Annotated in this window: 93 protein-coding genes, 1 tRNA gene, 3 pseudogenes and 1 riboswitch (1 of these 98 running past the window's edge); of the genes and pseudogenes, 61 read left to right on the top strand and 36 right to left on the bottom strand. The window is 70.0% G+C overall.

What is annotated here, in order from left to right; genetic code table 11:
• On the top strand, positions 1-647 hold the 3' portion of the coding sequence (locus tag FHS42_RS29870) for a nucleoside triphosphate pyrophosphohydrolase (protein WP_312867093.1). 502 nt of this gene lie to the left of the window's left edge; only the last 647 of its 1,149 coding nucleotides appear in the window; the start codon falls outside the window, past its left edge; it ends in the stop codon at positions 645-647.
• On the opposite strand, the gene FHS42_RS29865 is transcribed toward FHS42_RS29870, so the two are convergent.
• Positions 580-1,815 (bottom strand): MFS transporter, encoded by a 1,236-nt coding sequence (locus FHS42_RS29865; protein WP_184577894.1) that lies wholly within the window; start codon positions 1,813-1,815, stop codon positions 580-582. The genes FHS42_RS29870 and FHS42_RS29865 overlap by 68 nt on opposite strands.
• Positions 1,816-2,422: 607 nt before the next feature.
• Here FHS42_RS29865 and FHS42_RS29860 point away from each other — a divergent pair.
• The 8 genes from FHS42_RS29860 to FHS42_RS29825 all read left to right on the top strand — a co-directional run bounded on the left by FHS42_RS29860 (position 2,423) and on the right by FHS42_RS29825 (position 11,521).
• Entirely contained in the window at positions 2,423-2,869 is a 447-nt protein-coding gene (locus FHS42_RS29860; protein WP_184577787.1) for a DUF6479 family protein, read from the top strand.
• A 206-nt stretch (positions 2,870-3,075) separates the two neighbouring features.
• Positions 3,076-4,416 (top strand): cytochrome P450 family protein, encoded by a 1,341-nt coding sequence (locus FHS42_RS29855; RefSeq protein WP_184577891.1) that lies wholly within the window; start codon positions 3,076-3,078, stop codon positions 4,414-4,416.
• Positions 4,417-4,897: 481 nt separating this feature from the next.
• Entirely contained in the window at positions 4,898-6,016 is a 1,119-nt protein-coding gene (locus FHS42_RS29850; RefSeq protein ID WP_184577784.1) for a transglycosylase family protein, read from the top strand.
• Positions 6,017-6,290: 274 nt separating this feature from the next.
• Positions 6,291-6,457: riboswitch (cyclic di-AMP (ydaO/yuaA leader) on the top strand.
• A gap of 2 nt (positions 6,458-6,459) precedes the next feature.
• Positions 6,460-7,191: a LysM peptidoglycan-binding domain-containing protein gene (locus FHS42_RS29845; protein ID WP_184577781.1), complete on the top strand. Its 732-nt coding sequence runs from the start codon at positions 6,460-6,462 to the stop codon at positions 7,189-7,191.
• 550 nt (positions 7,192-7,741) lie between these two features.
• Positions 7,742-9,028, top strand: coding sequence for a phosphopyruvate hydratase (gene eno, locus FHS42_RS29840; protein WP_184577776.1), 1,287 nt, complete (start codon positions 7,742-7,744; stop codon positions 9,026-9,028).
• Positions 9,029-9,265: 237 nt separating this feature from the next.
• Positions 9,266-9,733 (top strand): FtsB family cell division protein, encoded by a 468-nt coding sequence (locus tag FHS42_RS29835; protein ID WP_312867092.1) that lies wholly within the window; start codon positions 9,266-9,268, stop codon positions 9,731-9,733.
• Positions 9,734-9,878: 145 nt separating this feature from the next.
• On the top strand, positions 9,879-10,472 hold the full coding sequence (locus FHS42_RS29830; protein WP_184577770.1) for a DUF501 domain-containing protein: 594 nt from the start codon (positions 9,879-9,881) through the stop codon (positions 10,470-10,472).
• The gene (locus tag FHS42_RS29825; RefSeq protein WP_184577767.1) at positions 10,469-11,521 is read left to right on the top strand and encodes a Ppx/GppA phosphatase family protein; all 1,053 of its coding nucleotides are present in this window, start codon (positions 10,469-10,471) and stop codon (positions 11,519-11,521) included. Before FHS42_RS29830 ends, FHS42_RS29825 begins: the two co-directional genes overlap by 4 nt.
• A gap of 160 nt (positions 11,522-11,681) precedes the next feature.
• Here the strand turns inward: FHS42_RS29825 and FHS42_RS29820 are convergent.
• Positions 11,682-11,930 (bottom strand): annotated as a pseudogene (locus FHS42_RS29820) (type II toxin-antitoxin system prevent-host-death family antitoxin).
• 397 nt (positions 11,931-12,327) lie between these two features.
• On the opposite strand from FHS42_RS29820, the gene FHS42_RS29815 reads away from it, so the two are divergent.
• On the top strand, positions 12,328-13,728 hold the full coding sequence (locus FHS42_RS29815) for an NAD(P)/FAD-dependent oxidoreductase (RefSeq protein WP_184577764.1): 1,401 nt from the start codon (positions 12,328-12,330) through the stop codon (positions 13,726-13,728).
• Between the two features lie 384 nt (positions 13,729-14,112).
• Positions 14,113-15,468: a class I SAM-dependent methyltransferase gene (locus FHS42_RS29810; protein WP_184577761.1), complete on the top strand. Its 1,356-nt coding sequence runs from the start codon at positions 14,113-14,115 to the stop codon at positions 15,466-15,468.
• Positions 15,469-15,580: 112 nt separating this feature from the next.
• Here the strand turns inward: FHS42_RS29810 and FHS42_RS29805 are convergent, their stop codons facing one another.
• Both FHS42_RS29805 and FHS42_RS29800 read right to left on the bottom strand, forming a co-directional pair.
• Positions 15,581-18,112, bottom strand: coding sequence for an ABC transporter permease (locus tag FHS42_RS29805; RefSeq protein ID WP_184577758.1), 2,532 nt, complete (start codon positions 18,110-18,112; stop codon positions 15,581-15,583).
• A gap of 51 nt (positions 18,113-18,163) precedes the next feature.
• Positions 18,164-18,934 (bottom strand): ABC transporter ATP-binding protein, encoded by a 771-nt coding sequence (locus FHS42_RS29800; protein ID WP_184577755.1) that lies wholly within the window; start codon positions 18,932-18,934, stop codon positions 18,164-18,166.
• Between the two features lie 917 nt (positions 18,935-19,851).
• On the opposite strand from FHS42_RS29800, the gene FHS42_RS29795 reads away from it, so the two are divergent.
• Both FHS42_RS29795 and FHS42_RS29790 read left to right on the top strand, forming a co-directional pair.
• Positions 19,852-19,936: transfer RNA gene (locus FHS42_RS29795), tRNA-Leu, on the top strand.
• Between the two features lie 1,114 nt (positions 19,937-21,050).
• Complete coding sequence (locus FHS42_RS29790; protein ID WP_184577752.1) at positions 21,051-21,326, top strand: WGxxGxxG family protein; 276 nt, start codon at positions 21,051-21,053, stop codon at positions 21,324-21,326.
• Positions 21,327-21,981: 655 nt separating this feature from the next.
• Here FHS42_RS29790 and FHS42_RS29785 read toward each other — a convergent pair.
• Positions 21,982-22,959, bottom strand: a complete 978-nt coding sequence (locus FHS42_RS29785) for a helix-turn-helix transcriptional regulator (protein WP_184577749.1) — start codon at positions 22,957-22,959, stop codon at positions 21,982-21,984.
• A gap of 165 nt (positions 22,960-23,124) precedes the next feature.
• Between FHS42_RS29785 and FHS42_RS29780 the strand changes: the two genes are divergently transcribed.
• The 3 genes from FHS42_RS29780 to FHS42_RS29770 all read left to right on the top strand — a co-directional run bounded on the left by FHS42_RS29780 (position 23,125) and on the right by FHS42_RS29770 (position 27,001).
• Entirely contained in the window at positions 23,125-24,027 is a 903-nt protein-coding gene (locus FHS42_RS29780; RefSeq protein ID WP_184577886.1) for an MBL fold metallo-hydrolase, read from the top strand.
• Between the two features lie 198 nt (positions 24,028-24,225).
• Positions 24,226-25,797, top strand: a complete 1,572-nt coding sequence (locus FHS42_RS29775; protein WP_184577746.1) for a carboxylesterase/lipase family protein — start codon at positions 24,226-24,228, stop codon at positions 25,795-25,797.
• Between the two features lie 319 nt (positions 25,798-26,116).
• Positions 26,117-27,001 (top strand): Bax inhibitor-1/YccA family protein, encoded by an 885-nt coding sequence (locus tag FHS42_RS29770; RefSeq protein WP_184577743.1) that lies wholly within the window; start codon positions 26,117-26,119, stop codon positions 26,999-27,001.
• Positions 27,002-27,482: 481 nt separating this feature from the next.
• Here FHS42_RS29770 and FHS42_RS29765 read toward each other — a convergent pair whose 3' ends face one another.
• Positions 27,483-27,713, bottom strand: coding sequence for a DUF4287 domain-containing protein (locus tag FHS42_RS29765; RefSeq protein WP_184577740.1), 231 nt, complete (start codon positions 27,711-27,713; stop codon positions 27,483-27,485).
• Between the two features lie 121 nt (positions 27,714-27,834).
• Here FHS42_RS29765 and FHS42_RS29760 point away from each other — a divergent pair, with 121 nt between their 5' ends.
• Complete coding sequence (locus FHS42_RS29760; protein ID WP_376772742.1) at positions 27,835-28,194, top strand: hypothetical protein; 360 nt, start codon at positions 27,835-27,837, stop codon at positions 28,192-28,194.
• Positions 28,195-28,293: 99 nt separating this feature from the next.
• On the opposite strand, the gene FHS42_RS29755 is transcribed toward FHS42_RS29760, so the two are convergent.
• The 4 genes from FHS42_RS29755 to FHS42_RS29740 form a co-directional block, all read right to left on the bottom strand.
• Positions 28,294-29,196, bottom strand: coding sequence for a hypothetical protein (locus FHS42_RS29755; RefSeq protein ID WP_184577737.1), 903 nt, complete (start codon positions 29,194-29,196; stop codon positions 28,294-28,296).
• 329 nt (positions 29,197-29,525) lie between these two features.
• Positions 29,526-30,746, bottom strand: coding sequence for an acetyl-CoA C-acetyltransferase (locus FHS42_RS29750; protein ID WP_184577734.1), 1,221 nt, complete (start codon positions 30,744-30,746; stop codon positions 29,526-29,528).
• 44 nt (positions 30,747-30,790) lie between these two features.
• Entirely contained in the window at positions 30,791-30,967 is a 177-nt protein-coding gene (locus tag FHS42_RS29745) for a hypothetical protein (RefSeq protein WP_184577731.1), read from the bottom strand.
• A gap of 54 nt (positions 30,968-31,021) precedes the next feature.
• Complete coding sequence (locus FHS42_RS29740) at positions 31,022-32,185, bottom strand: SGNH/GDSL hydrolase family protein (protein ID WP_184577729.1); 1,164 nt, start codon at positions 32,183-32,185, stop codon at positions 31,022-31,024.
• A 521-nt stretch (positions 32,186-32,706) separates the two neighbouring features.
• Here FHS42_RS29740 and FHS42_RS29735 point away from each other — a divergent pair.
• Positions 32,707-34,095, top strand: coding sequence for a cystathionine beta-synthase (locus FHS42_RS29735; protein WP_184577726.1), 1,389 nt, complete (start codon positions 32,707-32,709; stop codon positions 34,093-34,095).
• A 501-nt stretch (positions 34,096-34,596) separates the two neighbouring features.
• On the opposite strand, the gene FHS42_RS29730 is transcribed toward FHS42_RS29735, so the two are convergent.
• Entirely contained in the window at positions 34,597-35,520 is a 924-nt protein-coding gene (locus FHS42_RS29730; protein WP_184577723.1) for a DMT family transporter, read from the bottom strand.
• Positions 35,521-35,822: 302 nt separating this feature from the next.
• Between FHS42_RS29730 and FHS42_RS29725 the strand changes: the two genes are divergently transcribed.
• Positions 35,823-36,722 (top strand): LysR family transcriptional regulator, encoded by a 900-nt coding sequence (locus FHS42_RS29725; protein WP_184577720.1) that lies wholly within the window; start codon positions 35,823-35,825, stop codon positions 36,720-36,722.
• A gap of 80 nt (positions 36,723-36,802) precedes the next feature.
• Here FHS42_RS29725 and FHS42_RS29720 read toward each other — a convergent pair whose 3' ends face one another.
• Both FHS42_RS29720 and FHS42_RS29715 read right to left on the bottom strand, forming a co-directional pair.
• A complete protein-coding gene (locus tag FHS42_RS29720) occupies positions 36,803-37,240 on the bottom strand; it encodes a hypothetical protein (protein WP_184577717.1) in 438 nt (145 codons plus the stop codon).
• A 147-nt stretch (positions 37,241-37,387) separates the two neighbouring features.
• Positions 37,388-37,909 carry a DUF2690 domain-containing protein gene (locus FHS42_RS29715; protein ID WP_184577713.1) on the bottom strand — a complete coding sequence of 174 codons (522 nt, stop codon included), beginning with the start codon at positions 37,907-37,909 and terminating at the stop codon, positions 37,388-37,390.
• Positions 37,910-38,297: 388 nt separating this feature from the next.
• Between FHS42_RS29715 and FHS42_RS29710 the strand changes: the two genes are divergently transcribed.
• The 9 genes from FHS42_RS29710 (at position 38,298) to FHS42_RS37695 (ending at position 50,962) form a co-directional block, all read left to right on the top strand.
• Entirely contained in the window at positions 38,298-39,722 is a 1,425-nt protein-coding gene (locus FHS42_RS29710; RefSeq protein WP_184577710.1) for an AMP-binding protein, read from the top strand.
• Positions 39,723-40,012: 290 nt separating this feature from the next.
• On the top strand, positions 40,013-40,864 hold the full coding sequence (locus FHS42_RS29705) for a MurR/RpiR family transcriptional regulator (protein ID WP_184577707.1): 852 nt from the start codon (positions 40,013-40,015) through the stop codon (positions 40,862-40,864).
• Between the two features lie 264 nt (positions 40,865-41,128).
• Positions 41,129-41,740, top strand: a complete 612-nt coding sequence (locus FHS42_RS29700) for a hypothetical protein (protein WP_184577704.1) — start codon at positions 41,129-41,131, stop codon at positions 41,738-41,740.
• A gap of 398 nt (positions 41,741-42,138) precedes the next feature.
• Positions 42,139-42,558, top strand: a complete 420-nt coding sequence (locus tag FHS42_RS29695; RefSeq protein ID WP_312867091.1) for a cupin domain-containing protein — start codon at positions 42,139-42,141, stop codon at positions 42,556-42,558.
• Positions 42,559-43,295: 737 nt separating this feature from the next.
• A complete protein-coding gene (gene hutU, locus FHS42_RS29690; protein ID WP_184577701.1) occupies positions 43,296-44,960 on the top strand; it encodes a urocanate hydratase in 1,665 nt (554 codons plus the stop codon).
• A gap of 152 nt (positions 44,961-45,112) precedes the next feature.
• Positions 45,113-46,318, top strand: a complete 1,206-nt coding sequence (locus FHS42_RS29685; protein WP_184577698.1) for an allantoate amidohydrolase — start codon at positions 45,113-45,115, stop codon at positions 46,316-46,318.
• Positions 46,315-47,931: a formimidoylglutamate deiminase gene (locus FHS42_RS29680; RefSeq protein WP_221476998.1), complete on the top strand. Its 1,617-nt coding sequence runs from the start codon at positions 46,315-46,317 to the stop codon at positions 47,929-47,931. The genes FHS42_RS29685 and FHS42_RS29680 overlap by 4 nt, the downstream gene beginning before the upstream one ends.
• A 17-nt stretch (positions 47,932-47,948) precedes the next feature.
• Positions 47,949-49,286: an imidazolonepropionase gene (gene hutI, locus FHS42_RS29675; RefSeq protein WP_246495600.1), complete on the top strand. Its 1,338-nt coding sequence runs from the start codon at positions 47,949-47,951 to the stop codon at positions 49,284-49,286.
• Between the two features lie 80 nt (positions 49,287-49,366).
• Positions 49,367-50,962 (top strand): methyltransferase, encoded by a 1,596-nt coding sequence (locus tag FHS42_RS37695; protein ID WP_246495599.1) that lies wholly within the window; start codon positions 49,367-49,369, stop codon positions 50,960-50,962.
• Positions 50,963-51,173: 211 nt separating this feature from the next.
• Here FHS42_RS37695 and FHS42_RS29660 read toward each other — a convergent pair whose 3' ends face one another.
• Positions 51,174-51,590 carry a nuclear transport factor 2 family protein gene (locus tag FHS42_RS29660; RefSeq protein ID WP_184577869.1) on the bottom strand — a complete coding sequence of 139 codons (417 nt, stop codon included), beginning with the start codon at positions 51,588-51,590 and terminating at the stop codon, positions 51,174-51,176.
• Between the two features lie 215 nt (positions 51,591-51,805).
• Between FHS42_RS29660 and FHS42_RS29655 the strand changes: the two genes are divergently transcribed.
• Positions 51,806-52,426, top strand: a complete 621-nt coding sequence (locus FHS42_RS29655; protein ID WP_184577694.1) for a TetR/AcrR family transcriptional regulator — start codon at positions 51,806-51,808, stop codon at positions 52,424-52,426.
• A gap of 198 nt (positions 52,427-52,624) precedes the next feature.
• Here the strand turns inward: FHS42_RS29655 and FHS42_RS29650 are convergent, their stop codons facing one another.
• Positions 52,625-53,572: an RNA polymerase sigma factor SigF gene (locus tag FHS42_RS29650; protein WP_184577691.1), complete on the bottom strand. Its 948-nt coding sequence runs from the start codon at positions 53,570-53,572 to the stop codon at positions 52,625-52,627.
• A gap of 250 nt (positions 53,573-53,822) precedes the next feature.
• On the opposite strand from FHS42_RS29650, the gene FHS42_RS29645 reads away from it, so the two are divergent.
• A complete protein-coding gene (locus tag FHS42_RS29645; RefSeq protein WP_184577687.1) occupies positions 53,823-54,191 on the top strand; it encodes an STAS domain-containing protein in 369 nt (122 codons plus the stop codon).
• 162 nt (positions 54,192-54,353) lie between these two features.
• Positions 54,354-54,839, top strand: coding sequence for an ATP-binding protein (locus FHS42_RS29640; RefSeq protein WP_184577684.1), 486 nt, complete (start codon positions 54,354-54,356; stop codon positions 54,837-54,839).
• A 578-nt stretch (positions 54,840-55,417) separates the two neighbouring features.
• Here the strand turns inward: FHS42_RS29640 and FHS42_RS29635 are convergent.
• A complete protein-coding gene (locus FHS42_RS29635) occupies positions 55,418-56,947 on the bottom strand; it encodes a peptide MFS transporter (protein ID WP_184577682.1) in 1,530 nt (509 codons plus the stop codon).
• A gap of 988 nt (positions 56,948-57,935) precedes the next feature.
• Here FHS42_RS29635 and FHS42_RS29630 point away from each other — a divergent pair.
• Positions 57,936-58,616, top strand: a complete 681-nt coding sequence (locus FHS42_RS29630; protein WP_184577679.1) for a response regulator transcription factor — start codon at positions 57,936-57,938, stop codon at positions 58,614-58,616.
• A gap of 21 nt (positions 58,617-58,637) precedes the next feature.
• Positions 58,638-59,891 carry a sensor histidine kinase gene (locus tag FHS42_RS29625; RefSeq protein WP_184577676.1) on the top strand — a complete coding sequence of 418 codons (1,254 nt, stop codon included), beginning with the start codon at positions 58,638-58,640 and terminating at the stop codon, positions 59,889-59,891.
• Between the two features lie 11 nt (positions 59,892-59,902).
• Here FHS42_RS29625 and FHS42_RS29620 read toward each other — a convergent pair whose 3' ends face one another.
• The gene (locus FHS42_RS29620) at positions 59,903-60,418 is read right to left on the bottom strand and encodes a GtrA family protein (protein WP_184577673.1); all 516 of its coding nucleotides are present in this window, start codon (positions 60,416-60,418) and stop codon (positions 59,903-59,905) included.
• Between the two features lie 170 nt (positions 60,419-60,588).
• On the opposite strand from FHS42_RS29620, the gene FHS42_RS29615 reads away from it, so the two are divergent.
• From FHS42_RS29615 to FHS42_RS29585, 7 genes are all read left to right on the top strand, one after another.
• On the top strand, positions 60,589-61,749 hold the full coding sequence (locus tag FHS42_RS29615) for a 5-(carboxyamino)imidazole ribonucleotide synthase (RefSeq protein WP_312867090.1): 1,161 nt from the start codon (positions 60,589-60,591) through the stop codon (positions 61,747-61,749).
• Complete coding sequence (gene purE, locus FHS42_RS29610; protein ID WP_184577670.1) at positions 61,746-62,270, top strand: 5-(carboxyamino)imidazole ribonucleotide mutase; 525 nt, start codon at positions 61,746-61,748, stop codon at positions 62,268-62,270. The genes FHS42_RS29615 and purE overlap by 4 nt, the downstream gene beginning before the upstream one ends.
• 351 nt (positions 62,271-62,621) lie before the next feature.
• Positions 62,622-63,830 carry a dipeptidase gene (locus tag FHS42_RS29605; protein WP_184577864.1) on the top strand — a complete coding sequence of 403 codons (1,209 nt, stop codon included), beginning with the start codon at positions 62,622-62,624 and terminating at the stop codon, positions 63,828-63,830.
• 371 nt (positions 63,831-64,201) lie between these two features.
• Positions 64,202-65,140, top strand: coding sequence for an ATP-binding cassette domain-containing protein (locus tag FHS42_RS29600; RefSeq protein WP_184577667.1), 939 nt, complete (start codon positions 64,202-64,204; stop codon positions 65,138-65,140).
• A gap of 74 nt (positions 65,141-65,214) precedes the next feature.
• On the top strand, positions 65,215-66,066 hold the full coding sequence (locus tag FHS42_RS29595) for an ABC transporter permease (RefSeq protein ID WP_246495598.1): 852 nt from the start codon (positions 65,215-65,217) through the stop codon (positions 66,064-66,066).
• A gap of 131 nt (positions 66,067-66,197) precedes the next feature.
• Complete coding sequence (locus tag FHS42_RS29590; RefSeq protein WP_312867089.1) at positions 66,198-67,526, top strand: sensor histidine kinase; 1,329 nt, start codon at positions 66,198-66,200, stop codon at positions 67,524-67,526.
• Positions 67,523-68,224: a response regulator gene (locus FHS42_RS29585; protein WP_184577663.1), complete on the top strand. Its 702-nt coding sequence runs from the start codon at positions 67,523-67,525 to the stop codon at positions 68,222-68,224. The genes FHS42_RS29590 and FHS42_RS29585 overlap by 4 nt, the downstream gene beginning before the upstream one ends.
• Before the next feature lie 154 nt (positions 68,225-68,378).
• On the opposite strand, the gene FHS42_RS29580 is transcribed toward FHS42_RS29585, so the two are convergent.
• The gene (locus tag FHS42_RS29580; protein WP_184577855.1) at positions 68,379-69,719 is read right to left on the bottom strand and encodes a UDP-glucose dehydrogenase family protein; all 1,341 of its coding nucleotides are present in this window, start codon (positions 69,717-69,719) and stop codon (positions 68,379-68,381) included.
• Between the two features lie 274 nt (positions 69,720-69,993).
• Between FHS42_RS29580 and FHS42_RS29575 the strand changes: the two genes are divergently transcribed.
• Positions 69,994-71,115, top strand: coding sequence for an acyl-CoA dehydrogenase family protein (locus FHS42_RS29575; protein WP_184577852.1), 1,122 nt, complete (start codon positions 69,994-69,996; stop codon positions 71,113-71,115).
• A gap of 255 nt (positions 71,116-71,370) precedes the next feature.
• On the opposite strand, the gene FHS42_RS29570 is transcribed toward FHS42_RS29575, so the two are convergent.
• The 5 genes from FHS42_RS29570 to FHS42_RS29550 form a co-directional block, all read right to left on the bottom strand.
• Positions 71,371-72,033 (bottom strand): class I SAM-dependent methyltransferase, encoded by a 663-nt coding sequence (locus tag FHS42_RS29570; RefSeq protein WP_184577659.1) that lies wholly within the window; start codon positions 72,031-72,033, stop codon positions 71,371-71,373.
• Positions 72,034-72,105: 72 nt separating this feature from the next.
• Positions 72,106-72,588 carry a hypothetical protein gene (locus FHS42_RS29565; RefSeq protein WP_184577656.1) on the bottom strand — a complete coding sequence of 161 codons (483 nt, stop codon included), beginning with the start codon at positions 72,586-72,588 and terminating at the stop codon, positions 72,106-72,108.
• A 329-nt stretch (positions 72,589-72,917) separates the two neighbouring features.
• A complete protein-coding gene (locus FHS42_RS29560) occupies positions 72,918-73,757 on the bottom strand; it encodes a DUF5753 domain-containing protein (RefSeq protein WP_184577653.1) in 840 nt (279 codons plus the stop codon).
• Between the two features lie 18 nt (positions 73,758-73,775).
• A complete protein-coding gene (locus FHS42_RS29555) occupies positions 73,776-74,303 on the bottom strand; it encodes a DUF6879 family protein (RefSeq protein WP_184577618.1) in 528 nt (175 codons plus the stop codon).
• Positions 74,284-74,514, bottom strand: a complete 231-nt coding sequence (locus tag FHS42_RS29550) for a hypothetical protein (RefSeq protein ID WP_184577615.1) — start codon at positions 74,512-74,514, stop codon at positions 74,284-74,286. The genes FHS42_RS29555 and FHS42_RS29550 overlap by 20 nt, the downstream gene beginning before the upstream one ends.
• Positions 74,515-75,058: 544 nt before the next feature.
• Here FHS42_RS29550 and FHS42_RS29545 point away from each other — a divergent pair.
• Complete coding sequence (locus FHS42_RS29545) at positions 75,059-75,364, top strand: hypothetical protein (protein ID WP_184577612.1); 306 nt, start codon at positions 75,059-75,061, stop codon at positions 75,362-75,364.
• 186 nt (positions 75,365-75,550) lie between these two features.
• On the opposite strand, the gene FHS42_RS29540 is transcribed toward FHS42_RS29545, so the two are convergent.
• Positions 75,551-75,736, bottom strand: coding sequence for an antitoxin (locus FHS42_RS29540; protein ID WP_184577609.1), 186 nt, complete (start codon positions 75,734-75,736; stop codon positions 75,551-75,553).
• A gap of 213 nt (positions 75,737-75,949) precedes the next feature.
• On the opposite strand from FHS42_RS29540, the gene FHS42_RS29535 reads away from it, so the two are divergent.
• Entirely contained in the window at positions 75,950-76,375 is a 426-nt protein-coding gene (locus tag FHS42_RS29535) for a hypothetical protein (protein WP_184577606.1), read from the top strand.
• A gap of 243 nt (positions 76,376-76,618) precedes the next feature.
• Here the strand turns inward: FHS42_RS29535 and FHS42_RS29530 are convergent, their stop codons facing one another.
• Positions 76,619-78,007, bottom strand: a complete 1,389-nt coding sequence (locus FHS42_RS29530) for an LCP family protein (RefSeq protein WP_184577603.1) — start codon at positions 78,005-78,007, stop codon at positions 76,619-76,621.
• 106 nt (positions 78,008-78,113) lie between these two features.
• Between FHS42_RS29530 and FHS42_RS29525 the strand changes: the two genes are divergently transcribed.
• Complete coding sequence (locus tag FHS42_RS29525) at positions 78,114-78,650, top strand: acyl-CoA thioesterase (protein ID WP_184577599.1); 537 nt, start codon at positions 78,114-78,116, stop codon at positions 78,648-78,650.
• A 213-nt stretch (positions 78,651-78,863) separates the two neighbouring features.
• Here FHS42_RS29525 and FHS42_RS29520 read toward each other — a convergent pair whose 3' ends face one another.
• Positions 78,864-80,360 (bottom strand): LCP family protein, encoded by a 1,497-nt coding sequence (locus FHS42_RS29520; protein ID WP_184577596.1) that lies wholly within the window; start codon positions 80,358-80,360, stop codon positions 78,864-78,866.
• Positions 80,361-80,678: 318 nt separating this feature from the next.
• On the opposite strand from FHS42_RS29520, the gene FHS42_RS29515 reads away from it, so the two are divergent.
• Positions 80,679-81,707 (top strand): glycosyltransferase family 2 protein, encoded by a 1,029-nt coding sequence (locus FHS42_RS29515; RefSeq protein WP_184577593.1) that lies wholly within the window; start codon positions 80,679-80,681, stop codon positions 81,705-81,707.
• 359 nt (positions 81,708-82,066) lie between these two features.
• Here the strand turns inward: FHS42_RS29515 and FHS42_RS29510 are convergent, their stop codons facing one another.
• From FHS42_RS29510 to FHS42_RS29495, 4 genes are all read right to left on the bottom strand, one after another.
• Entirely contained in the window at positions 82,067-84,100 is a 2,034-nt protein-coding gene (locus FHS42_RS29510; RefSeq protein ID WP_184577590.1) for an LCP family protein, read from the bottom strand.
• Positions 84,101-84,157: 57 nt separating this feature from the next.
• Positions 84,158-85,873, bottom strand: a complete 1,716-nt coding sequence (locus tag FHS42_RS29505; protein WP_184577587.1) for an LCP family protein — start codon at positions 85,871-85,873, stop codon at positions 84,158-84,160.
• A gap of 221 nt (positions 85,874-86,094) precedes the next feature.
• A complete protein-coding gene (locus FHS42_RS29500) occupies positions 86,095-87,306 on the bottom strand; it encodes an LCP family protein (RefSeq protein WP_312867088.1) in 1,212 nt (403 codons plus the stop codon).
• Positions 87,307-87,654: 348 nt separating this feature from the next.
• On the bottom strand, positions 87,655-88,425 hold the full coding sequence (locus tag FHS42_RS29495) for a TIGR03089 family protein (protein ID WP_184577583.1): 771 nt from the start codon (positions 88,423-88,425) through the stop codon (positions 87,655-87,657).
• A gap of 137 nt (positions 88,426-88,562) precedes the next feature.
• On the opposite strand from FHS42_RS29495, the gene FHS42_RS29490 reads away from it, so the two are divergent.
• The 3 genes from FHS42_RS29490 (at position 88,563) to FHS42_RS29480 (ending at position 92,534) form a co-directional block, all read left to right on the top strand.
• Entirely contained in the window at positions 88,563-90,284 is a 1,722-nt protein-coding gene (locus FHS42_RS29490) for a peptidoglycan recognition protein family protein (protein ID WP_184577580.1), read from the top strand.
• Positions 90,285-90,410: 126 nt separating this feature from the next.
• Positions 90,411-91,493: a mannose-1-phosphate guanylyltransferase gene (gene manB / locus FHS42_RS29485; protein ID WP_184577576.1), complete on the top strand. Its 1,083-nt coding sequence runs from the start codon at positions 90,411-90,413 to the stop codon at positions 91,491-91,493.
• A gap of 135 nt (positions 91,494-91,628) precedes the next feature.
• A complete protein-coding gene (locus tag FHS42_RS29480) occupies positions 91,629-92,534 on the top strand; it encodes a DNA-3-methyladenine glycosylase family protein (RefSeq protein WP_184577573.1) in 906 nt (301 codons plus the stop codon).
• Positions 92,535-92,617: 83 nt separating this feature from the next.
• Here the strand turns inward: FHS42_RS29480 and FHS42_RS29475 are convergent, their stop codons facing one another.
• From FHS42_RS29475 to FHS42_RS29465, 3 genes are all read right to left on the bottom strand, one after another.
• Positions 92,618-93,949, bottom strand: a complete 1,332-nt coding sequence (locus FHS42_RS29475) for a coenzyme F420-0:L-glutamate ligase (RefSeq protein WP_184577846.1) — start codon at positions 93,947-93,949, stop codon at positions 92,618-92,620.
• Positions 93,950-94,011: 62 nt separating this feature from the next.
• The gene (gene cofD, locus FHS42_RS29470; protein WP_184577570.1) at positions 94,012-94,977 is read right to left on the bottom strand and encodes a 2-phospho-L-lactate transferase; all 966 of its coding nucleotides are present in this window, start codon (positions 94,975-94,977) and stop codon (positions 94,012-94,014) included.
• 177 nt (positions 94,978-95,154) lie between these two features.
• Positions 95,155-95,703: a cysteine dioxygenase gene (locus FHS42_RS29465; protein WP_184577568.1), complete on the bottom strand. Its 549-nt coding sequence runs from the start codon at positions 95,701-95,703 to the stop codon at positions 95,155-95,157.
• 696 nt (positions 95,704-96,399) lie between these two features.
• Here FHS42_RS29465 and FHS42_RS29460 point away from each other — a divergent pair.
• The 3 genes from FHS42_RS29460 (at position 96,400) to FHS42_RS29450 (ending at position 103,033) form a co-directional block, all read left to right on the top strand.
• Positions 96,400-96,663 (top strand): WhiB family transcriptional regulator, encoded by a 264-nt coding sequence (locus tag FHS42_RS29460; protein WP_004952403.1) that lies wholly within the window; start codon positions 96,400-96,402, stop codon positions 96,661-96,663.
• Positions 96,664-97,058: 395 nt separating this feature from the next.
• Positions 97,059-101,405, top strand: a complete 4,347-nt coding sequence (locus FHS42_RS29455; protein WP_184577565.1) for a glycosyltransferase family 2 protein — start codon at positions 97,059-97,061, stop codon at positions 101,403-101,405.
• On the top strand, positions 101,402-103,033 hold the full coding sequence (locus tag FHS42_RS29450; RefSeq protein WP_184577563.1) for a DUF5719 family protein: 1,632 nt from the start codon (positions 101,402-101,404) through the stop codon (positions 103,031-103,033). Before FHS42_RS29455 ends, FHS42_RS29450 begins: the two co-directional genes overlap by 4 nt.
• A 231-nt stretch (positions 103,034-103,264) precedes the next feature.
• Here the strand turns inward: FHS42_RS29450 and FHS42_RS29445 are convergent, their stop codons facing one another.
• Positions 103,265-103,672 (bottom strand): metallopeptidase family protein, encoded by a 408-nt coding sequence (locus FHS42_RS29445; protein ID WP_376772740.1) that lies wholly within the window; start codon positions 103,670-103,672, stop codon positions 103,265-103,267.
• Positions 103,673-104,194: 522 nt separating this feature from the next.
• Between FHS42_RS29445 and FHS42_RS29440 the strand changes: the two genes are divergently transcribed.
• From FHS42_RS29440 to FHS42_RS29405, 8 genes and pseudogenes are all read left to right on the top strand, one after another.
• Complete coding sequence (locus FHS42_RS29440) at positions 104,195-104,629, top strand: DUF3499 domain-containing protein (RefSeq protein WP_184577557.1); 435 nt, start codon at positions 104,195-104,197, stop codon at positions 104,627-104,629.
• 146 nt (positions 104,630-104,775) lie between these two features.
• Positions 104,776-105,129 (top strand): annotated as a pseudogene (locus FHS42_RS29435) (L-lactate permease); the annotation flags it as partial.
• A 49-nt stretch (positions 105,130-105,178) separates the two neighbouring features.
• The gene (locus FHS42_RS37690) at positions 105,179-105,346 is read left to right on the top strand and encodes an L-lactate permease (RefSeq protein WP_246495597.1); all 168 of its coding nucleotides are present in this window, start codon (positions 105,179-105,181) and stop codon (positions 105,344-105,346) included.
• A 464-nt stretch (positions 105,347-105,810) separates the two neighbouring features.
• Positions 105,811-107,178: a phosphomannomutase/phosphoglucomutase gene (locus tag FHS42_RS29425; protein ID WP_184577552.1), complete on the top strand. Its 1,368-nt coding sequence runs from the start codon at positions 105,811-105,813 to the stop codon at positions 107,176-107,178.
• Between the two features lie 122 nt (positions 107,179-107,300).
• The gene (locus FHS42_RS29420) at positions 107,301-107,483 is read left to right on the top strand and encodes a Trm112 family protein (protein WP_184577549.1); all 183 of its coding nucleotides are present in this window, start codon (positions 107,301-107,303) and stop codon (positions 107,481-107,483) included.
• A gap of 48 nt (positions 107,484-107,531) precedes the next feature.
• A complete protein-coding gene (locus FHS42_RS29415; protein WP_184577546.1) occupies positions 107,532-109,040 on the top strand; it encodes an SIS domain-containing protein in 1,509 nt (502 codons plus the stop codon).
• Between the two features lie 5 nt (positions 109,041-109,045).
• Entirely contained in the window at positions 109,046-110,266 is a 1,221-nt protein-coding gene (gene manA, locus FHS42_RS29410; protein WP_184577843.1) for a mannose-6-phosphate isomerase, class I, read from the top strand.
• Between the two features lie 349 nt (positions 110,267-110,615).
• Complete coding sequence (locus tag FHS42_RS29405) at positions 110,616-111,572, top strand: cation diffusion facilitator family transporter (protein ID WP_184577543.1); 957 nt, start codon at positions 110,616-110,618, stop codon at positions 111,570-111,572.
• A 339-nt stretch (positions 111,573-111,911) separates the two neighbouring features.
• On the opposite strand, the pseudogene FHS42_RS37685 reads toward FHS42_RS29405, so the two are convergent.
• A pseudogene (locus tag FHS42_RS37685) lies at positions 111,912-112,181 on the bottom strand (PTS fructose transporter subunit IIB); the annotation flags it as partial.
• A gap of 447 nt (positions 112,182-112,628) precedes the next feature.
• Here FHS42_RS37685 and ahcY point away from each other — a divergent pair.
• Both ahcY and FHS42_RS29390 read left to right on the top strand, forming a co-directional pair.
• Positions 112,629-114,089: an adenosylhomocysteinase gene (gene ahcY / locus FHS42_RS29395; protein WP_184577540.1), complete on the top strand. Its 1,461-nt coding sequence runs from the start codon at positions 112,629-112,631 to the stop codon at positions 114,087-114,089.
• Positions 114,090-114,284: 195 nt separating this feature from the next.
• Positions 114,285-114,899 (top strand): hypothetical protein, encoded by a 615-nt coding sequence (locus FHS42_RS29390; protein WP_184577537.1) that lies wholly within the window; start codon positions 114,285-114,287, stop codon positions 114,897-114,899.
• Between the two features lie 211 nt (positions 114,900-115,110).
• Here FHS42_RS29390 and FHS42_RS36370 read toward each other — a convergent pair.
• Positions 115,111-115,343 (bottom strand): hypothetical protein (locus tag FHS42_RS36370; protein WP_221476986.1); only part of this gene is annotated, 233 nt, incomplete at its 5' end.

Here is a 115,343-nt window from a genome sequence, read left to right as displayed (position 1 = left end):
AACTGCTGCCCGGCTCGTACGACCTGCCGGGGGCCAGACTGCTCGACCTGGTGCAGGTCATGGATCAGATCAGGGGTGCGTGCCCGTGGAGCGGGGTGCGGACGCACGAGGACCTGGCGAAGTACGGCATCGAGGAGGCGTACGAACTCGTCGAGGCCATCGAGGCCGGCGACCGTGACGAACTGCGCGAGGAACTGGGCGATGTGCTGCTTCAGGTCGTCTTCCACGCCCGGATCGCGCAGGACGACCCGGAGGAGCCGTTCAGCATCGACGATGTCGCGGCCCGCATCGTTGACAAGCTCATCCACCGGCACCCGCATGTATTCGGGGACGAGACCGCCCGGACGCCGGAAGAGGTAAAGGAACACTGGCTGCGTACCAAGGCGGTCGAAAAGCGCCGGGCATCGATCACGGAGGGCATCCCGCTGGGCCAGCCCGCGCTGGCGTTGGCCGCCAAGCTCTCCTCGCGGGCCCGCACGGCGGGCATCTCGGCACTCCCGCAGGGGCCCGGGGTCGGTTACGAGCTGCTGGCGCTCGCGGCCAGCGCCGAGGCGGCGGGGACCGACCCCGAGACCGCGCTCAGGGCGGCGGCACGCGCCTACCGGGACGCCATCCGCGCGACGGAGCAGGCGGGACAGCAGGAGTAGCCGGACTAGCCGGGGCAGCCGGACTAGTCGGGGCAGCAGGGGCAGGCGGCGCCGCCAGGCATAGTGCGCCCGCCGCGAGGGCCGCGCCCGCGGCGCACGACGCGGGCCAGCCGCCCGCGGCCCAGACCACAGACGTCACAGCAGAGCCCACCGCGCCGCCCACGAAATAGCTGGTCATATAGGCGGAGTTCAGGCGGTTCCGGGCCTCGGGGCGTACCGCGTACACCAGGTTCTGGTTGCTGATGTGGACGGCCTGTACGGCGAGGTCGAGGATCAGCACCCCGAGCACCAGTGCGGCTACCGCCCAGCCGCCGCCGGGACCAGCGGCCACCAGCGGGGCCCAGGAGACGAGCAGCAGCAGCGTGCCGACGCGGCTGACCCGGTGTGCCAGGCCGCGGTCGGCCAACCTGCCGCTGACCATGGCGGCCAGCGAACCGGCCGCACCCGCCAGGCCAAGGAGCCCGATCGCCGAATCGGACCAGCCGTAGTCGGGGCCCGACAGGAGGAAGGCCATCGCCGTCCACAACACGCTGAAGGAGCCGAACGTCAACGCCCCGACCGCCGCCCGCCGCCGCAGCACCGCCTCCTGCCCGAGCAGCGCCACGGTGGAGCGCAGCAGCGTCGGATAGCGGAGGTTGGCCGTGGGGTGCAGCGGGGGCAGGAAACTGCGGAGCAGCACCGCGAGGATCGCCATGAGCGCCGCGTTGACCCAGTACACGGTGCGCCAGCCGCCGAGGTCGGCGAGCAGCCCGGCCGCCGTGCGGGCCAGCAGGATGCCGAGCACTAGACCTGACATGACGGTGCCCACGGTGCGTCCGCGTTCCTGGGGCGGGGCGAGGGTCGCCGCGTACGGGACGACGACCTGGGCCGCGACGGAGGTGAGGCCGGTCAGCGCGGTGCCCACGAGGAGCAGCGTTCCGTTGGGGGCGCTGGCGGTCACGGTCAGGAAGGCGGCGGTCGCCGCGGTGAGGCCCACCGCGAGCCGCCGCCGCTCCATGAGATCGCCCAGCGGAACCAGCAGGACGAGGCCGAGGCCGTAACCGACCTGCGCGACCGTGACCACGAGCGCGGCCAGCGAGGAATTCAGGCCGATGTCGTCGCCGATGGTGTCGAGCAGAGGCTGGGCGAAGTAGTTGCCCGCCACGGACAGGCCCGCCGCCACCGACATGAGCAGCAGCAGCCCCCGCCCCAGCCCGGGCGCGGCCTCCGGCGCCGCGGTGGCAGCTGGCGCGGGGGCGCCTCCAAGGCCGGCGTCTTCGCCTCGCGGCACGGCCCGGGCCTGAGCGTCCGCGTCCCCTTTATCCGTTCGCTCCGTTCGCTCCGTTCGCTCCGCTCTATCCGCTCTATCCGCTCTATCCGCTCGCTCTGCTCTACCCGTACTCCCGGATCTCTGCGGACTCCCGAAATCCGTGTCCCCTATATGTGTGCCTCCGGCATCCGCATCCCGCGCGCCGTTGTCCCGCATGCCTTCCTCCGGATCGTTGCTGTGGGTGCCCCGCATGGCTGGCCTCGCTGTGCGGCCGATATGGCCGCCGTACACGAGTGCCGGCGGCTGTCTCGGCGTGCGCCGGTGGCGTGTGCCCCCCAGACCTTCGCCGACCGCCATTCATGAGTCCACCGCATAACGCCCGCCACATCCGCCACATCCACCCCGCTGGACACATCTGCCGAGTGGGGTGGCGGAGGCCCCCTGGGCCGCCGCGGCGGGCGCCCGGGTGTGAGCCGTTCGAGCGTACGGGCCGAGTGACCGATGCCAAGGGGGGTACCCGTGGGCCATGAAAATCCAGAGCATGGCCCCCACCACCGGTTTTCCCTCTAGTTCGGCCGCCGATACGGCGGTCGAGCTGGCCGTCAAACGCGACCTCCTGGTCGGCATTGGCCCCTTCGTGGCCGGGATCGCCGTCGCCGCCGTGCTGATCCTGGCTGTGGCCTACGGGCTCCGCCGCAGGGACCGTGAGCCGCCGCCCCCGCAGGAACCGCAGCCGCGCTCCGGCGCCTGGGAGACCGCCGACGAGCACCGCACCGGCCGGGCGTCCGCCGACCACGGTCCGGGCCATCAGGAGGGCGAGGCGGTCGGCTACATCACGCAGAACCGTGAGCCGGACGAGATACCGCACGAGGGGCGCCGCATGATGCCGCACGAGTTCAAGGACCACGGAAACGAGGGCACCAGGCCCGCAACCGACGAGGAAAGCAGCCAGCACCGACGTAGGCGCGGGTAGGGGGCGGGGGCCGGGCAGGCCGCACGGACCCTGCGAGCTGGCCGGGGCTCAGCGACACGAGAGCGGCCCATCGGGGTCGGGGCTCAGCGACACGAGAGCGGCCCATCGGGGTCGGGGCTCAGCGACACGAGAGCGGCCCATCGGGTCGGGGCGAGTAGCGTCTGAGGGTGCCCGCAGACAATTCCGCCCCCGGCCCGTCCCACCCGATGCCCGCAGCCACCTCCGACACCGCCGCCGCATCTGAAGACCCAGCCGCTTCCGTAGCGTCCGCCGCAGACCCGGCCCCCGCTGGCGGGCCCGCGGCGGCGATGCCGGAGATGTTTACCTGGGAGTTCGCCACCGATCCGTATCCCGCCTATGCCTGGCTGCGCGAGCACGCCCCCATGTACCGCACCACGCTGCCCAGCGGTGTCGAGGCGTGGCTCGTGACGCGGTACGCCGATGCCAAGCAGGTGCTCGCGGACCCGCGGCTGTCGAAGAACCCGCAGCGGCATAGCGCGGCAGCGCACGCCAGGGGGCGCGTTGGCATTCCGGGGGAGCGCAACGCCGACCTCATGATGCACCTGCTCAACATCGACCCGCCGGACCACACCCGGCTGCGGCGGTTGGTCTCCGCGGCGTTCACGCCGCGCCGCGTAGCCGAGTTCGCGCCGCGTGTGCAGGAGCTGACGGACCGGTTGATCGACGATTTCGTGGAGCGCGGCAGCGCCGACCTGATTCACGAATTCGCCTTTCCACTCCCCATCTACGCCATCTGCGACATGCTCGGTGTTCCGGCTGAGGACCAGGACGACTTCCGCGACTGGGCGGGGATGATGATCCGGCACGGCGGCGGGCCGCGCGGCGGCGTGGCCAGGTCGGTCAAGAAGATGCGCAGCTATCTCGCCGACCTGATCCACCGCAAGCGGGAGGGCCTGGGCGACGATCTGATCTCCGGGCTCATCAGGGCCAGTGACGACGGCGAGCACCTGAGCGAGAACGAGGCAGCGGCCATGTGCTTCGTGCTGCTGTTCGCGGGTTTTGAAACGACCATCAACCTGATCGGCAACGGCACGCTGGCCCTGTTGCGTCACCCCGCTGAGCGCGCCAGGCTCCAGGCCGCCCTCGCGGCCGGTGACACTGCACTGCTGGACACCGGTGTGGAGGAACTGCTGCGGTACGACGGCCCGGTGGAGCTGGCCACCTGGCGGTTCGCCACCGAGCCGCTGACCGTCGCCGGGGAGCGCGTCGCCGAGGGTGATCCGGTGCTCGTGGTGCTGGCCGCGGCCGACCGCGATCCGGAGCGCTTCACCGACCCTGACCGGCTCGACCTGACCCGCCGCGACAACCAGCACCTCGGCTACGGCCACGGCATCCACTACTGCATCGGCGCCCCGCTCGCCCGCATCGAGGCCCGTACCGCGATCGGCACCCTGCTGACCCGGTTGCCCGACCTCCAGTTGGCGGCCGACCCATCCGAACTGCGCTGGCGCGGCGGCCTCATCATGCGCGGATTGCGCACCCTGCCCGTCACCTTCACCCCGGGCGACACCACCACCGCGCGCTAGCCGACCCGGTAGCGGGTTGCCCCGTGTCGGCGACCTCGTAGCGGCCTGGCTCGCGTCAGCGGCCCCGTAGCGGAACGCGTAGGGCGCGTACGTCTGCTGAGGGAGATATAGATGCATCAGCTAGACGCGGCGGGAACCGGTGAACGGCCTTCCCACCGCGGTCCGTATGGCGTGCCGCGCAGCGTTCTCCCGGGCCCGTTCGCGGCGGCTCCGGATGTCCGAGCGCCCCGCCTCCGACCTCCCGCGCGCTCGCTTTTCGGGCCGTTCGGGCCGGGGCGTGTGGCGCCCGCGCGCAGGCGCCGCGAGGGCTGTGCTAGTGCCATGCCAAACAGCGGCATATGAGCCCGAGCTGACGAAGTGTCAGAAGTGTGATCGTTACGTGACCTCCGCTACATCAGCTTGTGACGGCCCCATGTCGGCAGTACTTTCAGCGTTTTGACGTTTACGACCGAAGCTCAGCCGTCACACGAGAGGCAACTGCATGCGATCCGGCAACGGTAAACATCGCCGCCCCCGTCAGGCCCCGGCCATCGTCGTCGCGGCGGGGGTGACCGGAGCCGGCATCGCCCTTCCGCTGCTGGGCGCCACCGGCGCCGGCGCCGCCGACACGGCCACCTGGGACCGGGTCGCCGACTGTGAGAGCGGTGGCGTCTGGAGCTCCAACAGCGGCAACGACTCCTACGGCGGCCTGGCTTTGTCCCTGGACGCCTGGCAGCTCTACGGCGGCACTGACCATGCGCCCCGGCCCGACCTGGCGAGCCGTTCACAGCAGATAGCGATCGCCGAACTCATCCTCGCCGAGCGTGGCCCGGTGGCCTGGAGCGGCTGCGCCAAGACGGCGGGGCTGACCGAGGGAGGCGCGAGCCCGGACATCAACCCGGGCGACACCAGCGACTCGGGCGACACCAGCGGTACGGGCGATGCCGATGCCGGCCGTGGCCACGATGGCAGTACGAAGCACCCCAGACCAGACAGTTCACGCCATACGCCGACCCCGACACCGGACACCAAGCCCACGCCGGACGCGAGTACCCCAACCGGTGGCGCCCCCGGCGAAGCGGAGCCGACCGAGGTTCCCCGGCACACGCTCGACCCGACCAAGGGTGCGAGCTCGGATACAGGGCGGGGCGAGTCCGGCCGCGAGACGCCGCGTGAGACGCCTGACGGGGCGCCCAGCGGCACTCCTGGTGGCACCCCGAGCGGCGAACAGCGGCCCGACGACAGTGGACAGCACGACGAGAACGACGGCGACGGGAGCGAGGACGACACGGCCGGCGGCAAGCACCGCGGCGAACCGCGCCCCGAGCCCGGCAGCGCCGACCCCGAAACGGAAGGCCCGGACGGTGCCACACCGCGCCCCGACGGGCGGCATGCCGACCGCGGCGAGCGTGGACGCGATGACGTGAGCCGCCCGGGTGGCGCTGCGGAGAGTGAGCACCGGGTGCGCTCTGGTGACACGCTGTCAGGCATTGCCGAGCAGCATGAGACGCCGGGCGGCTGGCCGGCCCTGTATGAGGCGAATGAGGGCATTATCGGCGCCGATCCCGATCTGATTCTGCCCGGCCAAGAGCTGGATTTGCGGGCAGGGGCGAAGCGTTGATGAGTGAGGAGTGGGATGGTTCGCGGTGAAGTGCCCGAATGATGAAGGTGAGACATAGATCTCTTCGGATCATCGGCGTGTCTTCCTTGTCCAGCCTTTGTACGCACTGCCTGACCTGCGGCGATGTGTTTTCCTCGCGGGCAAACAGGGCTTACTTTCCACGGTTGTTGGGGTTTGAGCACTTCGGGGATCTGTGATTACGGTCTTCATCGCTCGTCACCGCGAGCACCCTTGGCCGTCACGCCGAATCCTGCCGGCGGCCAGAGGTAAGCCGACGCGTCAAGCGCCGAAGGCAGGAGCGGGGGAACCACAGGTAAGTGCCGGACGGCCCGTGGAACGAGGGGGCTGAATGGCTTGGGGTGAAGCCGCGGGAGCACCGCGGCCGGGCAACTCACAGTCCGAACCCGACAGCTCACCTCGTAGGCGTCGGTGAGGAAACCAACATGCTGATTTCCAAGGGCAAGCACCGTCGTCCGTCCAAGGCCACCCGGATCGCCACGCTCGCCGGTGTCACCGGCGCTGCCGTTGCGGTGCCGCTGATGGGCGCCACCGGTGCCAACGCCGCCACTGTTTCGCAGTGGGACCAGGTCGCCCAGTGCGAGTCCACCGGCAACTGGTCGATCAACACCGGCAACGGCTACTACGGCGGTCTCCAGTTCTCCGCCTCCACCTGGGCCGCGTACGGCGGCACGGCGTACGCCCCGACCGCCAACCAGGCGTCGAAGGGCCAGCAGATACAGGTCGCCGAGAAGGTCCTGGCCGGCCAGGGCAAGGGCGCCTGGCCCAAGTGCGGCGTGAACCTGACCAGCGGCGGCTACACCGCCCCGCAGCAGCAGGCCCCCAAGCAGCAGGCCGCGCCCAAGCAGCAGGCCCCCAAGCAGCAGGCTCCGAAGCACGCCGGCCCGCGCGCTACCGATGAGCAGGCTCCGAGCCGTAGCGTCGAGCGGAGCGCGCCGAAGCGCGCCGCCCCGCAGCAGGCCGCCCCGCAGCAGGTCGCCCCGAAGACGATCAAGAAGGGCGACGGCGAGTACAAGGTCGAGGCCGGTGACACCCTCGCCAAGATCGCCGATGCCGAGAACGTCAAGGGCGGCTGGGCGAAGGTGTACGACCTGAACCAGGACATCGTCACCGACGCCGACCTGATCTACCCGGGCCAGCAGCTCCACCTGAGCTGATCCCCTCCGCACGCCCGAGCCGGCCGGCTCCGCCCTGAGTCGGCCCGGCTCCGTCCCGCTCGCCCGCCGAGAGGGGCCGCAGACCGCCCCGCCACGGTGCGCCTTCCCCCGAGCGCATCGCGGCGGGGCTCCGCGCTTATGGAGCGCCGTACGCCCCTGCTATCAGGCCTCGCTGACGCGGCCTCGGGGGCCCGGCCCCGCTGATACGGCCCCGCGCACGCGGCCCCGCTGATACGGCCACCGGGATACGGGCCCTGGCGATGGAGGCCCCGATGGGCGCCCCGCCTGCCGCTCCCGCCGCCCTCTACCCCGGCAGAACCCCGGCAGAACCGCGCCGGAACCCCCGCACGGCCGCAGCCCGCGCCCGCCCCGGCGCCAGGTGTCTCGGCGCCACCTGGGGCCCGCCATCGATTCGGCTGTGCCATTCGCCCGACGATCTGCGCTTTTGTCCTCGTTGTCGTCTCGCCGGACGGGTGCACGGCGAGCCGCGGCGCCGGGGCCGGTTAGGCTCGTGTCGCAGAAGCTCAGACCCACACGAAGGAGACCGCTCGTGCCGTCTATCGACGTCGTCGTAGCTCGCGAGATCCTCGATTCGCGAGGCAACCCCACGGTCGAGGTCGAGGTCGGCCTCGACGACGGCAGCACCGGCCGTGCTGCCGTGCCGTCCGGCGCCTCGACCGGCCAGTTCGAGGCCCTTGAGCTGCGGGACGGCGACAAGGCCCGCTATGGCGGCAAGGGCGTGGAGAAGGCCGTGCTCGCCGTCATCGAGCAGATCGGCCCGGAGCTCGTCGGTTACGACGCGACCGAGCAGCGGCTGATCGACCAGGCGATGTTCGACCTGGACGCCACGCCGGACAAGTCCTCGCTCGGCGCCAACGCCATCCTTGGCGTCTCGCTCGCCGTCGCGCACGCCGCATCCGAGGCGTCCGACCTACCACTCTTCCGCTACCTCGGCGGCCCGAACGCGCATCTGCTTCCGGTGCCGATGATGAACATCCTCAACGGCGGCTCGCACGCCGACTCGAATGTGGACATCCAGGAGTTCATGATTGCGCCGATCGGCGCCGAGTCGTTCTCCGAGGCCCTGCGCTGGGGCACCGAGGTCTACCACACCCTCAAGGGAGTTCTGAAGGAGCGCGGCCTGTCCACCGGCCTCGGTGACGAGGGCGGCTTCGCCCCGAATCTGGACTCCAACCGCGAGGCCCTGGACCTGATCGTCGAGGCCATCAAGAAGGCCGGCTACGTCCCGGGCCAGGACATCGGGCTCGCGCTCGACGTCGCCGCTTCCGAGTTCCACCAGGACGGCTCGTACACGTTCGAGGGCAAGTCCCGCAGCGCGGCCGAGATGACCGCGTACTACGGCGAGCTGGTCTCCGCCTACCCGCTGGTCTCCATCGAGGACCCGCTGAACGAGGAAGACTGGGACGGCTGGAAGACCCTCACCGACGAATTGGGCGACAAGGTGCAGATCGTCGGCGACGACCTGTTCGTCACCAACCCGGAGCGCCTGGCCCGCGGCATCGAGTCCGGCACGGCCAACTCCCTGCTCGTCAAGGTCAACCAGATCGGTTCGCTCACCGAGACCCTGGACGCCGTCGAGCTGGCCCAGCGCAACGGCTTCAAGTGCATGATGTCCCACCGCTCCGGCGAGACCGAGGACGTCACCATCGCCGACCTGGCCGTGGCCACCAACTGCGGCCAGATCAAGACCGGCGCCCCCGCCCGGTCCGAGCGCGTGGCCAAGTACAACCAGCTCCTGCGCATCGAGGAGATCTTGGATGACGCGGCCGTCTACGCGGGTCGCAGCGCCTTCCCGCGCTTTCGCTTCGAGAGCTGAGCCCGCCGCTGCGCGCGCTGAGCCCACCGTGCCACGCATGGTCCGCCCGGTAGGAGCGCGGCGAGCCCACCGCTTTTCCGTCCGTCCCCGGCCCCGGTCCCGTACCGTGGCCGGGGACGTGCGTGTGTGCTGACGGGCGCGAGTGCGGCCGGGCCGACTCACGTTGCCCCGGCCAGCACGCGAAGCGCACGGATGCACCCGCGTGACCACGGACGAACACGGATGAAGGGGAGAGACGTGCCCGCGGACCGGTTCTCCACCGCGACCAGGCTGAGGGCGCTCGGCGAGAACGCCGCGGCCCGGGTCTACCGGGCCCGCACCCGGGCCCGGCCGCCACGCCGCGGCAGGCTCACCGGCCGTGCCGCTCTCCTCGCGCTCGTCGTCTGCTCGCTCGTCGTCGCGCTGGCGTATCCGATACGGCAATACGTGTCGCAGCGTTCGGACATCGCCGACCAGCGCCGCCAGGCCGAGGAGATCCGCGAGGACGTCGAGCGGCTGCGCGACCGCAAGGCCAGGCTGGAAGACCCTGCCTACATCGAGCGGCTGGCTCGCGAGCATCTGCACTATCTGCGTCCCGGCGAGACCGGCTACAACATGCCGGGCCCCGGCGGCTACGACGCCGAGCACTCCGACGACGAGGTTGCCGACCGGCCCTGGTACAGCAATCTGTGGGACGAGATCGACGCGGCAGACGCCCAGCGCTGACCCGGTCCCGCACCACGCCCGTAACCGCCCACCCGCACACCACCGCGCCCACCCACCCCGGCGGCCACTCACCCCAGCGCCCACCCACCACCGCGCCCGCACTACTCAGCGCCGCGCCCAACGAACCGAAGAGAACTCTCCACGCATGGAATCGCCCCCTCCGCAGACCGCTCCTGCCGCCCCGACCGAGGCGGACATCGACGCTGTTGGTGACCAGCTCGGGCGGGTCCCGCGCGGTCTGCGCTCGATCGCGCACCGCTGCCCGTGCGGCAACCCGGACGTCGTTGAGACCGCGCCCCGACTGCCGGACGGCACGCCGTTCCCGACGCTGTACTACCTGACCTGCCCGCGCGCCGCATCCGCGATCGGCACGTTGGAGGCCGAAGGCGTCATGAAGGACATGACGGCGCGGCTGGCCACCGATCCGGAGTTGGCCGCCGGCTACCGCGCCGCGCACGAGGACTACCTTGCCCGCCGCGACACCATCGAGGTCCTAGAAAACTTCCCCAGCGCAGGCGGCATGCCCGACCGGGTGAAGTGCCTGCACGTCCTCGTCGGCCACGCGCTCGCCGCTGGCCCCGGGGTCAACCCGCTGGGCGACGAGGCCATCGCGCTGCTCCCCGAGTGGTGGCGCAGGGGCCCGTGCGTCACCCCGTGCGCCACGACCGCGCCCGGCTCCGAAGTGGCGCCCGATGCCCTGCCCGCGCCACCTTCCGCATCCGAAGGAGACAGCGAGTGAAGCGCGTCGCCGCCATCGACTGTGGCACCAACTCCATCCGGCTGCTCGTCGCCGACATCGACCCGGCCACCGGCGAACTGCACGAGTTGGACCGCCGGATGACGATCGTCCGGCTCGGCCAGGACGTGGACCGCACGGGCCGGCTGGCGCCCGATGCGCTGGAGCGCACGTTCGCGGCGTGCCGCGAGTACGCCAAGGCCATCAAGGACCTGGGGGTGCCAGGCGGTGACCGACCGGCCCTGCGCTTCGTCGCCACCTCCGCATCGCGCGACGCCTCCAACCGGGAGGACTTCGTACGCGGCGTACGGGAGATTCTCGGCGTCGAACCGGAGGTCATCACCGGCGACGAAGAGGCCGCACTCTCCTTCGCCGGCGCCACCAGGGAGCTGACGGCCCATGAGGGCCATGGGAGCGGAGTACCGGCCAGCGCGGGGGAACAAGACAGCGGGGGGCCGGACACGGGCCTGGGCGCGCCCTATCTGGTGGTGGACATCGGTGGCGGTTCGACCGAATTCGTCGTAGGGGACCGTGAGGTACACGCCGCGCGCAGCGTGAACATCGGCTGCGTACGCATGACGGAACGCCACTTCACCGACGCGAGTGGCCGGGTGCCCGAGCCCGGTACGCCGACAGCCGGTCAGATCGCCGCGATAAGGGCGGATGTGGAGTCCGCGCTCGATGAGGTGGAGCAGACCGTGCCGCTGCGCCCGGCCGATGGCGGCGACTACACGCTGGTCGGGCTCGCGGGCTCCGTCACCACGGTCGCGGCCATCGCGCTCGGCCTGTCCGCGTACGACTCGGCCGCCATCCACCACTCCCGGGTCTCCTTCGACGAGGTTAGGGAGATCACCGACCGGCTGCTGCACTCCACGCACGCCGAACGCGCCGCGATCCCGGTGATGCATCCGGGCCGGGTGGACGTCATCGGCGCGGGCGCCCTGGTGCTACGCACTCTCATGGAGCGGGCCGGAGCCCGCGAGGTGGTCGTGAGCGAACATGACATTTTGGACGGTATCGCCTTCGCCGTGGCAGAGCGCGCGGGCGCCTGACGGTGCTCACGGCTGCCGGAGCCTCAGGCCTGTCGGTGCTTCAGGCCTGACGGTGCCTCACAGTTGGCGGCGCGTGGCGGGTGGCGGGCCGCTGGACGGCGCCGAGGTGTCGCTGTGCCGCTGTGCCGCTGCGGGGAAACGGAGCGCGCGAGTCACCGTTCTACGCCATGTCATCGGTGGGCTCGGCGAACAGGTCGGCCAGCAACTCGCCATGGTCACGGTGGGGCCCCCTTCGGCCAGGACCGTCGCGGCCTTGGGGCCAGCAGCACATCGGCCGTCTCCCCAGCGCCTCGAAGTTCGCGATCGGCACCACCACCGCCGCGGCGGGCACGCCGTTGCGGGTGATCACCGTGGGCGTGCCTGGGTCAGCGTGATGGGTCCGCAAGGGAGGGCTCCGGGCCTCGTGCAGACCGGCGAAATCGGACGTACGCACCCTCTGGGTACGCCCTCGGAAAGCGTCGCGCGAGAAAGTTCGTGAAATCCTTCACATGAAAAAGGGCCCGGTGGTGGCCTTGGAGGAGCCCAAAGAGTCAGAACGTGGCGTCGCGGCGGCTCGGCGCCCGACCGCGCACCGTTTCGGCTGAGTTAAACACGAGATACAGATCGCCTGCGAAAGCCCGTGGTCTACCCGCGAGTAGCCCATCAATCCCTGATCAGCGGGGGTGAGTAACGCTTTGCCCCAGCGCCTGGTTCCCCCTCGACGCTATGGGATGGATCACGAGAGCGGCGGAGTGTAGCAGATCCTCCACCCCTCCTTGTGAAGGGGCTCACGAGCAACCCCCCTATGGGTGCTGGATACTCGAATCATGAGCACCACGGAGCGTCCCCGAATCCTCGTTGTAGGCGGTGGGTACGTAGGTCTGTACGCGGCACGCCGCATCCTCAAGAAGATGCGGTACGGCGAGGCGACCGTCACGGTCGTCGATCCCCGCTCGTACATGACGTACCAGCCCTTCCTTCCCGAAGCTGCTGCCGGCAGCATCTCCCCGCGCCACGTCGTGGTTCCGCTGCGGCGTGTGCTCCCGAAGGCGGAGGTCCTCACGGGCCGCGTCACGACCATCGACCAGGACCGCAAGGTTGCCACCGTCGCCCCGCTGGTCGGCGAGGCGTACGAGCTGCCCTTCGACTACCTCGTGATCGCGCTCGGCGCCGTCTCCCGCACCTTCCCGATCCCCGGCCTGGCCGAGAACGGCATCGGCATGAAGGGCGTGGAGGAGGCCATAGGCCTGCGGAACCACGTGCTGGAGCAGCTCGACAAGGCCGATTCGACCACCGACGAGGAGATCCGCCGCAAGGCGCTCACCTTCGTCTTCGTCGGAGGCGGCTTCGCCGGTGCGGAGACCGTCGGCGAGGTCGAGGACATGGCCAGGGACGCGGCCAAGTACTACCCGAACGTGAAGCGCGAGGACATGCGCTTCATCCTGGTGGACGTGGCCGACAAGATCCTCCCCGAGGTGGGCCCGAAGCTGGGCACCTGGGGGAAGGAGCACCTGGAGGGCCGGGGCGTCGAGGTGTACCTCAAGACCGGCATGGACTCCTGCGTTGACGGTCATGTGGTGCTCAACAACGGCCTTGAGGTGGACGCCAACACCCTCGTGTGGACCGCTGGCGTCAAGCCCAACCCGGCGCTGTCCCGCTTCGGCCTGCCGCTCGGCCCGCGCGGTCACGTGGACACCACGACCACGCTCCAGGTCCAGGGCAGCGACTACATGTGGGCTGCCGGCGACAACGCGCAGATCCCCGACCTGGCGAGCCGCGCCGCAGGCAACGAGAACGCCTGGTGCCCGCCGAACGCGCAGCACGCGCTGCGGCAGTCCAAGGTGCTCGGCGACAACGTCATCTCGGGCATGCGGGGCTTCCCGCAGCGCGAGTACAAGCACGCCAACAAGGGTGCTGTGGCGGGTCTCGGCCTGCACAAGGGCGTCGCGATGATCGTCGTGGGCAAGATGAAGATCAAGCTCAAGGGCCGTCTTGCCTGGTACATGCACCGTGGCTATCACGGCATGGCCATGCCGACCTTCAACCGTAAGATCCGGGTCTTCGCCGACTGGACCCTCGGGATGTTCCTCAAGCGCGAGGTCGTCTCGCTGGGCGCCATGGAGAACCCCCGCGAGGAGTTCTTCGAGGCCGCGTCCCCGGTCTCCGCCGGTGCCTCGGTGACCGCCGCTTCGGCGGACAAGAAGGACGGCGCCAAGGCCAAGGCGTAGCCGCCCGGCCGCTGGGCCCCGCTCGGGTCCACCGCCGGTCGCACACCTAGCGGGCCGCACGGCCCGCGACCAGCACGTACTGAGGGCGTCCACCAATCCGTGGGGTGGACGCCCTCAGTGCGCGTGCTGTGTGCTGCGGCTCGCCTCGCTCGTCTGCGTTTCCTGCGTTTCTTGCGTCTCCCCGCGTCTCCCTGCGGCGCGGGCTTGCCGTGTCGCGTTCCGCCCTCGTTTCGCCCCCGCTTCGCGTGCTCGCTATCGGGTGACTTTGCCGATTCCAGAACCGCGATGGGGACTGTCCAGCGGGCGGAGAGTGTTTACGTGGTGGGTGAACCTTTCTGGGGTTCACCTTCGCGAATTCACCGCGTCTCCCTGGAGGTGTGCGACATGGCCGACGCCGCTGGACGGCTCTACGCGCTGGCTGAGGAGGTCCTCGGAACTCCTTTCCCGGTCCGCATTCGGGCCTGGGACGGCAGCGAGTCCGGGCCCCCGCCCGGCCAAGCTTCCGCCGTCGGGCCCGGAATTTCTCCGTCCGCGGGCGAGCCCACGCTGGTGATACGAAATCGCAGGGCCATTCGCAGGCTGTTGTGGAAGCCGGGTGAACTCGGCCTCGCCCGCGGCTGGGTGGCCGGTGACCTGGACATTGAAGGCGATCTCTACCTGGCCCTTGATCGGCTCGTCGGAGTGCTGTGGGGACATGGTGAGGCCACCGCCCCGCGGCGTGGCCTGCGCACCGCGCTGAGCGCGGCCCGCGATCCGCGGCTGCGCGCAGCCGCCCGCGAACTGGTTGCCATGGGCGGACCCTGGCCGCCCCCGCAGCCGCCCGCCGAGGAAGCTCGCGTACGGCGCGGCCCCCTGCATACCCTGTATCGAGATCGAGCCGCCATCAGCCACCACTACGACGTGGGTAACGACTTCTACGAACTCCTCCTCGGGCCCTCCATGGTCTACTCCTGCGCGTACTGGGAGTCTCCAGGCACAGCGCTCGACGACGCGCAGCGGGCCAAGCTCGACCTGGTCTGCCGGAAGCTTGGGCTCCAGCCGGGGCAGCGGCTTTTGGACGTGGGCTGCGGCTGGGGCTCGATGGTGCTGCACGCGGCGCGCGAGTACGGCGTACGAGCGGTCGGCATCACGCTCTCTCAGGAACAGGCCGAGTACGCCCGCAAGCGCGTCGCGGAGGAGGGGCTGGCCGACCGGATCGAGATCCGGGTGCAGGACTATCGCCATGTGCACGACGGTCCGTACGACGCGATCTCCTCCATCGGCATGGCCGAACATGTGGGCGCCGAGCAGTACGCGGAGTACGCCGCGCTTCTGTACGGACTGTTGCGGCCCGGCGGGCGGCTGCTCAACCACCAGATCGCCAGGCCCCCGCAGCGCGACGAGGACGCCTACCACGTCGACGAGTTCATCGACCGCTACGTCTTCCCGGACGGCGAACTGGCGCCGGTCGGGCGGACGGTCAGCCAGTTGGAGGAGGCCGGATTCGAGGTGCGCGACCTGGAGTCCATCCGCGAGCACTACGCGCTGACGCTGCGCCGCTGGGTCGGCAACCTGGAGCAGCGCTGGACGCAGGCCGTGCGCCACACCTCCCCTGGCCGGGCGAGAGTCTGGCGGCTGTACATGGCCGCGAGCGCGCTGTCCTTCGAACGCAACGGCATCGGCGTCAACCAGATCCTCGCCGTCCGCACCCCGGAGTCCGGCGCATCCGGCCTGCCGCTCCGCACCCGCACCTGGCACTGACCAGGTCCGCCGGCGCAGCACCGACCGGGAGATAAACGGGAGGGCCCCGGGACGACGTGGTGTCGTCCCGGGGCCCTCCCGTCCCATATGCGGCGCCGTCGCCGGCGGCTGGCTACTCCGCCTTGATCGCCGACAGCATGTCCAGCTTCGCGGCCCGGCGCGCCGGCCACAGCGCGGCCAGGACACCGACGACTGCGGCGAGAACCAGGAAGATACCCATCCGGCCCCACGGCAGGACCAGTTCGTACGTGCTCAGGCTGGGGGCGATCAGCTCGCCCGCGGCCCAGCCGAAGAACACTCCGAGGCCGATGCCGAGCACTCCGCCGAAGAGCGAGATGACCAGCGACTCAAGCCGCACCATCCGCTTGATGCCCTTGCGGTCCAGGCCGATGGCCCGCAGCATGCCGATCTCCTGCGACCGCTCGAACACCGACATCGCGAGCGTATTGACCACGCCGAGCACCGCGACGATCACGGCCATGGCCAGCAGCCCGTACAGCATGTTGAGCATCAGGCTGATCAGCTTGGCTATCTCGTTGGAGACGTCGTCCATGTCTTGGACCTTGATGGCCGGGTTGTCGCCCAGCGCCTTCTCCAGCGAGTCCTTGACGTCGCCGCTGACGCCGTCCTTGGTCTTGAGCATGACCTGGAAGTCGGTGATCTCGTCCAGGTGGGGGGTGAGGGCGGCGTTGTCCATCATGACGCCGGAGATGATCAGGTTGCCCTCGTACACACCCGAGACCACCAGGCGGCTCTTCTTGCCGTCCTCGAAGGTCGTGGTGAACGACGAGCCGACCTTCCAGCCGCGGTCCTCGGCCAGGTCCTCATCGACGACGACCCGGTCGCCGCCGAGGCCGGCGAACGAGCCCTCCGTGAACTTCAGTTCCGTCAGGTTCCCGATGACCTTGCCGTTGACGCCGGCCAGGTCCGTCTTCTTGCCGTCGATCCGCGACGGCGACATGCGCAGCGGGCTGGACTCCTTGACCGCGTCCAGGTTCTCCAGCTTCTTACCCACATCCGGCGACAGCGAGGTCATGCTGGCCATGCTGACGATGTAGTCGGCCTTGATGGAGTCGCGGGCCATCTTGTCGATGGCGTTCTGCACGCCGCCGGCTATCACGGTCAGACCGGTGATCAGCGTCAGACCGATCATGAGCGCAGAGGCTGTGGCGGCCGTACGGCGCGGGTTGCGCACCGCGTTTTGCCGGGCGAGCTTGCCGGGCATTCCGAAGAAATTCAGCACCGGGGCCGCCGCCGCGATCATCGGTCGGGACAGCAGCGGGGTCAGGACGAAGACGCCGATCAGCAGCAGTACGGCGCCGATGCCCATCGGAACCTTGCCGTCATCCATGCTGGTCGCGGCCAGCACCAGGGCAATGCCCACACCGGCGAACAACGCGCCGATCGTGTTGCGCACCACCAGGCCACGGGTGGTCTGCGGGGCGTGCACGCTGCCCATCGCCGCAACCGGCGGGATCTTCGCCGCGCGACGGCCCGGCAGCCAGGCGGCCAGCACGGTTACCACGATGCCGACGAAGAGCGAGGCACCGATCGCGGTGGGGGTGACCACCAGCGGACCGTCCGGGACGGTGGCGCCCGTGGAGTTGAGCAGTGAGCGCAGCCCGGCGCCGATACCTATGCCGGCGAGCAGACCCGTGGCCGCCGCGATGGTGCCCACCACCGTCGCCTCGATCAGCACCGAGCGGGTGACCTGGCGGCGGCTGGCGCCGACCGCGCGCATCAGCGCCAGTTCCTTGGTGCGCTGGGCGACCAGCATGGTGAAGGTGTTGGCGATGATGAAGATGCCGACGAAGAGCGCGATTCCGGCGAAGGCGAGCATGCCGGTCCGCATGCCGCTCATGCCGTTCTTTATCTCCTCGGCCTGGTCGTCCGCGAGCTTCTTGCCCGTGTCGGCCTCGGTGCGCTTCGGGAGGATCTTCTCGACCTGGGACTTCAGCGCATCCTGGGAGGTGCCTGCCTTGGCCGTCAGCTCGATGCCGGTGTACTGGCCGGGCTCCGCGTACAGCTTCTGCGCGGTCTTGGTGTCGAACAGCGCGAGGCTGCCGCCCGCCGCGACGTTGCCGTCGTCGGTGGTGAAGATGCCGACGACCTTCTGCTTGAGCACCGGGCCGTCAACGGAGACGTCGATCCTGTCGCCGACCTTGTAGTCCGCGCGGTCCGCGGTCTTGGAGTCGAGCGCGACCTCCCGCACGTTGCTCGGGGCCTTGCCCTCCTTCATCGGGTAGCGCGGGTCCTTCCCGTCCTTGGACGGGAAGTAGTTGCCGCCGGAGGAGGCGAACCCGTCACCGACGAGCTTGCCGTCCTTGTCGGGTATCGCGGCGAAGCCGGTCACGGTGCCGGTCGCGGACTCCGCGCCCGGCAGCTTCTTCGCCTGGTCCAACAGGGACTGGGGCAGCTTCGGGGCGTCGCCCGGGGCGTCCTTGTCGTCGTCGGAGTCATCCGGCTGGATGGCGACATCGACGCTCGTGAATCCCTTTTCGGAGCTCTTTTGATACGCGTCGGAGATGGTCGAGGTAAAGACCAGGGTGCCTGCGACGAACGCCACGCCGAGAAGAACGGCGAGGACGGTCATCAGCAGTCTGGCCTTGTGCGCGAGCACGTTGCGCAAGGCGGTACGGAACATGGGTCTGTCAGTCCTGGGGAAGTGGGCCGGTGGTCATCGGGTATGCCGGAACTAGCTGGTCCGGCCCTTGGCGTCGAAGCGCTTCATGCGGTCAAGGACCGCGTCGGCCGTCGGCGCGTACAGCTCATCGACGATCTGGCCATCGGCGAGGAAGACCACTCGGTCCGCGTAGGCGGCGGCCACCGGGTCATGGGTGACCATCACGACGGTCTGGCCCAGTTCGCGCACGGAGTTCCGCAGGAAGCCCAGCACCTCGGCGCCCGAGCGCGAGTCGAGGTTGCCGGTCGGCTCGTCGGCGAACATGATCTCGGGCTTGCCCGCGAGCGCACGGGCCACGGCCACGCGCTGCTGCTGGCCGCCGGAGAGCTGGTTCGGCCGGTGCTTGAGCCGCCCGGAGAGGCCCACGGTTTCCACGACCATGTCAAGCCACTGCTTGTCGGGCTTGCGGCCCGCTATGTCCATGGGCAGCGTGATGTTCTCCAGCGCGTTCAGCGTGGGCAACAGGTTGAACGCCTGGAAGATGAAGCCGATCTTGTCGCGGCGCAACTGCGTGAGCTTCTTGTCCTTCAAGGTCGTCAGCTCAACGTCCCCGATCCGGGCCGAGCCGCCGGACACCGAGTCGAGCCCGGCCATGCAGTGCATGAGGGTGGACTTGCCGGAGCCTGAGGGACCCATGATGGCCGTGAACTCGGCTTGCCGGAACTCGACGGTGACGCCACCGAGGGCCACCACCTGGGTCTCGCCCTGTCCGTAGACCTTGCTGAGATCCGTTGCGCGTGCGGCCACCGCGGTGCTGCGGGTGGCGGTGGAGGTGGTGGTCACGGTCGAACTCCTGTCGATGCGGTGCCTGGGGACTTCACCATCCTCGCGGTCGAATTGGCTCCGGGGATCAGCCCCAGCGCCCGTTCCTGGGGCGACTCACGGGGTACGCGGGGCGTGCTGACTCCTCCTTTGGGAGGAGACAGACCCTGAGAGCAGAACGAATTTCGCAGCTGGGAACCCTGCCAGGGCCGGCAGCCCCGCGGGTCGCCCGCGGCTCGTGCCCGGCCACTCCCGGCTCGTCCCCGCCCCGCCCGGGCTCCCACACCGGTGGTCCAGCAGCCCCGGACGATGCGCTCGGGGGCGCGCCCCGGTCACTCAGGGGCTGGATTGCGGACAGATGGGCGGGCGGGCAGGTGGAGGGATGGGCAGGCGGACAGATGGGCGGGCGGGCAGGTGCAGGGATGAGTGGGCGGGCAGGCGGACAGCTGAGTGGGTGGGCACGGGCAGATGGGCGATCGGATGGGGCTGGCGGCGGCTGGCGGTGGCGGTGGCAGCGGCGGTGCGAATGTCGGAGGCGGCGACGCCTTCCGTGTGGCGCCAATTTCTGCTACGGCCTCGCCGTTCCGGCGTGGCCGTGGGGGCGCGGGCTCACGCCCCCGGCGTGACCCGGCGCGTGGCCGAGGGCGTACACGCTTACGGGGGATTGACCGGATGCGCGTTCGCGCGCTTTCTCAACGCTGCGTCGAGTTTCCGTCAATTCGGCGCGCGGGTTGTTGCCTACCGTGCCAACAGCCCTGGTGGGCCAGAGGCATGTGCCACTGGCTCCTACCCCCTGCTGATGCACCCTCAGTTGCCCATAAAATAAGACAACGGCGATCGACCGTTCAGCCGTTCGTGAGGCGTTCCCCGGCTAGGCTCGTCCTGCTCTCTTCTAGGGGATGGCCGTACTACGTATGTACGGCGGTGGGAGCGCCTCTGCCCGGATGGTGGAATGCAGACACGGCGAGCTTAAACCTCGCTGGCCTACGGGCCGTGCCGGTTCAAGTCCGGCTCCGGGCACCAGCGCGCTCATAGTGTCTGACCTGCATAGATGGTCATTACGCCCCGTTTGGCCTGGACGCTGTATGTGCGCCGCGTATGCAGTAGTCCTCGTATCCCACCGCATGGCAATACGTGCAGCGGTGCAAAGGGGCAGAGCTACGTGGGCAGCGGCCTGGAAGCCATGGCGCCCGGCGACTTGATCTAGCGCAACGGCGCGTACGAACGCTTGGCATAGCGGCGCACGTCGGCTCCGCCGACCTGCTCGACGTACTCGCGGCAGTGCAGAACACGATGCGCCCACGCCTCACCCCGACCAACTCGCAGCTACGGGCGGGCATCTGACACACATCGGCCGATCGCTGAGCCCGCGCGCATCGTCTTCAGGGCTTGACGGCGACCGAACTCCCTGGCCCACCGGTGGTGGGTCCGGGCCGGGCTTAGGGTGCCAGAGGTTGATCGGGCCCAGGCCCGGGGGGCAGGGCGTTCAGCCTCTGCGCGCAGTCGGTGATCTGCTTGGGGCAGCGTCACCAGTAGGGCGGGGTGTCGCCACTGGCATACGCATGCTCCGCTTCGGGAGTCCGCGTACCGCGGATGGTGTCGCATGTCGCCAGGGAGCTGCCGGGCGCGCATCGGGCGAGGTAACGCCGCATCAGGACCCGAAGCGAGAACCGGGCTCGACCGGCGGGGACTGGGCATGGCGATCTCCTTCGCTTCGCTCACGCCGATCACACCGAACGACAGGGTCGTGGAGTCGCCGGTGGCCACGACGGGAGCTGTCGGCCGGCAAACGTGCGTACAGCCACCTGGGCATCGGCGTGCGGAGGCGCCGGGTCGGAACGTTTCGCGGCACGCGCCGGTCTGCTGCTCCGATGAGCCGGCCCGAAACCAGCCATGACCGCGACTCTTCGCCACCTCCCCGAAGCCGTTCCTTCGAATCCCCGAGGTCGCTCGGGAGCACCACGGACGGCGGGACGGCGGGCCCAGCGCACGAGGTAATTCACTCGTATGGCGCGTTTCGCGGCTCTCTGGCTGGTGGCCGGATGCACTCACGCGTGGACAAGCGTTACGTGAATTGCGAGGGGGAAAGCCCGACAAACCCGTGTGGCCACCTCGGTCTCATGGTGAAGGGACCGCAATGCGTAAAGCAGTCGCAACTCTCGCAATTTCCGCCGCCTTTTTCGTTGCGCCGACGGCGTCAGCAGTCGCCGAACCGGTGCAGCCCACCACGGTCGTCGCGGAAGAGAAAGCGCACACCCAAAACAGCGCCAGCAAGGACGACGACAGCAATGGGGGATGGGGTTTGTGGGGACTCCTCGGTCTCCTGGGCTTGGCCGGGCTGATCCCGCGCAAGCGCTCCCATCCCACTGACGACACCGGTCGAGGAGACGCCTACAACACACGCCGCCCGTGAGGAAGCTGGTCACTGGGCCTCGCCGCGACCGCGGCGGGGCCTACCCAGCACCGCTGTACGCGCCCGGCAGGCCACGGTTTTCGGCAGCGGCAGCGGCAGCCGTGAGTTGTTCACCTGCGTATCAGCGACGTTCGCTGGCGGTGAGGCACTCCGCTCAGCTGGCTTGTTCCGGGCATATGCGCAAACCGAGCCGGACGTGGTTTCCGGACTGCCATTCGCTTGAAGGCGGGGCGCGTTCGCAAGAGCCTCGCCCCTATGTCGAAGGGGGCGTATGCACAAGGCAGTCGTCACTCTCGTAATATCCGCCGGTCTCCTCGTCGGTTCGGCAACCTCCGTAGCGGCTGAACCCGCGTACCGCGACGCGACGTTCGCTGGGACGAGCACCCATGAGCGGACCGGCGCCGACAAGGACGATCACGACGGCGGCTGGGTCCTGTGGGGTCTCGTCGGATTGCTGAGCTTGGTCGGAATGGCTCCTCCCGTCACCCTGATGGTCCGGGGCGGGGTACGGCCTGTAGCACCCAAGGTTTCCCAACTCCCGCAACCCCCTCCAGATGGAGCCGCGTCCATGAGCGCCGACGCACGATGAGCCCTGGCTGGACCGTGCCGGGCCGGGGCCCGTCCCTGCCGCGCACGCCCCTGGTACGCGCCGACGTCACCGCGCCCGACGGCGCCAGGGGGCGGGCTCGGGCGGCTGCCTCGTGGGGCGCGAAGGGGATGCGGATGCGAGGGGATGGTGGGGCCTCAAGGCCCCTTTTCCCGCGGTCGAACTGAGGCTCCCGCTGTGCGCCTGGGCCAGGAGTGTCATCGCGTGCTGCGAGGTGGAGTCGGCGGCCGTGGTGATCAGCACGAGGGACTGCCCGGGTGACCGTGGCAGGAGCAGGTTTTGCTGGATGACGGTGAGGGTGCCGACGACGGGGTGGCGCAGGGTGTGCGTATCGCCCTCGCATGGCCGGACCCGATGGTTGCCCCAGAGCGCGGCGAACTCCGGGCTTCCCATCGACAACTCCCCGATCAGCGCGGCCAGGAGCGCGTCATCGGGATGCTGGCCCGCGATCGACCGGAGGTTGCTCACCACGGCGTGCGCCTTGCGCTGCCAGTCGGTGTACAAATCGCGGCCGTGTGGATCGAGGAAGAGCAGGCGGGCCAGGTTGGGACGGTGCGCGGGGCGATCGGTGGACGTGAAGTCGAGGTGCCCGGCCAGCAGCGCGTGGCCCAGGGAGTTCCAGGCCAGGATGTCGGTGCGGCGCCCCGTGACGAGGGCCGGCACGTCGCCCACCGCACGCAGTAGGTCCCGCGTCGCCGGCGTCACCTGCTCCGGCCGGGGCCGACGCGGGGCGCCGGGTCGCGGTGCGGGCCCGGCCAGCCGGGTCAGGTGCGCACGCTCGTGCTCGTCGAGCCCCAGTGCCCCGGCGATGGCGTCCAGGACCTCGGCCGAGGCGTTGTGCGACTGGCCCTGCTCCAGACGCGTGTAGTACGAGATGCCGACCCCGGCGAGCAGGGCGATCTCCTCGCGCCGCAGCCCGGGCACCCGACGCTGCCCCGGAAACGGCGGCAGCCCCACATCCTGGGGCCGCACCCGAGCCCGCCGCGCTTGGAGGAACTCACCGAGCCGTCCTGGCCTGTCATCCATGGACCCAGCTTGCCGGGAGGCCCAACGTACGAGCCAGCCCCTGCCAGGGGTGGGCACGACGAGCCGCACCCTGCCGGGGTGCGGAACAGGCGGGGCTGGTTCCCCGCGTCCGGCGACGCGAACCTGATCAGGTCCGATTCCCCCAGCGTTGCCGGAGCAGCAGCCATGAACGAGATCGTCCTTGGTGATGTCACGATCACCCGCGTCACGGAATACTTCGGGCCCGTCCGGCTGGAGCCGCAGACCTTCTTCCCGCAAAGCCCCGATGGCGTCTGGGAGGAAAACCGCCCCTGGTTGGTGCCCGACTTCCTGGACGCCGAGACCAACATGTGCCAATCCGCCGTCCAAACCTGGGTGCTGCGCAGCGAGGGCAAGACGATCCTGGTTGACACGGGAGTGGGCAACCACAAGGAACGGCCGTACGCCCCGGTGTGGAGCCATCTACGGACCGACTTCCTCGACGACCTCGCCCGCGCCGGCGTGCAACCCGATGACGTGGACCTGGTGATCAACACCCATCTGCACGTGGACCACGTCGGCTGGAACACCTACCTGGAAGACGGAGTATGGACCCCGACCTTTCCGCGTGCGACCTATCTGATGCCGCGGCCTGACTTCGACTTCTGGGACCCCGCGCGCGGGAACCCGTCCCGGCTCGGCCGGGGCAACCAGAACGTGTTCGAGGACAGCGTCGTCCCGGTGCACCAAGCGGGCCAGACCCTGCTGTGGGACGACAGTCACACCATCGACTCCCAGTTGCGCCTGGATCTGGCGCCCGGTCACACGCCCGGCTCATCGGTCCTCACGCTGGAATCCGGCGGAGAGCGCGCGGTGTTCGTCGGAGACCTGCTGCACACGCCGTTGCAAATTGTCGCCCCCGACGTCAATAGCTGCTTCTGCGAGGACCCCGCTCAGGCGCGCGCCTCCCGGCACCGGCTCCTTGGCTGGGCCGCCGACCACGGCGCGCTGGTGATACCGGCCCACCTGGGCGGCCACGGCGGTGCGGAGGTGCGCCGGGAAGGTGGCGGGTTCGCGATCAAGGAATGGGCCCCGTTCGCCCGGCTGTAACACGCAGCGAAGAGCGTGGGTCGCGGCCCGGTCCCTGCACCTGCCCAGTTCGCAGTGCCAGCAGGCCCGCGCCGCCGCCCACCGCACAGCACCGCCTACGGGGCCGGCCAGCCAGGTCATGGGGCTGCTTGGCCCGAGCTGCCGGCGGTTCAACGGAGCACATCGCAGGGGTCCGACAGGGACCCAAGGGGAGAGACCATGCCACATCACCAGGAACCGGTCATCGAGCTCTCGGACGGCAGGCTGCGTGGCCGAAGCGAGGGAGATGTCCATCGCTTTCTCAACATTCCCTACGCCGCCCCGCCCCTTGGCGCGGGCCGGTTCGCCCACCCCGCGCCCGCCGTGCCATGGACGGGCGTACGCGACGCCGGCGAGCCGGGACCCACGGCACCCCAGCCGCGACGCGATGCCTTCGGGAGTCTCGATATGTCCCCCTATTTCGGGCCCGGTTGGATACGCGGCGACGAGGACGGCGGTGATGGTGACGGCGGCGGCTATCTGACGGTCAACGTCTGGACGCCCGCACCCACATCCACACCCACGCCCGCGTCTGCTGCGTCCGGGCTCGCGCCGTCAGTGGATGGACGGGGCCTGCCGGTGATGGTCTTCGTGCATGGTGGTGGCTTCGTGGCCGGTTCGGGTCGCGCGCCGCTGTACGACGGCGGCAGCTTCGCGCGTAGCGGCGTCATCCTGGTCACCCTCAACTATCGGCTGGGCATCGCGGGCTTCCTCGACCTGCCCGGCGCCCCGCCCAACCGTGGGCTGTTGGACGTGGTGGCCGCGTTGGGCTGGGTGCGGCGGAACATCGAGGCGTTCGGCGGCGACCCGGGCAACGTGACCGTGTTCGGCCAGTCCGCGGGCGCCACCCTCGTGGGCGCTCTGTTGGCCACCGTGGAAGCGGCCGGCCTGTTCCACCGGGCGATCGTCCAAAGCGGCAATGGGCTGGGTGCCCACACCCTGGAGCAGGCAGCCCGCGTCACGCGCGCCGCGGCCGACCTGCTGGGCGTCGCACCCACCGCCACGGCGTTCGCTGACCTGCCCGACGACCGGCTCGTAGCGGCCATACCGCGGCTCGCGGGGCTCGATCTACGCACCGCCACCGCGCGCGATCCGCTGCTGGGGCTCAGCCCGTTCAGTGTGGCCCTGGCCCAACAGCCGGCCGATGCCGTGGCCGCCGGTGCGGGCGCCGACATCGCGCTGATGGTCGGCACCACGAGCGAGGAAGGCAACCTCTACCTCGTCCCTCAGGGCCACCTGACCGCCACCACGGCCGCCGACGTCACCGCGATCGCCACCCTGGCCGCCTGCGACCCCGCTGGCCATATCAGCGCCTACCGGGCGCGTATGCCGCACGCAGGCGACGGCGAGTTGCGGGCCGCCATCTTGAGCGATGCGCTGTTCGGCGCCGGCAGCAGGCGCCTGGCCGACGCGCACGCCGCGCACGGCAGAGCCGCGACGTACACCTACGAGTTCGGCTGGCGGTCACCCGCGCTGGAGGGTGCATTGGGCGCCGCGCACGCCGTCGAACTTCCCTTTGTCTTCCATCGCACCGGGCTACGGGAACTGCGCGGGCCAAACGCACTTCTCGGCGCCGCCGAGCCCCCGGCGGCGCTGGCCGCACGCGTGCATGCGGCCTGGATCGGCTTCGCCCGCGACGGCGACCCCGGCTGGGACCGCTACACACCGCGGCGGCCGTGGACGCCCCTGATCGGCGGCCTGGCGGCGGCCCGCTCAGCGGGTCGGCTGGCCCTGTGGCCCCGAGCGGAGTAGTCCGCGTAGTCCACAGGGATGAGCGCCGGCACATCAGAAGCCGAGGGGAGTACCACCGAGTGATACCCCGGCGGCGCTCGCCCGAGCCCTTTCCTCGTTCCCGTGGAACCTCATAGAACCCCCAGATCCCGTACACCCCATAGATTTCGAGCGTGCGCTGTGTGCTGGCCCTGTCACCGACGGTTTGCCGCATGGTCTGGTGGCGTGCGGGTACCTGCTACGAACGGGTGAAAAGATCCTCCCCTGGCACTAGGGTGATTCTTTTGCTTACCCATTACCCTTGACTCAAGGTCGCGCAGGGCGGCCATGGAGGAGTGAAATGAGGAGCAGCAACCCGGTCTTCTCGCGACGGGGCTTCAGCCGCGACAACGCCTACGCGGGCTTCAACACGCCGCCGCAGGCCGGGGGCCCCACAGCGACCCAGGGCAACCCGTACGCCGTCGGTGCTCAGCCCACCAATCCGTACGCGGCGGGGGCGCAGAACCTGACCCCCGAGCAGACGCAGCAGCTTTACGGCGGCCAGGTGGCGCCGCCGCAGGCCGGCCGGATGACGATGGACGACGTCGTCATGCGGACCGCCATGACGCTCGGCACCGTCGTCGTCGGTGCCGTCGTCGCATGGGCCGCGCTGCCGGTATCCAGCAAGAGCTACGGCATTGCGATCGGCGCCGCGCTGATCGCGATGGTGCTCGGTCTGATCCAGGCGTTCAAGAGCAAGGCCGTCCCGGCCCTGATCCTTACGTACGCGGCGTTCGAGGGTGTCTTCCTCGGCATCATCAGCGAGATGTTCAACTCGCGCTGGTCCGGCATCCCCATGCAAGCGGTGCTCGGCACCATGGCGGTGTTCGCCGGTGTGCTGGTCGCGTACCGCACCCGACTGATCCGCGTGGACGCGCGCTTCCAGCGCTTCGTGCTCGCGGCGGCCATCGGCTTCGTGCTGCTGATGGCGGTCAACCTGATGTTCGCGGCGTTCGGTGGCGGTGACGGCCTCGGCTTCCGCAGCGGTCCGCTCGGCATCGTCTTCGGCATCGTCGGTGTGGTGCTCGGTGCGGCCTTCTTGGCCATGGACTTCAAGCAGGTCGAGGACGGTGTGCGCTACGGCGCTCCGCGCGAGGAGTCATGGCTGGCCGCGTTCGGCCTCACGCTGACGCTGGTGTGGATCTACCTGGAGCTGCTGCGACTGATCGCCCTGTTCAGGGACTAGTCGCGCACGGGGGCGGCCGACCCTAGGTCGCCCCCCGCTGCACGGCCGTGGCTGCCCCGCCCAAGGCGGCGATCCGCAGCCCGCCCGTACCTTGTAGGGCCCCACCGTTCTTGGGTTTTCACGGTCCTCGCAACCCGCTATTTGCGGGTGTTGCGAGGACCGTGGCCGTTGCGCGTGATCTTTCGGGGTCTCGGTTGAGGGAGCGTTTGCCTGCGCGGCTGGATGCCATGGGAAACGTGACCGTGGTGGCGCGTGAGCTGGGGGTGAACCGGAACACTGCCGAACACCTGCCTCCGGCTGGGCTCGGAAGGCCGCCCACGCAAGACGCTCGACTGGGATACCCCAGCCGAGCGCCTGCATGATCTACAGACCGCCTGAATCTGAAGCGGTGTTGCGACGCTCCCTGGAACCCGCGATGCCTCCGGGGCCCTGGTGCGTGTGCTGTGTGCCTGGCGGCACGCCGCACAGCCGTTGGGTGCAGTTACAGCAGTTTGCGCGCCGCGCGGCGCAGGTCGTGCTCATGAATGATCGCCTTGGCGTGTCCATAAGCGAGCTTGTGCTCACCGCGGAGCCAGCTCACCTTCTCCTCAAATCGGAAGAGGGCCGGCCCTTCGTCTACGGTGCGCAGCCAGTCGGCAACTTCACGGCCGGTGCATTCGGGAATTCTGGAGAGCAGGTTGTGGTGGGTCTCTGCGGAGAAGACTTGGGACATCGGCGCCTCCGGCGTTGTCCTGATCGCTGCTGTTCCACATCGGGCCCATGGGCCTTCACCTCACCGTGCCTGAGCGTTTGGGTGTTGGCAACAGTCTGTGGACGGCGCATAAGGTCGCGCTGTGGATGATGTGACTGCCTTCTTGGCCGCTGTGGACCGTCTCGCCGACCGGCTGCGCGCCCTGCCCCAGTCCCGGCTGCGTCAGGGCCCGGCCGCCGAAGGGCTGGCGTTGGCCCGCGAGTTGGCCCACCGTGCGCAGCGTGTTGACGAGCCAGGCACCCCGCCTCGTACGCTGCCGGACGCCGGCATTTTCGCGGTGGCCGACCAGATTGCCGTAGCGGGACACGATCTTGCGCATGCCCTGAGCGGAGGACCGCCAGCCGGCGCCGGGCGGGCTGCGGCGGTGGGTGGCGCGGCGCGGCAGGAGGCCGCCGACGCGGCGGCCTTGGTGGAGGCGGTTCGGGCCCGCTGCGGGCTGTGAGCCGGGCCGGGCGGGCGGCTGCGAGGAGGAGCCTGGTGGCGCCGCTGTGCGGCTAGCCGTGCGGGGGTGGGCCAGCCGCGTGGTGGGCTAGGCCGGAGGTCACAGCGAGGCGATGACGCGGTCCGCGAGAACGTAGACGCAGCGGTCGCCGTAGCCGAAGGTCAGCGTGTACGCGCCAGAGACGCCGGAGCCGCCGAGCAGCACCGGGGCGTCGCCGTCCTGGAGGGCCCGCGCGAGCTGGTCGGCGGTCTCGCGGTGGCCCGGAGTCATGCAGACCGTTGTGCCGTCAGCGAAGACGTAGACATCAAGGGTGCCGAGCGGCCCGGGGCGCACATCGGCCAGCGGCGTATGGGACTGGGCCAGTTCGTCGAGGAGAGTAACGGTGCGCTCATGGCCGATGATGGCGGACTGCTGCGCTGCGTCCTTCGCGGCGTGCGACGGATGCGAGGGGTGACGGCGGCGGGCGGCGGCCAACTCGGCTGCCTCCGGGCCCTCCGGCTCGCCGACCAGGTCAAGCGCGGGGTCCAACATGGGGTCGAGCGCGGGGTCGAACGCCGCGTCCAGCGCTGCATCGAGCAGCTCCGAGTCCAGCACCGGCTCAAGGCCGGCGAAGTCGGACTGTCGGGGCACATAGGGCGTGGGGTCGGTCAACGGTTCGTCACCTAGCCCGGCCAGTCCGCCGAGCAGCGCGGACCCATCGCTTCCGGTGACCGTGTCGCGGGCCTCCTGAGCCGCCCAGAACGCGCGGGCCTCGGCGAGTTCGCGCTCTCGCTCCTCGGCGAGCGCGTCGGCGATGGCGGCGCGTATCTCGGCGGCAGGGGCCTGCCGGGCCGCGGGTACGCAGGCAGCGGCTGCCTCGGTGCCGGCGGCAGCCGCGGCCACGACTTCGGTGCGTAGGGCGGCGATCTGACGGCGCAGCCCGCGAGTGGTGTGCAAGGCCGCGACACCGACCGCCGTGGCGATGCCCGCGGCCAGCAGTACGGCAAGGGACGTAGCGCTCACTGACATACTCCCGGTTGCTGTTGATCCCCCGAATTCCTACCTCAGCTTGGCGCGTGGCGTCGCCCCGTGTCAGTGCACAACGTCATGGAATGGGTAGGTATAAAGGCCCGGACATTCTGTACCGGACACGCCTGACCTGCGCGATCGATGCGCCCTGGCGGCGTTGGTCACATCCTGGGGGAGATTCGGTCACGGGCCGGGGGGTAAGCGCGGCCCCGCGCCCCCTAGGGGGCGCGGGGCGGGCGCTCGGCAGCGCGGGCCGGGAGCGCGCTGGATGTAGTGATCACGAGCCTAAGACGCGGGTCGTGCGGGGCCCCGTAGGGGGTTGTTCAGCTCAGCCGCTCGATGACCATGGCCATGCCCTGACCGCCGCCGACGCACATGGTCTCCAGGCCGAACTGCTTGTCGTGCCACTGAAGGGAGTTGATCAGCGTGCCGGCGATCCGGGCGCCGGTCATGCCGAAGGGGTGGCCAACGGCGATGGCGCCGCCGTTGACGTTGAGCCGGTCGAGATCCACGCCGAGGTCGCGGTAGGAGGGGATCACCTGCGCGGCGAACGCCTCGTTGATCTCGACCAGGTCGATGTCGCCGATCGCCAGGCCCGCGCGCCGTAGCGCCTGCTGGGATGCCTCGACCGGGCCATACCCCATGATCTCGGGGGAGAGCGCGGAGACGCCGGTGGAGACGATGCGGGCGAGCGGGGTGGCGCCCACCTCACGAGCCTTGGTGTCGGACATGATCACCAACGCGGCGGCGCCGTCGTTGAGCGGGCAACAGTTGCCGGCCGTGACCAACCCATCCGGGCGGAAGACGGGCTTCAACCCCTGCACGCCCTCCAGGGTCACGCCCGGGCGCGGGCCGTCGTCCGTGCTGACGACCGTGCCGTCAGGGGTGGTGATCGGGACGATCTCGCGCTCCCAGAACCCGTTCTTGATGGCCTGCTCGGCCAGGTTCTGCGAACGGACGCCGAACTCGTCCATGTCCTGGCGGGTTACGCCCTTGCTGCGGGCCAGGTTCTCGGCTGTTTGTCCCATCGCGATGTACGCATCGGGGACGAGCCCGTCCTCGCGCGGGTCGTGCCAGTCGGTGCCCTCCTGCTCGGTGCGCGCCGTGGTGCGGGCCTCGGCGTCGGCGAACAGCGGGTTGTGGGTGCCCGGCATGCCATCGGATGAGCCGTTGACGGTACGCGAGACGGCCTCGACACCGGCCGAGATGAAGACGTCGCCCTCGCCGGCCTTGATGGCGTGCAGGGCCATGCGCGAGGTCTGGAGGGACGAGGCGCAGTAGCGGGTGATGGTGCAGCCCGGCAGGTGGTCCATGCCGAGTTGGACGGCGACGATCCGGCCCAGGTTGTGACCCTGCTCGCCGCCGGGCAGGCCACAGCCGAGCATCAGGTCATCGATGTCACGCGGATCGAGCCCGGGCACCTTGGCGAGCGCGGCTTTGATGATCTCGGCGGTCAGATCGTCGGGCCTGACGTCCTTGAGCGACCCCTTGAAGGCGCGACCGATGGGCGAACGGGCGGCAGAGACGATCACGGCTTCGGGCATCACGGCTCCAGTGGGGCGAGAAAGGCAGGGCTGTGTCTCGGAAGCTACCCGCCCGTAGGTCTGCGGTCACGGGCCGCGAGCTGTGATGCGGGCCTCTTTTCTAAGCGCTTGCTCATCACATCGTTGCTCATTGCACTCTTGCGGACCGCGTCGTTGCGGACCGCGCCGTTGCTCATGGCACAGTCGCCGACCGCGCCGTCGTTCGCTGCGCCTTCGCTCACTGCTCCGTGCTCCCGTTCGCTGTTCGCTGCCGACCGACCCGTCGTACGAGGTAGCTAGCCGCTCAACGTGGCGGATGTGGAGTCGGCGGGCAGCCGGCGGCGTCGGCGGAAGAGTTGGGCCCAGGGGCCGCGGGCCGCCGCGACCTCCGTACCGCCCTCCGCTGCCGCCTCCGCAGCCGCCTGCGCGACCGGCAGGAATCCCTCCCGGCGCGCCGGGTCGGGCCGTTCCTCCTCCGGCCACAGGCCCAGCGCCGCGCACAGCGTCGGCAAGATGGCCATCGCGGCCGTCATATAGCCCTCGGCTGAGGGGTGGTAGTTGTCGGGCCCGAACAGTTCTGTTGGATGGGCGGCGAACTCGGGGCCGAGGAGATCGCCGAGCGAGACCGTCCGGCCGCCGTGTTCGACCACCGCGATGGTCTGCGCGGCGGCGAGTTGCCGACTCAGCCGCCGGGCCACCCAGCGCAGCGGCTGGTAAACGGGCTCGACCGAACCCAGATCGGGGCAGGTGCCGACGACCACGTCGCAGCCCGTGGCGCGCAGCGCGCGCACCGCCGTGGCGAGCAGGCGAACGGACTTCGCGGGCGGCATCCGGTGTGTGACGTCATTGGCGCCGATCATGATCACGGCGATGTCGGGGCGCCATGCCGCCGGTGGCTGGGGGCCGTCCCGCCAGGGCGGTGTGCCGGACATGGGCGGTGGCATGCGGTCGCCGTCCGCGGGCTGTGGCGTGCGGTCGGCAGCCGTGGTGGGTGGCGTGGGGGTGCCGGTTGCGGGCAGGGCCGGTTGCGGGGCACTGGTGGATGGGTGGCACGGTGCGGCGAGTAACAGCGCGACCTGTCGGGCCAGGTCGTCGGATTGCGCTCCGGGCTGCGCCACTACCCGCAGCTCAACCGGCCGCTCGGCGACCGCCGCGAGCCCGGAGGCGAGCAGCGCGCCCGGCGTATGGTGCGCGTGGCGTACGCCCTGGCCCGCTGCCGTCGAGTCGCCGAGGAAGCCGAGCCGTAGGGGCGGGGCGGTGGTGTCGTGGTCGAAGGCCATGCCGTAGCGGCCGTCTGCCCTGGGCGGCTGGTCTTCGGAGCCGCCGACCACGCGCCTGGCCAAGCGGAGTTCCGTGAGCAGGAGCCCGACGGTCGCGCCGCCGAGTAGTCCGATTCCGCCGCCCCCGTACGCCGCTGCGGTCGCGATCCGCCGCGCTACCCGCGCTCTCGACATCGACATGGGCCCGCTCACCTCCTGTATGCGTATATGCCCCGCTCCGGACGCATGTGCCTTACTCCGGATGCATACGTGCCCACGACCTGCTCGGCAAGGACAATGCCGGGCCGGCCGGGGCCTACTGCTGTATTGCCCATTGATCGGCGTGCCGCAACGCACCGCTCGCGCAGACCAGCCGTATGCGAATGCCGCAAGTGAGCCCCGGTGCGCGAGGGCCTAACGGTGCCCGTGCGCGCGAGGCTGTGTACGAGGGCCCGCGCGCTAGCTGTAGTGCCTAGGGGTGGGGGCGCCTACTTGGCGGGATCATGGCGCGAAGATCTCCGCCGATATGGCCGAAAGTGCCTTGTCGAGGCGGGCGGGAGGGGCCGCCGTCGCAAGGGGTATGCCTCGTCGTCATGGCGCGGTCGCGGTGCGTTATCCACAGGGCGGCCACCCCGGCTCTATGGCCCAATAGGCTGAGGGATGGGCCCGCGCCGGCGGTAGCCCCTTGACCCGCGGAGACCCCGCTAGATCTGGAGTAGGGCGTGCAGTTTCACGAATCGATGATTGAGCTCGTCGGGAACACCCCGCTGGTGAAGCTCAACAGCGTGACCGAGGGCATTCAGGCCACCGTCCTGGCGAAGGTCGAATACTTCAACCCCGGCGGTTCGGTGAAGGACCGGATCGCCGTGCGGATGATCGAGGCCGCGGAAGAGTCGGGCGCGCTCCAGCCGGGTGGCACGATCGTGGAGCCGACCTCGGGGAACACCGGCGTGGGGCTTGCCATGGTGGCCCAGCGCAAGGGGTACAAGTGCATCTTCGTCTGTCCGGACAAGGTGTCCACGGACAAGATCAATGTGCTGCGTGCGTACGGGGCCGAGGTCGTGGTCTGCCCGACCGCGGTCGATCCCGGGCACCCCGACTCGTACTACAACGTCTCTGATCGCCTGGTGCGCGAGACCCCCGGCGCCTGGAAGCCCGACCAGTACAGCAACCCGAACAACCCGCGCTCGCACTATGAGTCCACCGGGCCCGAGCTGTGGCAGCAGACCGATGGCCGCATCACCCACTTCGTCACGGGGGTGGGCACCGGCGGCACGATCAGCGGCACCGGGCGCTATCTCAAGGACGCCAGCGACGGCAAGGTCAAGGTCATCGGCGCCGACCCGGAGGGCTCGGTGTACTCGGGCGGCTCCGGGCGCCCGTATCTGATCGAGGGCGTCGGCGAGGACTTCTGGCCGACCGCGTACGACGAGTCCGTCGCGGACGACATCGTTGCGGTCTCGGACAAGGACGCCTTCCAGATGACCCGGCGTCTGGCCAAGGAGGAGGGCCTGCTGGTCGGCGGCTCCTGCGGGATGGCGGTCGTCGCCGCGCTGCGGGTGGCGGAACCACTTGGACCCGACGATGTCGTGGTCGTGCTGCTGCCGGACAGCGGCCGGGGATATCTGTCGAAGATCTTCAACGACGAGTGGATGGCGGACTACGGCTTCCTCGATGAGGGCGGTCCCGCCGTGCGCGTCGGCGATGTGCTCAGCGGCAAGGAGGGCGGGCTGCCCTCGCTGGTGCACATGCACCCGGAGGAGACCGTTGGCGAGGCGATCGAGGTGCTCCGCGAGTACGGGGTCTCGCAGATGCCCATCGTCAAGCCCGGCGCCGGCCACCCGGATGTGATGGCTGCTGAGGTCATCGGCTCGGTGGTGGAGCGGGAACTGCTGGACGCTCTGTTCGCGCAGCGCGCAGCGCTCACCGACCCGCTGGAAAAGCACATGAGCCCGCCGCTGCCGCACGTCGGTTCTGGCGAGCCGGTCTCGGACCTGATGACCGTGCTCGGCGAGGCGGACGCCGCCGTGGTCCTGGTGGAGGGCAAGCCGAAGGGCGTGGTGAGCCGGCAGGACCTGCTGGCGTACTTGGCGAAGGGGTCGAGCAAGTAGTCGTGGGCTCCGGGCCGGCGGCGGAGGGTCAGCGCGCGTCAAGCGGACGGCAGGGAAAGCCACGTGGGGGCCCCTTCGCGTAAGTGGTACGTCTGCGTCACGCTCCGGCAGCACGCATTTAACACGGGTCCGGCACATTGGTGGGCGTCGGCAGGACGACACCGACACCCAATGTGCGGCGACACGGACCTCCGGAGCGGCTCCCGGACCTCCAAGGTCGCCCGGACGCGGCGAGCCGGCCTGGACCCGGCCCGCGTCCTCCGCGGGGACCGTCGTCGTCCCGCCCTCGGTGGCGACACCGGGGTGCGGCGGTCCCCGCACACACCCCGACAGATGGCCCGCGACCCACGAGGTCGCGGGCCATCTGTGCAAGGCGGGCCGGCCGAATCCAGGGTGCGGCCGGGCCGCCATGCTGGTTGGTTGGTTGGTCGGTCGGTTGGTTGGTGCGGGATGGCCGAGTTCACTGGCTGAGTCGGTTCGGCTGGCAGGGGCGGGGCCGTGTCACCGGGCGGGGCGATCCGTACCGCGGGGTGGGGCAGCTTCGGCTCGTCGGGGGCGGGTCGTGTCCCATACGGCCAGGACGACGATGACGCAGCCCGTCGCCTGCCAACCGCTGAGCCGTTCATCGAGCAGCGCCATGCCGAGCAGCACCGCAAGCACCGGCTGGACCAGCAGGATGGAACCGCCCACCTTCGCCGGAAGCTGGGGGAGCGCGGCGCCGATCAGGAGCCAGCCAAGGAACTGCCCGGTCACCGCGAGGGTGGCCAGCCAGCCGAACGCGGGCCAGCCGGGGGCGAAGTCGAGGTCCTGGCGGATGAGCCCGACCACGAGCGGGAGCGCACCTGCCGTGACGGTGGCCAGCGTGACGGGCAGAAAACGGTAGCGGGGACCGCCGGCCGCGCCGCGCCCGCGCAACAAGAAGAGATACCCCGCGTACGCCACGCCCGCGCCCAGGCCCGCCAGTACGCCGCGTACCGGATCACCCGCCGCGCCCTGGGTCTCGGTGACCCCGCCCGCGAGTGCCACACCGGCCAGCATCACCGGCACGGTCAGGGCGAACCGTCGGGACAGGCGTTCCCGGAAGAGCAGCAGGGCGAGGAGCGGAACGATGACGACCTGCACGTTGACGATCACGGTGGCGATGCCCGCACCCAGTTCGGGAATCGACGCACCCCACAGCACCAGGTCAGCGCCGAGCAGCAGCCCGGCGCCCACGTCGGTTGCCGTGTGGCGGGCCGGCCGGGGCCCCAGGCGCCGTCGCTCGCGCAGCGCCAACGGCAACAGCAGCGGCAGGGCCAGTGCGCACCGGAAGAACGCGGCCGTCTCAGGCGACGTCTCGGATAGCCGAACGAGCATGGCCGAGACCGAGATACAGCCGGCGCCGGCCACGGCGAGTAGCCGCGGATTGTGCACCAGACGGCGCATGCGGGGCTTGGGGGTCGCGGTGTTCGGGCCGGGCGGCGGTGTTTGCGGCGGTGCCGGTGTTGTTACCGCGGCCGGTGTTGCTTCCGTTGTGTGAGGTGTTTCCGTTGGCGCGGTCGCGGATTCCTGAGTCTGCGACCGCGCCCGTGCTCCTGCTGCTGGCTGCGTCACGGCCCGCGTCCGTGGTTGTGAGGGGCGCAGTGCTGGTTCCTTCGATGTCACGCGCTCAGCATGGGAGGGCAAGGGCCCGCAGGACTAGCTAAACCTTTTGTGTGTTATTCGGTAGCACAACTACTGTGTCTGCTGTGTTTAGTCTCGATCGGCTTCGGGCCCTGCATTTGGTCGCCACTCATGGCACGGTCGCGGCGGCTGCGGCGATCCTGCATGTGACTCCGTCCGGAATCAGCCAGCAACTCGCGAAGCTCGAACGCGAAACCGGACACCGGCTTTTGGAGGCAGACGGCCGTGGGGTCAGACTCACGCCGGCCGGGGAGGTGCTTGCTGGGCACGCCGCACGCATCGTGGACGACGTGGCCATCGCCCGCGCCGATCTCGACGCGCTCGGCTCGGCCGTGGCAGGACCGCTCCGTATGGGCTCCTTCTCCACCGCGATCATGACCTTCCTGCCGCCGGTCCTGGTGTCCCTCCAGGAACAGCACCCGCGGCTACGGACGACGGTGCTGGCCGGCGAGGCGGAAGAGATGCTGTCGGGTGTTCGCAGGGGCGAACTCGACCTGGCGGTCGTGGAGAGCTGGGAGGGGTTTCCCACGGTGCTCCCGCCGGGCCTCACGGCGGTGGAACTGCTCTCCGACGTGGCGGATGTCGCGTTGCCCATAGGGCATCCGATGGCAGGGCTGAGCACCGTCGAGCTAGGCAGGCTCGCGGACACGCCCTGGGCGACCTGGACGGGGGACGGCGTCTGCCATCAGTTTCTTGTGCAAACGCTGCGGCAGCGGGGCTTTGAACCGCAGATACGTTGTTACGTCGCCGGGTACCCCGCGCAGCTCGCCCTGGTAGCCGCCGGGTTGGTGGCCGCGCTGATCCCGCGCCTGGGCCGTGGCCCGCTGCCCGAAGGCGTGTGCGCGATCCCGACCAGCCCCGTTCTACGCCGCACAGTCCTTGCCGTACACCGGAGCGGGGAGGCGGTGCGACCTGTGGTGGTGGCGGGCGTGAGCGCTTTGAAGGAGGCTGTGGCAACCCTGTGACTGGCCCCGCCCGGCCGCGCCCGCCCGGCCCCGCCATGTTGCCGCCCAACGGGTCGGTTGTCGTGTGGTGCGCCTGGTGGCTAGTCCCACTCGCTCTTGGACTTGCTCCGGTCGCGGCGCAGAAAACCGAAGCCACCAAGCGCATGCACCGCGTTCACGCCGAAGATCCCACCCCAGGCGACGAGCAAGCCGGCAAGGCCCTCGTTGGCTACGCCGATCGCCGACAGCGGGATCGCGAGTACCAGCGAGACCGCCACAAAACCGAAGCGTTCACCGAGGCCGATCCCCGTGGCATCGGCGGCGCTACTCCCCGCTGGTGGGCGGACACCGCGTGCGGCGGACATCTGCTGCTCGGCGAGCTGCCGCCGGACATGCCGATCGGCGGTGTCATTGAAGCGCTGCTCGACCTTCTCCATAAAGGAATCAACCAGTTCAGACTCGTATTCAGAACCGAGCTCCTTGCAGGTTTGCAAGGTCGCATCGAGTTCTTTCTTCAACTCAGGGTCGCGGGCGTCCATGATGCTTACGTTACGGGGCACGACCGGCCGTGTAAGTAGGGTTGTCCCCCGTATCCGCGCGGGGGGACAGCCCCCTGACCTGGCCGCTGGCCTGCGAGTCCGCGTGCCGTTGGCCGCTCATGTGAGGGCCGCTCATGTGAAGGCCACTTAGATGAAGGCGGTGCAGATGTCGGTCGAGGGGTCGTGCACAAGGTTGGCGCACGCGCGCGTGGGGACGTTTGTCGCGTGAAGCATCCGCGTTTGCACCGTGCCTCCGCTGGCCGGTGCTGTGGAGATGTGGCTATTGCGGGGGATCGGATTGTCCTCCACGGCGATCACGTCATTGCCTCGTGAACCTTCCAGCCGGGCCCAGGTGGCCTGGCAGTCGGGGTTCCACATCAGCAGCACCCTCCGCCCGGCGGACTCCTTGATGGCCAGCGCCCGCGCGTTCGAACCGGCACATCCGGTCTGGGCGGGGTCAAGACCGGCGCACTGGCCGGGGTGACATGTCGCGACAGGACTTCGCTCGGGAGCGACCGAAACTGGTACTGAGGAGACCGGCCCCGCCGGAGTCGGTACTGGCGAAACTGGCACCGCCGAAGCCGGTGCGGCCAACAAGGCGGTCAGCAGGCTCGCCATCAGCATGGTGAGCGCGCGGTATCCGTGACGCACGGAAAGCGCGCGCCGCACACGGGTCGCCTGCCGCGGGGGACTCACGAAGTGTGCGGGGTGCGAGTGGTGCATGTGATGTGCCTGACGCATCGGGAATCTCCTTGGCTGGTGCGGCTGGTGCCCGGCGGCGGCATGGTCGCCAAGCCCCGCCGTAACAGAGAGTAGTCGAATAATCACCTCATCGCGTCGGCTGAATGGGTGAAGGGGGAGCGCAAGACGCCGCCGGGTGCGTGGGGAAGGGGCACCGCGCTGGCCATGGGCGCCGCGCCCCGTCTACCGCCGGCACCCCATCGGACCGAATCCGCGGCCCCCGCACACGGCGGCTGCCTCGGTGGGTAACGTCAACCACGCGTCGCACGACGTGGACGAGGGCGCGGGTCGCGGCCCCGGAGGAGAGGAAACGCTGGTGCGCAAGCCCCTGTTGGCAGCCATCGCAGGCTCAGCCGATGACCGGCCCGACGCGGTGACCGTCGCCGGGCGCTCCTGCTCTCGGGAGCAACTCCTGGGCGCGGCGAGCGCGGTAGCGGCACGTATCGCCGGTGCCCCGGTCGTTGCCGTGCGGGCCGAGCCGACGCTGGAAACGGTGGTAGCCGTGGTGGGCGGCCTGCTGGCGGGGGTGCCCGTGGTGCCCGTACCGCCGGATTCCGGGCCGGCGGAACGTGACCACATCCTGCGCGACTCGGGGGCGGCGCTCTTGCTCGCTGGTCCGGGCGGCGCGGGCGCCGCCGATGTGGCCAGTGGCCCCACCGTTTCGGCGGGCGCCGCCGCCGTCGAGACCATCCTCGTGGACGTGACCGAGCGCGCCGAGTGGACCAAACCGGAGCCCGACGAGGCGTCTACGGCGTTCATCCTCTACACCTCGGGAACCACCGGCGCACCCAAGGGCGCGCTGATCTCGCGGCGCGCCGTCGCCGCCGATCTGGATGCGCTCGCCGACGCCTGGGCCTGGACCCCGGACGACACGCTCGCGCACGGCCTGCCGCTGTTCCACGTACACGGTCTGGTGCTGGGCGTGCTGGGCGCGCTGCGTGTGGGCAGTCGCCTTGTGCACACCGGACGTCCCAAGCCGGAGGCGTACGCGGCGGCGGGTGGCACGCTCTATTTCGGCGTGCCCACCGTGTGGAGCCGCATTGCGGGCGATCCCGCCGCGGCCCGCGCGCTGCGCGGCGCCCGGCTCCTGGTCTCCGGCAGTGCGCCGCTGCCCACTCCGGTCTTCCACACGCTGGAGGAACTGACCGGGCATCGGCCGGTCGAGCGGTACGGCATGACCGAGACCCTGATCACCGTCGCGGCCCGCGCGGACGGTGACCGCAGGCCCGGTTGTGTCGGCGTACCGCTGCCCGGTGTGCGGACCCGGGTCATCGCCGAGACGGGCGCGGAGATCGGCGAGTTGGAGGTGACTGGGCCGACCCTGTTCGACGGCTACCTCAACCGGCCGGAGGCGACGGCTGGTTCGTATGCTGCGGACGGCTGGTTTCGTACGGGCGACATCGCCGCGATCGAGCCGGACGGCACGCATCGCATCGTTGGCCGTGCCTCGACCGACATGATCAAGTCCGGTGGGTACCGGATCGGCGCGGGCGAGGTGGAGAACGCGCTGCTCGACCACCCCGCGGTACGGGAGGCGGCAGTCGTCGGCGCACCTCATGCGGATTTGGGGCAGGAAATCGTGGCATATGTGGTGGCGGACGAGGTGAGTGAGCGGGCCCTCATCGACTTCGTGGCGACCCAACTGTCCGCCCACAAGCGGCCCCGCAAGGTGCGGTTCCTTGAGGCGCTGCCGCGCAACGCGATGGGCAAGCCGCAGAAGCGATTGCTGCCGCCGGCCTAGCCGGCAGGTGTGTCGGGCGAGGGTGGCGCCCTACCGGCGCGGGGTGGTGGCGGTAGGCGTGGGGTGGCGGCGTCCGGCGCGGGGTGGTGGGCGCCGAGAGTCCCGTGCGCCCTATGGGGCCAGCGCATTTCGCCGTGATGCACCCTGCTGCATATATTCATGCAGAGATTGCAGTAAGTGAATGGACGGCTCGGAGTACGTGCCTTGGGTGGCCCCGTTCGGCCCGGTGTCGGCCTGGCGCTGCCGCGTGCAGGTGCGCGTGTGGGCCGTCGATGTCGCCGGGAGGCACGATGGACGAGACGCCGGACGCGAGCGGGGCAGCCGCACGGCTCCAAAAGCTTTTCGAGGGCCACCGCCTCACTCCCACCCAGCGTCGCATCGCCCACTGCATGGTCCGCCGTGCCGCCGACGCCCCGTTCTTCTCCAGCGTTGAACTCGCCGAACTCGCCGGTGTCAGCCAGCCGTCCGTGACCCGGTTCGCGGTGGCGCTCGGCTTCGATGGCTACCCCGGACTCCGCAAGCATCTGCGGGACGTTGGCCCCGCCGAGCGCATCGCGGAGTCTGCGGTGGCCAACGAATATCAGCAAGCGGTCCAGGCCGAAATCGACAATCTGCGGCACCTGGCCACGCTCCTCGCCGATCCCGAACCCGTCGCGCGCGCCGGACGTCTGCTCGCCGCCTCCCGCCCGCTGCCCGTACTCGGCCTGCGCGCGGCCTCCGCGCAAGCCGCCGGCTTCAGCTACTTCGCGCGCAAGGTCCACCCGGATGTTCGGCTGCTCGACGAGGGCGGCACAATGCTGGCCGACCGCATCGACGCGGCCACCGCCGCGGGCGCGAGCGCCCTGCTGTGCTTCGCGTTGCCACGCCACCCGCGCGAGGTCGTAGCGGCCCTGGAGTACGCGCGGACGGCGGGCCTGGTCGTGGTCACGGTCGCGGACAGCGCCTTCGCTCCTGTGGCAGGCCACAGCGACCTGCTGCTCCCGGCGGCGGTGGGCACGGGACTCGCCTTCGACACGGCGTGTGCGCCGATGCTCCTGGGTCGGGTGCTGCTTGAGGCGATGTGTGATGCGTTGCCGGACGCGCAGGCCCGGCTGGAGGAGTTCGACGCCAAGGCGGCGGCGCGCGGCCTCTTCGAGGACTGACGTGATCGAGGACTGGCGCGATGACAGATCGGCGGTCAAGAACCGATGCGGTTAAGGACCGATGCGATCAAGGGCCGATGGGGTCAAGGACTGACGCGAGCAAAGACTGACGCGATCGAAGACTGATGCGGCATCTCAGCCTCTTCGCCCGTCACCCTTTCCGTATCTCAGCGAACTCTCATCTGTGCTGAGTACAGTCCGGCCGAAAGAAATCGGGCACGCGCGCGAGCGCGCGCGGGTGCGGCGCATTTTCAGTGTGCCGAGATGAGGAGGTCTGTTGTGAAGCGCGGCGCGTACGCGGTGGCACGGGTGGCGGTACTGGTGCGGGCACCTGCCGGGTGGCTGTGGTGGCTTGGGTTGATCGCGGCCGGCATCGGCTTGCTGGTCCCGGGCGTCACCGGCCGCAAGATCGGCTTGTTGGCAGGGGCGGCCCTCTTTGTGATCGCGGTGCCGGTGGCGGCCGGGATGCGGCGCAGGCGGTACGAGGGGCTCGCGCGCGCCGCGTCGCGCGCCGGGAAGACCGTCTTCCTCCAGGACCGCCACGTCTCCGTACGCGGCTGGCGGCGGGCCCATCGCTGGCACCTGGCGTTGGCGTTCTTGCTGGCGATCGGTGCGTCGTTCGCGATCCCCGCGGCGGCCGGACTGCTGCTTGCCGGGACGGGTGTCGGGCTCTGGTTGAAGGCCGGCTGGCTCGGCCGCTGGGAGCAGGCCAACGAGTCACTCCTGTGGGTGCGTACGGACTCGCTGCCGAGCGGTTGGGCCGTGGGCGGCCCCGGCCATGCGTCCGTACGCGGCTACCTGACCACCGGAGTCGTCGCGGGCGACGCCCGACCGGGCGGAGCGAAACGGCGCACGGCGGGGGCAGCGGCGCGCTGAGTGGCGCTGGCACTGCCGGGAGCGCCGGTGCAGGCTGACGGCGGCTGGTCGAGCGCGGGTCGCGGGCTGTGGCCGGCATCGAAACCGGCGCCCTTGACCCACCGGTCTACGAGGCTTTGCCGAACGGTCAGCCGCCTTGCCCGCCCCGCCGGATAGCGTCCTGACCTGGGGTCGCCCACCTACCAAGGGCGGCCAGCACCAGCACGGAACCCGACGAGGAGAGCCCCCTGTGGAGCTCGGGGCGCGGGGTCCAGCGCGGGGCCGTGCGGAGTGAGGAGCGCGCTATGGGTGGGACGGATACGAGGAACGCACAGGCAGCACCGGTAGCACCGGTAGCACCGGTAGCACCGGCTGCACCACCAGCGCAGGCAGCCCCGCCAGCGCCGAGTGTGACGGGTATGGCGAGCGCGGTCGATGCGCCGAACGGGGCGAATGTGGCCACCGAGGGTGACGCGGTATGCGCGGCTGGGCGTACAGAGCGGGACACCGCAGCGGCCGGTTCGCGGAGGTTGGCGGTCATCTCGCTGCGGCAGGCCGCGGCCGGGCCGCCGCGGGCGTGGTGCTCGCGGGTGGTTGGCCGGGTGGGGGAGGCTGCGGTGAAGGTGCTGCGGATGAGCGAACTGCCGGTGGCGGAGGAGAGCCACGACGTGGCGGAGGCGCTGCTGGTACTCGATGGAACCCTCGCCCTTGAGGTGCGCGGCGAGCTCGTGACCGTACGCACCGGCGACCTGTTCATGGTGCCTGCCCGCACCCCGCACCGGGTGCGCCCGGGAAGCGAGGGCACGCTGCTAATCGTCGAGAACGAGCCGGTGGCATAGCCGACATCGGGCCGGGGCGGCTCAGGGCGGATGCCCCGAACGTGGCGCAGCGGGGCCGGGGGCGCGACATAAGAACTCGGGTCCGCTGCAAGGGAATTCGCGACTACATGCCTGCATGGTGGTCCAAGACGCGTTGGTTTTCTCGGCCAGTCCCCGGAGGATTCAGTACGTCAGGCGCGGTCGTGCGCCCGCGATATGGGCACACTGGCCAACCGGCTGGTGGTTGGACACGGCGACCCTCACCCCGCAAGAAACGGCAGCCGCCATCGTGGACCACGCCCACGATCGGGCCGTGGTCTGAAGGGGGCGCCCGCGGCGGGGTTGAGCCTTGGCGGGAGTTGGCGGATGGTGCGATCCGGTGCCGCGGGTGGGGTAAAGTAGATCTTGCAACGCCGCCCCAACGGGCGGGGGTTGATGCGTCGGTCGTCTAAGGAAAGATGCTCGTCTCCAAACGAGAGATGTAGGTGCAAGGCCTGCTCGGCGCTCGATCAAGGGCCCCTCCCCAGCACTGCTGGGGAGGGGCTCTTTCGCGTGAGCGGGCGCGGGGGTGCTGCTCGGGGAGCCGTCTACCGGAAGCGGCCCCGGCCTCACGGGGCCCTGGTCCCGGTGCTTGCGGTCTGCGCCTGGGCGTGTGGAACTGCCGAGCGCCCTGTTGACTACGTCTATTCATCCCTGGACTATGTGAATGAACTAATCCAGTCGACGTATCACCCGTCGAGGCCAGGGAGGCAGCACCCATGTCGGGACCGCGACCCGTACGAGCACCGCGCGGCACTGAGCTGAGCGCGCTGGGGTGGCCGCAGGAGGCCGCCCTGCGGATGCTGCAAAACAACCTCGACCCCGAGGTTGCCGAGCATCCCGACAAGCTCGTCGTCTACGGCGGCACCGGCAAGGCCGCTCGCGACTGGCGTTCCTTCGACGCCATGGTGCGTACGCTCCAGACGCTGCGGCAAGACGAGACGATGCTTGTCCAGTCCGGCCGCCCGGTGGGCGTGATGCAGACCCACGAATGGGCGCCCCGCGTTCTCATCGCCAACTCCCATCTCGTCGGCGACTGGGCCAACTGGGAAGAGTTCCGCCGCCTTGAGGCGCTGGGCCTGACCATGTACGGCCAGATGACCGCCGGTTCCTGGATCTACATCGGCACCCAGGGCATTCTTCAGGGCACGTACGAAACCTTCGCTGCCGTCGCCGCCAAGAAGTTCGGCGGCACCCTGGCCGGGACGATCACGCTCACCGCGGGGCTCGGCGGCATGGGCGGCGCCCAACCGCTGGCCGTCACGATGAACGACGGCGTGGTCATCTGCATCGACTGCGACCCGCGCGCCATCGACCGCCGCATCGAGCACCGCTTCCTCGACGTCAAGGCCGACAGCCCCCAGCACGCCCTCACGCTCGCGACCGAGGCCCGCGACGCGCGTAAGCCGCTGTCCATCGGAGTCCTTGGCAACGCCGCCGAACTGCTGCCCGAGCTGCTCGCCGCCGGCGCTCCCATCGATATCGTCACCGACCAGACCAGCGCCCACGACCCGCTGGCCTACCTTCCGCTCGGCATCGACTTCGACGACATGGCCGCGTACGCCGCGGAGAAACCGGCCGACTTCACCATCCGTGCGCGGGAGTCGATGGCCCGGCACGTGGAGGCCATGGTCGGCTTCCAGGACGCGGGCGCCGAGGTCTTCGACTACGGCAACTCCATCCGCGGCGAGGCGCAGCTTGCCGGGTACGGCCGTGCCTTCGACTTCCCCGGCTTCGTCCCCGCGTACATTCGCCCGCTGTTCTGCGAGGGGAAGGGCCCGTTCCGGTGGGCGGCGCTGTCCGGGGACCCGAAGGACATCGCCGCCACTGACAAGGCGATGCTCGACCTCTTCCCGGAGAACGAGTCGCTGGCCCGTTGGATCAAGTTGGCGGGGGAGCGGGTGCACTTCCAGGGCCTGCCCGCGCGTATTTGCTGGCTCGGCTACGGCGAACGCGACCGCGCGGGCGAGCGCTTCAACGACATGGTCGCCGATGGCACGCTCCAGGCCCCGCTCGCCATTGGCCGCGACCACCTCGACTGCGGCTCCGTGGCCTCCCCGTACCGCGAGACCGAGGGCATGCTCGACGGCTCGGACGCCATCGCCGACTGGCCGATGCTGAACGCGATGGTCAACGTCGCCTCCGGCGCCTCCTGGGTCTCGCTGCACCACGGCGGCGGCGTCGGCATGGGCCGCTCGCTGCACGCGGGTCAGGTCACGGTCGCCGATGGCACGGCGCTGGCCGGCGAGAAGATCCGTCGGGTGCTCACCAACGATCCGGGCATGGGCGTCATCCGGCACGTGGACGCGGGCTACGACATCGCGGAGAACGTCGCCGGCGAGCGCGCGGTACGCATCCCGATGCGCGAGGGTGACCAGTCGTGACGGAACACGCCCCGGACGGGGACGGGCCCGCGGCAGGTTCTGGAAGCGGGCCCGGGGGCGGAGCTCCGGCGGGCTGCGGAAGCGGGCCCGGGGGGACCGGGGGAGGGCCTACGGCAAGGCTCACGGGAGGAAACGCGTCCTCCTTCCACGAGATGTGGCGCGACCTGCGGCCCCTTGGCCGTGACGCCGGCAGCGGTGGCTACCGCCGCTATGCCTGGACCGGTGCCGACACCGACTGCCGGGCCTGGTTCGCGGCGCAGGCGCAGGCCCGCGGCTTGGCATACGAACTGGACCGCAACGGCAACCAGTGGGCTTGGCTCGGCGCCCGCGGCGCTGCGGACGTCGCCCCGGGGGCTGCGGTCGTCACCGGCTCGCACCTGGACTCCGTTCCGGACGGAGGTGCCTTCGATGGGCCGCTCGGTGTGGTCTCCTCCTTCGCCGCGCTCGATGAACTCCGTGAGCGGGGAACGGAGTTCACCAAGCCGGTGGCCATCGTCAACTTCGGTGACGAGGAAGGCGCTCGGTTCGGCCTGGCCTGCGTGGGCTCCCGGTTGGCCGCCGGGCAACTCACCACCGACGCCGCCCACCAGCTTCGGGACGCGGAGGGCATCGCCCTGCCACAGGCCATGGAGCGCGCGGGGTACGACCCGGAGGCGATCGGCCCCGACCCCGAACGCCTCGCCCGCATCGGCGCGTTCGTCGAACTCCACGTGGAACAGGGGCGGGCGCTTGACCTGTCCGGCGACCAGATCGGCATCGCCTCCGCCATCTGGCCGCACGGCCGCTGGCGGTTCGACTTCCATGGCGAGGCCAACCACGCCGGCACCACACGCATCGAGGACCGCCGCGACCCGATGCTCACCTACGCCAACACCGTCCTCGCCGCACGCAAGAAGGCCAAGATCGCCGGCGCCCTCGCCACCTTCGGCAAGGTCAGTGTCGAGCCGAACGGCGTCAACGCCATTCCGTCGCTGATCCGCGGTTGGCTGGACTCCAGGGCCGCCGACCAGGAGACCTTGGACGCCCTGGTGGCTGAGATCGAGCGGGCGGCCGTCGAACGCGGTGAGCGCGACGGGGTAGATGTCCGTATCGTTCGTGAATCCTTCACCCCCGTCGTGGAATTCGAGCACGCACTACGAGACGAGCTCGGCCGGATTCTGGGCGGCGGCATCCCGGTCCTCGGCACGGGCGCGGGACACGACGCGGGCATCCTGTCCGGCTCCGTGCCCACCGCCATGCTGTTCGTACGCAACCCCACCGGCGTCTCCCACTCCCCGGCCGAACACGCCGCCGAGGACGACTGCGTCGCTGGAGTCCACGCACTCGCCGACGTACTGGAGGGCCTCGCGTGCGCATGACGTACTGGGCGGAGCACGCCTGGCTCAACCCCACCTCGCACTCCACCTCGCGCCTTGCTGCCCGCCCCGGTCCCGGCTCCGAGCCCAGCCTCGGACCCGGCGCCAACTCCGGCCCGACCGACACCACGGGCACCTCTGACACCACCGGCGCCGGCGCCACGAGCACCACCGGCGCCCCCGGCCCCGCCGCCTCGCCGGCCCATGGGGCACCGTCCGGGGTTGCCGCCGGCGTGGTCATCGAGGTCGTCGATGGCCGGGTGGCCGCGGTACGGCAAAGCGGGCAGGCCGGGCCGCCGCCCGGCGCGGTCGTGCTGCGCGGCCTGACCGTTCCCGGCCTGGCGAACGCGCACAGCCACGCCTTCCACCGCGCCCTGCGCGGGGTGGCCCAGGTCAGCCCGACCCCCGGCACGGCAGTGGCCCCCGGCACTACCGGGCCAGCACACGCCGGGCCAGCACACGCCGCGCACGCCACCGCCGGGCCCGGCGACGGCCGTGCCCCGGACTCGTTCTGGACCTGGCGCGAGGTGATGTACGAGGTGGCCGAACGGCTGACGCCAGACAGCTACCACGCCCTCGCCCGCGCCACCTACGCCGAAATGGCGCTGGCGGGCATCACCTGCGTCGGTGAGTTCCACTACCTCCATCACGCCCCCGGCGGCGCTCGCTACCAGGACCCCAACGCCATGGGCGAGGCCCTGATCGCAGCCGCCGCCGACGCCGGTCTACGCATCACCCTCCTTGACACGGCCTATCTCTCCGCCGGCTTCGGCGAGCCCCCCACCCGCCCACAACTGCGCTTCAGCGATGGCACCGCCGCCGTCTGGGCCGAGCGCGTAAGCGCACTCAAGGCGCCGGAGCACGCTCGAATCGGTGCGGCCATCCACTCCGTACGGGCCGTGCCAGCCGACCAACTGGCTGCTGTCGCCCAGTGGTCGAGCGAACGCGCCGCCCCCCTCCATGTCCATCTGTCCGAGCAGACCGCCGAGAACGCCGCCTGCCTGGCCGCGCACGGCCGCACCCCCGCCCGACTGCTCGCCGACCATGGCGCCCTCGGCCCGCGCACCGTCGCCGTGCACGCCACACACCTCACCGATGAGGACATCACCTTGCTGGGTGGCGCCCGCACCGGCGTGTGCATGTGCCCCACCACGGAACGCGACCTCGCAGACGGCATCGGGCCGGCCGCGGCCCTCCAACGGGCTGGCTCACCGCTCTCACTCGGCAGCGACAGCCATGCCGTCATCGACCTGCTCGAAGAGGCCCGCGCCATGGAACTCGACGAGCGGCTCCGCACCCGGGCCAGGGGCCACTGGACGGCCGCCGAGCTGTTGCGCGCGGCAACGTCGGACGGTTACGCGGCACTCGGCTGGGAGCACGCGGGCAGGATCGAACCGGGCGCGCTCGCCGACTTCACCACGCTCGCGCTGGACTCGGTGCGCACCGCAGGCCCGCCGCCGGCGCTGGGCGTGGAGACCGCCGTATTCGCAGCGTCCAGCGCGGATGTCCGGCATACGGTCGTCGCTGGTCGCCATATCGTCCAGGACGGGGCACACACCCTGCTCCCCGATGTGCCCACCGCACTCGCCCAGTCCATCGCAGCCGTCCTCGGCTGAAGGAGACCACCCCCGCGATGACCCCCATGACTGACCCGGCCCACCAGAACCCGGCCCACCAGAACCCGGCCCACCAGAACCCGGCCCACCAGAACCCGGCCCACGAGAACTCAGCCCACGAGAACAGCCCCGCCCACGCGCACAGCTCCAGCGTCCCGTCCGCCGCCGGCGGACGCGCCCAAGGCAACAGCACGACGACGGCCATCACCCACATCAGCAGCCTGATCACCAACGACCCCTCCCTCGGCGAAGGCCCCCTCGGTCTGATCCAGGACGCGGCCATCGTCATCGACGGCGACCGCATTGCCTGGGTCGGTGCAACAAGCAAAGCACCCGCCACTGACAATCACCTCGACGCCGCAGGTCAGGCCGTCATTCCGGGGTTCGTTGACTCCCACTCGCACCTGGTGTTCGCCGGTGATCGCACCGCCGAATTCAGCGCGCGCATGTCGGGCAAGCCGTACACCGCGGGCGGCATCCGTACCACCGTCGCCGCCACCCGGGCCGCGACCGACGAGCAACTCGAAGCCAATGTGCTGCGCTACCTTCGCGAGGCCGCCCGCCAGGGCACGACCACGCTGGAGACCAAGTCCGGCTACGGCCTCACCCCGTACGACGAGGCCCGCGCGCTGCGCATCGCGGTGGCCCACACCTCCGAGACCACCTACCTGGGCGCGCATATCGTCGCCCCGGAGTTCGCCGACGACCCGGGTGCGTACGTGGATATCGTCACCGGTCCCATGCTCGACGCCTGCGCGCCGTACGCCCGGTGGATCGACGTCTTCTGCGAGCAGGGCGCCTTCGACCGCGACCAGGCGCACGCCATCCTCAGCGCCGGAAAGCAGCGCGGCCTGATCCCGCGCATCCACGCCAACCAGCTCTCCTACGGGCCCGGGGTGCAGCTCGCCGTCGAACTCGACGCCGCCTCTGCCGACCACTGCACCCACCTGACCGCGGCCGACATCGACGCCCTGGCGAGCGGCAACACGGTCGCCACGCTGCTGCCCGGCGCGGAGTTCTCCACGCGCGCCGAGTGGCCGGACGCGCGCCGGCTGCTCGATGCGGGCGTCACCGTCGCGCTGTCCACGGACTGCAATCCGGGGTCGTCCTTCACCAGCTCCATGCCGTTCTGCATCGCTCTGGCCGTACGGGACATGGGGATGACGCCGGATGAAGCGATCTGGTCGGCCACGGCGGGTGGGGCGCGGGCGCTGCGGCGCGATGACGTCGGCTACCTCCGCCCGGGGGCCCGCGCTGACCTTGCCCTCCTCGACGCGCCGTCGCCGGTGCACTTCGCCTACCGCCCCGGGGTGCCGCTGGTCTCGGCCGTCTGGCGTGACGGGCAGCGGATCTGACCCGCTGGACCCGCATGGGATCGTGTCCTCAGCGCGTCGGGTCATCGCCGCGTGTCCGCCGCCCCGCGAAGCTGGAAGACATGCACACCCCTGATCCCCGCTCCCCCTCTCAGATTCGGGCCACCGCGGCCGACACCACGAGCGCTGACGACGCCGATGCCACCACCGCAGCGCCCGCCTCCGCAGCCTCTGCCAACGACGCCAGCGAGGCCGGCGACGCCAGCGATCCCACCGAGGTCAGCGAAGGCGCCCACCCCCGTATCACCTGGGCCGAGGACGACGGCACGTTGTACTCGGCGCGCTGGCGGTCCGAGAGCGGGGCGCCGGCGCCCCGGCGTGTGGTGGTCGGGGACGACCGGATGACCGCGGACGCCGCGTACAAGCTGGTCTGTGAGGGGACGGCGGTGCTGTGGCGCGGGGACTACCACAACGCACGCCAACTCCTTCAAGCGCTGGCCCGCCGCGCCGACCGCAAGCGCCTCGACCGCAAGCGCGGTGGCAAGGCCCGCCGTGAGCGCGCCACCCATCCGGCCGCACGAGCGACGCACGCCCAGGCACAGACGCACCCCCCGGCACAGACGCATTCTCAGGCACAGGCACAGGCACAGGCACAGGCACAGACACCCGCGCAGGCCCAGTCGCAGCGCCAAGCGCAGGCTCAAGCACAGCCCCAAGCGCCGGCACAAGTACAGCCCGTAGGCGAGGACTCAGCCCAGGTCCGCGTCCAGGCTCAACCTCAAGCTCTAGCCCAGGGCCCGGCCGCAACGGCGGTGGACGATTCGCCGGCCCGCGCCTTTCACCTGCACCGCAAGGCCCAGGCGCAACGGGCGCGACTGCTCGGCATGGTGCTCGTACCCATCGAACCCACCGAGGCCGGCCCGGCCGTCCCGCTGCGCCGGGCGCCTGATGTACGGGACGCGTGCCGCGAGGCATGGGGCGCGGACGCTGGGCAGGAGCCGGCGGTGATTTCGCTGCGGGAACTGCTCGGCTTGATCGGTGGCCATGAGTGGCGCCGCAAGGGCGTGGAGATCCCGGCGCTCGGCGGAGACCGCGTACATGCGTACTACGGGGTGTTTTCGCCGGTACGGGGGGAGTATGTGGACCTCGTGGCGGAGGCGCCGCTGCCCGCAGGGGCCCAGGAGTTGGCGTTCGACATCGGCACCGGCACCGGGGTGTTGGCCGCAGTGCTTGCTCGCAGGGGCGTGCGGCGCGTGGTGGCGACCGACCAGGACCCGCGCGCCCTGGCCTGCGCCCGGGAGAACGCCATGCGGCTCGGTACCGCAGAGCGCGTGGAGGTGGTGGCCGCTGATCTCTTCCCGCCGGGCCGCGCCCCGCTCGTGGTGTGCAACCCGCCGTGGGTGCCCGCGCGGCCCGGCTCGCCAATCGAGTACGCGGTGTACGACCCGGACAGCCGCATGCTGCGCGGCTTTCTCGGCGGTCTTGCCGGACACCTGGAGCCCGGCGGTGAGGGCTGGTTGATCCTTTCCGACCTCGCCGAGCACCTCGGCCTGCGCACCCGCTCCGAACTGCTTGCCATCGTCGAAACGGCCGGTCTACGCGTCATCGACCGCCTGGACACCCGCCCCCGACACCAGCGCGCCGCCGATGCGACCGACCCGCTCCACGCGGCCCGCGCGGCGGAGACGACCTCGCTGTGGCGGCTGACAGCGACATAGCCGGCGGCTGCCCGGCTGCGGCATGCGCTGCGGCTGCGGCTGCGGCAGTGACAGCGACAGGCAGTGGGACGTCGCCCCATGGGGCCGGCCCCGGGGCCGCTGCCGCGGGTGGACGGCACCGGCCCCGGCACCCCAGGCCACCCACGGCACCCCGCAACCACCCGCAACCACCCACAGCCCTGTCTTCGCGAGGGAACTCACGCGAGGGAACTCAGTGGACGATCCGGCGGTCGGCTTCGGCGATGGGCAGGTCGTTGATGCTTGCGTACCGCCGGCGCATCAGGCCGTTCTCGTCGTACTCCCACTGTTCGTTGCCGTAGCTGCGCCACCATTGCCGCGCCGTGTCGTGCCATTCGTACTCGAAGCGGACCGAGATGCGGTTGCCGGTGTAGGACCAGAGCTCCTTGCGTAGCCGGTAGTCGAGTTCACGGCTCCACTTCTCACGCAGGAACGCGCGGATCTCCCGGCGACCCCGCAGGAAGGTGTCCCGGTTACGCCACTCGGAATCTTCGGTGTACGCCAGCGCCACGCGTTCGGGGTCGCAGGAGTTCCAGGCGTCCTCTGCCGCCTGAACCTTGAGTCGTGCGGTCTCTTCCGTATACGGCGGCAGGGGTGGGCACTGCGACATGTCGCTCTCCTTCATCCGGTCGGTCCGGGGCTTTGGTACGGCCATAGCGGAGCTTCTTCGGCATCCGGGCGCCTGGACACAGATCGGAGAACGCTCGTTCTCTTCCGCTGTCGAGTACCGTAGGAGAACGACCGTTCTCCGCGCAAGTGGCGCCCAGAGTGGCGGGGCGGCGGTGATGGCAGCGAGTGGTGTGAACGAAGTGGAGTGTGTGGGTGATGGCAGCGACCGGTGCGGGGAGCGAGAGGGACGGGGAACGAGCGAAGGCGCGCATCCTCGACTCGGCCGAGGAACTGTTTTACGCACGCGGTGTGCAGGCGGTCGGCATGGACGCGGTACGGAGCGCCGCCGGTGTCTCCCTCAAGCGCCTCTACCAGCTTTTCCCCGCCAAGGAGCGCCTGGTGGAAGAGTTCCTGCGGCGCCGCGACCACGCCTGGCGCGATGCGCTCGTACGCTACGCCGACGCGCGGCCGACCCCCCGTGCGCGACTGCTGGCGGTCTTCGACTGGCTGTACCAGTGGTTCGCGGAACCGGACTTCAGAGGGTGTGTATTCATCAACTGCTTTGGCGAACTGGGCGGTACGTCACAGCCTGTGGCCAAGGCGGCGCGTGACCACAAGGAGGCGGTACGGGCGTACCTCGGGGAGCTGACCACCGCCACGGGCGTCGCGGCCCCGCAGCAGTTGGCGAGCCAGTTGGCGCTGCTCGCCGAGGGAGCGATCACAACGGCCGCACTGTCCGGCTCCGCGGACTCGGCCCGCGAGGGCAGAGTGGCGGCGGAGGTGCTGTTGAACGCGGCGGGTGTACGGGAGCAGGGCGCCGCGCACTGCAACGATTGAGCGCCCCCAGCGCGCCCCAAACCCCCGCGCCCTGATCAACCTCGATAGGGCCTCGCCACCCGCGCGTTATGTCCCCAGATGGGCGCACCGCGGGCGCGCCCCGAAAACGGAGCAGGGCCCTTCTCGTATCGCGGTACGAGATGGGCCCTGCTTCCGAGGGTGCGGATAGGTGCGCCAGGCGCACGCTTTCGCACGTGCCTATTCCTCCAACGTCAGCCCCTTACGGAGCTTGGTCAGCGTGCGCGACAGCAGGCGGGACACATGCATCTGCGAGATGCCGAGTTCCTCGCCGATTTCTGACTGCGTCATATTCGCCACGAACCGCAGGGAGAGGATCTTCCGGTCGCGGTGCGGGAGTTCGGCGATCAACGGCTTCAACGACTCGACGTATTCGATGCCTTCGAGACCGTGGTCCTCGTAGCCGATTCGGTCGGCCAGCGCACCCTCGGTGTCATCTTCTTCCGGCTGGGCGTCCAGCGAGCTCGCGGTGTACGCGTTGCTCGCGGCCATGCCCTCGATGACCTCTTCATTGGTAATGCTCAGCCGTGCTGCGAGTTCGCTCACTGTGGGTGCGCGGTCAAACTTCTGCGCGAGTTCGTCGCCCGCCTTCGCCAGGTCGAGCCGAAGCTCTTGGAGGCGGCGCGGGACGCGTACCGACCAACTCGTGTCGCGGAAGAAGCGCTTGATCTCGCCGACGATGGTCGGCATCGCGAACGTGGGGAATTCGACGCCTCGACTGAGTTCGAAGCGGTCGATGGCCTTGATCAGGCCGATGGTGCCCACCTGGACGATGTCCTCCATCGGCTCGCTGCGGGAGCGAAACCGGGAGGCGGCGAACTTGACGAGCGCGAGGTTCAGTTCGACCAGGGTGTTACGGACGTACGCGTACTCGTGCGTGCCTTCCTCAAGCGATTCAAGGCGCTCGAAGAGGGTCTTGGACAGGGCCCTCGCATCGACCGGCCCCACCTTGTCGAAGGGCGGGATCTCGGGCAGGTTCTCCAAGTGGCCGGCGAATGCCGACTCTTCTGTGGCGGCGCCTGCCCCGGGTTCGGTGGGTGGCGCCAGCTTGGTCTGCTGAGGCGAGGGAATCGACGAGGCGGAGACCCGAGGATGTTCGGTGCGCGATTCGTCGAGCCGGGGTGACATGGGTATCCTCCATCATTCTCGGCATATGGCTGCCGAAGCCATATCGTCTTGCTGCGGTGAGCGGCGCCTCCAAAGCCGGGCCGTGTTTGTGTGTCCTACTACGCCTACCTGCATTGACCCGGAAGTGGCAAGTGCGTGTTGTCCGTATTTGGTGATATATGCCAGTTGTTCGGCTACCGCACGTCGTGTCGAAGGCGTAGTCTTCGAGGCGCGTAATCGAAAGCCACGAGACGCCAGAAGAGGTGCGTGCATGGACCGCGGGATGGTCGGCAGCGCAAGCAGAGGCCGACTGCGAGTCGAGGTGCGACACCAGGGAGCGAGCGCAGTAGTCACTCCGACGGGTGAGCTCGATCACCACACCGCCGAGCTGCTTCGCGAGCCATTGGAACAGTGCGTGATCGACGGGCGGCCACGGCTGGTTGTGGACTGCTCCCAGTTGGAGTTCTGCGATTCCACCGGACTGAACGTGTTGCTCGGCGCGCGATTGAAGGCCGAAGCGGCGGGGGGTGCTGTCCACTTGGCGGGCATGCTTCCTGTCGTCGCGCGGGTCTTCGAGATCACCGGCGCCGACGCCGTCTTTGCGGTGCACGAGACGCTGGATGCGGCACTCATCGAGTGACGCGGACCACCTGTGCTTCATGTGTGCGTTACCTGTGTCACACAGCCCGGACCAAACAAGTGGGTGTTCTCACGCCGTACCCGGGCAAGAGACAGCTAAATCTGCTCGACGCGACAGGCAGCCCCTGTCCCTGAATCGGTGAATCGGTGAGGTGAAGCGCTGATGAGCACCGCGCGGCCGTACTCGCCGGGCGACCGCGGTCCGGAGTCTGGTGCCACCGCTGCGGTCCGCCCGTCGCACGGGCAGATCCGCCGCCTCGCCCTGATCGACGCCAGTGGCGCCGTCCCTCGCGCTCGCGACTTCGCCCGGGAGGCGCTGCGGGACTGGGGCTGGCTACCGGCCGCTACCGCCGACCAGCGCGCCGCCGCCGAGGATGTGTTGCTGGTCGTCTCCGAGCTGGTCACCAACGCGTGCCTGCACGCCGAAGGACCCGAGGAACTGCGGGTGAGCTGCGACGCGAAGTCGCTCCGCCTTGAGGTCAAAGACACGGGGGCGGGCACGCCCGCACCTCGGATGCCGCATCGCGCCGGACGCCCAGGTGGCCATGGGATGTTCATCGTGGAGCGTCTGTGTCTCGACTGGGGGGTCGTACGGAACGCAGACGGCCCCGGAAAAACGGTCTGGGCGGAGCTGGCCGCGCCCGGCTGACCCGTACGGTTCGCCCACTCGGCACTTCGGTTCGCTTGCCGCTCTCGCTCAACTCGCTCGCTCGTTTTCCTGCTTTTCTTGCGTCTTCGCCACGGCACGCCATCTCCTTTCCTTGCTGCGGCACGCCATCTCGGCGCTGCTCCGCGCCCCACGCCCGGCCGTTTCCGTGCCGGGCTATGCCGTGTGGCGCTCAGGCGCCACATCGGCCCCACGGCGCCACATCGGCCCCACGGCACCGCACCCCCACGGCTGGGCGGCTGCCTGCAACGCCTGCCAGCCACGTCGGCGCCGTCAGCCCGTCAGCGCCTGCCAGCGCCCGACAGCGCCCGACAGGGGCGCACAGGCGCTGGCAGCGTGCGAATGGTGAATGGGGTGCCGTACAGCGCCGGCAGTACGTCACGCGGGCGTACAGCGGCGGCAACGCCCGACTGAGCCGCCCAGCGGCGGCACGGCAACGCCATGGCGGCTTCCAGCGGCAGGCGCGTAGCGGCGTACGACGCCGAAGGCCCGACGCGGGTGCGTCGGGCCTTCGGTGGGGCAGGGCGTCCGGTCCGCCGATGGCGGCCCGGGGTGGGGCGTTAGTGGACGTCGCCCATCATCTTCACGACCTTCTTGCGGTACATCCAGATCGCGAATCCAGCCAGCACCGCAAGCGTCGCTTCCAGGGCGATCACTCCTTCACCGCTGAGGTCCACGCCGCCGATGGAGAGCAGGCCCGTGGTGCAGTCGCCCGCGGTGACCGCGAGGAACCAGACGCCGAGCATCTGGCTGGCGTACTTCTGGGGCGCCATCTTCGTGGTCACCGAGAGGCCGACGGGGGAGAGGCACAGCTCACCCATCGTTTGCAGCATGTAGATGGACAGCAGCCAGCCCGGGCTGACCGTCGAACCGTCGTTGGCCATGCTCATCGGGATGACGAAGACGAAGAACGACGCTCCGGTGAGGACCAGCGCCATGGCGAACTTCACCGTGGTGTTGGGCTCTCGGTTGCGGCGGGCCAGGGCCAGCCACATCCAGGCGAACACCGGGGCGAGGGCCATCACCCAGGCCGAGTTGACCGACTGGAACCACGAGGACGGGAAGCGGATGCCGAACACGGAGTCCGCCGTCTTCGTCTCCGCGAAGGCGGACAGGGTCGAGCCGCCCTGGTCGAAGATCATCCAGAAGACGGCCGCCGCGACGAAGAACCAGATGTAGCCGCTGACCTTTGTCTGTTCGAGGTCGGTCAGCTCCTTGTCCCGCTTGATCCGGACCAGCACCGCGATCGGAATGATCAGACCGAGGATGGTGATGGGGACGAGCGCCCAGTTCAGGGTGAAGTGCCCCGTCACGGTGACGACGGTGTAGAACGCGGCAGCGATCACCGTCCAGATCAGGCCCTTACGCAGCCAGGTCTTGCGCTCCTCGGTGGCGAGTGGGGTCGGCACCTGGCTGGAGAGCGGGCTGAGATGGCGCGTGCCGAGCAGGAACTGGATGAGGCCCAGCGCCATGCCAAGCGCGGCGATGGCGAAGCCGAGGTGCCAGTTGACCTCCTGGCCCACCGTGCCGATGACCAGCGGCGCGGCAAAGCCGCCGATGTTGATGCCGATGTAGAAGACGGTGAAGCCACCGTCTCGGCGCGGATCTTCGGGGCCGTCGTAGAGATGGCCGACCATGGTGGAGATGTTGGCCTTCAGCAGCCCGGAACCGAACGCCACCAGGGCGAGGCCGCCGAAGAACGGAAGCTGGCCGGGGACGGCGAGCAGCAGGTGGCCGGCCATGATGATGCCGGCCGCGATCGCCACGGTCTTGCGCGGTCCCCAGACCCGGTCACCGAACCAGCCGCCCGGCATGGCCAGCAGATAGACCATGGCCAGGTAGACGGAGTAGATGGCGACCGCGTTGGCCTCGGTCATCTCCAGGCCGCCGCCTTGGCTGCCGTCCTTCGAATCCGGGCCACCGGAGATCAGGTAGAGGACGAGCAGGGCCCGCATGCCGTAGAAGCTGAAGCGCTCCCACATCTCGGTCATGAAGAGAGTGGCCAGGCCGCGAGGGTGGCCGAAGAAGGTTTTGCCGCCGTCCGCAGGGTTTCCCTGCTTGGCCGCGCCCTTCGTCAGGCTGGACGCCATGGTTGTTCCTTGGGGGGCTCGGGACGCGAGGCCATGACGGCTAGCCAGAATCAAGATCACGCGCCCGGTCGGGTGGCCGGCACGGCAACACGTCGCCTCACCCCCACGTCCCACGGGGGCGGCACCCAGGAGGGAACCGAGAGGACGGCCGCGCACCGGGCTCCACGCCCCCCGCGCAATGGACACGCGGCGGACCTGGCCGGCAGATCATTCACTGTGCTTGAACGAGACTGGTGGTGCCAGCCCCGAGCACAACAGAAACCTTTGGCGCGTCTTGCGATCCAAAGGTCTCAGGGCAGTGCTACAGACGTTCCGTCACCATACGCCAGACGAGGGGCACGAATGGAAGGCGATGAGACGTAACTCACGACACCTGGCTGCAACTTTTTGCCTGCCATTCGGAGAGAACTGGGCACTCGGTCACGATGGCCTGATAACAGTGCATCGCACGCTAGAACCCCCGCCAGTGATCAGAGGGGGCAACTACCGCCAAATGGCCGATGGTTGAGTACCGCGTGACGAATCGACGCGGTCGCGGATGGCGCCCCCTGGGGACCTCCGCTGGCACTCCTGCCGGGTGGCGCCCCGCGATCTTCACTCCTCCCCTTCGCGGTAGGCGTCCCTGGGATCTTTCGTGTCTCCCCCTCGCGGGAGGTGCCCGGGGCCTTTCGTTCGTCCCCTCGCACGCAGCAGCTCCCAGGAGCGCGGCCGGGATGAACGACGGCGCGGGCCGGGGGCAGCGGCCGGGGGCTGAGGCCGGCGGCTGAGATCAAGAGCAGAGGTCGAGGGTGCGGACCGAGGGCCTGCGCCGGTGCGGCGCGAAAAAGCGCGTGGGGCGTGCGAAGAGGCGGCGGCGCGGCCGAGTGGCGAACCGGTGGTGACACAGTGGCGGCCCGATGCGGGCAAGAGCAGCGGAATGCGGGACACCTGGTGAGACAAGGATGCAGGCCCGGCTCTGACCTTGCCCGTAGCGGACTACCATTCCCGCATGACCCGAGTACTGCTCGCCGAGGATGATGCGTCCATCTCGGAGCCGCTCGCCCGCGCTCTGCGCCGCGAGGGGTACGAGGTGGAGGTGCGCCAGGACGGCCCCACCGCGCTGGATGCGGGACTGCAAGGCGGTGTCGATCTACTCGTCCTCGATCTCGGATTGCCGGGGATGGACGGCCTGGAGGTGTGCAGGCGGCTGCGTAACGAGGGCCATAGCTTCCCCGTGCTGGTGCTCACGGCTCGCGCCGACGAGGTAGACACCGTTGTCGGGCTGGATGCCGGCGCCGATGACTACGTCACCAAGCCCTTCCGGCTAGCGGAACTGCTGGCCCGGGTGCGCGCCCTGCTGCGCCGTGGCTCCGCCGAGACCCAGCAGCCGCAGCCGGCCACCCACGGCGTACGGATCGACGTCGAGTCGCACCGGGCCTGGATGGGCGACGAGGAGTTGCAGCTCACCGCCAAGGAGTTCGATCTGTTGCGGGTCCTGGTCCGGGACGCGGGCCGAGTCGTCACTCGCGACCAGCTCATGCGCGAGGTCTGGGACACCACCTGGTGGTCTTCGACCAAGACGCTCGACATGCACATCTCCTGGCTACGCAAGAAGCTGGGCGACGACGCCGCCAACCCGCGCTACATCGCGACGGTGCGCGGCGTCGGCTTTCGATTCGAAAAGAGCTGACCTGAACACGGTTGTAGGGGCATGCGGCGCCGTCTGATCAACTCCACGCTCGCGGTGGTGCTCGTCGTCATCGCGGTCTTCGGCGTCTCGCTGGTCATCGTGGAGACCCGCACCATCGAAAACAGCGCGCAAGAGAGCGTGGAGTCCGAGGCGCTGCGGCTGCTGAGCATCGTGGACGGGCGGCTCATCGGCGGCGAGTCGGTGACCCCCAAGGTGTTGAGCGAGCAGATCACCACCGACCGCTATGCCCGCATCACCATCCCGGGCCAGTCCGCTCCGCTGGAGATCGGCAAGCGCCCCTCCGGTGGCGTCATCGCCGCCGAGGAGACGGGCGCGCAGGGGGTCAAGATCCGGGTCGAGGAGTCGCACGGCACGGTGGGTCGAGAGATCGGCCGTACGTTACTGATCATCTTGTCGGTGGCGCTGCTGGCCATCGTGGCCGCCGTGATCCTCGCCGTACGACAGGCGCACCGGCTCGTCGCTCCCCTGACGGACCTGGCGGAGACCGCCGAACGGCTGGGCTCGGGCGACCCCAGGCCGCGGCACCGGCGCTACGGGGTACCAGAGCTCGACCGGGTTGCCGATGTGCTTGACGCCAGCGCGGAGCGCATCGCGCGAATGCTCACCGCCGAGCGGCGGCTGGCAGCCGATGCTTCCCACCAACTGCGTACGCCGCTGACCGCGCTCTCCATGCGGCTGGAGGAGATCACGGTCACCGATGAGCCGGAGATGGTCAAGGAGGAGGCGACGATCGCGCTGGCCCAGGTGGAGCGGCTGACCGATGTGGTGCAGCGATTGCTGACCAACTCCCGCGACCCGCGGTCCGGTTCGGCCGTCGCCTTCGATCTGGACGAGGTCGTCAAGCAGCAGATCGAGGAGTGGCGCCCGGCCTGCCGCGGCGACAATCGCGCCATCGTCCGCTCCGGCAAGAAGGGGCTGCGCGCCGTGGGAACGCCCGGCGCGGTCGCTCAGGTGCTGGCGACGCTGATCGAGAATTCCCTGATGCACGGCGGTGGCACGGTGGCCCTACGGACCCGTGTCACCGGCAATCAGGCGGTCGTCGAGGTTTTGGACGAGGGGCCCGGGGTCCCCGCCGACCTAGGCGCCCGGGTCTTCGAGCGTACGGTCAGCGGGCGTAACTCCACGGGGCTCGGCCTGGCCGTGGCCCGGGACCTGGCCGAGGCGGACGGCGGTCGGCTGGAACTCCTCCAACAGCAGCCGCCGATCTTCGCCCTCTTCCTCAGCCGTGAGGCCGAGTCCCACAGCGGAACGTGATCGCCACCGGGTTACTTGGAGCGGCCCGCCTGGGCCTGCTCTCGCAGTTCGGCGGTGGTGAGGAAGGACTCGGCCGTCTGCACTGCCTCGCGGGCGGGCAGCGCCTGGAATACCCACGTCCGGTACGACCAGAAACGGAAGAGGGTCGCGATGCCGATGCCGACGAACTTGAAGACGTTGCTCTGTAGCGGGGTGTCCCAGTCGAAGCCGTACGTGGCCGTGTACAGCACGCCGTTCTCGATGATCAGCCCGATCGCGCTGAAGAGCAGGAACAGGCTCATCTCCTTGGCCCGGCCGCCCTTGTCCCGGTCGCGGTAGGTGAAGTAGCGAAAGCCCACGTAGTTGAAGGCGATGGCGACGACCGTCGCCAGGATGCTCGCCCGCACCACTGGGAGCTCGGTCAGGTGCCGGACGAGGTTGAAGACCGCAAGGTTGACTAGAAGGCCCACACCGCCCACGGCGCCGAATTTCGCTACCTCGCGCATGAGCAGTTCCAGCCGCATACGCAGCGCTCGCCGTTCACTCATAGTGATCGTCTTACTCCGTATCGCGGTCGTCAGCATTACTCCAACTGCTTCATGCTAACCAGCCGGTGCGCGGGGTGCGTCGGGGTATCGCGGATCGTAGGTCAATCCGGACATGGATGAACCCACAAACGCGCGATAAGCCTTCTGGCCGATACGGCTACCCTAGATAGGTGACGTTCCCTGTAATTGGCATGGTCGGCGGCGGCCAGCTCGCACGAATGACGCATGAGGCGGGTATTCCGCTCGGCGTCAAGTTCAAGCTCCTCAGCGACGCTCCAACGGATTCCGCGGCACAGGTCGCCGGGGATGTGGTCGTCGGTGATTACCGCGACCTCGACACCCTTCGTAGGTTCGCACAAGGGTGCGATGTGATCACCTTCGATCACGAGCACGTCCCGACGGAGCATCTGCACGCCTTGGAGGCCGACGGCATCCCCGTACGGCCCGGGCCGCGGGCCCTGGTGCACGCCCAGGACAAGGGCGTGATGCGGGCCAGGCTCACCGAGATCGGCGCCCCGTGCCCCCGGCACCGGATCGTCTCCGACCCCGCCGACGTCGCCCGCTTCGCCGCCGAGGGCGAAGGGTTCCCGGTCGTCCTGAAAACGGTGCGCGGTGGGTACGACGGGAAGGGCGTTTGGATCGTGCGGAGTGCGGCCGATGCGGTCGAGCCCTTCCGCGCCGGGGTGCCGGTGCTGGCCGAGGAGAAGGTCGCCTTCGCGCGGGAGCTTGCGGCCAACGTGGTGCGCTCGCCGCACGGCCAGGCCGTGGCGTACCCGGTGGTCGAGTCGATCCAGGTGGACGGCGTGTGCGACACCGTCATCGCCCCCGCCCCGGGCCTGGACCCGAAGCTGTCCACGCACGCCCAGCAGCTCGCCCTGAAGATCGCCGAAGAGCTGGACGTCATCGGTCATCTGGCCGTCGAACTCTTCGAGGTACGCACCGGCGACGGCAGCGGCGACGGCACAAAGGTGCTGGTCAACGAATTGGCGATGCGCCCGCACAACTCCGGGCACTGGACCCAGGACGGCGCGATCACCTCGCAGTTCGCCAACCATGTGCGCGCCGTGCTCGACCTACCGTTGGGCGACCCGCGCCCCCGCGTGCGCTGGACCGTCATGGCCAACGTACTCGGCGGCGATTACCCCGACATGTACGCGGCGTATCTGCACTGCATGGCACGCGACCCTGGCCTAAAGATCCATATGTACGGTAAAGATGTTAAGCCCGGCCGCAAGGTCGGTCACGTCAACACTTACGGCGACGATCTAGCCGACGTGCGTGAGCGCGCGAGCCATGCCGCCGGTTATCTGCGAGGAACGATCACGGAATGACTTCGCCGCTCATTGGGATCGTCATGGGGTCTGACTCCGACTGGTCCGTCATGGAAGCCGCCACCAAGGCCCTGGACGAATTCGAGATCGGCTACGAGGTCGATGTCGTCTCCGCCCACCGGATGCCGCGCGAGATGATCGCGTATGGAGAACAGGCCGCCGGCCGTGGTTTGAAGGCGATCATCGCGGGCGCGGGCGGGGCGGCCCATCTGCCCGGAATGCTCGCCTCCGTCACCCCGCTGCCGGTCATCGGCGTGCCGGTGCCGCTGAAGTACCTGGACGGCATGGACTCGCTGCTCTCCATCGTGCAGATGCCCGCGGGCGTCCCGGTCGCCACCGTCTCGGTCGGCGGAGCCCGTAACGCGGGCCTGCTCGCGGCCCGCATGCTGGCCGCCCACGACGCGGACCTGTTGGCCCGGATGCAGCAATTCCAGGAAGAGCTGAACGAGCAGGCCACCGAGAAGGGCAAGCGGCTGCGGGCCAGGGTCGATGGCGCGGGCAGCTTCGGCTTCGGGAAGTAGCCGCTTCGAGGCGTAGCCCCAGCGAAGTTGCCGCCACGGCCCGGGCAAGGGCCGTGGCGGCAGCCGGGGCCGGTCAGCGGAGACCGGTCACCGGATCGGTCAACCGAGATCGGCCCGCCGGGCAAGTCATTCGAGATCGGCCCGCCGAGACCGCTCAGCCGAAACCAGCCAACCGCACCGATCAACACCAGGGCCCCACACCCACACCAGCATGGGAACACCGCACCGCGTAACCGCGTAACCGCGTAACCGCGAAAAGGATGCCAACACCAGCGAGGATGGGGATGCGAAGTGACCGAGTCACGCGATGAAGGTGTCAGCGGCGGACAGCCGGCGAAATCGGGGCCGGCCGTGGTCGTCCCCGACGCGGACCGGCTGGCTCGCGCCCGCGAACTCCTCGCCGTCCACCCCGTGGTCGATGGCCACAACGACCTGCCGTGGGCGCTGCGCCAGATCGGCTACGACCTCGACCAGCGCGACCTCGCCACCGATCTCAGCGCCCACCAGCACACCGACATCCCCCGGATGCGGGCAGGCGGCCTCGGCGCACAGTTTTGGTCCGTGTACGTACGCTCCGACTTCGCCGGCGACAAGGCGGTCAGCGCGACGCTCGAACAGATCGATGTCGTACGCCGCTTCGTGGACCGCTACCCCGACGATTTGCGGCTGGCGCTCACCGCCGACGACATGGAAGCGGCTCGCACCGAAGGCCGGATCGCCTCGCTGATGGGCGCCGAAGGCGGTCACTCCATCGACTGCTCGCTGGGCACGCTGCGCGCCCTGTACGCACTGGGCGTGCGATACATGACGCTCACCCACAACGACAACGTGCCGTGGGCGGACTCGGCCACCGATGAGCCCGCGGTCGGCGGGCTCAGCCCGTTCGGCCACGAGGTCGTTCGGGAGATGAACCGGCTCGGCATGCTCGTGGACCTCTCGCACGTGGCGCCCGCCACCATGCGAGACGCGCTGCGTACCAGTGCGGCCCCGGTGGTCTTCTCGCACTCATCGGCGCGGGCCGTGTGCGACCACGTACGCAACATCCCGGACGACGTCCTGGAACTGCTGCCCGCCAACGGCGGCCTCGCGATGGCCACCTTCGTGCCGAAGTTCATCCTGCCCGAGGCCATCGACTGGACGCTCGCGGCGGATGCGAACATGCGCACCCACGACCTGCATCCGCTGGACACATCGGCGCAAGGCATGCGGGTGCAGCGGGCGTTCGAAGCGGCGAATCCGCGCCCGCTCGCCACGGCCAAGACGGTCGCCGACCACCTTGACCACATGCGGGAGGTCGCGGGCATCGACCACCTCGGCGTCGGCGGTGACTACGACGGGGTCGCCTTCACTCCCTCCGACCTCGCCGACGTCTCCGGCTACCCCACCCTCATCGCCGAACTGCTCGACCGCGGTTGGTCGGATGCCGACCTGGCGAAGCTGACCTGGCGCAACGCGGTGCGCACGCTGCGGGCCGCGGAGGATGTCGCCCGCGAACTGCGTACCCGTAGGAGCCCGTCGATCGCCACCATCGACCAACTCGACGGCGCAGTAGCCGGGTAACGCGGCGGCGTAGCAACTGGGTATCGCGGCGGGCAGGCACCCGGGAAATCCCCCGGGCGCCTGCCCGCGCCCCGGCCTGCCTGGTGGCCGGCGCGACCTCGCCCCGACCCGCCCGCGCCCGGCCCCTCTAGCCGCGCCCGGTCTTGCGCCCAAGGGGCCCAGCGGGCACCCGGGTAACCAGGCAAGCGATACCCACACCCGCAAGGGACGCGTCGTACTCCGGTACTACGGCCAGGCCGTGCAGTGCCGACCGCGGGCGGACGAGCGGTGCCATTGCGCTGCCTAGCGTCGTGAGTGGGCCGTCGGACCAGCGGCCGACACACCGGCAGGCCCGCAACCGATGCTGAAGCGGGCACCCAGGGAGCGCAGCGATGATCAGGGCTTATGGACTCACCAAGCGATACGGGGAAAAGACCGTCGTACAGGACCTGACCTTTACCGTCAGGCCCGGCACGGTGACCGGCTTCCTTGGGCCAAACGGCGCCGGCAAATCAACGACGATGCGGATGCTGCTCGGCCTCGATGCCCCCACCAGCGGCCGGGCCACCATCGGTGACCGTTGCTACGCCGCGCACCCCGCGCCCCTCTGCGCAGCCGGCGCGCTTCTCGAAGCCCGCTCAATCCACCCCGGGCGCTCGGCCCGGGGCCATCTGCTGGCCCTCGCCCACACCCACGGCATCCCGCGTCGCCAGGTGACCGCGGTCATCGAGCGCGTGGGGCTCGGCGAGGCGGCCGATCGGCGGGTCAAGGGGTTCAGCCTGGGCATGGGGCAGCGGCTCGGCATCGCCGCCGCGTTGCTCGCCGACCCGGCGACGGTCATCCTCGACGAGCCGGTCAACGGGCTTGACCCGGAGGGTGTGCGGTGGATACGGAACCTGCTGAAGTCGCTGGCTGCGGAGGGCCGTACGGTCTTCGTCTCCTCACACCTGATGAGCGAGATGGCGCTGACCGCCGAACACCTGGTCATCATCGGACGCGGCCGGTTGCTGGCCGACACCACCGTGGAGCGATTCGTCCGCGATGCCGGGCTCGGGGTCATCAAGGTGGTGACGCCCGAGGCGGGCCGGTTGCGCGAACTGCTCGCTGGCCCAGGCGTGGACATCGCCGGTGACGGCCCCGACACCTTGCGGATCGGCGGCAGTGACGGCGAACGCATCGGCCGCACCGCCGCGGCGCACAGCATCCCGGTCTTCGAACTCACCCCGCACAGCGCCTCTTTGGAGGAGGCGTTCATGGACCTGACTCGGGACGCGGTGGAGTACCCCGCGCACTCCGAAGCCCCCGCGACGGCCCACGGAGCAGCCGCATGACCGGCCGCCCGGGCGACGCGCCCTCCCGGCCCCAAGAGCAGTGTCCCGCGGCAGGGCCAGCCAGCGCGCAGGCCATGGCATCCGATGCATACGCCCCCACTGCGCCGCCGCGTACGCCCGGCGCGACCAGCACACCTGCCGGTGCCGAGCAACGAAACGACGGCTATGGAGTCACCTGGCCGCGTGTGCTGCACTCGGAGTGGGCGAAGCTGTGGTCCCTGCGCTCAACGTGGATCTCGCTCATCGCCACCTGTGTGGTCACCGTCGTACTGGGCATGGCCGTCGCCGGAACGTACGAGTCCGGAAGTGCCGACAGTGACGTCGGACCGGTCGAACTCACCCTTCTCGGCACCCAGTTCGGGCAGATCATGATTGCCGTGCTCGGCGTCCTGGTGACGGCGGGGGAGTACGCGACCGGCATGATCCGGGCCACCTTCGCGGCCGTGCCCCGCCGGCTGCCCGTGCTCTGGGCCAAGGCGACCGTCTTTGGCGCGGTGGCCTTCGCGGTCATGCTGGTGACCGTGTTCCTCACCTTCCCGCTCGCGCAGGGCTTCTTGTCCGGCACCGACATGGAGGCCGGGCTCGGCGACCCTGGGGTGGTGCGGGCGCTGTGTGGCGCGGCGGCGGGCATCGCGCTCTCCGGGGTGCTGTGCCTGGGCTTTGGCGCGCTGCTGCGCGGGGTTCCCGCGGCCATCGGTGCGTACATCGGCGCGGTGCTCGTACTGCCCGAGGTGGCGGGCTTGCTGCCGTACGGCGCGGTGGACGACATCACCGCGTACCTGCCGAGCAAGGCGACGTACGCCTTGATGGCCACGCACCACGGCCCCGATCTGCTGGCCCCTGGCCCCGCCCTGCTCGCGATGGGCTGCTGGGTGGCGGTCACACTTGCGGCAGCGGCCCTGCTGATCAAGCGCCGCGATGTCTGACGGAATGCGGGCGATGTCTGACGGTTCGCGTCGCGAAAACTGACGGTTCGCGGCGGGACGCTTGACGGCCGGGGGGCGGCCGAAGGCGGCCGGCGAGCCGGGGCGGCAGCAGGTGGGAGGGGGCGCGGAGGGTGAGCACGGAGAGAGGCGTCCAGGAGTGGTCGCCGGGTGGCCCGTATCCGATCAGGCTGGCGCATCGGGCCGTTCAGCGGCTACGCGCCATGGACGCGCGGCACCCCGTGGCCTGGGACCTGCTGGTGACGCTGATCTTCGGGGTGGGCGCCACCGTGGACGTGGGGGGCGGCAACTGGCGGCACATCGCCCACGACAGCGAGGTGCCGATCGCGCTGGTGACCGCGCTGGCGGTCGGCTTCGTGCTGCCGCTGCCGTGGGCCCGCCGCAGACCGCTGGCCGCTTTCGGTGCCCTGACGATGGTCGGTCTCGTCGATGCGTGGGTGGGAACGTGGCTGGAGATCGGCCAGTTGGCCCAGTTGGTCATCTTGTTCAACGTGGCGCTGCGACTGCCGAGCCGGGCCCTGACGGTGAGCGGCGTGCTGGTGGTCGCGCAGGCCGCGGTGGGCGCGACGCGCTGGCCCGAGGACGACTGGGGGCAGCAGTTCTTCCCCAGCATCATGAGCAACCTCGTGGCGCTGCTGCTCGGTATCGTGGTGCGTAGCCGCAGGGATTACACGGCCTCGCTGGTGGAGCGTGCCAGGCAGCTTGAGGTCGAACGCGACCAGCAGGCCCAACTCGCCGCAGCGGCCGAACGCACCCGCATCGCACGGGAGATGCACGACATCGTCGGCCACCACCTCTCGGTCATCACGGGCCTCGCCGATGGCGGTGCGTACGCCGCACAAAAGACCCCGCAGCGAGCGGCCCAGGCCCTTGCGGCGATCGGCTCCACGAGCCGGCAGGCCCTTGACGAGCTGCGCAGGCTGCTCGGCGTGCTCCGCGATGACCACCCGGGCGCGCGGAGCGGCCCGGAACTCGACCCGCAGCCCACGCTCGCCGACCTCGGCCGGCTCATCGACCGAGTGCGGGAGGCCGGTCTGCCGGTACGCCTCACCGAACGCGGCACGCCCGCCGCGACCTCACCCGGCCGTGAGCTGACGGCGTATCGGGTCGTCCAGGAGGCCCTGACCAACACCCTCAAGCACGCGGGCCCACGGGCCACGGCCACCGTGGAGGTGACCTGCGCGCCGCACCTGCTGTCGGTGGCCGTCACCGACTCGGGCGGCGGCGCGGCGCGGCAGCCGGCCGGGACGCAGGGGCGCGAGGTGCGTGACGGCAGGGGCTTGCGGGGCATGCGTGAGCGGGCTGCGCTGTACGACGGCACGGTGGCGGCGGGCCCGCGGCCGGGCGGCGGCTGGGGCGTACAGCTTGAGCTTCCGCTGGCCGGCGACCCGGCCGCACCGGCGGGACCGTGGGACACGCAGCACCAGGGCGCCGCCTCGTGACCACCGTTCTCATCGTCGATGACCAGCCGTTGCAGCGCCTGGGCTTTCGCATGCTCCTGGAGAGCCAGGACGATGTGACGGTTCTGGGCGAGGCCGACAACGGCATCTCCGCCGTGCGTAAGGTCGCCGAACTACGCCCCGACGTCGTCCTGATGGATGTCCGGATGCCGGGCATGGACGGGGTGGAGGCCACTCGCCGCATCGTCGCGTCGGGCGACCGCACCCGGGTGCTGATCCTGACCACGTTCGACCTCGACGAGTACGCGTACGCCGGACTGCGGGCCGGGGCCAGCGGCTTCCTCGTCAAGGACGCCCAGCCGGAGGAGCTGCTGTCCGGCATTCGCGCGGTGGCCAGCGGCGATGCGGTGGTCGCCCCGGGCCTGACCCGCCGCTTGCTCGACGCGTACGCGGACCAGCTGCCCGTGCCGGGCGCGGGGGGCGCCGGGGACGCCGGGGACGCCGGTGGTGCTGGCGGTACGCAGGACCCGCGGATTGCCGCGCTCACCGAGCGGGAGCGGGAGATCCTCACGGTGATCGGCAGGGGCTGGTCGAACGCCGAGATCAGCGCCCGGCTCCAACTCGCCGAGTCCACGGTGAAGACCCACATCAGCCGCATCCTGGCCAAGACGGGGGCCCGCGACCGGGTGCAGGCGGTGATCCTGGCGTACGACGCGCGACTGGTACGGCCGGCGCCGTAGGGGCGGCGGCAGGGCGTCGATGCGTCGAATGCGCGCCTACCGGGCGCGCGGCCGTCCCAGCTCCCGCGCCCCGTCCGGCTCCCGCGCCCTGCCCGGCTCACGCGCCACGCCTGACTCCCGCGCCCCGTCCGACTCAGCAGGCGCACGCCAGCCGTCAGATGCGGGGGCGGCCCAGGGCGCGGTAGGTCCAGTCCGCCTCACGCCAGACCTGCGGGTCGAGCGCGTTGCGGCCGTCCAGGATGCGGCGCTCATCGACGACCGCACCCACCTCCTGCGGGTCCAGGTCGCGAAACTCGCGCCACTCCGTCAAGTGCAGCACCGCATGCGCCCCGCGGGCAGCGTCCAGGGCGCTCGGCGCGTAGCCCAGGGTTGGGAACAGAGCGCGCGCGTTCTCCATCCCCTTCGGGTCGTAGACGGTGACCTGCGCGCCCTGGAGATGGATCTGGCCCGCGACATTGAGCGCCGGCGAGTCCCGTACGTCGTCGGAGTCCGGCTTGAACGCCGCCCCGAGCACCGCGACCCGCTTACCGAGGAAGGAGCCGCCGACCGCCTCGCGGGCCAGTTCGACCATGTGGCCGCGGCGCCGCATGTTGATGGAGTCCACCTCGCGCAGGAAGGTCAGCGCCTGATCGGCGCCCAGCTCGCCCGCGCGGGCCATGAACGCCCGGATGTCCTTGGGCAGGCACCCCCCGCCGAACCCGATGCCGGCCCGCAGGAACTTCTTGCCGATCCGTTCGTCATGGCCAATGGCCTCGGCCAGCTTCACCACATCGCCGTCTGCGGCCTCGCACACCTCGGCCATGGCGTTGATGAACGAGATCTTGGTGGCCAGGAAGGAGTTCGCGGAGGTCTTCACCAACTCGGCGGTCGGGAAGTCGGTCACCACGAACGGCGAGCCTTCGCCAATCGGCGACGCGTACACCTCGCGCAACTGCTTCTCGGCCTGCTTGCTGGTGACGCCGACGACGATCCGGTCCGGGTGCAGGGTGTCCTGGACGGCGAAGCCCTCGCGTAGGAACTCCGGGTTCCACGCCAGTTCGGCCGCCTCGCCAGCCGGGGCGAGCTCCAGGAGCCGGGCCGCGAGCCGGGCCGCGCTGCCGACCGGCACCGTGGACTTGCCGACGACCAGCGCAGGGCGGCGCAGCAGCGGCGCCAGCGACTCGACGGCGCTGTCCACGTAGCTCATGTCGCAGGCATATTCGCCATGCTTTTGCGGGGTGTTGACGCAGACGAAGTGCACGTCACCGAAGTCGGCGACCTCCTCGTACGACGTCGTGAAGCGCAGCCTGCCGGTGGCGCCGTCGATGCCGGCGACGTGCCGTCGCAGCAGGTCCTCAAGCCCCGGCTCGTACATCGGCACCCGGCCCGACGAGAGCAGCTCGATCTTCTCCGGTACGACGTCGAGCCCCAGCACCTCGAATCCGAGCTCGGCCATGGCCGCGGCGTGGGTGGCGCCGAGGTATCCGGTACCGATCACAGTGATCTTGGGGGCCATGTGGTGCTCCATGGAACGAAGGGTGGTACGAACGGGCCAAGGCTGCGCTCGCCTGAGCATAGTCGGGGCCCCGGTAGGGCGATTGAGCGCTGTCGGCTAAGTCACCTACCCCGTCGTGGGCCGCACCCCTAAGATTGGGTTACTTAACGGTTGTTAACACTCGGGTGCGAACGCTCACTCGGGTACGAACACTCAGGGGAGTGAGGACGCCTTGGCCTCCGCGGAGAAGAACACTGCTGGATTCGACCTCTACCGCCCGGCTGAGGAGCACGACATGCTCCGCGAGTCGGTACGCGCCCTCTCCGAGGCCAAGATCGCGCCGTTCGCGGCGGCGGTCGATGAAGAGGCCCGCTTTCCGCAGGAGGCGCTGGACGCGCTGGTCGCCAGCGACCTGCACGCCGTGCACGTCCCCGAGTCGTACGGTGGCGCCGGGGCCGACGCCCTCGCGACCGTGATCGTGATCGAGGAGGTGGCCCGGGTCTGCGCCTCCTCCTCGCTGATCCCCGCGGTCAACAAGCTCGGCTCGCTCCCGGTGATCCTCTCCGGCTCGGAGGACCTGAAGAAGAAGTACCTGGGCCCGCTGGCCAAGGGTGACGCGATGTTCTCGTACTGTCTCTCCGAGCCGGACGCCGGCTCGGACGCGGCGGGCATGAAGACCAAGGCGGTACGGGACGGCGACTTCTACGTCCTCAACGGCGTCAAGCGCTGGATCACCAACGCGGGCGTCTCCGACTACTACACGGTCATGGCCGTCACCGACCCGGAGAAGCGCTCCAAGGGCATCTCGGCCTTCGTCGTCGAGAAGGGCGACGAGGGCGTCTCCTTCGGCGCCCCGGAAAAGAAGCTCGGCATCAAGGGCTCGCCGACGCGCGAGGTCTACTTCGACAACGTCCGCATCCCCGCCGACCGCCTGATCGGCGCCGAGGGCACCGGCTTCGCCACCGCGATGAAGACCCTTGACCACACGCGCATCACCATCGCCGCGCAGGCCCTTGGCATCGCCCAGGGCGCCCTCGACTACGCCAAGGGCTACGTCCGGGAGCGCAAGCAGTTCGGCAAGCCGATCGGCGACTTCCAGGGCGTGCAGTTCATGCTGGCCGACATGGCGATGAAGCTGGAGGCGGCGCGACAGCTCACCTACGCGGCGGCGGCCAAGTCCGAGCGCATCGCCGCCGGCGGCGCCGCCGAGGACCTGACGTTCTTCGGCGCGGCGGCCAAGTGCTACGCATCGGATGCCGCCATGGAGATCACCACCGACGCGGTCCAACTCCTCGGCGGCTACGGCTACACCCGTGACTACCCGGTGGAGCGCATGATGCGCGACGCCAAGATCACCCAGATTTATGAGGGTACGAACCAGGTCCAGCGCATCGTCATGGCGAGGAACCTTCCCTAGCAGGATTTCCGCAGGTCAGCGCGGTCATCGAGATGACCGCCACCGAGCATCGGGCTTCGGTCCGTTCGAGTCCGTTTCGGGCTGATCATGGGCGTCATGCTGGGGAAATACTGGGCTGACACCGGGCGCGAAAGCGCCTTACATCTGCACAAACAGGCGGCCTCCGGCTCTGTCGGGGGCCGTTCGTATGGGCTCTGTCAGGCGACTTCGGGCTGTCAAAACCGTTCCAGCGGGAGTGTTCGCCTGTCCAGGAGATCAGCGCTTGACGCCGCGTACGATCAGGGTTCCGATGTGTCCCTCGGTGGGGGCGCCCAGGACGGTTGCGTCGATGTCCTGGAAACCATTCTTGGCGAGAAGCGCGGCCCACTTACGGGGTGTGTAGCTGTACCGGTAGGTGAACATGGCCTTGCCCGCGAAGCCGCCTTTGTACATGCCCTGGGGGCCGTAGGCCCCTGGGATGGCCGGAGGCTGGGAGAAGACCAACCTGCCACCGGGGTTGAGCCGCTTGGCGATCAGCGGGAAGAGCTTCACCGGGTTGGCGAACCACACCGCGCCGAAGATTGAATAGATGGCGTCGTACGTCTTCGTGCTCGCCGCGAGGTGCTCAAGCACTTCCGCACACATGAACTCCGCCCCCATAGGTCCCCAGCGTTCGGTCAGGTGCTTGACGGCGACCGGAGACAGGTCCAGGCCCGTGACCTCGACTCCCTGGTGCAGAAGAAACGCCAACGCTCGCCCAGTACCGCAGCCGATCTCCAGTGCCGTTCTTGGCGAACCCAGGAGTTCAGGCCCTGGGCCGTGTCCGGCGTACTGCGTCCAGCAGAGCACCGGTTCAGCCTCCAGGGCCTTGTCCTTCGTGCTCTCGGCGAAGGCGTCCCAGAGTTCGCGTTCGGAGTCGATGTTGTGCTGAGCGGGCAACTGTCGTCCTCAGTTCCACATTGGTTCGGTGCCCCGCCCTGGGGAAGGCGGGGCACCCCGTACAGGGTGGCGCTAGTGGCTGTCGGGCACCTTGTTGTCGCACGGCGAGCACTCCGCCGCGTCCATGCCCCACAGCTCATCGTCTACGGCGAATCCGTTGTCCCGCAGGATGTCGGCCGTCCGCGTCACGGTGCCGTCGCAGCGCCGCTGGATCAGGGGAGCGTGGTGCTTGTACTGGCCACTGTTGTGTTCGTCGCACAGCGCGAAGTACAGCGGGGTGTCCAGGATTAGGGCGTGAACGGCCACGTCCACCGTGTAGCCGACGCCCATGTCCACACCCTTCCGCTCCATGGCGGTGATTGTGTACGCGATGGCCTGGCCCAGCAGACGTTCGGCAGTGTTACGGGTCATGACGCTGTTGTCGCGCAGCAGGAGAGCGATTTCTCGATCCCACAGCGTCGGCTCGGTGTCGGTGATCAGATGGGGCACTCGATGGGCCAGTGCGTTGAGGATGATCTGCGGCTCACGAGTACGGGTCTGAACGGCTGTGCTCATCGTGCGTACCTCCAGGGAAGGGTTGCGTGGAGCGTGCTGGCTGGCCAGTTGCGCTCAGACGCCGCCCCGGATGCGGCGCTCACTCTCGGGAGCACATGGGTTATCCGTGTGAACGGGGCAGCAGCACGCAGGAAGGCGATTCGAGGTGGAAGGCTCTGAAACGGGTGTCACCTCATGCTTCGGAACCCGCTCCGTGATGCCGTCCCTCGTCACTCGATAGACCGCGATGGTCATCGCCATGCTTGCCTCCGGCTGTCAACTGGCTGTTCCAAGAACGGTAGGAAGGGGGGCAGCCAAGCAGGGCCGATGTTGCACGGTGTTGTACGCCTTCATTCCTCGGTAGCGTCGAGAGCCTTCCTCATTAAGGCGTTGGCATTCGAGCCGTACACAGCGGCTCGCGTCATGTGAGCGAACGCGCTTAGGTACACGTCGATCTCGGCTCGATTCGTCACTCGGACCATGGCGGTCAGGGTCTCTATCTGAACCTCCCGGTCATCGAACGCGTAGAAGGACTCGATGGGCCATACCGGGCGGCGTGACATGTGGGGAATGATCCCGAAAGCCAGGTTGGGGCGCCCTATGACGGACATGAAGTGTCCCAGTTGCTCTGCATGCTGCGGAGGGTCGGTCATCGGCATGTACAGGGCCGACTCCTCGATGAGGACGGACACTTGGTTGCCCCGGAGGGTGGCGGCCGAGCGCTCCAGACGCGCCTGTACGGCGTCCTCAACGTCGTCAGGAAGACTCCTGAAGCGACGGATCTTACGGAGAATGCCCCGCGCGTACGCCTCCGTCTGGAGCATCCCGGGGAGTACCCCGCAGCTATACACACGGAAGGAACGTGTCTCCTGGTAGATGCCGCTGCGTTGGGCCTTGCTGAGGCCACCCTTCAGGTACTGGGTCCACTGGACGTACAGGGTCTTGGCCGTGCGCGTGGTTTCTATCAGCGCTTCAGCTTCTTCGGGCCTTCCGCATGCCGTGCACCATGCGCGGATGTCGGCGGGCTGCGGGATCGTCTTCCGGTGCGTGATCCGGTGAGTCTTGGACCGGTCCCACCCGCATAGAGCGGCCAGCCGGGCCCCCGATAGATCGGCGTCTTCCATCATGCGAGTAAGCCGGTCGGCAACTGCCTTATGGGCCTCTTCAGCCGTTGACAGAGGTGAGGTCATGGACTGGCCGCTGTTCTGTTAGACGTTGTACTTGTTGTGCGGGACGGCTCGCTCCCAGACAGCCTCGAACATGTCAGCACACCGTGCCGCCACGTCCGCGTCATCTGTGAAGTCCGTGTGCATCCAACGACCCTCACCATCAAAGACGTTGAACTGCACTAGCTTGCCGTCAAAGAGCCAGAAATCGTTCCCAGGCAACAGCAGGTCGGACGCCTGCCGACGCGGCAGCCACCGGACTTGCTCGCCGCAAGCGACGTTGCCATGCGTGACGTAATGCTCCCACCTGATGTAGTCCGAGACGGGCTCACCCACCACCCGCGCGCGGTGCACCACCACACCTTTTGCGGTCATGCTCTGGATGAGGCCGTGCCAGTCCTCACGCCACCATGACGAACGGTCGTCCCAGTCCTTCCGCTCTCCTGCTAGCCAGGCGTCGAAAGCAGGATGTTCCCCGGGGACGGCGTATGCGTCGCGGGTCTCAAGGTGCACTGCTGAGCGCTCACACTGCCTGAGCAGATCGGCGAACTCAGTCAGACTCTGCGACACGGATAGCCTCCTTGAGGAGCGGGATCATCCTCGGTTCCAGAACGATCAGCGTCTCATCCTCGGCTCGCGGCGAGTCAGCCACCGTCCGAGCCTGCACGTCTTCCCCAACTCGCCGCCCCTGTACGAGTAGCCGTCGGTCGTCGTCCACCCAAACCGCCGGGCACCCGTTCACGTCGGACTCGGGATCTTTGCCGATGAAGGTGTAACCCACGGTGCGCCCTCCTGCTGCGTGTGTTGCACTGCGTTGCAGTCTGTTACATGACCCTCACCCTTTGGGGAGGTCAAGAGGGCAGTTGTCGGGTCCGCGTGCGCCTAGCTGCCACAACGGCCGCCCCCGCAGGGCGGAAGAGTCTCACCGGGGTCGGTGAACCGCACGGCCCCGAAGATCGAGTAAATGGCGCCGTACGTCTCAGTGGACACACCTTCACCGGTCGCTTCGCCGGGCGCGCAATCGTGGGTGACGGGGTACTCAGCGGCCGAAGCAGCCCCACGCTGGCCGGCTCGGGAAGTGCATTTCCGCAGGTCGGCGCGGAGAATCAGAAGGGCAACCAGGTGGTGGCCAACGAAACCAGCCCCCTGGTCTTCAGCCCTCTCGCCACGCTGAGCTGGGTCGGGGGCACGCGCGGCCCGGTGCGCCGATTCAGCCTCGGCGATGTGCCCGGCAGTCGATACCTATGGGTCTGGACCGTTTCGGGCGACCTTTTGCGGTTTGTCTTCACCACCTCGCCGACCCCAGTGCGGACACGCCGGTCACCGTGCGTTCCGCCCAACAAAGCCTTGCCCAACCGTCGTTGGCCGGGTACCTGGACGGCACGTACATCGCTTGGACGGGCATGGGCGGCGCCGGCCACCTCAACGTCGCCGCGCTTGACCTCGGCCGGTTGGGGAACGGGGCCGACCCCATCACCTCGGTGAACATCCTCAACGAGCACGCCATCGGAGCCCCCACGCTGCTGACATTGCCCGTCACCGCAAGCGTCCCCAGACAGCGATTGGCCATCTTCTGGGCCGGCACCGATGGCCAGGGCACGCTCAACGGCGCCATCGTTCTCCGCCAGTGAATCTCCGCTGACCGCGGCGCACCAGTAGACGTTTCGCACCAGTAGACGTCCGCTGTCCGCTGTCCGCGGACTCTGGCTGCTCGGTGCAGCCGACGGGGGCGTCGTGGCCGCGTGCGCGCTCCGTGCGCCGAAGCCCTTCCCGGCGGGTCCGCCCGGAAGGGCTTCGGTGTGCCGCGGATCGTGCGGTCAGTGACCGGGGTCGTTCCGACGCTTGTTCATCTGGTCATTGAGGCGCTGCCGAGTCGAATCGATCTTGCCGCTGTGCTTGCCGCCCGTCCTGCGGTTCGCGGCGTCACCGGCCTTGTCGATGCCCTTTTGTGCGGTCTCCTCGTGGCCCTTGAGCATGCCCTTCAATTTGTCGAGCATGGACATGGCGTCCTCCTTGCCGATATGGCTCTGCTCTCCCCTTCAGGATCACCGAGCGGCGCAACCCCCGCATCCGCACCCGCCTCGCCCCTCCGTCCAGGGCGAGGGCCCTCCCTCTCACGGCGGGTGCCCCGAGGAGCCGCCGCGTACACAACTGGCTACGCTGCCACCGCTGCGCCGTGACATCCGGCGCGGTCATCGTCAGGGGAGGGGTGCCGCATGGCCATGCGTAAAGCGAAGGTTCAGGAACAGGTCGTCCAGGCCGTAGCACGGAGCAACCCGGGAGACCGGCTGGTGGCCACGGTGCACGGCATATCGGGGCCCGCGCCGCAGCTCACCATGGCGTTCGGATTCATCATGCTGTTCGTGGTGAAGTACTACTTCGTCACCGTCACCGAACGAGCCGTGGTCGTCCACCGGGCGGCCAAGTTCACCGGCCGGCCGGGCGACGTGGTGTTCAACCTGCCCCGAGAGCAGGCCCACGGGATCGCCAGCGAGGTACGGCACGGCCGCCAGTGGAACAGCTTCCGGCTGCTCTTCCCCGGCGCCGCCAAGCCCACCCGGATCAATGTCGCGGCCCCCTGGGCGAACGACCTGGGCCGCCTGTTGTCCGCCCTCGGCGCGGCTGCCCCCGCGAGCGGCTGAGACGGCCGGCCCGGCACGCGTACGGGTTCCGGCGGCATGTTCCGCCGGAGCCCGTATCCGCGTATGACCTGCATCCGTTTCGCACGGTGCTGCGCGGCCGTGCTGCACGGCCTGTGCCCGTACGGCCTGTGCCCGTACGACCCACGCCCGCGTGCCCGTGCCCGTACCAGCACGGACGCCGGCATTCACCCACCGGAGTCAGCCGTCACACGGCGTCCGAAGGCAGCCGTCGCACGGCGCGGGTCACTGCGCCGAGACGGTGACCTTGTCGTCGTTCTTCAGCTCTTCCATCAGCTTCTTGACCTTCGGCATGTCCCACAGCACCGCGGAGCCCTTGGGGGTGCTGTACCCGGGGTTGGCGACGGGCATGTTCATCTGCTTGCCGTCGCCGCCGGTGACGCCCTTCATGGCCCAGAACATGGACCGCAGCTTCCACAGGCTCATGTCCTTGTCCACGATCAGCGTGTCCAGGCCCGAGCTCATCGTCGGGTAGAGCCGGAAGGGGTTGAGGATCGTGGAGGGCGTGGCGGCCTGTGAGGCCAGTGTGGACAGGAACTTCTGCTGGTTCTTGGTGCGTTCCAGGTCGCTGCCCGCCTCGTACCGGTTGCGGACGAAGGCCAGCGCCTCCTTGCCGTCCAGCGTCTGCTTGCCCTTCTTCAGGTCGGCGCCGGAGTTCTTGTCCTTGATGTCGCGCGGGATGTTCATCTCGACACCGCCGACCGCGTCCACGATCTTCGCGAAGCCGCCGAAACCGATCTCCGCGTAGTGGTCGATCTTCAGCCCGGTGTTGTACTCGATCGTACGAACCAGCAGCTCAGGGCCCTGAATGGAGAACGCGGCGTTGAGCTTTTGCTGCTGGGGCTGGATGCGGTGGCCCGACTCGGAGCCGGTGAATGCGGGGATCGTCACCCAGGAGTCGCGCGGCAGGCTGATCATGGTGTTTCCGTTGTCGCCCACGTGCAAGATCATCATCGAGTCCGTGCGCTTGCCATCGGCGGAGCCGGTGTGCAGGTCCTTCTTCTCCTTGGCGGACATGCCCTCACGGCTGTCGGAACCCACGATCAGGTAGTTCGTGCCGTCGCCCCCGCCGGGACGGTCCTCGACCTTGCCCAGATCGACATCGCGCTTGAGCTTGGCGTCCGCCCAAAAGTACGTACCGATGGACACGATCAGCAGCAGCGCGAACACGCCGATGACGCCGATCGTGATGCGCTTGCGCCAGTTCGGACGCGTGGCGGGCGGTCCGGACGGGCCGCCGTACGGGGGGCCGCCCTCGCCGCTTCCCGGACCGCCCGGGTCCCCCGGGCCACTGGTAACGGGGCCGCGTCCGGCGCCGTAGACCTGGCCGGTGTTGTACCCGTCGTCGTAGCCGTCACCGCCGTGTGCCCCGTCGTAACCGGGAGGCTGCTGCTGCGGGGGAACCGCACCGCGCGGCGACAGGTCGGGCGGCAGCGGCGGCTCGTGGCGCGGGGCACCGCCTGGGTAGCCACCGCCCCCGGGGCCGTTGCCGGTCGGCTCGCGGCGGACATGCGGCATGGAACGTGCGATCTCGGGGTCGGGACCGCGGCCTCCGCCGCGGCGCCGGCTCTGGTCGCCGCCGTCGTTGGTCCACCCCTCGGGCCAATTGCTCATAGTCGAAGTTTGCCCCGTCGCACCAGCGTGCTTGTACCGCGGGTACTGACTTGGGGCGTGGCTGTTGCAGAGCTGATGCAATCCGGGGGCGCATAAGGTGGAGGACATGACCATTCAGGCCCAGGCCACGGAGGCAGCGATACCGGGCAAGCCGACCGCGGCTTCGCGCACCACGCTGTCCCACATCATGACGGCGGCGGACACGAATCTTCTCGGGACCGTGCACGGTGGCGTGATCATGAAGCTAGTCGACGATGCGGCCGGCGCTGTCGCCGGCCGGCACTCGGGCGGGCCTGCGGTGACGGCGTCCATGGATGAAATGGCGTTCCTCTCGCCGGTCCGCGTAGGCGACCTTGTCCACGTGCACGCTCAGTGCAACTGGACAGGCCGGACGTCCATGGAGATCGGCGTACGCGTCATGGCCGAGCGGTGGAACGAATCGACGCCGGCACAGCAGGTGGGATCGGCGTACCTGGTGTTCGCCGCCGTCGATGCAGACGGAAAGTCGCGCAGCGTGCCGCCCGTGCTTCCGGACTCGGAGCGGAACGCGCGCCGCTTCCAAGAGGCCCAGATCCGCCGCACCCACCGCCTCGCCCGCCGCCGCGCCATTCGAGAGCTCCGCGAGCAGCAACCAGACGAGTGACATACGCCAGCGGGCCAGCTGCCGAGCGCCGGGCTATGGGACAGGCGTTTCGCTGAATGCGTTTTGCTGGATGCCACGGGTAAAACGGGTGGGGTCGTCGGCGCACGGCAGCGCCCCCCGCGCCGGAACTCGGGGCGGATTCCGGGGGCGCTGTCGTCTGGAGGGCGGCGCGCCCGTGCTCGGTGCGTTGGCGCGAACCATTTCCCCGCGGGCTTACGAGCAGTTCACCTGGTCGCCCCTGACCGCCGTGAGCCCGTTGTCCGCGCCGGCCGGTCGTTCCGGGCGTACCCGGTGGACGTCTTGGTGGTCGGTGCCGAGCGTGACCTGGAGTGTGCCGCCCTGGCCCGGGGTCGGGCGGAGTTCGGCGCCGGGCAGGGCCGCGGCCAGGGAACGGGCCGAGCGGTTCCACTCGGGGTCGTGGGCGATGACGGTACGAGGCAGGCCCGTGGTGGCCGCGGTGGTGGCCGTGCCGGTGGTGGCGAAGCCGGTGGCCCGCAGGGCGCGGTCGGTCTTTTCGCCGAGCCCGGCGCGGCCGGTTCCGTTGACGACCTGGACCCTGATCTGCGCCGGGTCGATCTCGACCGTGGTGGCCCGGGGCCGCTTCGTGCGGTGCGGGGTCAGCGGGCGATCCTGGCGGACGGCCCGGAAGAGCTGGTCGGCCTGCGCCTCGTTCCACCGTACGGTCGAGCCGACGCCCGCCACCGGATAGCTGACGTCGCTGACCGGCACCGAGGTGAACTCCGATGAGGCGGGCGAGAAGTTACGCATCGCCTCGCCGAGCCCGACGAGTTGTGTGCTGCCGAACTCCCGGTCCGCGCGCACCGAACCGAGCAGCGACGAGGCCACCTTGCTGAACTTCACCGGGTTGAGCAGCACACCGCTATTGGTCGCCTTGTCGATAAGCGCGGCCAAGAAGCGCTGTTGGCGCTGCATTCGGCCGAGGTCGGCGGCGCCGTCGATGTGCCGGGAGCGTACGTATTGGAGCGCCTCGCCGCCCTGGAGCGTGTGTCGCCCGGCGGGCAGGTCGAGCCCGGAGTACCGGTCCTTGAGGGGGCGTACGGTGCACACCTCGACGCCGCCCACCACGTCCACGGTCCGCATGAAGCTGGTGAAATCGACCTCTAGGTAGTGGTCGATGTGTACACCGGTCATGTGCTCGACGGTGCGTACGGTCAGGCTTGGGCCGCCCTCCGCGTAGGCCGCGTTGAGCTTTTGCGGGTGCGTACGGCGTACGGCGCCGGTCGTGTCGGTGTACGCGGGGATCTCGGCGTACGAATCGCGCGGCAGGCTGATGACGCTGGCGCGATCGTGGTCGGCCGAGACATGCACCAGCATCAGGGTGTCCGTGCAGTGGCAGGGTTCGCCGCCGAGCCGGTACTTCGCCTTTTGCGCCGGCGTGATCTTCTCCCGCCCGTCCGTGCCGACGACCAGGTAGTTCGTCCCGTCACCGGCGGAGGGGCGGTGGTCAAGCGCTCCGAATGGATCGATGCGCTCGATGCCGTTGTGCAGGCCGGAGACCACCGCATGCCCGATGCCGCCGGCGACCAGCACCGTCGCGGCGCCGATCACGGCGAGCCACAGCCCCCAGCGGGGTCGTTGGCTGGGTGGCCGCGGGGGCGGCGGCGCCGGGTCCGAAGGGGCGGCGAAGGGTGGCTGCGTCCGGGGTCGGCGCGGCGGGGGCGGGTAGGGGGAGCGGGCCGGTGCGGTCACTGGGGAGACCTCCGCGACGAGCTGAGGGGGAGCGTGCGGACGTACGACGAGCTAGGGGAGAGACGGTTATGCGGCAAATGGGGATATAGGGACATAGGGGAATGGGAGCGAGGCGGGCAAGGCGGGTGAAATGGATGAGACGGCTATAGGGGGCAAGGCGGACACCATAGGTCCATACGATGAGCGGCGGACGACCCCACGCCGTGCGCCCCGCCGCTGGCCACTCGCCCGGTGCGTAGCGGTGTCCCCCATTCGCGGTAACGTGATCCGTACTACCCGCAGTCACCTGAGCGGCGACCCCTGTACCCCCGAGGGAAGATGTCTGAGCCACAGCCTCCGGCCGTATCCGTGATCATGCCGGTGCTCAACGAGGAGCGCCATCTGCGTAATTCCGTCCGGCACATCCTGGAACAGGAGTACGCCGGCGAGCTGGAGGTGGTGATCGCCCTCGGCCCGTCCACGGACCGTACGGATGAGATCGCCGCCGAGCTCGTGCGCGATGACCCCCGGGTGCACACGGTGCCCAATCCCACCGGCCGCACGCCCGCCGCGCTCAACGCGGCGATCAAGGCGTCCCGGCACCCGGTGGTGGTGCGCGTCGATGGGCACGGGATGCTCTCCGCGCACTACATCTCCACCGCCGTGCGACTACTGGCGGAGACCGGCGCGCAAAACGTCGGCGGCATCATGCACGCCGAGGGCGAGAACGACTGGGAGCACGCCGTCGCCGCCGCCATGACCGCCAAGATCGGTGTGGGCAACGCGGCGTTCCACACCGGTGGCGACGCGGCCCCAGCCGAGACGGTCTACCTCGGTGTGTTCCGGCGCGAGGCGTTGGAGCAACAAGGCGGCTACAACGAGGAGTTCATCCGCGCCCAGGACTGGGAGCTGAACTTCCGCATCCGCGAGGCGGGTGGCCTGATCTGGTTCTCGCCCGAGCTGAAGGTCTCCTACCGGCCCCGGCCGAGCATCCGTGCGCTGGCCAAGCAGTACAAGGATTACGGCCGCTGGCGGCATGTGGTCGCCCGCTACCACCAGGGCTCGATCAATGTGCGCTACCTCGCCCCGCCGACCGCCGTGGTGGCCATCGCCGCCGGTCTCGTCGTCGGCGTGGCGCTCACTCCATGGGGCCTGGTGATCCCCGCCGGCTATCTCGCGGCGATCGCGGCGGGTTCCCTGCCGGCGGGCAAGGGCCTGCCGATCGGGGCGCGGCTACGGATTCCCGTCGCGCTGGCGACCATGCACATGTCCTGGGGCTGGGGCTTTTTGACCAGCCCCCGTGCGCTGGCCAAGAAGGTCATCGCCAGCCGCCGCCCCGCGGTCCTCACCAGCGGCTCGGGAGTGTGACCCCGGCGGGTTCGGCCGCTCGCTGCTCGGTGGTTTGAGCGGCTGGTTGCCTGGCCCGGCCAACCCGGCCAACCCGGCCATCCCGGCCATCCTTGTTGTCCGGTCTCGGCCTCGGTCACCTAGCTCTGGTGACCGGGGCCGGACTGCTTCTGTGGACGGGCCCCGGCCCTGGCGGCGGTGCTGAGGGCCGGCGGTGGTGCATACCGCTGATGTGTGGGGGAGGCGGTGGTTGCATACCGCTGATGTGGCGGGGGAGGCGGGCTCGCGGCCGTACGTCGGCGGCCTCGGGCCCAGCCAGGCGGGGGCGCCAACGTCGATCGGCGGGGCCTGCCGGTACGTACCCGATCGGCAGGCGCAGGTCAGAACGTGTAGGCCGGGTTGACCTTCATGCACGCCGTCTTGTCGTCGCCGTTGAGTGCGCCCGCGCTGTCCGGCACCTTGGCGTCCTCGTCCCGCTTCTCGTCCTTCGCCGCGTCGTCGGTGCCGCCAGTGCCCCCAGTGCCGGTGTCACCACTGGTGCCGCCGTCCTCGCTGCCTTGGCTGTCGGTGGGCTTCGGGTACGTCGTGCCCTCGCGCCAGTCCGCGCCGACGATCACGGTCACCTGCGGGAGGCCGGGCGAAAGCTGTACGGCGTCCTTCGGCAGGCCGAGCGATGTGGCCACGGTCAGCGCGTTGCCGCGCTGCTCCTCGGTCGCATAGGTGACCGTCGTCTTTGCCTGCGGCTTGGGTGTGGTGTCCGCGATGGCCTGGTTGAAGCCGTTTTTGAGTAGCGCGTCCGCGATGATCGTGGCGCGCTGCGGTACGGGGGCCTCGGTCACGGTGCCGGTGCCGTTTTGGACGGCGACGGCGATCTCACCCTTGGGCGCCGATGGCGTGGTCGGCTCGGTGGTCTTCTTCGGCGGGAGCTTTTTCTTGTCCTTGCCGTCCAACGCGATGTCGTTGCGGACCAGTTCGAAGAGCTTGTCCGCGTCGTTCGGGTCGGGGACGACGTGCGCCTTGCTCTGCGGGTCCGGTACCCACGGCATGGTCGTCATGGTGATCCGCTTGGTTGGCACTCGCTTGAGCTCGTTGCCCAAGTTGTAGAGCTTCTTGACGGTGCCGAGGCCGTAGTCCACCTTGAGCGCCTTGGTCGCCGACTCGGCCAGGTCCATCAGCTTGCCAGGATCGGTCAGCTTGCTGCCGGACTTGAGCTGCCGAACCATCGCGTTCATGTACATGTGCTGCGCCTTGGCGCGGCCGATGTCACTGCCGTCCTCGAAGCCGTGTCGGGTCCGCAGCCACTGGAGTGCCTGCTCGCCCTTGATCTCCTTCTCGCCCTTCTCCAGGCGCAGGCCCGAATCGGGGTCCTTGACGTTGTTGTCCACGCAGACCGGTACGCCGCCCACGGCGTCGGCCATGTCCACGACGCCCGCGAAGTCGATCATCATGAAGTGGTCGATGGGCACTCCGGAGAGCGCCTCCCAGGTGGCGACGGTGCAGCCGGGGCCGCCGTTTTGCAGGCTGGAGTTGATGATGTTGCGGTCGGACTCGGGGTAGATCGTGCCGTCGTCGTCGGTGCACTTGGGGATGGTGACGCGGGTGTCGCGCGGGATGCTGACCACCGACATGTTGCTGCGGTCGGCGGAGACGTGCAGCAACATTTGCACATCCGCCAGCGGCTTGCGGTCGGCGTCCGCGCGGGAGCCGCCGAGCTTGACGTTCTCCTCGGTGTTCCGGCTGTCGGAGCCGAGCAGCAGTATGTTCAGCGGGGTCTGGCCGTGCGCGTTGGGCGTGCTCTTGTCCAGCCGTGCCTCACCGAGGTTGAGGACGTCCTTCTCTATGTTGCCGTTGAGGTGCTGGTAGTAGAGGTAGCCGGCGCCAGCCGTACCGAGGATGACGAGGGAGAGCCCACCCGCTGTCCACAGCAGTATCCGGCGCCCCTTACCTTGCTGACGCACCCGCCGTCTGGTCCCCGCACGCCGCGTGCCGCCACCGGATCGCGGGACCGGCACCGCGCCGCCCTGGCCGCTGGCCGCGCCGCCGCGGGCGCCGCTGCCGGGTGCGGGGGCACCACGCTGAGCGCCGACGCCACTGCCGTAGCTGCCGTCGCCGTTGCCCGTGTCGTCGGCTTCGCGCGCGCGCCGCCTACCACCCCGCGGGCCCGCACCGGGTGCGGGGACCCGGCCGTCCGCCGGCAGGCCGTGCCCTCCCGGGCCGCTATGGCCCAGGTCGTTGCCGTCCCGGTCGGTCCCGGGGCTGGGCTGCCCGCCGGCTGGGACCGGATGTCCTCCCGCTGCGCCCGACCGCGCGGCTGCGCTGCCGCCTTTCGCGTACAGACCGTCGTCCCACCCGAGTTCGCGGGCTTCCGGGACGCGCCGTCTCGATCGCTCCCCTCGCCTGCCGCCGTGCCGCATCGGGCCTCCCCCGTTACTCAGTCGTGGTGCCGGCCTGATGGGCGGGCGAATCGCAGGTTACTTCGCGCAGACGTTCTTATCGTCCGCCCCGATGCGCTGGACACCCTCCGGGGCCTTGCGCGGCGCGGTGATGGGGATGCCCTTGCCCTTGTAGTCCTTGCCCAGCGTGAGCGTCATCTCCGCCATGGGGTCGGCCTCCTCGGTCCCGGGTTTCAGCGCGGCACCCGGCAGGCCCATGAGGGCGGCGAGACGCCGAGCCTGGTCGGCCTGGTTGGGTGCGTACTCCAGGGTGGTCTTCGCGATGGCATCCGGGGCGTTTTGGCCGTTGGTGCTGCGAATTATCCCTACGTCATTCTGCATCCAGGTCACCGTCTCGTTCGCCGCGCCCATCTTCCCGCTGCCGTTGAGTACCTTCACCCGAACGTTCGCGGGATCGGCCTTGGTTCCCTTGAGCCGGGCGGCCTCCTTGACCTTGGCCGCCTTCTCGTTCTTCTTCACCTCGGTCAGCGACACGTCCTGCTGAACCATCGAGAACAGCGGTTCGGCCTGGGGCTTATTGAGCAGCACGGTCACATTGTCGGTGTTGTCGAGGACCGGCACGGTCGCGAAGGTGATGTTCTTGATGTTGACCTTGCTGAGGTCCTTGCCCAGGGCCATCAGCTTCTTGACGCTTCCGATGCCGGTGTCCACCGTGAGCGCGTCGGTCGCGGCATTGCTCAGCTTCCACATCTTCTGCGGACTGCCGAAGGTGCCGCCGGCCTTCATCTCCCGGATCATCGAACTGAGGAACTGCTGCTGGAGCTTGATGCGGTCCAGGTCGCTTTCGAAGCCCACACTGTGCCGGGTGCGGACGAAGGCGAGCGCCTCTTCGCCCTGGATCTTGTGTCGTCCGGCGGTCAGGTTCAGCTTGGACTTGGGGTCCTTGATGTCGTGCGCCAGGCACACCTCGACGCCGCCCACCGCCGTTGACAGCGTCTTGACCGCGTTGAAGTCGGCCATCATGAAGTGGTCCACCTCAAGGCCGGTCAGCTTCTCTACGGCGTTCCAGGTGCAGCCGGGGTCGCGTCCGTCCTGGCCGAGGCTGGTGTTGAACCGTACTTTCTGCTTGCCGGGAATCGTCTTTCGCGAGCCGTCCTCTTGCTTGACCGTGCAGTCCGGGACGTCGAAGATCAGGTCGCGCGGGATGCTCAAGGCGGTCGCGTTGGTGCGGTCTTCCGAGACGTGGAAGAGGATCGTGGTGTCCGCGTGGCCCACGCTGTCCTTGTCGCCGTAGTCCCCGTTGCCCGCGCCGCTGCGCGTATCGGTGCCGATGACGAGGATGTTGACCGGGCCGTCGATGACCGCCGGGTTGTTCTCGCCGACATCCACCTTTTTGATGTTGCCATTGAGGTGCTGGTAGATGAGGTACGCGGCAACTGCCCCGCCCACCAGCAAGAACGCCATCGTGCCGCTGCCCCAGATGAGCGCCTTTTTCGTCTTGGTCTTCTTCGGCTTCGGCTTGCGGCGGCTGACCGGTCCTTGCGGCGGCACGGCAGCGTTATCACCTTCGCTCCGAGAGCCACGGGGCGCGGCTCGCCGACCGCGCTGCTCGGGGACGGCGCGCCGGCGGCTGGCCGCTCTGGCCGCCGCTCTGCCGCCGGGGGCGGGTGCGGGGGGCTCTTGGCTTTCCTCGGCCGGGTGCAGTTGCAGCTCATAGCTGTCAGTGTCCGGATTGAACACCCACTGATCAGCGGGGTCGAGGTCGCCCGCTCCCCCACGGTCTTGCGCGTCCACGGTCGCCTGTGTCCTCCGTCGGTGCCACGCGGCGCCTCCCCCTCGGCGCTCGGGTCAATCGTCTGGTGCGATGCGCAGAAGAGCCCTGGTCGAAGCGCACCGGATCGCTCACACTATCCGCCAACTTCAACCTTCAGCGACGCCGGTGTCCCCTCGCACTTCCCTACAACTGGGCAATTTGCCCAATCCTTTCAACCTTGTGACGGGGAGTGACGGATTTTTCACTTTCTCTTTTCACATAGGCCACGCGCGGCCGGTGACGCCGTGGGGGAGGCGGGGGTGCGAGGTGAGATCCCCTCCGTATGATCGGCTTTGTCGTCCTTTGGGGCATTCATCCGCTGAGTGTTGTTCGCTGCTTCAACGGTGCTTTCCTCTGGTGTCACCGGGCGATCTTCCCGTAGTTGCCCAAAGAGGCGGTCGGCGTCGGGTTGCACGATCTCGTCACGCGCCACGTTGTGCCGGTAGGAGCGCCGGGGAATGGTCATAAACTCCACCTTGTCCGATGGAATGTTCCGCACGCCACGGACCAAGTTGTATAGATCCCGCAACGAGTCAAGACCGGGGTCGGTAGTCAGGGCCGAGGTCGCCGCATCCAGCACCGGATACAGCCGGGTCGGGTTGAGCAGCACGCCGCTGCCCTGCATCTTGCGCACCAGTGAGCTCATGAACGCCTGCTGGCGGGCGATCCGCTGGGTGTCGCTGCCGTTGCCCAGGGTGTAGCGGGCGCGGACGAAGCCGAGTGCCTGCTCGCCGTTCAACACCTGGTGCCCGGCGGGCAGATCCACCCGCGCCTTGTGGTCCCGCATCGGGGTCGCGAGGCAGACCTCGACGCCGTCCACCGCGTTGATCATTTTCTTGAAGCCGTCGAAGTCCACGATCAGATGGTGGTTAATCCGGACGCCGGTCAGTTGCTCGACGGTACGGATCGTGCACGAGGCGCCGGCCTTCTCGAAGGCGTAGTTGAACTGCCCGAACACCGCCTTCTGTCGCTGCCCGCCCGGCCGCTCGCAGTGCGGGATGAGCACCATCAGATCGCGCGGAATGCTGACCGCGGTGGCGCGGTCGCGGTCCTTGGACAGATGCAGCAAGATCGTCGTGTCCGAACGCTGGGTGCCTACGTCGCGGCCGTACCGGCCATTGCGCCCGCCGCGGTCGTCGCTGCCGATCAGCAGAATGTTGCGGGCGCCCTGCACCAACGCCGTGGGCCGCTCCGCCTCGTACTTGCGTAGCAGTTCGGCGGTGTCGGTGTCGGTGGTGATGTTGCCGTCCAACCGCTCGTACACCACCCAGCCCGCACCGGCCACCAGCAGCACCAGCGCGGCGGCACCCACCGCAGTCCACCGCAGCCAGCGATGCCGGCGCGGCGCATCCAACGGTGCATCGAACGGCGCGTCCAGGGGCGAGTCCGATTCCGGGTCCGGGCTGTCCGTCACGGCAGCATCCTTCCCTCGCGGGTTCTTCCCTCGCAGATACGTCCCTCGCGGGTGCTTTCTCCGCAGGTACGTCCCCCCGCAGGTACGTCTCCTCGCGGGGCCCTCTTCGCGAGTCCTCCCCTCGCGGGTTCTTCCTCCTACGGGGTCGTCTCCGCGCGCAGTCGGCGGCGTGGGCGGCCGTCGATCACCGGAGCGGACACGTCAGGCTGCGTGGTCGTACCTCGTGACGATCATCGCTCGGAAGAGGCGGTACGGCCTGCGGTCGGCCCCCGCAGTGCGCCGGACGGGCGTACGAGGGGCGCGCAGGCCGTACGGGACGGGCTCGCTGGCCGTCCTCGAACCGGTGACTCAGCTCGCGGGGGCGGTCACCAGTGCGGTCACGCGCTCGGTCTGCCGGCGCTTGTCCAGGGCTGCGGGGTCGAGCCGGTCCAGGTGGCGGCACAGCACCACGGACCCGCCCGTGGCGAGCGGTGCCAAAAGCCCGGCTGACAAGCCATCCCAGGTGTCGTACGCAAGCCCGGACAGCAGCCGCGCGCCGGGCGTGAGCCCGCGCTCCGCCGCGTCGGCCCGCGCTCGCTCGACGGTCTGCGCCCCGGAGAGCTCGGGTCCGCCGGCACCTACCACCAGCGCGGGCGCCGCCGGGTCCACCGGCGCGAACGGCGCGAACTGGTCGCCTTGGCCCGGCACCTCCACCGCGTAGTCGGCGAAGCCCTCCGGCGGCTGCGGAAAGCGGACGCCGAGCGGGCGCAGGCTCAGCGCCATGCGCTCCCCGCCGCAGGCGCGTGCCGCGTCCAGCGTGTCCGGGCCGCTGACCACGAGGTCGGCGGCGGCCGGGTCACCGCCGACCTCGGCGACCACCCCGGTGGAGGAGCAGGCGAGCAGCCAGACCGCCGTCTGCCAGTGCGCGGGCAGCAGCAGCGCAAGCCGGTCGCCCGGCTCGGCGGCGAGGTCGCCTTGCAGCAGATTGGCGGTCTTCGCCACCCAATTGGCGAAGGTGGCCACGGACAGTTCAACGCGCTCGCCCGTGGCGTCGTCGTAGAAGGTCACAAGCGGACGTGCCGGGTCCGCGGCGAGCGCGGATCGCAGCAGGTCGGCGGGGGTGCGATCGGTGGCGTTCATCGCCGCAAGGGTACGCGGGGCGCGGGCTGGCGCGCAGTCAACCCGGGGCGGGCCGGGGCCGGCTGATGCGCGCGTAGGCCGACCGCCCGTCATTTCCCGAATAGACAGATATGGGTTAGATGCCCAGCATTTTCGGTATGCGTGCATACCTAGCTTCCGCGGTCGGCGTCGTGTGTACGGCCGCCCTGACTCTCCCGCTAACCAACGGCCAAGGGGTCGCAGCCGCCCCCCACGCCGCATCCCGCGCCGCACCCGTAAGCGCGGCCCTGCCCGGCAGCACCCAGTCGCTGCCGCTGTCCCCGCTGACCCCGCCAGCCGCAGGGCCCGACCGCGCGAACACGGAGCCGGAGTACGGCATGGAGGCCCGTACGGTACGACCCTTCTCCCTCGTCGGCGTCGTCTGGGACGACGCGGCGGCCGACCTGCACGGCCATGTGCAGGTCCGCACCCGGGCCACCGGCACCGAGCGCTGGTCGGACTGGCAGGACCTGGAGACCCACCGCGACGACGCACCCGACCTCGACGCGGGCACCCGGCGCGGCGAGGCCATGCGCGGGAGCACCGCGCCCCTGTGGGTCGGCGACTCCGATGGCGTCCAGGTCCGTATCGAACCCGAGCAGACGTCCAGGCCAGGCGAGGGCGCCAGCTCCGACCCCGGCCCGGCACCTGACCAGCACGCCGCGTCGAACGATCACGCCGCGTCGCACCACCACGCCGCGTCCAGCGGCCAGCTAGCTGGCGTCGCGCCCCCGCTTTCGTCCGGTCAGGCCGCACCGACCGCCACTCCCGCCCGCCTGCCAAAGGGCCTGCACCTGGAGCTGGTGAACCCGGGCGACGCGCCAACCGGCCACTCCGTACCGCCCATGCCGCAGTCACCCACCGACCCACCGGCACCCGACGCCCAGCAGCCTCCCGCCGATGAGCACTCTCCCGCTGACGAGCAGCCTCCCGCCGATGAGCACTCTCCCGCCGATGAGCAGCCTCCCGCTGACGAGGAGCCTCCCGCTGACGAGCAGCCCCCCGCTGACGAGCACCCTCCCACCGACGAGCAGCCATCCGCCGACGAGCAGCCCCCCGCCGACGAGCAACCATCCGAGAATCCGGAGGGGCCTGCGGCTGTGGACGGGCCGTTGTCACGGGAGACGACGACCGACGCCCTCGTGCTGGACCCGACTCGGAGCGTTCCCGGTGATCTTGTGCTGCCGGAGGAGAACGAGGAGGAGACGGCTGCACAGCGCACCTGGCAGCGCCCGCACGTCGGGCAACGGCCCCGGATCATCCTCCGCAAGGGCTGGGGCGCCGACGAGCGGCTGCGCGAGCGCAAGCTCAAATACACCAGGACGGTCAAGGCGGCCTTCGTGCACCACAGCGCCACCGGCAACAACTACCGGTGCTCGCAAGCGCCTTCGGTCATCCGCAGCATCTACCGCTACCACGTCAAGAGCAGCGGGTGGCGGGACCTGGGCTACAACTTCATCATCGACCGATGCGGGAACATCTACGAGGGTCGCGCCGGCGGACCGGCCAAGCCCGTCCTGGGCGCCCACACCCTCGGCTTCAACATCAAGAGCACGGGCATCGCCGTCCTGGGCACGCACTCCCGTGCCACGCCGTCCAAGGCCGTGGTACGCGCCGTGGCCAAGCTCACCGCGTGGAAGCTCGGACTACACGGGCGTAATCCGCTCGGCAGCACGGTTCTGGTGTCGGGCGGCAGCAACAAGTACCGCAAGGGCACCCCGGTGCGGCTCAAGGTGATCTCGGGGCATCGCGACGGCTTCACCACGGACTGTCCCGGAGCGCGGTTGTACACGAAGCTCGGGGCGATCCGTAGCGCGGCGGCCAAGCTCCAGGGGCGGTGATGCACGGGCCGACCTGACCGGCGCGAACTGGGTCTTCACTGTCTGCATACACTGGCCGCCGACCTCCCCCCGGGCTCCCGGAGCCCGGGGGTCAAGACGGCCCCGTCAGGAAGCAGAGACGACAAGGTGACAGAAGCGATCCTCCTGGTCGGAGGCAAGGGCACCCGGCTGCGTCCGCTGACGGTCAACACGCCCAAGCCCATGGTCCCGGCGGCGGGCGTGCCCTTCCTCACCCACCAGCTCGCCCGCGCTCGCGCCGCAGGCGTCGAGCACGTGGTGCTGGCGACGTCCTACCTCGCCGAGGTGTTCGAGCCCTACTTCGGTGACGGCTCCGGCCTCGGACTGCACCTGGAGTACGTCACCGAACAGGAGCCGCTGGGTACCGGCGGGGCCATCCGCAACGTCGCATCGCGGCTGCGCTCGGGCCCGGGCGATCCGGTGCTCATCTTCAACGGCGACATCCTCACCGGGCTCGACATCGCGGCGCTCGTCGCCACCCACCAGCGAACCGGCGCCGATGTGTCGCTCCACCTCACCCGGGTCGATGACCCGCGTGCGTACGGCCTGGTGCCGACCGACGCGGACGGGCGAGTCACGGCGTTCTTGGAGAAGCCGCAGACCCCCGAGGAGATCGTCACCGATCAGATCAACGCGGGTGCGTACGTCTTCAACCGCTCGGTCATCGACGCGATACCCACCGGGCGGCCGGTCTCCGTGGAGCGGGAGACCTTTCCCGGGCTGCTCGCTGACGGCGCGCACCTTCAGGGCATGGTGGACTCCACGTACTGGCTCGATCTCGGTACCCCGCAGGCGTTCGTCCGCGGCTCGGCCGACCTGGTCCTTGGCCGTGCGCCCTCGCCGGCGGTGCCTGGGCGCCGCGGGGATCGGCTGGTGCTTGATGGGGCGCGGGTGGCCGCCGATGCGAAGCTCACCGGCGGCACGGTCGTCGGTGCTGATGCGCGGATCGGTGCCGGCGCGCGGGTCGAGGGCAGCGCGGTGCTGGCCGGCGCCATCGTGGGGGAGGACGCCCGGGTGCGCGACTCGCTGATCGGCGCAGGGGCCCGGATAGGTCCTCGTACCGTCCTCGACGGCGCCGTCATCGGCGACGGGGCGTCCGTGGGCGCCGACAATGAACTGCGTGCTGGCCTACGCGTGTGGTGCGGCGCTGACATCCCCGCGGGAGCGGTCCGCTTCTCATCAGACCAGTAGCGAACCGCCCCACCAGTAACCACCCGCCCCAGCGGGCGCACGAGCCCGTGGGCGCACCGGCCAGCGGGCACCGCAGTCGGTCGCACCCGGGGCCGGCCGCAAAGGCCTCAGCGGTGAGCCACGTACGCTGGCGAGATGTCCACCACCCGCACCTGGGTACCGCCAGGCCCGTATGACCTGGTGCGCAACCTGAGCATCCTGCGCCGCGGGCCGGGCGACCCCGCGTTCCGGGTGGACGCGGAGGGTGCGGTGTGGCGGGCGTCGCGCACCCCGCAGGGCCCCGGGACACTGCGCATCGCGCACCGCGGCGGCAGCATCGAGGCGCAGGCGTGGGGGCCGGGCACGCAGTGGCTGCTCGATCAGTTGCCGGCAATGCTCGGCGCGTACGACGATGTGGCCGGCTTCCGGCCCCGACACCGCCTGGTGCACGAGGCACACCGCCGCCATCCGGGCCTGCGCCTGATACGGAGCGGGCTCGTACTGGAGTCGCTGGTGCCCTCGATCCTGGAGCAGAAGGTCACCAGCGACGAGGCGTACCGGGCCTGGCGGCTGCTGCTGTGGCGGCACGGCGAGCCAGCGCCTGGCCCAGAGATGCGACTGCGGGTGATGCCTGACGCCCGCGCCTGGGCGCTGATTCCGTCCTGGGAGTGGCATCGCGCGGGCGTGGACGGCAAGCGGTCGGCGGCCGTCGTGCGTGCCGCGCGGGTGGCCCGGCGGCTCGAAGAGGCGGCGTCGATGGACCTCTCGCGGGCCATGGCCCGGTTGCAGGCCATCCCCGGCATCGGCCCGTGGACGGCGGCCGAGGTGCTTCAGCGCAGCAACGGCGCCCCGGACGCGGTCACCGTCGGCGACCTCCATCTGCCCCGCATCGTCGGCTACGCACTCACCGGCGAGCGCGGCACGGACGACGCCGCGATGCTTGACCTCCTGGCCCCGTACGCGGACCACCGCTACCGAGCCTGCCGCCTCATCCTGCTCACCGGCGTCACCCCGCCCCGCCGGGCCCCGCGCTTTTCGCCGAACGATATCCGGGCGCTCTGAGATAGCGCCGCGGCTCCCCTCACCGTGCCGCGGCCCCACCCACCGGCGGTCGGTGTCAGCAGGCGAGGGCCGCGGCGCGGCGGCTAGCGCACCTCGATGAACGCCTCAGCGGCGCGGGGCGGCCGAGCGGCGGGCGCGGCAGCGGCCTTGCCGATGGCCACCGCGCCCAGCGGGTCCCAGGCGGCGGGCAGGTCAAGGACCTCGCGCACCTCGTCGCGGCAGAACATCGTCGATGAGACCCAGGCCGAGCCGAGCCCCTCGCCGGCCAGCGCGATCAGCAGGTTCTGCACGCCGGCCCCCGCCGCGACGACGAACATCTCACGCTCGGCGGCGGCGCGCCGCGCGTCGGGGTAGGGGTGGGCACCGTCCGCGACCAGGCACGGGACGACGAGATACGGCGCGTTGCGCAGCAGGTCCCCACGCCGTACCCGCTTGGCCACGCTGTCCTCGCTGAAGCCATCGGCCCGTAGATCCGCGATCCATGCGTCGCGCATAGCGTCGAGGAGTTCCGTACGCGCCTGTGCGCTCTCCAGCAGGACGAAGCGCCACGGCGTGGTGTGGTGCGGGGCGGGCGCGGTGACCGCGGCGGCGACGGCGCGCCGTACCGCCGCGCCGTCCACCGGTGCGTCGGTGAACTCGCGCACCGTGCGCCGCAGCGTCACGGCCTCTCGGACGGCCTCGGATGTCCCGAGCCGGAACATGTCGTCGGCGGCTGCCCGCACCAGGGCCTGCGCGCCGGTGGCGGCCGGGTCGGCCGCCTCGCCCACCAGGCTCGGCAGCCCGCGCAGCACCGCGACCGGGCAGCCGCTGGCCTTGCCCTTGACGAGGTCGCCCGCTGCGGCCAGCTCATCGGCGGTGGCGACGACGGTGACGGCGAGTGGGTTTCCGTGCGCGTCGGTGCCACCGCGCAGGTCGTCCAGGACGCGCACCCCGGCCGCGCCGATCGCGACATCGGTCAGGCCGGCGCGCCAGGGCCGCCCGAAGGTGTCGGTGATCAGCACCCCCACATCGACGCCGATGGCGTCGCGCAGCGCGGTGCGGATGGCGCGGGCGGAGGCGTCCGGGTCGGTGGGCAGCAACAGCACGGTGCCGGCCGCGGTGTTGGAGGCGTCCACTCCGGCGGCGGCCATGATGAAGCCGTTGCGGTTCTCCACGATCCGGGTCGGGCCGCGCCGGGCGACGACGCGTACCGTCTCCGCGTCTATGGCCGCCTCCCGGTCGTCCGCCTGGACGATACGGTCCTCGGCCTTGCTGATGATCTTCGAGGTGATGATGAGAACGTCGCCATCGGCGAGCCCGGGCAGCCCGGGGCCGGCCGCGGCGGCGGCGATGAGCTCCGCGATGTTGTCGCCCGGCCGCACCTCCGGCATGCCGGGCAGCGCCCACACCCGGAAGGTGGCTGGGTCGGCTGCCAGTTCGGGGAGCGAGTCGGTGGCCGGGTCGGTGGGTGCGGGGACGGCGGGATGGGAGGACACGGTCACGCCCGTACCTCCTCGGCCAGGGTGAGCGCCTCGGCGGCCATCTGGGCCGTGGTGGCCGTGTCGGTCATCATCAGGGGCACGGCCCGGCAGCGGATGCCGGCCGCCTCGACCTCGGCGGTGGAGCCCGCGTCCACCGTGTCCACGAGCCAGCCGTCGAGCAGCCCCGAACCGTAGTGCGCGGCGACGGCGGCAGCGGTGGACTCGACGCCGACAGCGGCGAGCACCTTGTCGGCCATGCCCCGCACCGGCGCGTCCCCCACGATCGGGGACAGGCCAACGACCGGCACCCCGGCGTCGGCGATGGCCTCCCTTATGCCGGGCACGGCCAAGATCGTGCCGATGCTGACGACCGGGTTGGACGGCGGGAAGAGCACGACGTCCGCTGCGGCGATGGCCTCCAGGACGCCGGGGGCCGGCTTGGACTGCTCGGCGCCAACGGGCACCACCGCGTGCGCGGGCACCGAGGCCCGCAGCCGCACCCAGTATTCCTGGAAGTGCACCGCCTTACGTCCGCCGTCCGCGTCCGGGTCGTCGATGAGTACGTGGGTCTCGACCCGGTCGTCGGTCATCGGCAGCAGCCGTACGCCGGGCTGCCAGCGGGCGCACAGCGCCTCGGTGATGGCGCTGAGCGGATAGCCCGCGCCGATCATCTGCGTACGGACGATGTGCGTGGCGAAGTCCCGGTCGCCGAGCCCGAACCACTCGGGGCCGACGCCGTACACCGCCAACTCGCTCTTGACCGCGAACGTCTCGCCCGCCCGGCCCCAGCCTTGCTCCTCGTGGATGCCCCCGCCGAGGGTGTACATCACGGTGTCGAGGTCGGGGCAGACCTTGAGCCCGAAGAGGTGAATGTCGTCTCCGGTGTTGCCGATGACGGTGATATCCGCCTCGGGAGCCGCCGACTTGAGACCGAGTAGGAACCGGGCGCCGCCGATCCCTCCTGCTAGAACCACAATGCGCATGGGACACAGTCTGTCAGCCGTACGGACCCCATCGGGGCCCGGTCGCTCCCCGCGGCGTAGCCGCATCCGGGCCAGCCGATCGCAGCCCGACCGCAGCCCGACGACAGCGGCCCCAGGCCCGGCCGAGCACCGGGCCTGAGCAGGCGTCAGACGGCGGCAGCGGTGGCCGGGCGGCGGTCAGCCGCCGGCGCCGCCGAACATGGCTGCGGCAGGGGCCGCTGTTACCGGGGCTGCTAGGGCCGGGGCTGTCGTGGCCGGCTGCGCGCCGGGCACGGCGTGGAAGGGCATCTCCGTCAGGCCGGGGAAGTAGATGTGGAGGCTGACGGCGGGTTCGAGGGAGTCGTTGACGATGTCGTGCGCGTAGCCGGGGGCGATCACATGGTGGGCGCCGGGGCGGAGCGCGCGCTGGCCGTGCGCGGTGCGTTCGGTCAAGCGGCCGTGCAAAACGGTGAACAGGCCGCTGGAACGGCCATGGTCATGAGCCTCGCTGCCCTGGCCCGGAACCCAGCTCAGCAGCCAGACCTCGTAGCCGGGGCCGGTGCGCAGCCGGTGGTACCAGCGGCTCGTCGCGTCGTACTCGACGAGCGGCTCCCAACTGGCCCGGTCGGCGGCGATGGCGCGGGCGAGGTGGGCGAACCCGGAGACGGTGCTGGGGTGGGCCGGCACCGGCGGCAGCAGGTGGGGGATGTCGAGCCAGTCCCCGGCGATTTGGATGTCGCTGTTCATGTACGGAGTTCCTCGGCGTAAGTGCGGGTGGCGCGCGCTGCGGTGAGTGCCGCGCGGGACGCTAGGCGGCGACCCGGGGCGTGCGCGCAGGAGATGAGGCGAGGGTGGAGCGCAAGAAGCTGGAGCTTGGGAGCATCAACAGCTAGAACAGCGACAGTGAGCGTGCACAGCGCAGCGGAACCCGAGGAAACGGGTCGGCCGGGGCATGTGGGTCACTGACATGCGACCAAGAAGACCGGGTCTGCTCGATCCTGTCAACTGAGTGTCTCTTTTGGGGGTAATGATTCACCTCATCCGGTTACCCCGACCGGAGAAAGGTTTGTGCACCCGTGTGGGCGGAGATGTGGCGCATCAGCCGCAGTCATCGACGCCGTGGAGTGCTCGTGATCGCGTTCCCGTGAGTGGGCGGGATGTGATCCGGTTCGCTTCGGCGGGTGGATTGCAACTGGGACCGACGGGTGTGGCGTCTGCTTCGGTTGGGAGACGCCGTTGGGCGCCGAACATGGCGGGCCGGTGGATGTGTCTGGCTTTAGGCCGATTTGAACACTTTCTGCAAGCCCTTGGTTCCGCAGAGTGAATAAGCGGTCCAATAGCAGATCTCGGCTTGACTGGCCCGGATCGGCACACTTGTAATTTCACACGTGTCGTTCACCTGACGGCGGCGGCACGGGACGCAATGACGGACGAGGGGCGCACATGACCGAGTTGTTCCAGCAACTGCTGGTCGAAGAGGCGGACGAGGAGCTCGGCTGGCAGGAGCGCGCACTGTGCGCTCAGACCGATCCTGAATCGTTCTTCCCGGAAAAAGGCGGGTCCACGCGTGAGGCGAAGAAGGTTTGCCTAGCCTGTGAGGTTCGTTCCGAGTGCCTTGAATACGCCCTTGCCAACGATGAACGCTTTGGAATCTGGGGTGGTCTGTCCGAGCGCGAACGACGACGGCTGAAAAAGGCCGCCGTCTGAACGGCTCATCCCCCCACAGCGGCTTCGATCACGGTCCGCCCCCCGGTGCCACAGTGCCCCGGGAGGCGGACCGTTGTCGTGGGCCCCGTACATCCGCGCGTATGCCCGTATGCCCGTACGCCCGTACGTGCATCTGCCCGCTCCGATAGGGGAGCTCCGTTGCGTGGCGAGCCGCAGCGCGATGACAAACCCGGTCCGGTCACCCGCAGCCCAGTGAAACCCCGGTGGCACCCCGGCGAGATACAGCCCTGTCAACGCGTCGCAGTGGACGAGCCCAGACGGAGCGGTGGGCCCGGGCGGCTGAGCCGTTAGTGTGGGGGCCCGTCCGAGACGCGCCAGTGCCCCAGCGGGGCCGCGCGTCCACCGCAGTCCAGCGAACCGGGGCCTGTACCTCGATGTCCGTGCACAGCCAACCGGCCGCCTCCTACCCGGCCGCCCCCACCGAGTTCGCGCCCGCCCACGGCGGCGCCGCGTCCTCGACGCCCGAGTTTCCGCGGCACGTGGTCACCGCCGTACTCGTCTCCCACGACGGTGCCCGCTGGCTGCCGGACGCGCTGGCCGGCCTCCTCGGCCAAGAGCGCCCCGTGCAGAGCGCGGTGGCCGCCGACACCGGCAGCGCCGACGACTCCGCCCAGCTGCTCACCGCTGCGCTGGGCCGGGAGCGAGTGCTCCACCTCGCCCGGCGCAGCGGCTTCGGCACGGCCGTGGACGAAGCCGTACGCGGCGCCCCCATGCTGACCCCGGACCAGCTTCCTTACCTCAAGCGCCCCAGCGGCTGGGACCCCGTCACCCGCAGTTGGCGCGACGACGCGTACGACATGCCGGAGTTGCCGCACGGTGAACCCGTGCAGTGGCTGTGGCTGCTGCACGACGACTGCGCGCCCGAACCGACCGCGCTTAGCGAGTTGCTCCGCGTCGCCGACGCCAGCCCCCGGGCCGCCATCGTCGGACCCAAGCTGCGAAGCTGGTACGACAAGCGGCAACTCCTCGAAGTCGGCGTCAGCATCGCCCGCAGCGGGCGCCGCTGGACCGGACTTGAGCGCCGCGAACAAGACCAGGGCCAGCACGACCAGGTGCGGCCCGTGCTCGCCGTCTCCAGCGCCGGAATGCTCATCCGGCGCGAGGTGTGGGAAGAACTCGGTGGCTTCGACGCGCGCCTGCCACTGATGCGCGACGACGTTGACCTGTGCTGGCGCGCCCAGGCGCTGGGCCACCAGGTGCTGATTGCCCCGGACGCCGTGGTGCGGCACGCGGAGGCGGCGGCGCGCGAGCGGCGCCCCATCGACTGCGTGGGTCGCGCCGGCGGGCCCACCGTTGCCGATGGCGAGCAGGACTCGGCGGCCAGCCGCCGCACGCCCCGCCGCTCATCGCCGCACCGCGTGGACAAGTCAGGCGCCGTCTACACGCTGCTCGCCAACACCCGGGGCGCCCTGTTCCCGTACGTCCTGCTGCGCGTCGTGCTCGGCACCTTGCTGCGTACCCTCGGCTATCTGGTGGGCAAGGCCCCGGCCCAGGCCGTGGACGAGTTCGCCGGGCTGTGCACCGTGCTGCTGCGGCCCGAACGCGTACTCGCCGCACGGCGCCAGCGCGGACGCCCCGTGGTGGAAGCGAGTGAGCTGCGCCCGCTCTTCCCGCCGCCCGGCGCGACCATGCGGGCCACCGTCGAACAGATCGCCAGCAACTTCGGTGGCCGCACCGAGCCTGAGCTGGTCTCCGGCGGCCGGCACGGCGTCGTCGAGTCGGGACCCGGCGGCGATGACGCCGACTTCCTTGAGGTCGAACAGTTCGCCCGGCTCAAGCGGGTCGCCCGTAAGCCAGGCCCGGTGCTCTTCGTCGTGCTGCTGCTGGTCTCCCTCATCGCCTGCCGCGACCTCATCGGTGGCGGCTCGCTCGCGGGCGGCGCACTGCTGCCCGCGCCCGGCGACGTCGGCGACCTATGGGGCCGCTACACCGACACCTGGCAGCCGGTCGGCGTCGGCGCCGCCGATGGCGGGCCGCCCTATCTGGCGGTGCTCGCCGCGCTGGCCAGCGTGTTCCTTGGCAGCACCGGCTTCACGCTCACGCTGCTGCTGGTCTGCTCGGTGCCGCTGGCCGGGCTCGCCGCCTACTTCGCCTCCCGGCCGCTGGTCGGCTCCCGACTGCTGCGTGCCTGGGGCAGCGTCGCCTACGCGTTGCTGCCGGCCACCACGGGCGCGCTGGCCAGCGGGCGCCTTGGCACCGCCGTACTCGCCGTACTGCTCCCGCTGATGGCACGCGCCGCCGTCTCCGCCGCCGGGCTGACCCTGGGCCGCGGCGGCGGCAGGCAGGTACCGGGCTGGCGCGCCGTGTGGGCGTACGTGCTGCTGCTCAGCCTCACCATGGCGTTCACCCCGGTGGTGTGGCCCATCGCGGTCCTCCTCGGGATCGCCGTGCTCGGGCTGCGGGCTGCGGGTGGCGGGGGCGGCGGGGGAGCACAGCTCGTCGCGTACGGGACACGCTTCCTGGCCGTTGCCCTCACGCCGCTGCTGGTGCTCGCGCCCTGGTCGCTCTCGCTACTGAGTGACCCTGGCCGACTCCTTGAGGAGGCGGGGCTCAACGAGGTGCGGGGCTCGGCCTCCGCCCTGGAACTGCTCACCCTCAGCCCCGGCGGCCCCAAGACCGCGAGCGCCCTGTTGCTGGTCGGTGTCGTGCTCGCCGCGCTCGCGGCCCTGCTGCGCTCCGGGCGGCAGCTCGCGGTGCGTGCCGCGTGGGTGGCTGCCCTGGCCGGCTTCTTGTTCGCGGCGCTGGCCGGTGCCGACCACTGGGCCGGGCCCGCGACCCTCGTCTACGGCCTCGCCCTGCTGTGCGCCGGCCTGGTGGGCGCCGAGGGGGCCAGGGCCCGGGTCGCGGAACAGAGCTTCGGCTGGCGGCAGCCGGTCGCCGCGCTCATCGCGCTCGCTGCCGGCCTCGCGCCGCTGATCGCCGCCTGTAGCTGGATGCTCAGTGGCGCCGATGGGCCCATCGAGCGACGCGACCCGGTGCAGGTTCCGGCGTTCGTCGCCGAGGAGGCCAGCACCCGCGACCAGGCCCGCACCCTGGTGCTCGACGGAACCGCGGCGCGGGTGGACTACATCCTGGTCCGCGGCTCGGGCGCACGGCTCGGGGACGCGGAGGCCGCTACCGAGTCCGGCGGCGACAAGCGACTCGACGACGTCGTGGCCCACCTCGTCGCGGGCTCGGGCGCCGACCAGACCCGCGAGCTCGGCGGCTACGCGGTGCGCTACGTGCTGGTACGCGACAGCGCCCCGCGCCAACTCGGCCGCGTCCTGGACACCACCCCCGGCCTGACCCGGCTCAGCCAACAGGACGGCAGCGCGCTGTGGCGTGTTGACCAGCGGGTCTCCCGCGTCAGCGTGGTGCAGCCGGCGAAGGGCGACGCGGCTGGTACGGGAAGTACGGGAAGTACGGGCGCCGCGAAGGACGCGGGCACCGTTCCGGTGCCGGTTGCCGCGGGCCCAGTCGAGGCGCACGGCACCGTGCCGGACGGCCCTGCGGGCCGGGTGCTGCGGGTCGCCGACAAAGCGGCTCCCGGCTGGCAGGCCACCCTCGACGGCAAGGAGCTGAAGCGGATCACCGTGGACGGCTGGGCCCAGGGCTTCGAGCTGCCCGCCACCGGTGGTCAACTCCATCTCACCTACGAGACTCCCGTCAGCCACACGCTGTGGGTGTGGGCCCAGGCGCTGTTCGCCCTGGTACTCCTCGTCCTTGCGCTGCCGGACCGACGCCGCGAGATCGACGACGATCTACCGGTGGCCAACGCCCCAACCGGGCCGGCGACCACGACCGCGACCGGGCCGGCGACCGCGTCGGCGCCGGTCGGTGGGCCGGTCGGTGGGCCGGCTGGCGGCCCGGACGACGGGGCGCCCGCGCAGGCGCCTTCCGGCGGGGGGCGCCGGGCGCGGCGGCTGCGCGCCGCAGCCCAGGCCACGGGGGAAGCCCACGAGGGTGCGGGTACGACACTCGGGCAGGCCCCGCCCGGCACCCCACCGAGCTCCCCCGGAATGCCCGCCGCGCCCCCGCCCCTGTCACCGCTGGCCCCGCCCCCGCCGGGTGCGCCGCCGGACGCCCCGGCAGACGGCCCGCCTGCGGCTGATCCGATGGCCGATCCCATGATCGACCCGTACGCGGTGCCGCAGCAGGGCTACGGGCAGCAGTGGGACCACGCCACGGGGTACGCCGCAGGCCAGCCGGGCTACCAGCCCTACCAGCAACCCCACCCGAACCAGGGCCCAGACCAGCAGCCTCATCAGGGCCAGGGCCAGGGCCAGGGCCAGGGCCAAAGCCAAGCCACAGACCCAGCCCAGGACCCGTACCAGCAGCCCCCCCAGGTCCCGTACCAGCAGTCCTACCCGGACCTGTACCAGCAGGGCACCGGCTACCAGCAGGGCGCCGACGCCGGCTACCAGGGCGCGCCCTATCCGGGGAGCCAGCCGGGCCAGGCCCCCACCGGCTACCCGAGCGGCGGCCAGCAGGCGGACCCATATCAGCGCGACGCTTACCAGTCGGGCCAGTCGGGCCAGTCGGGTTACGGCGGTGCGTACCCGCCGGGCCAGGCCGCCCCCTACCCCGATGGGCCCGCTCCGGACGGGACCTACCAGGACGGCTCCGACCCCTACGGGTACGGCCCGCCGTACCCAGCCGCCAACCCCGGGGCCGCGCAGGACGACACGACGTACGGCGACGGCACGAACCCCGAGCCCCGCCGCGACGGGAGCGAGTCATGAACCGCACCACCCTCTCCCTCATCGCCGCCACCACCGCGCTGGCCGCCCTCACCGGCGTCGCATCGATGACCTCCGACGCGGACTCGAAGACGGACACCGGCGCGGACGGAGCACACACGGCAACCGCTTCCCGGCTGCCCGTCGAGCGGTCCTCGCTGGTGTGTCCCGCGCCCACCTCGTCGGAGCTCGGCGAGACCACGTACACCGCGTACACGCCGAAGGGAAAGACCCCGGGCACGGCGAACAAGGGCGCTGCCGAGCTGCTCCCCGCGCACACCGCGGCAGGCACCGGCGACGGAAATGGCAGCAACGGCAGCAAGGACGGCAGCAAGGGTGACAAGGGCAGCAACGGCGACAGCAAGGACGGGGACGCTTCGGGCACGGAGAACGGCAAGGCCTCGGACTCGCCCGGCCGGCAGGACGTGCTGACGGGGGACCCGGTGCTGCCGCTCAAGGCGCCGGGCGCCCCGGTCACCGTCACCACGTCGCGCTCCGACGCCCCCGCGCTCATCGGCATCTCGGACGGCGCGCTCGCCCCCGGCTGGACCGTGCAGCAGACCACCACCGTCAGCGCCGGTGACGGGCGCGGCCTCCTTGGCACCTCCTGTGTCGCCCCCGGCACCGACTTCTGGTTCCCCGGCGCCAGCACCGCGGGGGACCGGCAGGACTACGTCCATCTCACCAACCCCGACAGCTCGCAGGCGGTCGTTGACCTGGAGCTGTACGGGGAGGACGGCCGAATCGACGCGCCCAGCGGCGAGTCGATCAACATCCCGCCGCACTCCACCAAGCCGGTGCTGCTGTCCACCCTGGTCAACAAGCCGACGATCAACCTGACGCTGCATGCCGCGGTGCGCTCCGGGCGCATCGGGGCCAGTGTGCAGGTCGCGGACACCAATATCGGCAGCGATTGGCTCCCGGCCGCGTCCGGTGCCGCTACGAGTGCGGTGCTCCCCGGTATCCCCAAGGACGCCACGTCGGTACGGCTGATCGCCTATGCCACGGGTTCGGACGACGCGGAGATGAAGATCCGGCTGTCTGGGCCGACCGGTGCCATCACGCCCGCGGGCCACGAGACGCTGAACGTCAAGAGCCGCATGACGTCCGCCGTTGACCTCGGTGACATCACCAAGGGCGAGCCGGGCTCGCTGGTCCTGACGCCGCAAGGCAAGAACACGGGCCCCTTCGTGGCGGCGCTACGCGTCACGCGCGGCAAAGGTGACCGACAGGAGACGGCGTTCATCCCGGCAACCGCCGCGATCGAGGACCGTGGAACGGCGGCCGACAACCGTTCCAAGGGCTCGACGCTGTCGCTGACCGCGCCCGAAGCGGCGGCCACCGTACGGGTCACCTCGTCGGCTGGCAGCGAGGACGGCGCCCCCGCAAGTCGGCAGATCACGGTCAAGGCCGGCACGACCGTTGCCGTTGATCCGCCCCGCCCGTCCGCGGCCAAGGGCCCGTACGCGGTGACGGTCGAGCGCCTGGACGGCGGCCCCGTGCACGCCTCCCGGATGCTGGAACTGCCGTCCGAGGGGGTGCCGATGTTCACCATCCAGGGGCTGCCGGACGACCGGGGCTTGGTCACGGTGCCCCGCGCACGCCAGGATCTGTCCCTGCTGAACGACTGAGCTGCCGCTGTACGACTGCCCTGCCAGGGAGGCCGGGCCACCTCGCGGGCCGAGCCTGCGAAGGAGCGGCCCGGCAGCACACAGGGGCGAGCCGAGGCGGCCGTACGGGAGCGACGAGCGCCGGCTGGCGCTCCCGCTTACAGGCCTGCCGATGCGCCCGCTGTGGCTCGGGCGGAATATGGCCGAAAGCGGTCGGTTGAGAGGGAGAACGGGACGGAACGCGGAGCGCGGTCAGTCCTGGCCGTAGCGCGGATCGACCGATTCCGGTGCCAGCCCGAGCAACTCGGCGACCTGCTCGACGACGACCTCGTGGACCAGGAGGGCGCGCTCATCGCGGTTCTTGGTACGGATCTCGATCGGGCGGCGGTAGACCACGATGCGCGCCTGGCGCTCGCCGTCAGCCGCGATGAACCGACCGAGTGGCACGGCGTCATCGCCCCACGGGCCCGGCCCGCTGCCCGGGCCGTCCCCCGCCGGGCTGCCCCCGATGCCCGGCACATCGCGTACGGAGAACTCGACGTCCGACAGTTGGGGCCAGCGCCGCTCAAGCCGTTCGGCGGAGTCGTGGACCAGGTCGATGAAGAAGTCCGCGCGGGTGACGGAGAGCGGCACTTGCGGCGGTGCGATCGGTCCGCGCATTCCGCGGCCATGCCGGTCCCGGCGGCGCGGGCGCGGCCCGGCCGAGGCGGGGGTGTTCCCGGCGCCGGTCGCCGGGCGGGCCTCTGCCGGCTGCGCGGGGGCGGCGTCGCCGGCGCTGGCCGGGGTTGCGGGGTTTCCCGCGCCGGCGGGGGCCGCGGTGCTCTCAGCGTTGGCTGGGGCGGGGGCACCGTCAGCGTTGGCCGGAGTCGGGCTGCCCCCGGCGTGAGATGGGGGTGGTACGGGGTTGTCCATCACTGACGAGAGTAGCCGCCGGACGCCATGGACCATGCGCCTACGGGGCGCGATGCCTCCCGTCTCAGGCTGAACATTCCAGCCACGCTTGCGTTCACATAAAGACGGCTATTGGCCGATAGGGCGCTCGGCGACGGGCGTCAATGGGATCGAATGGTGACAGGAATCATCTTCGTCGAAACGCCGCGTCACTGGCCTTATGCAGGTCAGGCTGGTTGGCTAGCCGCCGAGTTCATAGGATGAACGAGGACGACACGGTGGAGTGAGGTCATGGAGAGTCGTCGCGGCCCGCTCAAGAGTGCGGTACCGTCCAACATCGTGAGCCCTGTACGTCGCTGTTCGCGCACCGCGTGCGGTCGTCCCGCCGTCGCGACGCTGACGTACGTCTATGCGGACTCCACCGCGGTCCTCGGACCGCTCGCCACCTACGCCGAACCCCACTGCTACGACCTGTGTTCGCAGCACTCGGAGCGGCTGACAGCACCACGTGGCTGGGAGGTCGTCCGGCTCGCCGTGGACACCGGCCCCACCAGACCCAGCGGCGACGATCTCGAAGCGCTCGCCAACGCCGTACGCGAGGCCGCCCGCCCGCACGACCGTGGTGCCGCAGCGCACGGTGCCGTTGGGCCGCATGGCCGCGAGGCCGACCCCATGGAGGGCGCTCGCCGCGCCCACCTGAGGGTCCTCCGCTCGCCCGACTCCTGACCGGGGCGCTCCCCGCGCCACTGCCTCGATGGCAGGTCAGCCGCCCCTGCCCCGGCCGGTAGCCGAGCGCGCAGCGATCACTCCGTACCGCAGCAGTGACGCTCGCTTGTTGTGGACACGACCTTTCCCCTCGCCGGGGGGTCCGTTTGTCCGGACAACACCTGGAACCGGTAGCCGGTTCGCTCGCGCCGTCCGCTCTCGTCGCCGCCCTACCCCTTGGCACCGTCCTCGTGCTGCTCGGCGCGCTGCGCGTACGGGCGCACTGCGCGGGGCTCGCCGGTCTGGCCGTTGCCGTGCTCGTCGGCTGCGCCGTGTACGAGATGCCCATCGGCCAGGCGCTTTGCGGCGGCGCGCAAGGGCCACTCTTCGGGCTCTTTCCGATCATGTGGATCGTCGTCAACGCCCTGTGGGTGTACCGGATGACGCTGCGCACCGAGCACTTCGATGTGCTACGGCGCTCGTTCGGCAGGCTCTCCGACGACCCGCGGGTGCAGGCCCTCGCCCGAACTGCTCGCCGCGGCCAACAGCTCGGGTGGTGTGCTCGGCACGATGGTCTCGCCCCAAAACCTCACCATCGCCTGCGCCGCCGTGGGCCTCACAGACCGCGAGGGCGACCTGTTGCGCAAGGTACTGCCGTGGAGCCTGGGGCTACTCCTGGTGATGTGTCTGGTGGTGCTGGCGCAGAGCACGGTGGTGCTGGGGTGGGTGCTGCCGTGAGGGCGTGACCCATGGGGGCGTGCGGGGCGTGAAGAGGCGACAACTGCGAGTTGTCGGCTAGCGCGCGCGAGCCGTGGGGGCGCGAGGGCGTGTGGACGCGAGCCGTGGGGTGGCGGCTGGCACCCCGGATGGCCGGCGCCGCGAGGGCGCCCGGCACGGCCGCCACGCGGGATCGCGCGGTGCGCGGTGCGCCGGGGCCCACCGGGTGCGCGTACCGGCATACGGATGCGCGTGCGCCGGGGCATACAGTGCGCGTGCACCGGCGCGTACGGCGCGGGTGCGCGGGGACGACGTACGGTGCGCTTGGACGGGGAGAGACGCCGCCCCGGTGGGCGGTACGTGTGAGCGGAGGCGTACGGTCCGCGTCGGCGGGGGCATACGGTCCGCGTGGGCGCCGCCCGGGAGTCCTTCCCTTCCCGCCGGTAGATTTGGCACCCCTCAACGAAGTCCAGGAGGAGTAGGCCGTGGCTGATCTGTCGCAGCTCGTGAAGGCGTACGACGTGCGCGGGGTGGTCCCCGACCAGTGGGACGAGACGCTGGCCGCACTGTTTGGCGCGGCCTTCGCACAAGTGACGGAAGCAAACGCAATCGTGATCGGCCATGACATGCGGCCGTCGTCGCCCGGGCTGTCCCGGGCGTTCGCCAAGGGCGCGGCGGCGCGCGGCGTGGACGTCACCGAAATCGGTCTGTGCTCAACGGACGAGCTGTACTTCGCCAGCGGCGCGCTCGACCTACCCGGCGCGATGTTCACCGCGAGCCACAACCCGGCCCAGTACAACGGCATCAAGATGTGCCGCGCCGGCGCCGCCCCGGTGGGCCAGGACACGGGGCTCGCCGAGATCCGCGCTCTGGTGGAGCGCTGGTCCGAGACGGGCGCACCCGAGGGCCCTGAGAAGCCAGTCGCGCCCGGTTCCATCACCCAGCGCGATGTGCTCGCCGACTACGCCGCCCACCTGCGCAATTTGGTGAACTTGACCGCGAGCCGCCCGCTAAAGGTCGTCGTGGACGCGGGCAACGGCATGGGCGGCCACACCGTGCCCACCGTCTTCGACGGCCTGCCGATCGACCTCGTCCCGCTCTTCTTCGAGTTGGACGGAACGTTCCCCAACCACGAGGCCAACCCGCTCGACCCGAAGAACATCGTGGATCTCCAACAGAAGGTCCGTGAGACCGGGGCCGATCTGGGGCTGGCCTTCGACGGCGATGCCGACCGCTGCTTCGTCGTGGACGAGCGGGGCGAGCCGATCCCGCCGTCCGCCGTCACCGCGCTGGTCGCCGAGCGCGAGCTGGCCAAGCACCCGGGCGGCACGATCATTCACAACTGCATCACCTCCTGGTCGGTGCCCGAGATCGTCAAGGAAGCGGGCGGCACGGCCGTGCGCACCCGCGTCGGCCACTCGTTCATCAAGGCGGAGATGGCCCGTACCGGCGCGATCTTCGGCGGCGAGCACTCCGCGCACTACTACTTCCGCGATTTTTGGAACGCCGACACCGGCATGTTGGCCGCGCTGCACGTCCTCGCCGCGCTCAGCGAGCAGGACGGCCCGCTCTCACAGCTCGTATCGCGCTACAACCGGTACGCCGCGTCCGGCGAGATCAACAGCATTGTCGATGACCAGCCGGGCCGCGCCGACGCCGTCAAGGCCGCCTACGAAAACCGCGCCGACGCGCAGCTCGACGAACTCGACGGCCTCACCGTCACCACCCCCACCTGGTGGTTCAACCTCCGCGCATCCAACACGGAGCCGCTGCTGCGGCTGAACGTGGAGGCGCGCGACGCGGAAACGGTGGACCGCGTGCGCGACGAGGTCTTGGCGATCGTCCGCGCGTAAACAGGTACCTCCTTTCGCAGGCCCGCCCAGGGCCGCCGCCGAGTGCGCCCGCCGGGCGCCCAGCCCGACCGGCGGCGGTACCCTGGGCGGCACAGCAATGTGCCCGTCCCGAAGGGAAGACCATGCCGGTCGAAGCCAGCCTCTTGGAGATCCTCGCCTGCCCGGCGTGCCACGCCCCGCTGCGAGACGAGTCGGCGGCGCAGACCCCCGAGCTGGTCTGCGATGGCAACGGCTGCGGCCTGGCGTACCCGATCCGGGACGGCATCCCCGTGCTTCTCGTGGACGAGGCGCGGCGCCCGGCCTGACTCGGCGTACCGCGCACACGCCCCACGGCGATCGGAGGCCGACGCTCCATGCTCGACGAATCGCTCCTCGATGCCCCCGAAGCCCTCGCGCGTGCCGATACCCGCGGGCTGCTGCGGGGCGCCGCGGAATCCGGCGCCCGGGTGCGGATGGCAGCCCGGGCCGCCGCCGAGGCGGGCATCGCCGACCTGCAGCCCGATGGCAGACCGCGTTCGGTACTGGTAGCCGGGCCGGGGAGCGTGGCCGACTGCACCGCCGACCTACTCGGTGCGCTCAGTGGCGGTAGCGTCCCCGTCACGCTGATCCGCGCGACCGGCGTAGCGCCCGCCGCTGGCGCCCTGCGCTGGGCACTGCCCGGCTGGGCCGGGCCGCTCGATGTGCTGGCCGTGACCAGCCCGGATGGTGCCGAGCCGGGGTTGTGCGTACTGATCGACCAGGCGTACCACCGAGGTTGCTCGGTGGTGGCCGTGGCGCCGCGGGGCACCCCGGTGGCCGACGCCGTCGAGCGTGCCCGGGGCCTGATCATCGCGACGGCGCCCGCCCCGCAGCCGGCGCCAAGCGACACCGCGTACGACCTCACCCCACCCGCAAGCGCCCCCTACGGCAGTGGCCCGGGTGCCGCCGCCCCGGCTGCCGGCCCATCGGACGCAGCCGAGCCGCAGCCGCCCGGCGAACCCGCCGGCGATCCGAGCCCGCAAAGCCCCACCGCACCCGGCACTCCGGCGCGCGACGAGCCCAGCACTCCGGCGCCCGGCGAGCCCGGCCGCCCCGCCCCCGGTGAGGGCGGCACCAACCCGCCATCCCCGACCCCGGGCGACGCCCACCCGCAGCCCGCTGCGCCCACCCCCGCGCCAGGAGCCTTCGGCGAGCACCCGCACGGCGCGGCCTCGCCCGCCGCCGCGCAGCTCACCAACCCTTACGCGCCGGCTCAACCGCCCGGCGTGCTGTGGGCAGTGCTCACGCCGTTGCTCGCGCTCGTTGATCGGATCGGCCTGGTGCACGCGCCGCCCGAGGTGCTCCAGCAAGTGGCCGACCGGCTCGATCGGGTCGCCGAACGATGCGGGCCGGCCCAGGCCACGTACAGAAACCCGGCCAAGACGCTCGCCGCCGAACTGGCCGGCGCGCTGCCGCTGGTGTGGACCGAGGGGGAGCTTGCGGCTGCGGTCGGGCGCCGGTTCGCACGCCTGCTCGGCGCGGTGGCCGGGCGCCCCGCGCTCGCCGCCGAACTGCCGGACGCGTTGCGCTCCCACGGCGCGCTGCTGACCGGGGCGTTCGCCGGAGGTGCCGACCCCGACGACTTCTTCCGGGACCGCGTGGAGGAGCCCGAGGCGCTACGAGCCCGGGTCGTCCTGCTCCGCGACCGGCCATCTCCCACCGATCCGGCCGCCGCCCGACTCTCGTCCGCTCCGGCCGCCCGCGACCTCGCCCTGAGCCATGACACGGCGATCAGCGAGCTCGAACCCTCCGAGGCCGGCACCGTGGAAATCGCCGCTGAGCTTCTCGCCATCACGGATTTCGCCGCTGTTTACCTGGCGCTCGCCGCACCCGGGAGATCATGAGCGCCATGGACCGCCTAGCCAACACCGTGCGCCCCTACGCCTGGGGCTCCACCACCGCCCTGCCCGAACTGCTCGGCACGGCACCAACCGGCGCACCGCAGGCCGAACTGTGGATGGGCGCACACCCTGGCGCGCCGTCGCGCGTCGATCGGGGCGCGGGCCCCATCGGGCTGAACGAGGTCATCGCGGCGGACCCCGACACCGAACTCGGGCCGGAGGCCGTGCGCCGCTTCGGCGAGCGACTGCCGTTCCTGTTCAAGGTCCTCGCCGCGGACACCGCGCTCTCCCTCCAGGTCCACCCGAACCTCGACCAGGCCCGGGCGGGGTTCGCGGACGAAGAGGAGCGCGGCGTTCCGATCGATGCGCCGCACCGCAACTACAAGGACGCCAACCACAAGCCCGAACTGATCTGCGCGCTCACCCCCTTCGACGGGCTGTGCGGCTTCCGCGCCCCCGCCGAGGCCGCCGACCTGCTCGCCGGCCTTGAGGTGGACTCGCTCAAGCCGTACGTGGACATCCTGCGAGCCATGCCGGACACGGACGCGCTGCGCGAGGTGCTGACCGCCGTGCTCAGTGCCGAACACGAGGCGATGGCCAAGACCGTCGCCGAGGCGACCGCCGCCGCCGAACGCCTGGCAGCCGCGGACGGCCCGCACTCCGCTGCGTACGCCGCCTACGTCACCGTCGCCCACAGCTTCCCCGGCGACCCCGGCGTGATCGCCGGCATGCTGCTCAACTACGTACAGCTCCAACCGGGCGAGGCCCTCTACCTGGGAGCGGGCATCCCCCACGCGTACATCAACGGCCTCGGCGTCGAGATCATGGCCAACTCCGACAACGTGCTGCGCTGCGGCCTCACGCCCAAACACGTGGACGTCCCCGAACTGCTGCGCGTCGTGAAGTTCGAAAGCACCCCGCCCGGCGTACTACGCCCCGAGGCCGACGCGGACGGCGAGGAGCTGTACGTCGCGCCGATCGACGAGTTCCGGCTCTCCCGCTACGTGCTGGCCACCGGCGCCACGCCCCGCCTATTGACCGCCGGCGCGCCCCAGATCCTGCTCTGCACCGCGGGATCGGTCTCGCTCCGTATCCCGCAGGCCGCGAAAGCCACCGCCACAGCGTCCGAACTGCACCTGGCAGCGGGCGAGTCGGCCTACGTGCCCGCCTCGGAGACCGTCGAACTCGCGGGCGAGGGAACGATCTTCCGCGCCACGCTCGCCATCTGACGACTGAGTCGAAACGTCGTACGGCACCTAGCCGAGACGCCGTGCGACATCGGCTCAGAACCTGGCCCCGGCCCCGGCCTGATGCCACGCCACCGGCGGCTGCTTCCACCGGCCGAGGTGCCAGAGCCGACCTCGTCGGAGGTGGTTGCAAGGGACCGCGGAAGTCGCTTGCCACAGTGGCGCGCCGCAGTTGCCCGCTGCCGTACGTCGTCGGATGCACCCCGTTGCCGCGCTCTGACACCCTCCCGTCGGCTGAGGCTGCAACAATGGCGCGCCGTAAAGCAGTGGTAAAGCGTCGGCCATGTGTCAGGTGCCGAGCGAACCCGGGTGGAAGGGACATTTAGCACACATGAGTGCATCAGGCGGAACCAAGGCGATCGTTGCCGCACTGGGCGCCAACCTGGCCATCGCGGTGGCCAAGTTCGTGGCGTTCGCGTTCAGCGGCTCGTCGTCCATGCTCGCCGAGGGGGTGCACTCGCTGGCTGACTCGGGCAATCAAGGCTTGCTGCTACTTGGCGGCAAGAAAGCCAAGCGCGAGGCAACCCCGGAACACCCCTTCGGCTACGGCCGCGAGCGCTACATCTACGGCTTCCTCGTCTCCATCGTGCTGTTCACCGTTGGTGGCGTCTTCGCGCTCTACGAGGGCTACGAAAAGATCAAGAACCCGCACGACATCGAGCACTGGTACTGGCCGGTGGGCGTGCTCGTTTTCGCGATCATCGCCGAGTCGTTCTCGTTCCGCATGGCGATCAGGGAGTCCAACGAGGTACGAGGCGCGCTGAGCTGGCCTCAGTTCGTACGCCGCGCCAAGGCCCCCGAGCTGCCGGTGGTCCTCCTCGAAGACCTCGGCGCACTGGTCGGCCTTATCCTCGCGCTCGGCGGCGTATGCCTCGCGCTCGGGACGGGCGACGGTGTCTGGGACGGCGTCGGCACCCTGTGCATCGGCGTGCTGCTCGTCGTGATCGCCATCGTGCTCGCGGCCGAGACGAAGTCGCTGCTGCTCGGCGAGGCGGCCGACACGGATGAGGTGGCCAAGATCCGCGAGGCCATGGTCGATGGCGAGAGCGTGACCCGGCTGATCCACATGCGTACGCTCCATCTCGGCCCCGAGGAACTGCTGGTCGCCGCCAAGATCGCGGTACGGCACGACGACACGGCAACGGAGGTGGCCGACGCCATCAACGCCGCCGAAACCCGCATCCGCGCCGCCTGCCCGACCGCCCGAGTGATCTACCTGGAACCGGACATCTACGATGCCGAAGCCGCGGCGTCCGGCACCGCCCCAACCGAGCCGCCAACGCCCTGAACTCCGCTGGCCGGCCCCGCCCGGCCAGCAGCTCACCCACGACCCCCTCCGTGAACCGCCGCGGCCGGTGCGCTAGCGAACCTCCGCCAGTACGGCCATGACCGCGGCCTCATCCGGCGCGCTCTGTAGCCGCTCGCGGAAGCCCGCATCCACCAAACTTCTGCGACAGCAGCGCCAAAATGCGCAGATGCTCATCGTCCGCGGCGGCTTCGGGCACGGCGATCTTGAGACCAACCTGGCCTGTGTACCGTCGAGCGCCCCCTTGATACCGGCCACAAAGCGGGCGAAGTCGCTCGTCCGGGCGCCATGGACCCCGCCGTGCGGGTGGCCCGCGCTGCCCGGCTCGATCAGTTGCTTGGGGTGGTGGATTCCCCCGGCGACGCCGGTCGCCAGTACCCGCTTGCCGACGAGCCGACTGCGATCAACGTCCTTGTCGGCGGCCACGATGAGGGCGTCCGCGCTCTCGATATCGTTGTCAGACAGTACGTTTTCAGCCCCGATCGACCCCTGGGTCCCCACCTTGTTGCTGTGACCCAATGCCTCGGCTGCCCGGGCCAGCTTTTCGGCGGCCAGGTATGTGTGGGCGATGCCAGTTGGGCAGGCGGTCATCGCGAGCGACCAGAGCCCTCGCCCGACCGCTCTCGCCCCGCCGGGGGCCCTGGCTGAACCGGTGGTCACGTGGCTCTCCTTACGGTCAGCTGGCACGCGATGTGGTGCGGATGGTCTCGCGCTCACCGCGTCCTGTGACACGTCTCGGACGGCAAAAAAGGGGCCGGAATCGCTTGGCGAAACCTTTCGTACGCGCCTTGAAGCGGCCGAGACACCACCGGTCCGGCCACTCATGGCAGGGAGGGGGCTGGGGTTCGCTGGGCCGATCGGTGTAGATTCGTGACCAGCCAGACGTCGCTGCTGATGGCGGTCGGGCGGCCCGCTTCGCGGTCCGGCCGAGGGAGAGAGGGCCTCCGACGGACTGCGTTGCGACCAGGGGATGGCTCTGTCCGCTGCCGCACGCCCAGCCGAACACTCTCTCGACCCCAATTTTGAGGAGCAGCATTCATGTCGCTTGCCGACGCGAACGGCCAGGACTTCAAGGTCGCCGATCTGTCCCTGGCCGACTTCGGCCGCAAGGAGATCGTCCTCGCCGAGCACGAGATGCCCGGCCTGATGTCGATCCGCAAGGAGTACGCCGAAGCCCAGCCCCTCGCCGGCGCTCGGGTCACCGGCTCGCTGCACATGACCGTGCAGACCGCCGTTCTCATCGAGACGCTGGTGGCGCTCGGTGCTGAGGTCCGCTGGGCCTCCTGCAACATCTTCTCCACCCAGGACCACGCCGCCGCGGCCATTGCCGTGGGCCCGAACGGCACGCCGGACAACCCGCAGGGCATCCCGGTCTTCGCCTGGAAGGGCGAGACGCTTGAGGAGTACTGGTGGTGCACCGAGCAGGCGCTGACCTGGCCCGGCACCGCCACCGGCGGCCCGAACATGATCCTCGACGACGGTGGTGACGCCACCCTCCTCGTCCACAAGGGCGTCGAGTACGAGAAGGCCGGCGCGGCCCCTGACGTCTCCACCGCCGAGAACGACGAGCACCGCATCATCCTCCAGGTCCTCAACCGCACCATCGCCGAGAGCCCGCAGAAGTGGACGCAGCTCGCGTCCGAGATCCGCGGCGTGACCGAGGAGACCACCACCGGCGTGCACCGGCTGTACGAGATGCAGCAGGCCGGCGCCCTCCTCTTCCCGGCGATCAACGTCAACGACGCCGTCACGAAGTCCAAGTTCGACAACAAGTACGGCTGCCGCCACTCGCTCATCGACGGCATCAACCGCGCGACCGACGTCCTCATCGGCGGCAAGGTCGCGGTCGTCTGTGGCTACGGCGACGTCGGCAAGGGCTGCGCGGAGTCCCTCCGCGGCCAGGGCGCCCGCGTGATCATCACCGAGATCGACCCGATCTGTGCGCTACAGGCGGCGATGGACGGCTACCAGGTGGCCACGCTGGACGATGTGGTGGAGACGGCGGACATCTTCATCACCACCACCGGCAACAAGGACATCATCTTGGCCAGCGACATGGCCAAGATGAAGCACCAGGCGATCATCGGAAACATCGGTCACTTCGACAACGAGCTCGACATGGCCGGCCTCGCTGCCATCCCCGGCATCGTCAAGGACGAGGTCAAGCCGCAGGTCCACACCTGGACGTTCGAGGACGGGCGCAAGCTCATCGTGCTTTCCGAGGGCCGCCTGCTGAACTTGGGCAACGCCACCGGTCACCCGTCGTTCGTCATGTCCAACTCCTTCGCGAACCAGACGATCGCCCAGATCGAACTGTTCACGAAGCCGGAGTCCTACCCGACGGACGTCTACGTGCTGCCCAAGCACCTCGACGAGAAGGTCGCCCGCTTGCACCTCGACGCCCTCGGGGTCAAGCTGACGACGCTCCGCCCGGAACAGGCCTCCTACATCGGCGTTCCGGTCGAGGGCCCGTACAAGCCCGACCACTACCGCTACTGATCCGTCAGCTGATGCCCGGGCCAGGCCGGCACGACAGCATCCCGCTCGCCGTGCCGCTGTCCACGCCACCCTGACCGGACGCAGCAATCGGTAACCCAGCACGTCGGTACCAGGCCCCCGCTCCCGAGCGCGGGCACGAGGGCCTGCCACGGTCGCCTGCGGCCGAGGCAGGCCCTCACTCGTTCAAGGACGCCCATGCCCCGCGGTCGCTATTCGCTCCATGACCCGCATGACCACACCCCCCTAGGTGAAGAACGCTTCCACTGCGCACCAGGCCCCTCCGGCTGGCGCTACGTCTCTCAGACGACCTCCCCCTCCGGCGCACACACCGGCTCGGTCGATCTCACCCTCGACGAACTCGGCCGACCGCTGCGGCTGGAGCTCCAGGCCACCGACTGGCGCGTCCGCGGGGCCGCCATCGACGGCGTGACCTGGGTCCGCACCGATGCCTCCGCGGAACACGCCAGCGAAGGCAATGTCCGAGCCCACGCATTCACCGGCGCCTCCCCCGCCTTTCTGATCGCCGCCACTCGGCTGCTGCGACCCGCCCCCGACGCCCCGGCCACCCGCCTGCGGCTCGTTGCATTCACCGCCCCCGTCCTGGCACCCCGGACCCTCGACCAGTCCTGGGCACTGCTGAAAAGCGAAGCACACAGCACTGACAACGGACCGCTGACGGTGGATACGTACCAGGTCAGCGAGTTGGACACCGGAGAGCAGCACAGCGTGCACATCGCGGGCGACGTCGTCTTGTCAGCCCCGGGCGTCGAGCTGGAAGACCTGGACAGCCCGCCGTCCTCCTTCCCCTAATGGCACTCAGACGGCCCGCGCCACCGCCCGCATCCGGTGCCAACTCCAGCGGTCGCGCTCGATGTGCGTCCAAGCCGGCTGACCTGCTAGTCTCCTCTTCGCCCCGCAGGTTCGTTGACACGGACCCAACGGGGAGGTAGATTTCAACGGTTGCCGCGAGTTGGACAGACCCGCGGATGAACGTTAGAGTCTGACTCGCTTCTAGCGCGAATTACTTTCCGCTGAAGCCACCTCTTTCGAATCTGATGAGAAACGTAAGGCCGATTCGATCGGCCGAAAAGATTCTGATAAAGTCGAAGAAGCCGAAAGGCAAAAGGCTCTCCAACGGCCACTGGAAACAAATTCCGCCGGAAACAGCGGGAAAAGGATCTGGTAAGGTTGGAAACACCGAAGGGAAGCGCCCGGAGGGCCCCGGTGAAACGGGACCGAAGGAAGCGTCCGTTC

This window comes from Streptomyces zagrosensis (assembly GCF_014203645.1).
In the GTDB taxonomy this organism is placed as follows: Bacteria; Actinomycetota; Actinomycetes; order Streptomycetales; family Streptomycetaceae; genus Streptomyces; species Streptomyces zagrosensis.
This window is presented reverse-complemented; position numbering and strand designations above follow the sequence as displayed.

Excerpts from the sequence above, each read along its gene's own strand:
- FHS42_RS29530 (WP_184577603.1), bottom strand. The coding sequence starts at position 78,007 with ATGAGCAATTGGCCCGAGGGGTGGACCAACGACGGCGGCGACCAGAGC.
- FHS42_RS29700 (WP_184577704.1), top strand. The coding sequence starts at position 41,129 with ATGAGGAGGTCTGTTGTGAAGCGCGGCGCGTACGCGGTGGCACGGGTG.
- FHS42_RS29815 (WP_184577764.1), top strand. The coding sequence starts at position 12,328 with ATGAGCACCACGGAGCGTCCCCGAATCCTCGTTGTAGGCGGTGGGTAC.
- FHS42_RS29640 (WP_184577684.1), top strand. The coding sequence starts at position 54,354 with ATGAGCACCGCGCGGCCGTACTCGCCGGGCGACCGCGGTCCGGAGTCT.
- FHS42_RS29635 (WP_184577682.1), bottom strand. The coding sequence starts at position 56,947 with ATGGCGTCCAGCCTGACGAAGGGCGCGGCCAAGCAGGGAAACCCTGCG.
- FHS42_RS29720 (WP_184577717.1), bottom strand. The coding sequence starts at position 37,240 with ATGGACGCCCGCGACCCTGAGTTGAAGAAAGAACTCGATGCGACCTTG.
- FHS42_RS29580 (WP_184577855.1), bottom strand. The coding sequence starts at position 69,719 with ATGGCCCCCAAGATCACTGTGATCGGTACCGGATACCTCGGCGCCACC.
- FHS42_RS29540 (WP_184577609.1), bottom strand. The coding sequence starts at position 75,736 with ATGTCCATGCTCGACAAATTGAAGGGCATGCTCAAGGGCCACGAGGAG.
- FHS42_RS29645 (WP_184577687.1), top strand. The coding sequence starts at position 53,823 with ATGGACCGCGGGATGGTCGGCAGCGCAAGCAGAGGCCGACTGCGAGTC.
- FHS42_RS29775 (WP_184577746.1), top strand. The coding sequence starts at position 24,226 with ATGCCACATCACCAGGAACCGGTCATCGAGCTCTCGGACGGCAGGCTG.
- FHS42_RS29850 (WP_184577784.1), top strand. The coding sequence starts at position 4,898 with ATGCGATCCGGCAACGGTAAACATCGCCGCCCCCGTCAGGCCCCGGCC.
- FHS42_RS29780 (WP_184577886.1), top strand. The coding sequence starts at position 23,125 with ATGAACGAGATCGTCCTTGGTGATGTCACGATCACCCGCGTCACGGAA.
- FHS42_RS29420 (WP_184577549.1), top strand. The coding sequence starts at position 107,301 with ATGCCGGTCGAAGCCAGCCTCTTGGAGATCCTCGCCTGCCCGGCGTGC.
- FHS42_RS29770 (WP_184577743.1), top strand. The coding sequence starts at position 26,117 with ATGAGGAGCAGCAACCCGGTCTTCTCGCGACGGGGCTTCAGCCGCGAC.
- FHS42_RS29655 (WP_184577694.1), top strand. The coding sequence starts at position 51,806 with ATGGCAGCGACCGGTGCGGGGAGCGAGAGGGACGGGGAACGAGCGAAG.
- FHS42_RS29805 (WP_184577758.1), bottom strand. The coding sequence starts at position 18,112 with ATGTTCCGTACCGCCTTGCGCAACGTGCTCGCGCACAAGGCCAGACTG.
- FHS42_RS37695 (WP_246495599.1), top strand. The coding sequence starts at position 49,367 with ATGCACACCCCTGATCCCCGCTCCCCCTCTCAGATTCGGGCCACCGCG.
- FHS42_RS29490 (WP_184577580.1), top strand. The coding sequence starts at position 88,563 with ATGCGTGCATACCTAGCTTCCGCGGTCGGCGTCGTGTGTACGGCCGCC.
- FHS42_RS29480 (WP_184577573.1), top strand. The coding sequence starts at position 91,629 with ATGTCCACCACCCGCACCTGGGTACCGCCAGGCCCGTATGACCTGGTG.
- hutU (WP_184577701.1), top strand. The coding sequence starts at position 43,296 with ATGTCGGGACCGCGACCCGTACGAGCACCGCGCGGCACTGAGCTGAGC.
- FHS42_RS29390 (WP_184577537.1), top strand. The coding sequence starts at position 114,285 with ATGCCCCGCGGTCGCTATTCGCTCCATGACCCGCATGACCACACCCCC.
- FHS42_RS29685 (WP_184577698.1), top strand. The coding sequence starts at position 45,113 with ATGTGGCGCGACCTGCGGCCCCTTGGCCGTGACGCCGGCAGCGGTGGC.
- FHS42_RS29705 (WP_184577707.1), top strand. The coding sequence starts at position 40,013 with ATGGACGAGACGCCGGACGCGAGCGGGGCAGCCGCACGGCTCCAAAAG.
- FHS42_RS29450 (WP_184577563.1), top strand. The coding sequence starts at position 101,402 with ATGAACCGCACCACCCTCTCCCTCATCGCCGCCACCACCGCGCTGGCC.
- FHS42_RS29560 (WP_184577653.1), bottom strand. The coding sequence starts at position 73,757 with ATGACCTCACCTCTGTCAACGGCTGAAGAGGCCCATAAGGCAGTTGCC.
- FHS42_RS29740 (WP_184577729.1), bottom strand. The coding sequence starts at position 32,185 with ATGTCGATGTCGAGAGCGCGGGTAGCGCGGCGGATCGCGACCGCAGCG.
- FHS42_RS29460 (WP_004952403.1), top strand. The coding sequence starts at position 96,400 with ATGACCGAGTTGTTCCAGCAACTGCTGGTCGAAGAGGCGGACGAGGAG.
- FHS42_RS29855 (WP_184577891.1), top strand. The coding sequence starts at position 3,076 with ATGCCCGCAGCCACCTCCGACACCGCCGCCGCATCTGAAGACCCAGCC.
- FHS42_RS29510 (WP_184577590.1), bottom strand. The coding sequence starts at position 84,100 with ATGCGGCACGGCGGCAGGCGAGGGGAGCGATCGAGACGGCGCGTCCCG.
- FHS42_RS29765 (WP_184577740.1), bottom strand. The coding sequence starts at position 27,713 with ATGTCCCAAGTCTTCTCCGCAGAGACCCACCACAACCTGCTCTCCAGA.
- FHS42_RS29575 (WP_184577852.1), top strand. The coding sequence starts at position 69,994 with ATGCTCCGCGAGTCGGTACGCGCCCTCTCCGAGGCCAAGATCGCGCCG.
- FHS42_RS29750 (WP_184577734.1), bottom strand. The coding sequence starts at position 30,746 with ATGCCCGAAGCCGTGATCGTCTCTGCCGCCCGTTCGCCCATCGGTCGC.
- FHS42_RS29650 (WP_184577691.1), bottom strand. The coding sequence starts at position 53,572 with ATGTCACCCCGGCTCGACGAATCGCGCACCGAACATCCTCGGGTCTCC.
- FHS42_RS29810 (WP_184577761.1), top strand. The coding sequence starts at position 14,113 with ATGGCCGACGCCGCTGGACGGCTCTACGCGCTGGCTGAGGAGGTCCTC.
- FHS42_RS29730 (WP_184577723.1), bottom strand. The coding sequence starts at position 35,520 with ATGCGCCGTCTGGTGCACAATCCGCGGCTACTCGCCGTGGCCGGCGCC.
- cofD (WP_184577570.1), bottom strand. The coding sequence starts at position 94,977 with ATGCGCATTGTGGTTCTAGCAGGAGGGATCGGCGGCGCCCGGTTCCTA.
- FHS42_RS29565 (WP_184577656.1), bottom strand. The coding sequence starts at position 72,588 with ATGAGCACAGCCGTTCAGACCCGTACTCGTGAGCCGCAGATCATCCTC.
- FHS42_RS29415 (WP_184577546.1), top strand. The coding sequence starts at position 107,532 with ATGCTCGACGAATCGCTCCTCGATGCCCCCGAAGCCCTCGCGCGTGCC.
- FHS42_RS37690 (WP_246495597.1), top strand. The coding sequence starts at position 105,179 with ATGGTCTCGCCCCAAAACCTCACCATCGCCTGCGCCGCCGTGGGCCTC.
- FHS42_RS29865 (WP_184577894.1), bottom strand. The coding sequence starts at position 1,815 with ATGTCGGTGGCGGCGGGCCTGTCCGTGGCGGGCAACTACTTCGCCCAG.
- ahcY (WP_184577540.1), top strand. The coding sequence starts at position 112,629 with ATGTCGCTTGCCGACGCGAACGGCCAGGACTTCAAGGTCGCCGATCTG.
- FHS42_RS29860 (WP_184577787.1), top strand. The coding sequence starts at position 2,423 with ATGAAAATCCAGAGCATGGCCCCCACCACCGGTTTTCCCTCTAGTTCG.
- FHS42_RS29495 (WP_184577583.1), bottom strand. The coding sequence starts at position 88,425 with ATGAACGCCACCGATCGCACCCCCGCCGACCTGCTGCGATCCGCGCTC.
- FHS42_RS29625 (WP_184577676.1), top strand. The coding sequence starts at position 58,638 with ATGCGGCGCCGTCTGATCAACTCCACGCTCGCGGTGGTGCTCGTCGTC.
- FHS42_RS29680 (WP_221476998.1), top strand. The coding sequence starts at position 46,315 with ATGACGTACTGGGCGGAGCACGCCTGGCTCAACCCCACCTCGCACTCC.
- FHS42_RS29455 (WP_184577565.1), top strand. The coding sequence starts at position 97,059 with ATGTCCGTGCACAGCCAACCGGCCGCCTCCTACCCGGCCGCCCCCACC.
- FHS42_RS29630 (WP_184577679.1), top strand. The coding sequence starts at position 57,936 with ATGACCCGAGTACTGCTCGCCGAGGATGATGCGTCCATCTCGGAGCCG.
- FHS42_RS29695 (WP_312867091.1), top strand. The coding sequence starts at position 42,139 with ATGGCGAGCGCGGTCGATGCGCCGAACGGGGCGAATGTGGCCACCGAG.
- FHS42_RS29595 (WP_246495598.1), top strand. The coding sequence starts at position 65,215 with ATGGCATCCGATGCATACGCCCCCACTGCGCCGCCGCGTACGCCCGGC.
- FHS42_RS29535 (WP_184577606.1), top strand. The coding sequence starts at position 75,950 with ATGGCCATGCGTAAAGCGAAGGTTCAGGAACAGGTCGTCCAGGCCGTA.
- FHS42_RS29600 (WP_184577667.1), top strand. The coding sequence starts at position 64,202 with ATGATCAGGGCTTATGGACTCACCAAGCGATACGGGGAAAAGACCGTC.
- FHS42_RS29405 (WP_184577543.1), top strand. The coding sequence starts at position 110,616 with ATGAGTGCATCAGGCGGAACCAAGGCGATCGTTGCCGCACTGGGCGCC.
- FHS42_RS29845 (WP_184577781.1), top strand. The coding sequence starts at position 6,460 with ATGCTGATTTCCAAGGGCAAGCACCGTCGTCCGTCCAAGGCCACCCGG.
- manA (WP_184577843.1), top strand. The coding sequence starts at position 109,046 with ATGGACCGCCTAGCCAACACCGTGCGCCCCTACGCCTGGGGCTCCACC.
- FHS42_RS29830 (WP_184577770.1), top strand. The coding sequence starts at position 9,879 with ATGGAATCGCCCCCTCCGCAGACCGCTCCTGCCGCCCCGACCGAGGCG.
- FHS42_RS29785 (WP_184577749.1), bottom strand. The coding sequence starts at position 22,959 with ATGGATGACAGGCCAGGACGGCTCGGTGAGTTCCTCCAAGCGCGGCGG.
- FHS42_RS29525 (WP_184577599.1), top strand. The coding sequence starts at position 78,114 with ATGACCATTCAGGCCCAGGCCACGGAGGCAGCGATACCGGGCAAGCCG.
- FHS42_RS29620 (WP_184577673.1), bottom strand. The coding sequence starts at position 60,418 with ATGAGTGAACGGCGAGCGCTGCGTATGCGGCTGGAACTGCTCATGCGC.
- purE (WP_184577670.1), top strand. The coding sequence starts at position 61,746 with ATGACTTCGCCGCTCATTGGGATCGTCATGGGGTCTGACTCCGACTGG.
- FHS42_RS29660 (WP_184577869.1), bottom strand. The coding sequence starts at position 51,590 with ATGTCGCAGTGCCCACCCCTGCCGCCGTATACGGAAGAGACCGCACGA.
- hutI (WP_246495600.1), top strand. The coding sequence starts at position 47,949 with ATGACCCCCATGACTGACCCGGCCCACCAGAACCCGGCCCACCAGAAC.
- FHS42_RS29445 (WP_376772740.1), bottom strand. The coding sequence starts at position 103,672 with ATGCGCGGACCGATCGCACCGCCGCAAGTGCCGCTCTCCGTCACCCGC.
- FHS42_RS29465 (WP_184577568.1), bottom strand. The coding sequence starts at position 95,703 with ATGAACAGCGACATCCAAATCGCCGGGGACTGGCTCGACATCCCCCAC.
- FHS42_RS29440 (WP_184577557.1), top strand. The coding sequence starts at position 104,195 with ATGGAGAGTCGTCGCGGCCCGCTCAAGAGTGCGGTACCGTCCAACATC.
- FHS42_RS29515 (WP_184577593.1), top strand. The coding sequence starts at position 80,679 with ATGTCTGAGCCACAGCCTCCGGCCGTATCCGTGATCATGCCGGTGCTC.
- FHS42_RS29790 (WP_184577752.1), top strand. The coding sequence starts at position 21,051 with ATGCGTAAAGCAGTCGCAACTCTCGCAATTTCCGCCGCCTTTTTCGTT.